This window comes from Lunatimonas sp., from assembly GCF_020832325.1.
In the GTDB taxonomy this organism is placed as follows: domain Bacteria; phylum Bacteroidota; class Bacteroidia; order Cytophagales; family Cyclobacteriaceae; genus Lunatimonas.
Map to the genome: position 1 here is coordinate 57672 of NZ_JAFIEU010000019.1, position 97730 is coordinate 155401.

Genomic DNA, 97730 nt, shown 5'->3' on the forward strand with positions numbered 1-97730 from the left:
CGGCGGGTACTGTTTCCCAATTCAGCGGGTGGATTGCCCCAGTCGGAAAGCACCATTGCCCGTGTGCTCAAACCGGCCGGATATGCTACCGCGGCTATCGGAAAGTGGCATTTGGGGCATTTGGAGCCCTTCCTACCCACTTCCCACGGATTTGATTATTATTTTGGTATCCCGTATAGCAACGACATGGATGCCGTAAACGATCTGGATCGACGGGAGAAGTTTTGGAATGCCAAAATCGAGTATTTCCAAGTACCCCTCATGCGCAATACCGAAATCATCGAAAGACCGGCAGACCAGACTACTATCACCAAGCGGTATACGGAAGAGGCCATTGCATTTATGGACTCGCACAAGGAACAGCCGTTTTTTGTCTATTTGGCGCACAACCTGCCCCATGTGCCCCTTTTCGTTTCCGAGGATTTTGTTGGGATTAGTGACCGGGGTTTATATGGGGATGTGGTGGAGGAAATTGATTGGGGTGTAGGGCAGATCTTAGATTACCTGCGATCCAGCGGACTGGCAGAAAATACCCTGGTGGTATTTACCTCAGACAACGGACCTTGGGTCGCCTACGACGATCATGGCGGAAGTGCAGGCTTGTTTTATGGAGCCAAGGGGACCAGTTACGAGGGAGGTGTACGGGAACCGGCTATTTTCTGGTGGCCGGAAAAAATCGCTCCGGGAATTGTAACGGGGATGGGCAGCACCTTGGACCTGTTGCCTACGGTTGCCTCGCTTGCCAATATTGCCTTGCCGGATGACCGGGTTTACGATGGGTACGACTTAAGTGGATCCTTGATTGAAGGATTGCCATCCCCGCGCGAGGAAATGTATTTTTATCATGGTACCCGGCTTTTTGGAGCCAGAAAGGGTTCCTACAAGGCCCATTATTACCAAAACAATCCCCGTGGCTATCCAGAGCGAATGGAGGTTTTGGAGCAGGCTAAACTGTACCAGGTACAGCATGACCCAGGAGAGCAATATGATCTTGCTGCTATGCATCCGGAGGTATTGGAGGAAATAGCCGAAATGGTCGAACAACATCGGAGCAACATGGTTCCGGCACCTACAAATCTTGAAACACGTATCGATGCCCCTTAACACGGGAACGGTATGGCAAGGTGTTGGATAGCCAACCTCATACCATCAGATTCCACGTGTTCTGGCATATCTCAGCTGCGTTTTGATACTGGATGAATGCGATCACTTTTAATTATGTCTAGCAAAAACAGGTAATTTTATTTTGCCACTGAAATGTTTTTTCAGTGAGTTGTTCTTTCTTTGAGTTATGGGAATAAAACGTTTGCTTAGATTGATTGTTCGATTTCGGAACAAAATCCAATTTCTGTTATTGGCGTTGATCTTAATCATAGGATGGGTATACATGCTCTATGGGATGATCTATGGTACGCTTAACGTGGCCGTATGGATTATTTTCTTCAGTCTATCGATTGTACTAAAGTTGTTTGCACTGTTCAGGTTTGGTCACCTGAAGAAGGCAGGTACCTAGGTAAAAGATTATCTTCACGTCTAGGTGGCAATAAAGCAAAGGGTTTTTCACTCCCATTTTATTAAAGGTATACTCCTAGCATTGCGCAGCGATGGCAGGGAGATAGATGAGCGGATTCTCCCGAGCAACCCCCAAATTGAGGGCGTTTTTTTGAATGACCTAAAGGACTTCCATTGTCCACCAGCTTTTTATTCCCTGCCCCGAATGGCATGTTGGTTTAGGTATTCATACAGCAGTCCGAGAACCGTGTCGCGGTCCATGTCCAAAAATTCGTGTTCACGGTGATACATATTGAAGCCGATGATCCATTCGTCCAACTCGGGTTCGCGAAGCCCGTAGTGGTTCATCAGGACCTGCTTAATGGAATCTGACCTGATAACTTCCAAATAGGCAGCTTGCCTTGCAAGCTTTTCCAATGCCCGTTTGTACTGTCTTTTGTTTCTTTCCCTTTTGGTAAAATAGGAAATTGGCCCGTCTATGGTGAAGCCCGGCGTCATCTCTGTAAGAGACCCACTGTGGCCCGGCATGATCCTTCCTGGCCCCATTGGTTTTCTGTTTGGATCCTTGTCAAGGGAAACACTCGGTATATAAATAGATGGTCTTTCGCCGTAAACACTGACGGCAGGCAGCCCCACAGCATCAAAGATCATGGAAACTACTTGGTGGTTTGTTTCTTTAACCACTGTAGTAAGGGTAACATAGCCCTCTTTGCTAAATACTACCGAATCTCCTTGTACCACCTCCATACGGAAATGCCCAAGGTGACCACTGGTAAAAGTTGCGGCTGTCCGCATATTCTCCACCTTTACCCCCTGTAGGTAGGAATGATCCAATGCATCTATGATATTCCCCGTCAGCACTTGGCTCTGAACAGATAAGGCTGTGATGAATAATAAGGAAAAAAGTAGGATGGATTTCATAAACAAGCGAATGGTTTATAGTGGTAAAGAAAATCCTTTAAAGCGCCTGTGAAATGCCCTCTGACCGGTTTATATACCACCAGACTTTGACTGACTAAGGTACAGCCAGCCTTTCACCTGCGAAAAATTTTCATGTTAATATATGCTAATAGGGCATCGATCGCAGAGGTAAGTCTAAGTCACTTTATCCAATCCGTTTTTGGACTAGGTATAAAAAAAGCGTCCAGAAAGACGACCTGGATGTCTTTCTGGACGCTGCGAATGCCAGGGATTGTCAAAAGACAGTGACCTATCCTAAAACTTTTCGGGTTCGGACCAGTCGCTCCATTCTAGGTGCTGGTCTCGGTACCGTACTCGGAAATACCGTTCCGAACCACCGGTGATACGTAATACCAACTCATCCCTGAGATCATCGTCGGCCTGTTGGTTTACGTTGTAGAAGAAGTCTTCCGCCTGTTTCCAGCTTTCGTGGAGCAGCTCCTTGAAATCCGGGGTGGCAGCAATCTGCCAATGGGAAGCATAATGAACGGCTCCCTGTCGCTTGCTGGCAAAGTCCGAGCCTTTTAAAATGAGCTGCCCGTTCACTCCGTTGCCAACCACACCTTTGGTACTTGGTTTGTCCGGATGAATCCCATACCTCCAAACCGTCACTTGATCGCTTAGTTCGTTGTCTTTGAAGGTGTATTCATTTCCCCGGCTGATGCGTTTGAGTGTGAAGGAAGGGTTTTGCTTTTTTGGGTCTACCTCGATGACGACAAATCCGTATTCCGGTTGGGATACGCTGAACTCTGCATAGTTGCGTTGTGCATATTCGCCCCAATAGTCAATTCGGCCACTGGTGGAAGCCACATTGACCCACAGGTGCCGGTGGTCCCGAGACTGACCGCGGGAGTAGGCGTGGGTGTGCCCGAATAAATGGGCCGAGGGTTTTCCAGATTTTTCCGTAAATCCCTCCAATAGTTCGATGACCTGTCGGGTATATTCCAATTCCCCAACCAGCCAAAACTCGGTTTTAAAGGGGTGGTGTATCTGGAGAAATACAAAGTCAATCTGGGTATCCTCTGCGGTTTTTTCCAGTACGTCGGCTAGCCAATCGGTTTGCTCTTTGATTCGATAGGGCGTGTTTGAGTCCAACCCAATGACCCGTACGTTTGCATAATCCGTATACCACCAATGGCCGTCATAGGCTGCATTTCCATTTTGAGGCAGTCGAAAGTACTTAAAAAAGTAGTCGGAGTTGTCTTCGTGGTTTCCCGTAACCGGATAAACAGGCACATGGCTGAAAATCGGGGCAGTTGGCCGGAAGAAATGCTGCGGCCATTGTTCGTAGATCTTGCCACGTGCCACCAAGTCTCCTGTTACTAGGACCATTGCCAGGTTGTTATTCAAGGGGTTTTCAGGACTGGTATTAAAGTATTTCAGGATGCCTTGATGTACGGTTTCTTCCAATTTGTCCGGTAACTGGCCGTCTATCTGCGAGTCACTGAATATCAATAGCCTGAAAGGGTTTAGGGTGTCTTTTTCGGGATCAGGTGGCGTGACAAATTCGTACACAGGGGAGATGAACCCGCCGGTTTTTACGCGGTAATAGTACCGAGTGGCGCTTCGCAGGTTCCGCAGCGTCACCTGATGTAGGAAGGAGTTTTCATATGCTACATGGCTGAGGTTTCCCGTTGCATGCAGGTCAAGGTTTTTGGAAAGTCCGTACTCCACGATGCTTTCCTCTCCGCTGTCTGTTTCCCAAGTAATATACATGCTACTCGGGCTGGCATTTTGTAAAAAGGGTTGAACGATCACTTGTTGAGCAAGAGATGAAGCAATTGACAGGAAGATAATTGTAACAGCACTGCTGAGAATTTTTTGGAAACTGGGGAGTCGGTAGGCCATTGAGGATAAATGGGTTATCAAAGGGGTGTTTTTTAAATGATAGTACTTCGTACTGTAGAAAAGCGACTAGTGTTGTCGGGCATGTTTAACCTTTTTCAAGATGCAGGTCTAAGTTCGTAAATTTTCAATATATTGGTAGTTACAAGGCATTAAATCTTTTTTAAAAACCAGGTTACCCTTATGGACCATTCCGCACTAGAAGAATTTTACACGCGCTATAGCCGAGAACTGAGTCTTCTTAGAATGCTTGCACTTGATATACGGTGGTCATGGAACCACGTGACGGACACTTTGTGGAGGCAGATAGATCCTACACTTTGGAGAGCTACCAAGAATCCATGGATGATGCTTAAGCGTGTTTCCATGGATAGACTGACCTATGTTTTCTCGCAACCGCAGTTCTTGGAGCTTTTGGAGGATCTTAGCAAAGAAAGGGAAACGATGTACCAGTCCCCCGCTTGGTTTCAGCAAACCTATCCAGAGAGCCCTTTGAAGCGGGTGGCCTATTTCAGTATGGAATTTATGTTGGACGAGGGTCTTCCTATTTACGTGGGAGGGCTGGGAAATGTGGCGGGAGATCAACTTAAGGCTGCCAGTGAGCTGGGTGTTCCGGTAATTGGGGTTGGGCTGTTTTATCAGCAGGGGTATTTCCGTCAGGAAATTGATCGGTTCGGGAACCAGCAAGTGCGGCAGCCATACAACGAACCTGGTCAGGTGCCCGTGTCTCCTTTGCGGAAGTCGGACGGGGAGTGGTTACGCGTGCAGGTTCGCTTTGGCGGATTTACCGTTTGGCTGAGATGTTGGGAGGTGTATGCCGGCAGGGTAAAGTTATACCTGCTGGATAGTAACGATCCGGCTAATCTACCGGTGCATCGGACGATCACCAACGAAATCTACAGTGGTGGTCCCGACCATCGTATCAAGCAGGAGATTATTCTGGGCATCGGTGGGTGGAGGTTGCTTCAGGCCTTAGACGAGATTCCGGATGTATGCCATCTGAACGAGGGTCATGCGGCATTTCTGGTACTCGAGCGCGCAAATTGGTACAAGGAGACCTATGGGGTATCTTTTTGGGAGGCCTTGGAGTTGACCCGTGCGGGCAACGTATTTACCACGCATACGGCTGTGCCTGCTGGGTTCGATCGTTTTGATGCGGGTCTTGTGGGGCAGTTTTTAGGAGAATATGCGGTGAATGAGCTAAACATCGATTTTCCTTCCCTGATGCAGATGGGTAGAAAGCACCAAGACGACGAGCACGAACCCTTTAACATGGCTTTTTTGGCGATTCGGGGCAGTGCTGGGATAAATGGAGTGAGCAAACTGCACGGAGAGGTCAGTAGAAAGCTATTTAGCGACCTATTTCCACGATGGCCCCTATCCGAAGTTCCCATCGGACACGTGACCAACGGTGTTCATATGGCCACTTGGGATGGTAAGTTTTCAGACAGGCTATGGACGGAAGCCTGTGGGAAGGACCGGTGGCGAGGCGATTTGGAGACGGTGTCAGCCGAGATATCCAAGGTGCCATCGATCGATTTGTGGGAGATGAGAAATGAATCAAGGTCGCATCTGGTCAATTTTGCAAGACGGCATTTGGCAAATCAATATAAGTTAGGGGGGCAGGATAGCTTAGCCGCACAGACGGAGAAGATGTTTTCGAAAGATGCCCTGACTTTGGGCTTTGCGCGAAGGTTTGTAGCCTATAAGCGAAGCAACTTGTTGCTAATGAGAAAAGACAGGTTTGCCGCCCTGCTAAAAAACTCAGACAGGCCGGTTCAGCTATTTATTGCCGGTAAGGCGGGACCCGGGGATCAAGTGGGCACTGGCCTTATCCGGGAGTGGGTGACCTTTATTCATGAGTTTGGACTACACGGAAAGGTTGGTTTTTTAAGTGATTACGACATGGCAGTAGCCAAACAGCTCGTACGAGGGGTAGACGTTTGGCTAAACACGCCCAAACGTCCATGGGAGGCCTCAGGCACGAGTGGAATGAAGGTTTTGGTAAATGGTGGACTTAACCTGTCCACACTGGACGGATGGTGGGCGGAGGCCTACGACCCCAAGTTTGGATGGGCATTGGGAGATCAACAGGATCATGAAGGTGATCCAAACTGGGACGATTGGGAAGCAGAGCAATTGATCCGGCTGCTAGAGGAGCAAGTGGTACCGGAGTTTTACAACCGGAACGCCGAGGGTGTTCCCGACAAGTGGGTGGACAAGATGCGGCACAGCATGTCGTTCCTGACGCCGCGTTTTTCGGCAAACCGTGCCGTACGGGAATACACCGAATCCTACTACCTGCCTGCAGCGACCCGCTACCTGGAAAGAGCCATCCAAAGTGGGGAGCGCTCAGAGCGGTTTTTACAAGACAGGGCGGAGCTACATGCGAATTGGAGCAATATTTCCTTTGAGCAAATAGCTTGGTCTGAGAAAGAATCTGGGAGGAAGGTAGCCTTGGTGGCGGGTCTCGGAAAGATGAATTCCGATTGGATTGAATTTCAACTCTATGCCGAAGCAACGGACGAGTATGAGCAGGAAACAAGGATTTTCCAAAAAGAAGCTTTTGATGCTGCCTACGGGCTTACCCATTATTCATTGACGATTCCCGGTGACCGGCCTCAGGAGCACTATTCTGTCCGAATGATTCCTAAGTTACAGGGGTTGTCATATCCGCTGGAGTTGGCTTTGATCCGTTGGTGGGAATAGCGTGATTAAGATGGTCATCGGAGCAGCTAACTGGTTAGAGGATTGTTTCAAGCCGTTTTAGTTTATCTCCGATTTGAGACTTCATACTTCGAAAAAACCGATGTCTTTCTTTTTCTCCTACCGAGCTGATCAAGGTTGATTTCTTGATAAGATTATTCAGGCTTTTGAACATGGTGTCATTTAGGTTTGGGTCAAAGGATCCTAGAAAGTAGATGACACTGTGGTTAAGGTAGGTGATTCGCTGTCCGTCCAACTCAGCCATAAAGGTATTGTCACCCAAAATAAACTGATTTGTAAGCAGCCGGAAGGAACCGGAATCTTCGCTCGGTTGTCCATACATTTCGAATTTCACCCCTAGTTCAGCCTGTTTTTCGATATGCTCTATCATTTCCAATACCTGTTGGTAGAGCAGCTTGGCATCTTCTGGGCGGCCAATATTCCCCATCTCTTCATACAGCTCGATTTGGCGAAGCGTGGTTTGTATATTATCTGGATTCCATATTTCTGTACAGGGGATCAGGTTGTAGAGTTTTGCTATTTGCAAGCCCAGATGGTACAGGTTTGGGTACCGGTGTATCGATGGATTGAAAGCCTGATCCTTAAGTTCTTCATAATGCAAGATCGACTTCATCCAAAAGAAAAACTTGAAAGCAGCTAATTCCGGATGGTAGAAATGATAAAATGGAGGGATATCTTTTAGCAAAAAGTAGACGTGCTTGTCTGTATACCGGTTTACCATTTCCAGTTGCAACAGCATATCTTCCAGCCAGACCTGAAAGCGATTGGGTCCACTATCATTTAGCTTTCCATGAAACAGTATCGCTTTGGTATTCAGGTTCAACAATTGATCCAGCGAAAGTTGGAAATATTCGCAAATTTTTCGAATCTCATTTAGGTTGATCACTTTCTCTCCCCGGATTCTGCGATATGCCGAGTCAAGGCTGATGTTGAGCAGGTCCGAAATTTCATGGACGAGAGATTTATGGGAGGGGATCAGGGTTTTTAGGTGGTCAAAAAACCTTTGCTGGAAGTCAAAATCGTGCATGGTTAACGAAAAGCATTAGAATCGGGTGAAACAAACGAATGGTTTGCTCGGCTTCAGGCAACACAGTCACATCAACTTCCCTTGGATGGAATTGATTCGCTTATCTTCGAATATGCCGAAATAATAGCGGTTTATTTCCTCATAAGTTAGGTATGTTTTTAATTATAAGCAAAAAAAATAAGAGATAATTTTGTCTATTTATAACTGGGTTGTTCAGGTATTCATACTCGTTTCTAAATGGTCAGCTGTCCACCTAAAGACTGACAGGGAATCTCTGCCTGCCGGGAGGCCGCATATAGCATTGGGATCATCCGTACTAGCTGCCAGACATAGGTCTGTCGTCGGAAGCTAACTTCAGATACCACCTCAGCGCATTTGTCCTGTAAATCTTATCAATAACGGGTTTAGGTAGCTTCATCCCCTTAAAGCTGCCGGACACCTTGGGCACTTCCATCAGTTCGTCGGTTACAAAAAAACGCCAATGGCGCAGCCAAATCTCATGAGCATGGGCCATAAAATCCGATTTCTCGGTTAGTCCCTTTGCGGCAATATCCGGTGCGCTGCTGCGAAGATCCGTTCCGTATAAGATGCGGTCCTGATACTTGATAAGAAAGTCGTGCACACTTTGCCAGTCGCTTACTGCCTGATGCTGAAGGTGGGAAATCCGTTCTGCGAGATCCACCGCCATATGAGGAAAATCATCAAGCCTTTTAGCTAATTCATGTACACTCCATTCCATACTGCCCAGATGTGCACCAATAAAGTTAAGCTGGGGATATCTAGCCAAAAGCCGGTCCCTTGCTGCAATTTGCTGGTCATAATTCGGGTATTCTGGGTGCAGGAACATATGGTATTCGGGATTTTCCCTGAAATAATCCCGGTCGCCTTGCACCGTCATTTGTTCGAGGGGTAGCCAAGTATTTTTTGGTTCACCTAGGTGTGCCAGTAGCGGGATGTTTTGTTGGATGAGGAACTCGATGATCGGTTTGAAGGCAGGATGGTCGATCATGACAAAATCGCCGTTCAGATCCCTCAGTTCCATTCCGATGTTTTTCCAGACCTTTACCCCAATCGCGCCTTTGGCTACCATTTCAGTCAGATAAACGATGACAGACTCCGCCCATCCGGGTTGGTGAAAGCCCTCCAACGAAAAGGTGGTTATAAAATGAACCTTGCCGGGAAATTGGGGAAGGATTCGGAGGGAGAATTCATCCTGCTTTCGCGGAGATAGGTCAGGGGACGTAAAGACGCTTACGTTGACCAAGGAAAAATTGTCCTTGATCGCCTGCTCGGCAAACAGCGTATCAAAATCCTCCCACATGTGCATATGGGCGTCTATTTTTTCCACTTTGCGGAAATCTTCTAGCGTATAGTATTGGGTTGGCATATCGTTAAAACTCGTTATTTAGAATGTTTTGTATTTCTTTTTATAAACTATCCAAATCCTGAGTGGCATAATAGATTCTTTCTTTCTTTATACCATGATATACATGGATAATGAAATTTCTAAATGAACGTGGGATGTGCCAGGGATAATCATATTTATTTAAAATGCGGTCATCTATATGACGGATGGCTTCACCAATAATTAAAAACTGATACTGAACTGCACTTTGAATTTTTAGGTCTTCCAAAAAGGTGTTTTCGTCCACACTATCAACAAATTCTTTGATTAATTCAATTGCTTGAAGGACATGTTCAGCCATTTCTCTTGGCGTGGGCTTATCCATAAATTTTTTGTAAATTTTTGTTTGCAGTTTCAAGGGCAAAAGTTTTCAATTGCCCTTTTTCTGTGATGTCCACTTTCCTATTAATCTTGGTTTCTATGAGATAAGCAATATCCAAAAGATCAAACATTGAATACCTTTTTCTCTCGTTGAATTCAATTATTATATCAACGTCACTCGTTGATTTGGCCTTTAACCCTGCCATTGAACCAAAAAGCCAAGCAGAAGCTACCCTGCCATCACTTTCGAGTATGCCTTTTATATTTGAAATCAGTGTGTTTATCGTGTCTTTTGATAATGTTTGATAACCTACCTTCTCCTCTGCCACTTGCAACGCTTGCAAAGCCACCTCTTCATTCGCCACTTCATACATCAGCTTGTCAGACAGCCATGAAACAAGCAATTCCGTTTCTTTAATCTTGAAATACTCGGCAAGTTTTATCACCTGTTCACGGCTCGCCTTCCGATGCCCTCGTTCAATTTTGCTCAAAATTGCCTGGTCAATATCGAGGTATGCAGCAACGGTACGCAGGGGCAATTCCATATCGACCCGAAGTTTTCTTATCGTTTCGCCGAAGCTGTCCATTTTGATTGATTTTGTTTTGAATTATTTTGTCAAATCTAACTTTTTTTGGTAAGATTTAAAATACGGATAGCGTGTTGTCACAGAACAATTACATTTGGATCGATGGTTTCGCCCAATGGGGTAGCCCATCCGAACAGTTTTATATTAAAGGTCACTTTTGGGTGCGGTTTTCATGGAAGGAATCAGTGTGGCGCATTTCGCCATTGGGTTGTTAATTTTCTAGTTTAATGTTTCTACAGCAACCTTTGCAGGCTTTTGTCCCTGGTGTTACTCAAAATTGACTATTTTTACTTATAAAAACCATGATACCTATGAATTCGGCGAGAATCCTGTTTTTTTCCATTGTGTTCCTTTGCTTCTGCTCCTGCCAGAAAGGAGAAATTCAGGGGGAGGAAATCCAACCCTATGCGGAAGGAAGTTTTGGCTACGATGTAGATTTTTTGGCTGGCGTTGATGAGAGTTTTATTGTCTTGGCGGATGGGGGCTCCCAGATCCTGCTTTCTCCGCGGTTTCAAGGGAAGGTTTTTACCAGCACTGCAAAGGGCCTATCGGGCACCAGTTACGGATGGATGAACTACGATGCCATCGGTTCGGGGATTATTGCCCCCCACATCAATGCGTATGGGGGAGAGGACAGACTGTGGCTTGGTCCGGAGGGAGGCCCTTTCTCCATCTATTTTCCACCGGGATCTGAGATGGTTTTCGACAACTGGCAGACACCGGCTTCCATTGACAGCGAGGCTTGGGAGTTGACGGAATCTACAGAGAGGAGTGCCGCCATGGTCAAAACCCTTTTGCTAAAAAATTATTCTGGAACCACGTTTGAAGCAAAACTGGACCGAACCGTTGGCCTTGTGGATGCTGAGAGCATGGAAATGGATCTAAGCGTTTCAGTCCCAGCCTCGGTTTCGTGGGTAGGATTTGAGTCAGTCAACGGGCTAACCAATATAGGCGAGACATCCTGGGGGCAGGAAAACGGCACGTTATGTTTGTGGGTTTTGGGGATGTTTAACCCCTCTGACAAGTTGATGGTACTAGTTCCCTATGTGGAAGGTGCAGTGGATGAGCTGGGAGAAATCGCTACCACCGACTATTTCGGTGAGATTCCCGAAGAACGGATACAGGCTGTAGATGGACTGTTGGTTTTCCGGGGAGATGGAAGATACAGAAGTAAATTGGGCCTGTCTCCTAAGCGGGCTAAATCTCTGCTGGGCAGTTTTGATGTTGATAGCAATGTATTGACCGTAGTCACCTACAATAAGCCTTCGGGGGAGCTCCCCTATTTGAACCAAGTATGGGGTCCGCAGGATTTTCCCTACGCAGGCGATGCGATCAATTCGTACAACGATGGGCCCCTGGAGGATGGCACGCAAATGGGCCCATTTTATGAATTGGAGACTGTATCTCCTGCGGCATTTCTATCACCTGGCGAGCGTTTAGAGCATATACACCGTACCTATCACTTTGAGGGGTCAGAGGAGCAGATGAGTGAGTTGCTAGGGGAGATTTTTGGTATTACGCTGGAAGTACTCAAAGAAAAATTATAATGGAAATGTCACCTTATCCGATAGAAGAAGTAGTGTATTGCAAGAGCGGCAGGGCGATATCCAATCTGAAAATCACTTAATCAACCCGTTGCTAACAAAAAGAAGGCGGGTGACGTTATCCTGATGAATACTATGTTCACCTCCCGTTTACAAGGTACCCACCGTGAAGTGATCGAAGCGGATAGGGTACTAGGCTTAGACGTATACAAATAACAGATTGCATGGTGCAGGTTTTTCCAAGTATTGGTAGGTTATTTACAGTTTCTATGCTTTTTTTTGGAAGCTTTTTTTCCTATTCCCAACAGGGCTATAGGGAGTTTATCCCCGTCGAACCGGCTATCCTGTCCAATACGTTTGTGAAATGCTTTTTAAAAGACAGGATGGGATTCATGTGGATGGGGACCGCTGATGGACTGATGCGGTATGATGGTACCAATGTGGTCCACTTTGAGCATAGTCCGGAGGACCCTTACAGCATTCCCCACAACACCGTAAATGTGGTTTTAGAAGACTCTCTAAATAATCTCTGGGTGGGTACTTCCCAGGGCTTGAGCATCTACGAACGGAATTTGGATAGATTCCTTCCCATTGATTCCTTAATAGGCATTCAGAACTCCCTCAACAACCGGTATGTAACCTCGCTAGTATCCGATAGACTAGGGAGGGTATGGATTGGTACGCACGGCAACGGTGTGAATGTGTTTGATCCAAAGGGAATGATGTTTACCTACCTGGACGGGCTGGACTTCCGCACGCCAGCTCCTTCCCAATACATTAACCACTTAGCGGTCATCAACGATGAGATCTGGTGTGGCACCAAAGGGGGGCTTAAAGTCTATAAAGTAGGCACTATGGAGCCCGTGGACGTTCCGCCGATCATCGGAAGGGATATGCGCAACGAGCAGGTCACCCAGGTTGTGAAGGGTCGGGAGGGCGATGTGATGGTTTCTACGTTAAGTGGTCGAATAATTAGCCTAGTTCCGAGAAACGGATATTATTTTCAACAGGATTTGATTCCTGGGGACCTGACAGCAAACGGTACCATGAAGAGTACCTTGAGTTTGGTACAGGCTGAAAACGGAGATGTTTGGGTAGGAGGCGAATTTTCGGGGCTGAATGTCATCCAAGCAAAGCGGGGAGGCGTAACAAGACTTTCCCAACAGGGAGAAAATTCTTTTCCTACCAGCTCGATCAGGGCCATATACGAGGACGACGAAGGGTTTGTGTGGATTGGAACCTTTAACAAAGGTGCTTATTTGCTTCGAAATAACGTGCCGAATTTTGACGATTACCAAAAAGGTCCATTTTCGGAAGCGGTGTTAAGAGGGAAAAATGTCCGGGGTTTTGCAGAAGATCCCGTAGGTAGGGTTTGGATGGCGTACGATGAGCTGGGGTTAGTGATCTATGACCCCCGCACCCAATCGCTGGGGAAGCCGCCATTTCCCATCGAGACGTTGGATACCAATTACCTGACTGCGTTGGCGTTTGATCGAAACGGTGATTTATGGATAGGGACCGAAAGTAGAGGTATCTTTCGATACAGCTTGAAGTCAAAATCTATCAGCCGCTTCGAGCTGCGTTCAAATGGGTTTGGAGACAACAATGTCTTTTCAATTTACGAAGATAGACGAGGGCGCATTTGGGCGGGGACTATAGGAAGCGGACTTTTTTATTACAACCAGTCGGTAAACCAATTCGAGTTGCTATGTGAGGAGGATAAGCCGGACTTTATCACCAGGACCTCCTATGTTAGTTCTTATGCAGAGGATGCAGATGGCACCTTCTGGGTAGGTACCATGTACGGACTATATGCGCTGACGCCTTTGGCAGCCGGCGGTTACTCGTACAGGTTATTCCTTCACGCGCCGGGAGATTCGTTGGGCCTGAGCAGCAGCACCATTCAAACCTTGTTTCTCGACGAACGCAATAACCTTTGGGTGGGTACAGCAGACAATGGGCTGAACGTGAAGCGGAACGGATCGGACCACTTTGAAGTGTTTCGATCTAAGGATGGCTTAGGAAGCAATGCGATACGGGGTATCACCACAGATATGCATGGCGATTTGTGGATTGCGGGCAGCAGAGGTATTTCCAAGATGTCCATGGAGGAAAGGTCATTTACCAATTTTTCGCAGCTTGACGGACTATCTTCCAACAACTTTATCCACAATGCGATCTTAAGGGCACGGGATGGCAAGCTGTTCTTCGGCAACAACAATGGGTTCAACGCCTTTCTTCCAGAGGATATGCTACCCAATGAAAAGCCGCCGAGGCTATATCTGACCGATTTTAAGATTAATAATCAGTCGGTATTGGTAGGTGCTCCCAGGTCACCGCTAAAGGAGCATATCAGCATCTCAACGTCCTTGGAGTTGACCGCAGATCAGCGCTCTTTTGTCTTAGAGTACGTTGCAGTAGGCTATGGATACCCGAATCGTCATCAATATTGCTACATGCTGGAAGGGTTTGACAAAGATTGGAACTGTGCAGTCAATAACCTACAGGCTACCTATACCAATATTGATCCGGGTACTTACACTTTTTTGGTTAAGGCGTCCAATAGCGATGGCGTTTGGTCCGAGGATCCTGTCCGATTGGAAATTCGGGTGTTGCCCCGTATTTGGGATACTTGGTGGGCCAGACTGGGCTATCTATTGGTATTCGGTGCTTTGTTGACATTTTTTTATAAGTTTCGAATGGAGCGGGTCAAAATGAAAAGCCAACTACAATTCGAACGTATGGCAAGAGAACGGGAACATGAAATCAGTGAATCGAAAACGCAGTTTTTCACGAATGTTTCCCACGAATTACGCACGCCCCTGAGCCTGATCCTTATGCCACTCGAGGGATTAAAGGATTCACCCAAATTGAGCAAGGCTGCCATGGACAAGGTGCAAACCGCCTACAATAGTGCCAAGAAGATGATGGGTTTGGTTAATGAATTGCTTGAATTCAATAAGTTGGAAAATGGGAGTGTGAAGCTCAATCTAAAATATGGAGAGGTAATCCGCTTTTTGGATGAACTAATGGCAAACTTCCGGGGGTTGGCTGAACAGAAAGAAGTAGCCTTTACACTTCATTCGGATCGTGAAGAAATATGGACCTGGTTTGATGCCGACAAGCTGGAGAAAATAATGGCGAACATTCTGTCCAATGCGTTTAAATTCACACCGGATAGCGGAAAAATCACGATCAGGGTGACCTGTAGGCCGGCAAAGCGCAAATCGGATGGCGGCGCTCAGTGGTTGGAGTTGCAGGTAGTCGACAATGGAATAGGAATTTCTGCCTCGGAATTGCCTTTTATTTTCAATAAATTTTTCCAGGCTAAGTCTGCGGATGCTATTCCGAATCCAGGTACCGGTATAGGGCTGGCCTTTGCCAGGTCTTTGGCAGAACAGCATTTGGGCACCATAACAGCTCAGAGTATCCCTCACGAACGGACCACCTTTACCGTTCAGCTTCCCTTAGGAGAAGCTGCCTACAGGGAGAAAGGCTTACTCGCAACGGAGCTGGATGCTGCTTCTAGTGCAGCAGAGTTGGAGGAGGCCGTCTCGGAGGAAAAGGCGAAGCGTCAACTGTTGATAGTAGAAGATAACGATGAGTTGCGGATGTATTTGGTGGCTGAGTTTGAAGATGAGTTTGAAGTGCTTGACGCGAAGGATGGGGAGGAAGGATTGCGTCTAGCGGTAGACCATGTGCCCGATTTGGTGTTGAGCGATGTCCTTATGCCCAAGATGTCTGGACTGGAGATTTGTCGGGAGCTTAAAAGCAATATGAAAACAAGTCATATTCCCGTGGTCCTTCTCACTGCAAAAGCCACGGTAGATGACCAGGTTTCAGGTATCGAAAATGGCGCGGACCTATACATTACCAAACCATTTAGCATTCGGGTGTTGAAAGCCAGTGTGGTTAAATTGATTGACTCCCGTATAGAGCTTTTTGCGAAATTCAGCCAAGAGGTATACCTCACCCCCTCCAAGCTTGCAGGAAGTAAGCTAGAGGAGGAGTTTCTACAGCAAGTGGTTGGATACATCGAATCAAATATTCAAGATAGCCAGCTTGGCGTGGATGCGATTGCCGATAATCTAAACCTGAGTCGTACCCAAGTGTACCGTAAAATCAAAGCCTTGACCGGTAAATCGGTCGTGGAGTTTATTCGAACCGTCCGGTTAAAAAAAGCAATCAAATACATGGATACCAAGAAATACTCATTAGGGGAGATTTCTTTTTTGGTTGGCTTCAGTTCCCCCTCTTATTTTACCAGGTCTTTTCGGGAGACTTTTGGCAAAGCACCTTCCGAATACATTCGGGATTGATTCTATCTGGTGCTTAATTGACAGATTATCAGGGTGTAATCTGCTATGAATCAAAATTGATAGCGATTGTTAAATTTGTACAACTGCAACTTTCGTTTTTTTAACAATTTAGTGATCGAAAAAAATGGCATTTCCGGCCGGAGTGTTCCAAGCAAGCTAATCGATTAATTGAAAACGGTAACTGCCCTTTGACCGGCGGTTTTATACATGCACTTCTCAAAAGCATGGAGAGGTGCAAGCATGTCTATGTTCAAAACTAAACCAAAATAACAACTTGAATAAACCCAATTGTATGCGAAAGTTCATGTTACCAAACCTACCATTTGGGAAGATTGGGGTGATTGGCAGGCGGATATGCCTCCTATTCGTCATCTTCCTGTATTACGATATTGCAATGGCCCAAGTGTCCGTGTCTGGAACGATACGGGATGATTCCGGAGAAACGCTTCCGGGTGTAAATGTACAATTGAAAGGAACCAGCTCTGGAACCATCAGCAACATTGATGGAAGTTACTCGATCACTGTCCCAAACGAACAAGCCGTATTGGTGTTTTCGTTTATTGGCTTAACCACCCAAGAGGTCACTGTGGGAAACCGGACCGTTATAGACATCACGATGGACTCCAGCCTAGAGGCGTTGTCTGAAGTAGTGGTTGTTGGATATGGAGTCCAACGTAAGAGTGACATCACAGGAGCCATGTCCAGTATAGGTGATCGCGACCTTCGGGACGTGCCTGTGGCAAATATCACGCAGGCGCTTCAGGGTAGGGCTGCGGGTGTTGAAATAAATTCGACCTCCAGTCGCCCAGGTGCCGGGGGCCAAATCCGGATTCGGGGTAGTCGGTCTTTTACCGGCTCAAACGACCCACTGATCGTTGTGGATGGGATTCCGTTCACAGGAACGATCAACGATATCAATCCAGATGACATCACGTCGTTGGATATTTTGAAAGATGCTTCTGCAACTGCTATATATGGTTCGAGGGGGTCAAACGGTGTCATTTTGATCACTACACGGCGTGGTACTTCGGGGAAAACCGAGTTCTATTACAACGGCTATACCGGTATAAATGGTGCCATCGGACAATACCGGGTAATGAACGGCCAAGAATTTTCTCGGTTTCGCGATGAAGCGGTGGCGGCAGGCGCGGCGTATGCTGCCACGGATGACGAAGCGGCTAATCTGGCGGCAGGACGCGACGTAAATTGGCAGGACGAAATGTATCAAGGCGGCTACATCACCAATCACCTAGTGGGAGCGCTCGGGGGCACCGAGACCACGCAATTTAACCTTTCCGCCGGTTATTTTAAGGAGACTACTGTTATTCCGGGCCAAGATTTCCAACGGTACTCCCTCCAAGGTGTGATCGATCAAAAGATCGGTAGCCGGGTGAAAATTGGAATGAGTACCAAAAATTCGTTTAACATCAACAATGGAGAGGGCGTAAGCAATATGTTTTCTTTGCTTACACTTAGCCCGCTTTTCAACGCCTACGAGCCGGATGGATCGATCAATGTGTTTCCAGGTATCGGTAGCCCAAATCCAGAAACGATTAACCCCCTTCTTGTACGCAACCAAGATAATTGGGCCCAGCAGCGACGAAGGCTACGAACATTTAACAGTTTGTATGGTGAAGTAAAGTTGGCCGAAGGCTTGACTTACCGTTTGAATGTAGGGGTTGATTTGTCGCAGGACAATTACGGATTCTTCGCAGGATCGAACACTCCATTTAGAAATGGATCAGTCAATCAGGCGGAGGTGCAAAACACCAACAGTTGGAGTTATACCCTAGAACATCTCATCAACTACGATAAGACCTTTGGAGAGGATCACAAGTTCTCCTTCACAGGGCTCTTCTCTGCGCAGGAAGCAGAGGACTTTGGTAGTGCTGCTTTGGCTACCGGATTGCCTGCAGATTATATGCTCTATTATAACCTAGGCTTAGGAACGTCTTCCGTGCCATTAAATAACAACTTCTATGCGAGATGGGGCTTACTTTCCTACATGGGCCGCGTGAACTATGCGTTTCAAGATAGATTCCTAGTTACTCTGACTGCACGTGCTGACGGTTCTTCCCGGTTGGCAGCTGGAAATAAGTGGTTTTATTATCCAGCAGCTGCATTTGCATGGAATATGCACAACGAATCCTTTCTTCAAGGAAGCGAAGTACTCTCTAATTTAAAATTAAGGTTCGGAATCGGTACAACGTCTAATCAGGCCGTAAATCCTTATGCGTCCCTTGGAGGGCTAGGAGGGTTTGATGGGCGAACCGCAGAGCCCTATAATTTTGGATCCACGGGTGCCTTTGGATACTTGGTTACCGCCTCACCCAACAACAACCTAACTTGGGAGTTTACCACGACTACCAATTTGGGATTGGACTTTGGATTATTTAACAACCGGATCATGGGTACCTTGGAAGTGTATCAACAGGACACCAAGGACATCCTTCAGTTTGTTACCCTTCCACCTACTTCAGGTGTAGGGGGAGTTACCCGGAATGTGGGAGAATCCAGAAACCGGGGAATTGAGCTAACCCTTAATACACTGAATGTGGAGCGTCCTTCCGGATTTACCTGGACCACGGATATCAACTTGTATTTGAACCGAAGTGAGATCCGCTTTCTAGCCGGAGGGGTTGATGCAGATATTGCACGGGGTTGGCACGTAGGACATCCAATCGATGTGATCTACGACTTTGAAAAGATTGGAATCGTACAGGAAGGGGAAACCTATTTGCCGGGATTTTTCCCAGGAATGATCAAAATCAAGGATCAACCTACGATCGATACCACCGGAGACGGAATACCTGATACACCCGATGGTGTGATCAACGCGGACGATAGGGTAATACTCGGAACTCCCCAGGCAGATTGGGCTGGTGGATTAACCAGTAGAATGTCCTACAAAGGCTTTGATTTCAATGTGGTTGCTTTTGGCCGGGTTGGGGGGATGCTGGTGAGCAACTTCTATCAGGCAAATATCGGTAATCCAATTAATTCGATGGAAGGAAGGAGAAACGGTCCCTTGGTGGACTATTGGACGCCAGACAATCCCACCAATGCTTTTCCTCGCCCGGGTATGGGACAGGTTCCCGAGTTTGGGTCAACCTTAGGGTATTTTGATGCGACCTTCATGAAAATCAGGAGTATGCAGTTGGGATATTCTTTTTCCAATAACTTCCTAGAGCGAAACAAGCTATCATCTCTGTACATCTATTTGCAGGCTCAGAATCCCTTCCAAGCCTTTTTCAGTGAGTATGTTCGTGCTGGCGGCTTGGATCCTGAAACCAACGGCTTTGGGGGCTCTGTGACGCCCGGATTTGGGCCCAATGGCACCAACCGGCTGACGGTCAATCCAAATACACCTCCCACAAGAGCGTTTATTTTAGGTATAAACTTTAGATACTAAGGACGATGAAAAACACACTGAAAAAATATATATACCTGGTATTTGCAGCTAGTTTGACCGCTACGGGCTGTGGCGATCTGCTAGAGGAACAACCCAGACAATTGACACCGGACTTCTTTCGGACCGCACAGGGGCTGGAATCCGGAATTACCGCAGCCTATGCTTCGTTTCGTAATTTTTATGGCAACGAAGGGGGTATGAACGTCACGGTGTACGGCACCGACGAGTTTACTCATGGAGAGCAGGTAACCAATCCTCCCTTTAACGTGTACAATAACGCCCTAAATCCGATGGAGGGATCTCCCGGCAGTATTTGGGGAAGATCTTATCCGGCCATCAATACCTGTAACGGGATCATTGAATTGGGACAGGATGCTACCGACTTACCCGAAGCCGATAGAAACCGGTTGATCGCCGAAGCCAAATTTATACGTGCCAATTGGTATTACCTTTTGGTGACACAGTTTGGTGAGGTTACCCTGGATTTGGGTTCTGGCCCCCTCCGGTTTAACCAAAGTACGGAAAACCTCGCATCCCGCGCTCCAATTGCCGACGTTTATCAGGCCATCATCGATGACTTGGAAACCATTACCGATGGTCTAAACGGCGATGATCTGCCGGACGCACGTCCGGGATCTGGCCAAGAAGGTCGTGCATGGAAGGCCTCTGCATTGCACCTGTTGTCAAAGGTGTACTTGACCAGGGCTTGGTCTGCTGCTGGACAAAGCGGCGATTACCAGCGAGCCTACGACATTGCGATGCAACTGATCAATAACAAGGCTACCTACGGGGTTGATTTGTTGCCGGATTACGCCAATGTGCATTCAGAGGGGAACGAATACAATTCCGAAACCTTGTTTATGGTCAACTGGAACGACAATATCATTTACAACGACTATTCACCGTTCGGAGGACCCAACTACCAGAATAGGAGCAGCTTTTTCTTTAATTGCCGCTACGACGACAACTTGGTGGGATTGGTTCGCGATGTGGCTAATGGCCGGCCTTGGGTACGCTATAAGCCTACTGAATGGCTTTTGAATGAAGCCTTTGCAGATAAAATAAACGATTCCCGGTTCGACAAGAGCTTCAAAACCGTGTGGTATGTGAATTCGGTTTCTACGCGAAATCCGAAGGGACTTGCGCTGGGTGATACGGCAGTTTGGATGGTTCCTCAACATTTGGCCGATGAGGTGGCACCTACGAAAGATACGCGGAGGTACCTGGTGTTTTTACCAGAGGAGGCCACCGATCCGAACTCCTACTTTGGCCAAAACTTTGCCGATTATACGGGGTACAATGTCCAAAACCGGTACTACCCTGTGTTAAAGAAGTATCTGTCTTCGGCACCTAGGCCAAATAATGATGCAAATATCACATCACTTAGGCCCTTTATCGTATATCGTTTTGCAGAAACCTACCTCATCGCCGCTGAGGCGGCCTATCAGTTAGGCAATGCCACCGAAGCGGCCAACCTGCTAAATGTGGTACGGGCACGTGCTGCGGCATCTCCGGAACAGGTATCTACCATGACTGGCAGTACGCTGGGGGACTTGAATTCTCAGGGAATCGACTATATCCTCGACGAGCGAACCAGGGAACTGGCCGGAGAGCAAATGAGGTGGATGGATTTGGTACGTACGGGAAGGTTGGTTGGTCGGGTTACCGAATTTAATAGCCGTCCCGCCAGGCCAGGAGCTTTGGTGCCGGAACCGCAGCCCCACCATGTGCTTAGACCGATCCCAAAGGGACAAATTGATTCCAGCGTGGATCCTTCGCAGGCCGATGGACGGTTTGTCCAGAATCCTGGATATTAAGCGATTGGCCTTTTTCACTTATTCATACGCATAACCTATTTCCAAACCTATTTTACCTACCCTTTAAGGAGTCCTTCTATAGGACTTCTTAAAGGGTTTTTTGGTTTATGGGGTAGGTGTGGGCTAATAAAACGAGTTTGCTTATGAAGCTTGTAGCTGAACTAACTGATTGCTTTCGGTGTAGCGTTGGAGTCTCTTTTACAGCCGAATGTCTGCATGTAGGTAATGTTTTTATAGGAGGTTGCAACATATAATAGTGAAGTTGCTTAATTTAGAGCAATTATCTTTGACCCTATGCAAAAAGTAACCTGGATAGTTTTTTTGATGCTAGTTGTCCGCTTTCATTCCTTTTCGCAGGATTTGTCCTTGGAAACGGATTATATCCTGTTGAGTCTGAATAAATATGGGGAGTTAGTTGGTTTACTGGATAAGGTAACCGGAAGTGATTATATTATTCCGCACCAGAATCCAAGTTTGATTCGTATTCGAGTTGAAGGTGACTATTGGACTCCGAATGCGATTGCGTCAGGCGGGGAGCTGATTTCTCTAAACTATCCGGTGGGGAATACCACCCTAGAAATAGCCGTAAAAACCCATGCTCGCTATGTATCTTTTGAGGTAGTTTCTGTAGTCAGCGATGCGGAAATTGATTTGATCGTTTGGGGACCTTATCCTACCGTGATCAGCGAGACAATCGGTGAGTCCGTGGGCGTGGTGAGAAACACAGATTTTGCACTGGGAATACAAGCGCTCAATGTAAAGACACTGGGAGGCTATCCAAGCAGCGAAGACGATATAGAACCAGCCTACGATATCTTTGAAACCGGTAACCTTACCGATGTGGAGGGGGATTGGAGGCAGAAGAAATACTATCGGGGGCAGACAGCAAAGCCAGTGGAGGGAGGTTCCGTGCTTCAGGGATACACAAGGAATCGCAATACGGATAGGATTATCGAAAACTGGGGTCATACCCATTACCTCGCTCCAGCATATGAAGACGGGGGTATAGTCGGTAGTAAGATAGCCATTTTTGGGTGTCCGCCAGCGGAAGCTTTGGCAGTAATTGGGGAAATTGAATTGGCCGAAGGGCTTCCTCATCCGATGATTGATGGAGAATGGGCAAAAACCGCCCGGTCAGCAACCGCTTCTTACCTGATCATTGGGTTTGCGGAGGATGATTTGGATGAAGCACTTGCGCTAACTAAGAAGGCCGGCCTTAAGTATCTCTATCACGGGCATCCGTTTAAATCCTGGGGCCACTTTCCATTGATTGAAAAGTCGTTTCCAGATAATTGGCAGAGCATGAAGCGCAGTGTAGACAGGGCAAAGGAGCAGGGAGTATCCTTGGGAGTACACACGTTGAGTAATTTCATTCAAACCAACGATCCGTACGTGACACCCATTCCCGATCAGCGACTAGCCAAAGTTGGGCAGAGTGTGCTTGTCGGGGACTTGGACGCTGATGCAGAGGAAATAGTTATTGAGTCGCCCTTGTTTTTCAACCAAATGAAAAACAACTCCCTGAAAGCGGTACTGATAGGCGACGAGATCATTCGCTACGATGAGGTTTCGGATTCTCAGCCGTGGCGCCTCTTGGGGTGTATTCGTGGCGCTTACGGTACCACGGCATCAGCCCATCGTAAAGGGGAATCTGTCGGCAAGCTTATGGACCACGGTTATAAGGTGTTCCTAAGTGATGCAGCCTTGTCCGAAAAAATCGCAATAACGCTGGCTAATTTATTTAATGAAACGGGCCTCCTACAGATTTCTTTTGACGGTTTGGAAGGAGTGTGGTCCACCGGTATGGGGCAGTATGCCCGCGCGTTGTTTACGAAGACCTGGTACGATCATTTGCATCCAGACATACAAGGGAGGGTAATCAACGATGCGAGCAATCCCAGCCATTTCAACTGGCATATCAATACCCGCTATAATTGGGGAGAGCCCTGGTATGCGGGGTTTCGGGAAAGTCAGACTCAGTACCGGTTGATGAATCAGGATTTTTACCGCCGAAACCTGCTTCCTTCCATGTTGGGTTGGTTCAGTATGAATTCTCAGACCAGTATCGAAGATACCGAATGGCTCTTGGCACGAGCGGCGGGATTTGATGCGGGATTTGCATTTAACGTAAATCTACATCAAGTTGCCGAAAACAAGGCGAGCGAGGCCATCTTTCAAGCAATCAATACCTGGGAAACAGCGCGCATGTCAGGTGCCTTCACCAAAGAGCAAAAGTTGCGCATGGAGGATATCAAAAACGAATTCCATTTGGAACCGGTTGGAGCCAATGAGTGGAAATTATATCAATACAAGATCGAACGGTTTGTTCATGATCAGAAAATCAGGCAGCCTGGAGAGCCCGTTCACTCTGTATTTGAGTTTGATAACCCATTTGATGAACAGGAACTGATGTTTCTAATCGACCTAACACTCGGAGATGGCGATAGAAGCGCAAAAATCCAATCCATAAAAATCGAAATAAACAATCATGCTGAACTGGAAATACCAGTCTCCATGGATCAAAGCCAAGTACTGAAGCTTGGGAGGGACGGTGTGATAGCGCTTTATGAGAAGAACTGGGATTTGGTACAATCCATACAGGTAGATCGAAAAATCCCTTTGTTGAAACGGGGGAAAAATAGTATCTTGATCGATGCGGAATTTTTGACGGATGGCAGATCTAGTCTCAAATTTGAACTTAAAGCAATCAGCTCTCCCGAGAAAGTAGTACCCAGTGCAGATTAACGGTTTAATCTCATGCAAATCAACGGAATAAAGGATAATTTCCATTACCGCATTGAACAAAAACCAAAAGGCGGTTAGGCATAAGTTTGTAATTCATCATTCATTTTAGGTGCGACGTTTGCGCTACGAACGATACTATTTCCAAAATAACAAGTACTCATGAAAACCAATCGAAGAGATTTCTTAAAACTTTCCGGAGTCGCAGGAACCGGATTAGCAGGCGCTGGCCTTGCTGGATTCACCACCAAGGATACCGATATGCATCCATTCCACCCGCCCAAATGGGAAAGGTTCAATATGTCAGGCTATGCCGCCCCCAAGTTGGATGTAGTACGCGTGGGACTTATCGGAATCGGAAATAGAGGGTCAGGAGCGTTACGTCGCTTGGTAAGAATAGATGGAGTTGAAATTACCGCTCTATCCGATCTGGATCCTGCCCGGGTCCAAAAAGGAAACGAAACCGTTGGAGAATGGGGACACAAGCCCGCGCTGTATTCCGGAGGAGCAGAGGACTGGAAGAAGCTTTGCGACAGGCAGGATGTAGACTTGGTATATATATGTACGCCTTGGGCCCTGCATGCACCGCAGGCGATTTATGCCATGGAGCATGGCAAACATGCGGTGACAGAACTTCCATCTGCACAAACGCTAGAGGATTGCTGGAAGCTGGTAGAGACTTCTGAAAAAACAAAAAAGCACTGCATGCTGCTGGAGAATGTGTGCTACGATTTCTTCGAGATGCTTACCTTAAACATGGCCCGACAGGGGTTTTTTGGAGAGATTTTACATGGAGAGGGTGCCTACATTCACGATCTATTGATGGCCAATTTTAGCAAAACCGGTTACTCCAATATGTGGAGACTGGAAGAAAACGCCAGTAAAAACGGAAACCTATACCCGATGCACGGGCTGGGATCCATTGCTCAAATCATGGACATCAATTACGGAGACAAGATGGATTTTCTGGTTTCCGTTTCTACGGATGACTTTATGATGGGTAAAAAGGCCGAGGAACTGGCCCAGTCGGACGATTTCTGGAAGCCTTATGTGGGTAGACCCTACAGGGGTAACTTGAATACCAGTATCATCCGAACCAGTCTGGGAAAAACCATCATGCTACAGCACGACGTCACTTCTCCGCGTCCTTACTCCAGGATACACCTGTTAAGTGGTACCAAAGGTGCAGCGATGAAGTACCCCGAACCAGGTAGAATCGCTACTAGCCACGAGGGCTGGCTATCGCAGGAGGAGTTTGCCGAACTGGAAGAGAAGTACACCCCAGAGATCACCAGGCGTGTAGGTGAAATGGCGAAGCAGGTCGGCGGCCACGGAGGCATGGATACCTTGATGGACTGGCGTCTGATAGACTGCCTTCGAAATGGACTCCCCCTCGATATGAATGTGTATGACGCAGCTACTTGGAGCTCGATTGTGCCACTTTCCGGGGCGTCGGTAGCTAACCGATCCATGCCTGTGGAGGTACCGGACTTTACAGCGGGACTATGGCGGACCAATAAGCCCTTGATGGATATTAACTTAGAACGCGGTGGTAATACGCTGCTCAAGATGCGTTGAGAAAGGTAATTAGTCTCTCTGCGAGTGTCGCAAAAACCTGGAGAGGTCCACATAAGTTGACAATAAGGTAGCCGTTTGCAGATTTTCGTTTTGTTACCTTTGACGGTTTAAGAATCGTTCTTTCAATAGAATGTCTCTTAAACCGTTTTTCTTTTTAAGCCATGCAAAGGATGCTTTCTATACACAAAGGCACCCGCCTCATTCTTGTGGGCTGGTCAAATTTGTGTATTTTAGTGCCAAACCCTGCAAATGGGTTTCTATTATCCGTAACAGAAATATAAATCACTCAATCACAAAAGCTTTACCATGATCCTAAAGAAGTCCTTAAGCCAACGGTTGTTAACCGTATGCGTCTATTTGTTTTTTATATCTTTCTCATTCAAGCCGAATAGTTTGCAGGCCCAATCCCAATATGACCTGGTCATTTACGGTGCTACCTCTGCCGGTGTGGCAGCTGCGATTCAGGCATCGAGAATGGGCAAAACGGTTATTCTGCTTGAGCCCTCTAACCACGTAGGGGGCTTAACTACCGGCGGCTTAGGCGCTACCGATATTGGGAATAAACAAGCCATAGGAGGTATTTCAAGGGAGTTTTACCAAAACATCAAGGCGTATTACGACAAGCCCGAAAACTGGAAGTGGCAGGAGCGCGCTGATTATTTCAACCGTCCCAACGAAGGAAGGTCTAGGGAGGGAGAGGATGCTTTGTGGACCTTTGAGCCCAGTGCCGCCAAAGCTGTTTACGCCCAAATGCTCTCAGAGGCAAAAATACCTGTAGTAACCGGACAGCGGCTTAACAGACAAACCGGCGTAAAGCGAAATCAAAACCGCATTCAGTCCATCACCATGGAAAGTGGGGAGACCTATACCGGCAACATGTTTATGGATGCTACTTATGAAGGCGATCTGATGGCCGCTTCCGGTGTTTCCTACACCTATGGTCGGGAAGCTAACAGCGAATACGGAGAAACCTTGAATGGCGTTCAAGCAAACTACTATACGATTACACTGAAAGGGGAGGTTTCCAGAAACGCTGTTCACCATAACTTTATACCAGGGGTGGATCCCTATGTGAAGAAGGGCGACCCTTCTAGCGGACTGTTGCCTTTTATTATCCAAGGGGGGCCGGGAATCGATGGATCGGCCGATAAGGGAATTCAGGCTTACTGCTACCGAATGACACTTACCGACCATCCGGATAACCGGATTCCGTTTGTCAAGCCGGCCAATTACCGGGAGTTGGATTATGAATTGCTCTTTCGCAATTACGAAGCAGCCACGGGACCCATTGAGAAGATGTACCACTATGGTGACCCCTTGGTGCCTTGGATCAACACCCCCATGCCAAACCGTAAAACGGATACCAATAACCAAAAGGGATTTTCTACGGACTTCATCGGACAAAACTTCGATTTTCCCGAAGGATCTTACGAGGAAAGGGAAGCCATCGCCCTGCGGCATTTGGAGTATCAGCAGGGCCTGATGTGGACCTTGGCCTATCATCCCCGTATCCCAAAGCAAGTAAGGGACGTGGTTTCGAAATGGGGCATGGCCAAGGACGAGTTCACCGAAAGTAACGGGTGGACTCCCCAACTATATGTACGCGAGGCTCGCAGAATGATCAGTGATTACGTGGTTACCCAAAAGGACTGCGAAAGTCTGGTGCCGGAAGTGGAAGATGCGGTCGGATTGGCTGCCTATGGCATGGATTCCCACATGGTGCAGCGCTACGTAGATCACAATGGCTATGTGCAGAACGAAGGTAATTTCGAAGCCCATGTCAGGGCTCCGTATCCAATTCCCTACAGATCGATTGTGCCAAAAAAGGGAGAAGCCGAAAATCTGTTGGTTCCCGTTTGTGTGAGCTCCACCCACGTGGCTTTTGGATCGATCCGTATGGAGCCGGTTTTTATGGTCTTGGGACAGTCGGCAGCAACAGCTGCTGTGATAGCCATCGATAATAATCAGTCGGTACAGGAAGTGGATTACGCAGCACTTCGCGCAAAACTACTGGAAGACAAGCAGGTGCTCAGCCACAAGCCGTAAACAGCCGTCCTTTTAGTTTTTACTAAATCAAACGAAAACAATAAACCCAAAATAACTATGATTAAACAAGGTTTAAAAGGAATCTGTATGTTGCTGTTTTCCCTGTTGCTGCTGCAGTCCTGCGGCAGTTCATCCATGGAAGAGGCGACAGATTTGGTCATTTATGGGGGCACTTCGGCTGCGGTTACTGCGGCTGTTCAAGCCAAGAAAATGGGCAAATCGGTACTCATCGTTTCGCCAGACAAACACCTAGGGGGGTTGACTTCCGGCGGACTGGGCTGGTCCGATACTGGCAAAAAAGAGGTTATTGGAGGCCTTTCCAGAGAATTTTATCAGCGGGTGTATAACAAATATCAGGAGGATGGTGCCTGGAAATGGGAGGCCAAGTCTGAATTTGGCAACAAAGGCCAAGGGACGCCCGCTTTGGATGGGGAATTTAAGACCATGTGGATTTTTGAACCGCATGTGGCCGAGGAGGTGTACGACGAGTGGATTGCCGAGTTAGGAATCGAGGTGCTGCGGGACGAGTGGTTGGACAGAGAAACCGGTGTGACAGTAGAGAATGGGAAGATTACAGCTATACGGACCCTAAGTGGAAAGGAATTTAAAGGCAAAATGTTTATGGATGCCACTTACGAGGGCGACCTGATGGCCGCTGCGGGTGTCAGCTACCACGTAGGCAGGGAGGCCAACAGCGTGTACAATGAGGAATGGAACGGTATTCAGACCGGCGTGTACCACCATAGGCACCATTTTCAGGTTTTGGCTCAGCCTATCGACCCTTATTGGAACCCAGGGGATCCCTCCTCGGGATTGCTGCCGAGAATCAGTGCCGAGCATCCCGGAGTAAAGGGAGAGGGAGACCATAAGGTACAGGCTTACTGCTTCCGCATGTGTATGTCCAACCATCCGGATAATAGAATACCCTTTCCTAGACCTGCCAATTACGACTCCACTCAATATGAACTGTTGGTTCGAATCTTTGATGCAGGATGGGACGAGTGGTTTGACAAATTTGATTTGATTCCCAACCGCAAAACGGACACCAATAACCACGGGCCTTTTAGTTCGGATAACATCGGTATGAATTACGATTATCCGGAGGCAAGTTACGAGCGGCGCAAAGAGATCATCCAAGAACATAGGGATTATCAGAGTGGCCTGTTGTATTTTGTCCAAAACGATCCCCGTATACCCGAGAAAACACAGAAAGCATTCAAGGAATGGGGCCTTGCCAAAGATGAATTCACGGATAATGACAATTGGCCCCATCAGATTTATGTACGCGAGGCAAGAAGAATGATCGGAGCCTATGTGATGACAGAGAATGAACTACTTCAAAAATGGCCTACCCCTCAATCGGTAGGAATGGGCTCTTACACCATTGACTCTCACAATATACAGCGCTATGTCGATGAAAATGGCCATGTACAAAACGAAGGAGATATCGGCGTTCCCCTACCCGGACCCTACGAGATCGCCTATGGTTCACTGATCCCCAAAAAGGAGGAATGCACCAATTTGGTAGTACCTGTGGCAGTGTCAGCCAGTCATATCGCCTTTGGATCCATCCGCATGGAACCGGTTTTCATGATTTTAGGTCAGTCAGCGACCACCGCCGCCATGATGGCTTTGGACCAGGGTATTGCCGTACAGGATCTATCCTACGCGTTGCTGAGGGAACAGTTACTAGCCGATGGTCAGGTACTTACCATGGCAGATCAGATCGTTTCCAAATAGATGAAGACTTTAACCCCTATCATTTGGCTGGCAGCTTGTCTCTTAGGAGTAGGGTGCAATCAATCCAGTGCTGACATCCCTATTTCCAAACAGCTTCCGAATGTGGTTATCATCCTTACCGATGATCAGGGGTGGGGGGACTTGAGTCACAGTGGAAACAGTAATCTTTCCACCCCTCACATCGATCGTTTGGCAGAGGAGGGAGTTAGCTTTGATCGGTTTTACGTACAGCCGGTGTGTTCACCTACCCGCGCCGAACTGCTGACAGGAAGGTATCACCTGCGGTCAGGTGTATATGGTACGTCTTCTGGCGAAGAACGCCTGGATTTGGATGAGGTGACACTGGCGGATGTCTTTAAAGCTGCCGGCTATACCACAGCCGCCTTTGGCAAGTGGCATAGCGGGATGCAATATCCCTATCACCCCAATGGTAGGGGGTTTGATGAGTTTTATGGGTTTTGTTCCGGACATTGGGGGGATTATTTCAGTCCCATGCTGGAGCATAATGGGGCATTGGTGAGAGGAAATGGGTTTTTGGTGGATGATTTAACGGATAAGGCAATGGGTTTTATCGAAAAAAATCAGGATACCCCCTTTTTGCTATATCTGCCGCTAAATACGCCACATTCTCCCATGCAAGTACCCGACCGATGGTGGGATAAATTTCAATATATAGACTTGGAGATGACCCTTCCTCTAGAACAGAAGGAGGATCTTGCTTTTACAAAAGCTGCCTTGGCCATGTGCGAAAATATTGATTGGAATGTGGGTAGGCTGATGGAGAAAATTGCTGAATTGAATTTGGAGGAAAATACCCTGGTCATTTATTTCAGTGACAATGGACCTAACAGCCTTCGCTGGAACGGTGGTATGAAAGGCCGCAAAGGATCGACTGATGAGGGTGGTGTTCGTTCCCCCTTTTTTATGCGGTGGAAGGGTACCCTTACAGCGGGCCGTGTAGTGTCAGAGATAGCCGGAGCAATTGACCTATTGCCTACGTTGGTTGATTTAGCCGGAATTCCCCTATCAGCTACTAAACCTTTGGACGGGAGAAGCTTGCTCCCCTTATTGCAGCAGGAGCCGGATGCTTGGGAAGACAGGATAATTTTTCATCATTGGAATGGGCAGACAAGCTTGCGAACCCAAGCCTTTCGCTTAGATAAAGACGAAAACCTATTCCATATGGGGTCCGATCCTTCGCAAACATCACCCGTCAATGAGCAGTTTCCGGAGGTGTTACAGCAGCTTTTGGCCGCCAAAGAGACCTGGGAGGAAGAAATGGAAAGGGAAAAGGATGGATCTCTGCGTCCGTTTACGCTGGCCCATCCCGATGCACGGTTTACACAACTACCAGCTCGGGACGGAATAGCCCACGGAAACATTCAACGCTCCAATCGCTTTCCCAATGACACCTATTTTACCAATTGGGTGAGCGTTTTGGACAGTATCACCTGGGATGTGGAGGTACTGGGTGAAGGGGAATATCAAGTAGAGGCCTACTACACCTGTGGGGAGGCCAATATAGGATCCAAGGTGCTTATGAAAATTGGTGCCTCAACTTTGGAATTCCAGATGGAGCAACCCCACGATCCACCCATTCGGGGCATGGAAAATGACCGGGTGGAACGGATGGAATCCTATGTGAAGGATTTTAAACCCATGCATTTGGGAACGATTCAATTAAAGCAGGGAAGAACCTTTGTCACCTTAAAAGCACTGGATATTCCCGGCAGTCAGGTAATGGACCTGCGCCTGTTATCGTTTACAAAAAGTGAATAGAAACAAGGACTATGAATATGTTGAAATAGAAGGCGATTGGGAGTGGATTACCCGAGGCGGGTATGGCCCCAGCTATCTGCGGGACTCATCCAACGGTCAGCAGGCCAATTCGGTGCGCTTTGCTCCGAAAATGCTTCACGAAGGGGATTACCAGGTATATGTCTACTTTTCCAGAACTGCCGACGCAACTTCACAAACCACGGTAATTTCATCAGACGGAACTGAGGAAAAGGAGCAGGTGATAAAGGAATCAGATATTAGGGTAGAGGGGCAGACCTCTGGCGAGTGGGTAGCCATTGGTAAGCAGCGACTTTCACCCGGGTCTGATGCATATGTTACGATCTCAAATGCCGGAGCAGATGGAGCGGTGGTGGCAGATGCGGTACTGTGGGTGCCGGTACGGTAGAAAACTTAGTATAACGACGGGATGGGGTAGCTACCTCGACTGGGTGTAGAATCTTCTACACCCTCCTATTCCTAGCCTCCTTTGCTTTCTTAATCCCTTTTTGGCCATTTGCAATGGCTTATTAAAGCACGTCTTAGTAGACAAAGACCAGCAATTTCGAGATCGGTCTGGACTAGTAATGAAAAGGCAGGCTAATCAAACATCGGTCGCCAAGTTATAGTCCTTTTATTTAATTTGTGAATGCTACACGGATAACCTATGCGGGATTAGGTGATTGGATAGAGGATTATTGGTAATTCCGCTCCTTTCCAATTGCAAATTGGAAAGGATAGAAAGGCAGGACAAGCCGTCAATAATCAGTCCTGTGGACTGATTTAGATTTGGCCCTGAAAGAAGGGAGGGCAAACTACACCCAGATGGGGTTCCTGTTAGATAGCCGATTTCGTTTAATCGTCCCTCCTCAGAAAGTACCTCACCCCAATACTCCCCCGAAGGTGTACCGAACTGTAGGCGACAAAGGGTGTTGCTTCGAGCACTAAAGACAGGTTGGTGTTTGCTTGCAAGGGTTTAATGGAAAAAAACGCGGGAACTCCGATCATCCCTTCGTTGAATTCATGGTAGCCGACTAGCAGCCCGGCTGAGAAATTATACCATTCGGTCTGTGAGAAATTTCGCTGACCGATCACCTCGGCCCCAAAATAATTGTTCAACCAGTCTCCGGCAAAGAGCCGTACTTCTCCAAAATACTTCTTTTCAGGATCGGTACCCACACCCAAGTGAGAGAAAACGCTGCTTTTGTACAAGCCCACACTGACTTGGGCCTTGGCCGTAAGCCCTATTCCAATGGATAAAAAACAGAAAATGATAAGGTGCTTCATGGATGTTTAATAGTTGGTTTATTTGAGGCAAATATAAGCAAGGGAATTCCTAATATAGTTTTTTTTTGTGAAAAATTATAATAAATTACCGAGAATCAGCCTAGGCATGCCGGCCATTATGTTGGGAGCCTCTGTCCCTAGCTTTGCAGCACTTTATTCCATCCAATCCCTTCAAGGAAGATCAGCTGTCCGACCCTTTCTTCGCACTTTTCTTTTCATCAGGTTTGGTTGGAAATTCTGGTTGATCATTCGGTGTATAACCTTTCGGCGTTTTTACAGATTCAAGGTAAAAGGATGGCTGAAAAATAGCATGAGCTGACCAAAGTCATGTTAAGAAACGTTTGGGCTGCCTAATTTTGAGTCCGGACCGACGATCAGGTATAGAGAAAACGATGAATGGACCGCTAGCGTTTGTCGGGTACAAAAAGGAATCGCCAATTCAGAAAACACATTGAACACATGAACAGGTATTTTTTGTTACTTCCGTTTTGGCTGCTGCATGCATGGGCTGTTGGGCAGGAAACACAGAGGACCCTCTACCTAAACGCAGGTACCCAGCATTCTTGGGAAAGGGATCATGGATACTCTCCCTTGGTTTACTCGGGTAGTGCTGTAGGTTTTACGTTGGGGTGTGCAAGTATCAGGGAAAAGAAAACCGATGAAGTGTATATCCATTACAGCAGGCTGCCCCTCCAAAATGCGTATGCTGCTGAAATGATCGGTACCCATGCCAGTATCATGACTTATACATTTTACCGAGCCAATTGGCTGCCCGAACAGTTAGATGTCGGTTGGTCCAACAACAATGCACTAAGCTTACGGAACTACCAAGATGCGCAAAACTTCACGCCCAGGTTTGATTTTCACACCTCTTTCGGTCCTACTGCCCGCTATCAACAGTCATTTGGCACTGAGCAGCAATGGCGGTTTGCCGCCCAAGCACACGTGCAGGTAATCGGATTTCTTTTCGCTGCATCGTATCTAACCAGTCCGCCGGATCCTTTTTTGCACGAGCAGTCCACCTTCCAAGCATTTATGCAATCCATCCGCCTGTTTCAGCCATTTCGGCAACATGATTTGGGTATGTTTAACCAACTGTTTTATCGCTTATCCAACGGCAATGAAATCGGTATCGGGTATCGATGGAACTATAGCTCCCTCGAAAATACCCACAGGTCACAGCGCTCAGGGGGACATTATTTCATCCAATTAAATTTTCAACTATGAAGAAGGATCGTTTCTGGATAACTGCCCTGGCGCTACTTGTCTTCGGATGTGAGGCAATCATCGCCCCCGATCGACCGGATGCAAATCCAAATGCGGTATTTGAGCATTTATGGACAGATATCCACCACCGGTATAGCTTCTTTGAGGAAAAACAAATTGACTGGCAGGCTAAAAAAGACCAATACCGGTCCTTGATTAGCGAAGATATGGATCAATATGAACTCTTTGAGGTATTGGGTGACCTATTGGCAGAGTTGGAAGATGGACACGTAAATCTACAAAGCACCTTCAATCGGTCCCGAAACTGGAGTTGGTACGAGGATTACCCGTTATTTTACGACGAGCAGCTAATCTTCGAACGTTATTTGAAGACAGATTACCGCATCATCGGCCCTTTGCTGGCGCAGACCGTGCAAAACACGCTCTATGTCAACTGTCGCTCCTTTGAGCGCACCCTGACCGCGCAGCACATGGACGAAATTATCCGGCTGATGCAGTTCCACGATGGACTGATCGTCGATGTGCGGAGTAATGGAGGAGGGAACCTGCTAAATGCCCTTCAGATTGCTTCCCGACTCACGGAAGAGGAATTAATCTATGCCAGACAACGTTTTAAAACCGGTCCGGGCCGGTCCGATTTTACCCCATGGGCACCCATGCGGATCGTTCCGCGGTCCGGAGAAAAGTACCTCGGCAAGGTAGCGGTGCTGACCAATAGAAGATCCTACAGCAGTACCACTTTTTTTGCCCAGATGATGCGGGTCCTACCCCAAGCCCGCTTATTTGGTGATCAAACCGGGGGCGGGGGAGGTACACCGGCTTATGCGGAGTTACCAAATGGCTGGACTTACCGTTTTTCAGGAAGTCAGACGATTGACTTGGATGGCGCTCAGCTGGAGTTTGGGGTGCCGGTAGATCAACTGCTGACACACCCCATGGATCACACGCCCGGATCAGACGCCTTTATCGAGGCAGCGATCCGCTGGTTGGGCGAGTAGGCGCGGTTGGCCCGTACCCCGATCAGTCGGCCTGGTAAACCGTTTTTCCACCTACCACGGTCATGACCACCCGAGTATTCAGGATTTCGTTTTCCGGGATTTCCAGGATATTTTGGTCAAAAACGGTGAAGTCCGCCGCTTTGCCTACCTCGATGGATCCTTTGAAGTCCTCTTCAAATTCCGCATAGGCTGCGTCCAGCGTGTAGGACCTCAAAGCCTGTTCCCGAGTCATTTTTTGGTCTGGCTCATATCCTCCGTCGGGCTGCATTTTGAGTGTTTTGCGGGTTACAGAGGCATAGAAGGAGGGGATGGGGTCCAAGGGCTCTACGGGGGCATCTGTGCCGTTAGAGATGACTGCTCCGGAAGCCAGCAGCTTTTGCCATACGTAGGCACCGTCTTTGATCCGTTTCGCACCCAGCCTACCAATTGCCCAAGGCCGGTCTGAACTTAGGTGTATGGCCTGAATAGCGGCAATAACGCCTAATTCCCCAAAACGCCCAATGTCATCGGGGTGGAGGTGCTGTGCATGTTCTATACGGAACCGGTGGTCGGTGACCTCCGGGTGCTTGGCAAAAGCCGCCTCGTATTGATCCAATACCTCTCGGTTGGTACGATCTCCGATGGCATGGGAGCAGATCTGAAATCCATACTGAAGTCCCTGTTCTGCCATTTCGCCTACCAAGGCGATGGGCATGGTTTCGTGCCCCCGATGTCCGGCCTTGTCGGAATAATCTTCCAATAGCCAGGCTCCCCATGGGCCTAAGGCACCGTCCATGTTGAGTTTGATCGACCGCACAGTTACCATATGGTCCGGGTCTATCAATGGTCCTTTTTGTAGCCAGGTGTCAATTAATTCCGGCTGACGACCGCTAAGCATGACGTACATCCGAGATGTCAGCCGACCTTCCTCCTTGAATTTCTGCAATAAATCGATGACTTCCTGCCCACTGCCGGCATCGTGAAAGGAGGTGATCCCTTTTTCTGCAAGCTCCTGAAGTGCCAGTTCCAAGGCTTTTTCTGCGCGTTCGGGAGTATCCTTTGGAATGAGTCGGCTAACAAGGCCAGATGCCCGCTCCACCAAGACGCCGGTGGGATTACCCAGTTCGTCGCGGATGATCTCCCCACCCACCACTTCTTGCGGGATATTTTCCCCGCCCAAAGTGGCTATACCCGCCAATTCCATGGCTTTTTGGTTGACGAAGGAGGCATGGCCGGAAGCATGGGCCAGATATACAGGGTTGTTTGGTGTGGCTGCGCTCAGTGCATCGTGGATCTGAAAGCCCTTTACGGCGTCTTTGGGCAGTTCTATCCACTTATCCTGATGCCAGCCCCGTCCCGTGATCCACTCACCCGGTTCTGCGCTCCGTGCAGCTTCGGCTACCTTGGCGACCAGCTCCTCGTAGGTAGCTACATACATCAGGTCAATCTCCAGTTTATTGTATCCGATACCCATCAGGTGCGCGTGGGACTCGATAAAGCCGGGGGTTAAGGTTTTTCCCTGTAGATCAACGGATTCTGTCTTTTCTCCCACGTAGGCTTGTATTTCCGCGCTGGTACCGACGGCCAATATTTTACCGTCTGCGACGGCCACTGCTTCAGCCGTAGGTTGCATGTCATTTACGGTGTAAACAAGGCCGTTGAAATAGACCGTTTCGGCTGTTTGTTTGGTTTGCCTACAGGAAAAAAGCAGTAAAATTGTAGTGGCTAGCAGAAGTGCTTTTTGCATATGGTAGTGAGTCATACCTAGGTTGGATTTCAAGGGCAAATCTAGCTAATTTCACACGTATATCTCAAATCTAGGGCTATTCTATTGAAGTTGGACAAATTGAAAGACATTTTACCTCTGGGAAAAAACTGCACGATATAGGATTTTCGTTTAGACAATACTTCCGGTACATCGATTCTGAGGTTCTCCGATTTGCAGGCGGAGCATTTTTTGAAGGTGGCTTCTTGCTCGGCTCAACTGTGACTTGGAAGTGTTTTCACTGATGTGAAGTTTTTGGGCAATTTCCTGATGGGAAAAACCCTCTATCGCATACAGGTTAAAGACTGACCGGTAGCCGCTGGGAAGTCGATCTATCAATTTCATCAGATCTTCGACTGCTAATTCATCCGAGGGTTGGCTTTGAACGGGATCGCTGCCAATGCCTTCCAGACCAATTTCTCGGTACAGGTTCTTCTCCTTTTCCAAATACATCAGGCACTCGTTTACCATGATGCGGCGAATCCATCCTCCAAAATTCCCCGAACCTTTGAACTGATGGATGCGATCAAACACCTTCATGAAGCCGATGATCAACACATCTTCGGCAGCGGCTGTATCTTTTACATATCTCAGGCAAACGGCAAACATTTTGGCGGAAAACCTTTCATAGACAGCCTTTTGCATAGCAGGGTTATTTTCTAGACATCCCAAGTACAAATCTGAGTCGGTTAGTTGTGTTACTTTTGGCATTGCTTTTTAGTTTGTTGGTATAAAAATTAAATGGCTTATTGCTCAATTATTTACACTCCAAAATTGGCAATTTAAAAGGCTACAGGAAATCACATGTTTGAGTGGTATTTTCTAAATTAGCGCAACGGCCGCTACGTTTTTTCCATCTTAGGACTATCTAGGAAACATGCTAAACACACCATTATATGGAAGGAAGATTAAAGGAGAAAATCGCATTGATCACAGGTGCTGCAAGAGGCATCGGAGAGGCCACCGCCCGGCTTTTTCATCAAGAGGGGGCCACTGTGATCATTACAGATATTTTGGAACAGCAGGGTAGGGCCCTGGCGACGGAGTTGGGTGAAAGGGCGTTTTTCTGTCCGTTAAACGTGAAACACGAAGGGGAATGGAAGCTTGTCTCCGAGAAAATCACACTGGAATTTGGTGGCTTGCACGTGTTGGTAAACAATGCAGGGATTACCGGTTTTTTGGAAACCACCGGACCGCACGATGTGGAGGAGGTAGATTACATCTCTTGGAAGGAAGTAATGGACGTCAATTTGAATGGCACCATGTTGGGATGCAAATACGGTATCCGCTGGATGAAGCGCAAGGGAGGCGGTAGTATCATTAACATATCTTCCCGAAGCGGATTGGTCGGTATTCCCGGTGCAGCAGCGTATGCGGCGAGCAAAGCCGCTATTCGCAACCACACCAAATCGGTGGCCCTTCATTGTGCTGAAAAAGGCTATCGGATACGCTGCAATTCCATCCACCCCGCTGCAATTCTAACCCCCATGTGGGATGCCATGTTGGGTGAAGGAGAGATGCGGGAGTCTGTTATTCGATCCGTGGAACAGGGCATTCCCCTTGGGAAGTTTGGATCCCCCAAGGATGTGGCCTATGCGGCACTTTATTTGGCCTCGGAGGAATCCGCCTACATTACAGGGATAGAACTGAATGTAGATGGAGGCATCCTCGCTGGTGCAGAGGCAAGGCCGGACAGGGAAGCCTAAGCTACACAGAGGTTGTAGTCTGACATCTGGAGGCTGTTAGTTACTATCCACCAATTCAAAACCTTTCGATCGCCAGGTTCGTAGGTTTCCGGCCTCATTGTATACGATCATTCCTTCCAGGTCTGGGTCTGAGGTGATCAGGTGCTGGGACTCCTCCAAGCTGAGGATCATGCAGATGGTCGCCAAGGCATCCGCCTGCGTGCAGGTGGGTGCCTTGATGTGGGCGGATAATATCTTGTTGTCAATGGGTTTTCCGGTGCGGGGGTCGAGCAGGTGGGAGTGTTTGAAGCCCTTTTCGTCGACATAGAACCTTTCGAAGTTGCCACTGCTGCTGTATGCCATGTTGGTGAGCTTGGTCTCTTTGATCATGGTTTTGGATGCTTCTACACCTTCGGGGTTGATGATTACGAGTCGGTGATCCTTTTTTCCCGGGCTTTTTCCGTAAGATATGGCGTCCGTGCCGAATTCAATTTGAAAATTCCGCACTCCGTGACCCAGTAAAAAATCTGCTAGGTGGTCTATCAGGTATCCCTTGTCGATGTAGCTTAGGTTGATCATCACGCCCTCCTTTTTGGCCTGTGCATATTCCCGGGTGATCTCCACGTTTTCAGGCTGGCAAAGGGCTATTAATTCGGCAATTCGTTCATCTGTCATCAGCCGTTTATTTGAGAAATCCTGTCCCCACGCTGTAATCAGGGGAAGGATAAAGTGGTTCACAGCTCCTTGATAGGCATCTGAGTAGCGCTGGGATTCCATCAAGGCCTCATACAGGAGGGGGGATCTGAACGCTACAAATCCATTTCGGTTGAACAGTGAGATTTCGGCATCGGTCCTTTGGTAATTGAGTGTTTGGTCGAAGGTTAGGATGATCGAGTCTAGACTACTTTCCAGTACAGCGTCACCCAGGTAGGAAAGGGAATAAAAGACACCTAGGGCCCGGCCCTCCATAAAGAAAAAGGTTCCAGATTCACGGGAAGACCTTTGCCAGGCTATTGCCGCAGAGATTGCAACTCCCAAGACCAAAATGCCCCATCTTTTCATTTTAGCTGTCATGGATACGTTTTTTTTTCTATTTGATCTATTTTACAGCACACGCTGGCTAAACGATCCGATCTCTGAATGCTTTGGCGACCGCCTCTGACTTCGAGTTGACATGCAGCTTGTCGTATATTTTTTTGATGTGGCTCCGCACGGTATCCATGGCTATGAACATTTCGGAGGCGATCAATTTATACGAGTATCCCTTGACAAGAAGTTGCAACACCTGCTTTTCCCTCTCCGAGAGATTGTAATCGTGCTCCGAGGGGATATTGATTTGGGAAAACATTTTCAAGACCTGAGCAGCAACAGATGCAGTCATAGGCGCACCACCGGTAGCAGCTTCTTGAATGTATTCCAAAAGCTTGGCAGGCGGAGTTTTCTTTAGCAGGTAGCCGTTGGCACCGTTTTGCAGGGATTCGAAGATATTTTTGTTGTCGTCAAAGACCGTTAGCATCAATATACTTACATCGGTGTTGACTTGACGGATGATTTTTAGCCCTTCGATACCGTTTACCAGAGGCATATCGATGTCCATCAAGATGACATCCGGTTTGTAGGCGCCTACTTCATAAGCGATGTTGGAGCAGTTTTTGAAGCTTCCTACTACCTGAAATCCTTCGCTGCCGTCGATTAACATGGTCAAGCCTTCTCTTAGCTGCGTATTGTCCTCGTAGATCATTACTTTTATCATGGCAGTCGCATTTTTTAACAAATTTATTCCGCAGGTCAGGCTAAATCAATCACACAATGGGGTGGTATTTGGCATCACCAAGATTCTACCAGGGCTGTGCTTATGCTTTCTTTCCCACGATGGTTCACCTTATACAGCTATGGTCAATACTACTTCGGTACCCTCGCCTTTTTTGCTGCTGATTTTTAGTTCTCCGCCCATTGTTTGAGCTCTTTTTTTCATGTTGCTCAGGCCGTTTCCAGATTCCGCTTTTTCCACGTCAAATCCTTGGCCGTAATCTATGATGCACACGTGTAGTTTATCTTTTTTTAGAGAAAACTGTATGTAGGCTTTGGGACTTTTGGAATACTTTACCAGATTGTTTACGGATTCCTTGAAAATCAGAAAAAGGTCCCGGCGGGCATCCATCGGTAGCTTTACCTTAAACACTTCATCGGCTACCTCCATGTGATAGTCAATGTCTTTGGCTTCCAAGGCCTGATTGGCAAACTCCCGCATCCGAGCAATTATCCGGTCCATGCTGTCGTTTTGGGGCTTGATGCTCCAGACAATGTCGTCCATCGCCTCCATCATGCGCTGGCAATTTTCGGTGATTTTGGAAATATATTCACTTGCCTTTACAGGGTCGGTTTGGATCTTTGTTTTGGCCATGCTGCTCAGAATATTAATCGTGCTTAGAGTGGAACCCATGTCGTCATGGAGGTCCCTGGCGACGCGGTTTCTAACTTTGACCACCGCCAAAATTCGATTGATATGCAGGCGGTACATGATGGACAGCGTGAAAAGCACCAAGGTGACGATCAGCAGCCGGAACCACCAAGATTCGTGAAAGGGAGGCGTAATTCGGAAGAAAAAGGAGCCAATGGTGGAGGACATGCCTTCCTCGTTTTCACTGCGGTATTCCAAGGTGTAATCTCCTGGGGGTAAAAGAGAATATACCGCCATACTGGACTGCCCACTGAATTGCCAGTCTTCGTCAATGCCGGACAGCCGATGAAAATACTTGAGCTTATCCTGATTGGTGAAGGTCAGCGTGCTGAAGTAGAAGGTGAAGGCGTTTTGATCGTGCGCAAAGGTTCGCTTGGATGCTGAGTTCAGCGAATCCACAAATAGAAAATGGTCAAAAAGCTTGATATTGGTCAGGGAAGGCCGGTCGGGTTTGATGGAACTGTTAAATTGACTAGGGTTGAAGCTTACCAACGAGTGATAGCCTGTAAAGATAATTCTACCGTCCTTTGTCAGCGTACCTCCGTATCCGTCGAGTTCCAGTGGGCCGAATCCATCTTTTTTGCCAAAGTGGGTAAAGGAGTGTTGGAAGTAATTGTACCTGCAAATACCATTAGGGGTGTATATCCAAAGGAATCCATCTCTGTCTGCCTGCATGTGAAGAATATCGTTGCTAATCAGGCCTTCGGAATAGGAGAGTATCCGGTTTTCACCGGAATTTGCGTTGTAGGCATTGAGAAGGTCATAGCCGAAAAAGAAAATACTGTCGTTCAATTGCAGCATTTTTTCCTGCTTATTGGACGATAATATTTGGTCATCGAGGTGCCGGATGATATCGCCATTGTTACCGTCGAGTACAAAAACCCCATTGTTTGAGGTGCATACCCACACCCGGTTTTCCTGATCCACGACGTGGGCAAAAGAAAAACCGTCAAACTCTCTTATCAATTCAAAAGAGCTGTTTTCGAGCGGTAGCCCCGCCCTGTATCGGATCAGGTCACCTCGCTGGGTGGTAAACCAAATATTATCTGCTTTGTCCTGTGAAATACTTCGTATGGTGGAATTTCTGAAGACAGGCAGTTTCAGATTTTGGAGTTGTTTTGTATCCGGATCCACCAGTTGCAGGATACCCATTTGTGCACCTACCCAAACCAGCCCTGTATTTCGCTCCTGCATCATACACCAAGGCTGTTGGTATTCCTTTAGGCTGGGAGTGTCGCGGTATAGGTTTGGTTCCTGGATTTCATGCATTTCCTGGTCCAAGAATAAGAGTCCCCGTCCCCAACTGGCAATCCAATACTCTATTCGGGAAGATTTCTTTGGGTGAATTTCGCCGATAGCCAAAAAGAGGTGTCTCGGTTCCCCCTCGTTAAATACCCGATAGGTAATTTCCGGCGCATAGTTGGCGTTGTGGTAGATGCCTTCATCGGTTGCGATCCAGATACCTCCTTCTTTGTCTTCGTATAAATGGTACACCTCCGAAAAGCTGAGTGATTCCATTTGGTAGGGTGCAAAAGCAGCGCTTTCTTCGTTAAAGTTGAACAACGTATTGACGCCGTAATACCAACACTCGCCTAAAGTTGTCTCCAATAAAGCCACCGTTTCCCGGTATTGTCCGCTGGGGTTGTGATTCAATGCTTCGGATCCGGAGTGAGTAGTACGGGTTAGCTCGTCGTAAGCTAGGAAGTGTTGATCGGGGTTCCAGTACACCACCCGGTGGATCCGTTTGTTGTCGATGTGAACGTGGGACACCCTTCGGATGGTTTCATCGTTTAGGTACGGCAGGAGTAGGGGATTGTATTCCTGGTGATACGTCTCGTCGTTTTTTGGATCATATACTGCAATTCCCTGTTCGCAGCCTATCCAGTAATACCCCGTTTTGGCATCTTCGAAAATGGAGTTGGGCTCATAGCCGGTAGGAAGCGTTATGGGTAGTTTGTCTTGCGTAAATACGTTGCGTAAGGAGTCGTAAACCAGCAGCTTGTTTCTTCTCAGCAAGACATAGATATTTCCCTTTTCATCCATCCACAGCTTTTCTCCTTTAAACCTTACTTCTTTGTGTTCAAATGGAACCGCCTCAAAGCTTCTGTTTGCAGGGTTGTAAATACCGTACGAATCTCCATAGCGGATCCACATCCGCCCTTTCTTGTCTTCCAAGATCTGTCTAACAGGCTGCGCGGGTAGTTTTTGCGGCTTTTCGATGCCGAATGACAAAAAATAATTGCCATCGAAGCGCTGTAGACCATTGGAGGTTCCGATCCATAGGTAACCTTTTTTGTCTTGCCAGACTGCATATACGTTATTGGATGCCAAACCATCTTCAACGGTAATTCGATTGAAAAACCGGAGGGGATTGGCCGCTGATGCCAGCACCAGCCAAAAATAGAGGCAGAGCGCAGTTATTGACTTCATTTTACAGCCTAAAAATACAACTTGGAGGGAGAAATATTTCGTAATGTTAACCAAAATCACATGTTTATGTGGTAACCTACGGATACATCTACCAATAAAAAGGCCGCCTTGTATCAAGGCGGCCTGGGTGATAAACGTAGAATTAGTAATAAAAATAGTTGGTGGTTTCCAATCCGCTCGGTCCACGGGTCCTTCTTTGGCGGACTAGGTCAGAATCCGTAAACTCATACTCAAATTGATAGGTGAAGGTGGTTCCATGCTCCTCGATTATCATTTTTTGCGGAAGCAAAGGCTGAATCAGGAGGCCTGGAATGTCCTGGAAATGAGCCAATGGATTGGTTTTTTGCAGGTAGTCGGTGTAAGTGATTTTTTTGGTCACGGCATAGGTTACCGGCGCCTCAAACGCATAGGTGGTGATGGTGTGCACGCTTCCACTGCTGAAATAGGTGAATACGGTGTAGGCATTCATCGCCGTAGTACCGTCTGGCAGACGTCTGTAGTGTTGGATGCCCGTCAGTATTCCGTCGTCTTCCACGTTATACTCGTCGACTTCAAGGGTTCCGCTGGAATCCAAGCGCTCATTTCGTTTTAGCTTGCCATTCTCGTAAGAGAAAATTTGCCGGTAATTGCCGGGTTCGCCATTGATGCGAATGATCCTCCCAAAATCATCGTAGACGTACCTATATTCTCCCTCTGTGGTTAGGTTTCTGATAGATAGCCACCCGATTTTATTCAGGTTGCCGAGGTGGGAGTATTCATAACTCTGCCTGTGGAACCCCATCCCGTCGGATTCGAAATACCTCAATGAGCCAGACAATTCATTGTCGATGAGGAGTACAGTAGCGAAAAGGTTGCTTCCCTTCTCCAGGTCGCCCGTCAAAGCTAGAATTTGGAAGGTAGCCTCTTGGTTGCCATTAAACAGGTGGTCATCTACCGGTACTACTTTGAAGGATACTTCGGTACTTCCCACTGCGACAGGGAGCGTTAGTTTTCCATTTTCGCTGAGGGGAGGGTCGGTCATGATCCGGTGGGTGGGCTGACCGTCGATCACTTGGATATCGATGCTGCCTGCCTTCGATGCCGGCACTGTCAGTTGGACGTTGACATCGATTCCTTCGGATGCATTTTCGTACAGATTGATGTTTGGCTGGGCAAAGCCTACAGACGCTGTCTTTTCTATGGGAAGCGTATCTTGCCTCTCTCCGCAGGAAAAGAGGCTTGCCAAGAGCATCCCCGTGCTACACGCTGCAAGTAATTTATTCATGTTGTTCGTTGGTTTAGTTTTTTGCTTATGATGGTTTTTTCCCCTGGCAGGTTGCATGGGGAGTTTTCTTTTGAAGAACGAGGCTGTCCGAATAGTAGGATGGCCTGTTTGGGCATGCTTATAGGGTGGCAAGCTCTCTGGTGGTGAACTATTTCAGGAGCGTAGCCCTGAAGTCTTACCAGAAAAGCGGACAGTGCATACGTTTTACATTTGTGGTTGATAACGACGCTTCCTGTCACATTTTCCAATGCACCACGGAATAATGATGTCAGGGCTACGCCCCTGTGTTTCCCAACCAAAACTTCGTTCTACTAAGATCTCAGGGCTAAAGCCCCTATTGTTCCAGGTTTTCAGTTCCAAAGGCTGTTTGGCTTTCAAAAGCCAAACCTCTTCCGTACTTACCCATAACATCCACTTTACGAAAAGTTCAGGGCTTATCGATTTTGAAACCTTGCGATCTGTGCCTGGGCCTGTACGATATGGCGTTGGTTGTGCACCAGTAAGAACTCGATGGCTTCGCCCGGGCTTAGACTGACTAACGGGGAAATCGACGTGGTTACGCGGCCGCTGTTGAGGTTGGTGTTGGTCGCTACGTGTAGGATCTGCTGCACGGTCTCCAGCGTGTCGATGAAGACCGCTACCGGTTGGTAGGGGTCATCCCGGTGCCGATTCGGTTGGTGTTTTTTGATGGCCTTGTATTTCTTTCCGTTTTCGCTTGGCGCCATCATACGGATAAAGTAGGCGGCGAGCCAGGATTTTCGGACCGGTGCTTCCGGTTCATAATTCGCTAGGGGATTCAATTTGGCTTGAATTCTGGGAAGGTAATGGGCCGCGTAGGTGTTGAGGTGTTCCAGACACTGGCACACCGACCATTCGCCGGCATTAGAATATATCAGGATATCTTCCGGTAGGTTTTGAAAAACCTCGGTGGAGGTCTGCAACTGTTCCTCCACCAAGGCTTCCATTTGGGATATCCATTGTGTCTTACTCTGCGAGTTCATAGGTCAAGGCATCTGTTTTGGCTACTACTTTATGGGCTGTGAGCAACCCAAGGGCAGTAGCGAAGAAAACGGTTTCGATAAAAAGCCATTGGCTGCCAAAAGGTCCCAGTTCCCCTTCGATCAGGATTGTTAGCACCCGTGAAAGGGCATAGAATCCCCATAGCATAACCAGAAAGCCCAATCCCTGTGTCGGATTTTTAAGGGCCAAATATACCAACGTAATAAAGATGGTCAGTCCTACGCCCCCATAGACACCCCGGATGGAACTGAACGCATCCGTATTGGAAAGGTCTACCTGTACCAAATCCATCACCGATTGGGGAGAAGCAAAAGCCATAAGGCTTACCGAAAGCAGGGCCATACCCGAAAACAGGATAAAACCTCTGGAGCATGTCATTAGAATTTTAGTCGTTTGCATATAAGTGGTGTTTTTTTACCCTGCAAAGTTGGTGTTCGGGGATGGGGTAATTCTTGGTATTTGCCAAGATTTGCGCTCACAGTACCTATAAAAGGGTTAGGGATATGGTCGACCTATGCATCTAACTATAGAGGTTAGTGCTTTTTTCGGGGAAAGGCGCTGTAAGAGTTTGACCTTGTTCATCAATTTACTGAAATTCGTCGGGTCAATACCGATGTAGTTGGCTAGGTATTTATGTGGCACCAACTGTAGGATATGGGGGCTGCGCTGAAGCAATTTCCGGAACTTCTCCTCGGAGCTGAAGGTCTGAAGCTCAACCTGTCTTTCCAAAACCCCGGAAAGCGCGGCGGAGACACCAAGCAGGAGGAATCTGGAAATCCCTGGGTGTTTTTGGGCCAATTTTTCCAGATCATCGCGCGAGGTGCGTAAAAAGGAAGAGTTGGTAAGGGATTCAAAAGAATAGTTAGCGGGGCTCTCTAACATAAAGGAGTCCAGGATACCGCCAAAGGAATGGGGATAGGTAAAGACCAGAGTCGCCTCCTTATCTTGGTCTTCGTAAAATATCCGCTGTAACCCCTCTGTGATAAAATACAGGTAATCCTCCCGTTGTCCTACGGCGGTGAGGCAGTTTTTTCGTTTACAAGAGTAGGGCTTCCATACCTCCAGATAGTCCAGCCACTCTTCGTCGGTCAGCGGGTAAATGGAAAGGGTAACCTTTTTTAGGAAGTCTATATCGGTCATGGGTTGGCGCTGATGTTGGTTGGTTTTTGCGATAAACGGGGCAGAACCAAGTCTAGGGCTGTCCAGTCTGGAGGGCTTAATTTATCTATTTTTTTGCGCTATTCCATAATCGTTGAATTCCGGCAGGTCGGATACGTCTGCAAGTTCGCAGTTTCCCTACCGGTGAATCACATCATCATGTGGTTTTCAGGCCTCCCCTGCAACGCGGCTCGCATAAATGCCATCAATGGAGTAAAATTATTCAAACTCAATGCACATGGAAAAGATGAGATTAAACCCCTACTTATTACCTCACAAAGGCTTGAGGTACCTGCTTGCCAAGGTCTCCCTGATGGCGGGAAACCTGGATAGTAACCTTCCCGAAGAAGTGGACCAATTGAAGACACTTTCCAATGAACTATTCTTTCTGTTGGAGCAGCATGCCCATGTGGAAGATCACATGATATTGCCGGATTTGGAAAAAAAGTGCCCCGGAAGCACTGAGGAGAACCACGAAGAACACGAATACTTGGAGGGTCTCGTCGCACAGCTTCAAACCCAGGTAAACGGACTTCAAGCGGGGAGCAATCCCACCGCGTTCAACGCGTATTTTTTTGACCTTTCGGACTTTCATGCCAAGTACCTGACCCACATGTTGATGGAAGAGCGGCAGGTATTGGGCTTGATATGGAAACACTACACCGATGAGGAGCTGGCGGCACAGCACCATGCGATTATCTCCTCGTTTTCGCCGGAGAAGATCCTTCGCTGGTTTCGGTACATCGTGCCAGCCTTAAGCCCTGCCGAGCGGTTGATGGTATTGGGAGGCTTAAAAGCCAATGCACCCAAGGTGTTTTTTGATGCACTTATGGAGGTGATTGGTCAGGAAATGGATCCAAGGCGATTTATTGTGTTAAGGGAGTCCTTGGCAGAGGGTGCACTTGTGTAGTAACATTCATAATAAGATGGCCGGTTCATAGTGGCCTGTATTCGTAATTAACCAAATAACAATGAAATCGAACATAGTAAAGTTATGGCTATTGGGTGCATTCCTGCTGGGTGCATGCCAAGAGGAAGATGTTGTTCCCTCAGTGAGTCCCATTGTTGGGGAATGGGTGGCTGCCGAAGGGCAGTTCCTCGCGCTAACCGTAGATGGCGAGGAGAAGACCAAACAGGAATTTGGTGTGGAGGTTCTAAAGGTACATGAAACCGTAGCGGAGCATGCTGCATTGGAGTACCTCCAACAAAGCTTTCTGGGCCCCATAGACGGCCAATCTCCCAAGTTGGTGTTTGCCAGTACGGACCAGCTTTCCGCTACATTGGCTGGAGAGGAGGTACAGGGAAACTGGCATTTTCAGAATGATGGGACCATCCTGAAGCTGTTGGTGCCTGGACTGCATGAAAATGGGTACTTCTTTAACCTGAAAAAGCTGACGCTGCACGAGTTGCAATTGGACTGGAGCTGGGATATGGTCTTTCTGGGAGATGAGGGCGAATTGTTGCGGATAGGTTTGGTCATTAAATTGGTTCGCTGATATGTGCATGGCCTGTGACATGGATCCTGCTAAAGCCGAGGGTTTTGCAGGATCCATCATCGAAATGATCAATCAGGGTGCGTTGGGCATTTTGGTGTCAATGGGGCATCAATTGGGGCTGTTTGATGCCATGGTAGGTGTGCCTCCGATCAGCTCTGTGGAATTGGCAGCTAGTACTGGCCTTCAGGAACGCTATGTCCGGGAGTGGCTGCATGCGATGGCAGCGGGCAGGATTGTGGAAGTAGATGACAGTTCCACCTACTTTCACCTTCCCCAGGAGCATGCGCAATTCCTAAGTAGAAAGTTTCCGGGGGACAACTTGGCCTTATTTGCCCAGTACATTCCCGTTTTGGCGGGGGTAGAACAGCAGGTGATCCAGTGCTTTAAGCAAGGTGGCGGCGTTGCCTATGAGGAATATGGTAGATTTCACGAAGTAATGGCCGAGGACAGTGGTCAGACCATCTTGGGGGCGCTGTTTGACTACATTCTGCCGTTGGTGCCCGGACTCAGAGAGAAGCTGGAATCAGGCATCAATGTATTGGATATCGGGTGCGGCAGTGGTAGAGCTTTGGTTTTGATGGGTGAGACTTTTCCCAACTCCCGCTTTTTGGGTATAGATTTGTGTGCCGAACCATTGGAGCGGGCCAGGAAAGCGGTAAAGGATAAAGGCTTGGAAAACGTCTTTTTTATCCAAGCGGATCTGACCACCTTCCGGCCGGAAGGTAAGTTCGATTTCGTCACAGCTTTTGACGCGATTCATGATCAGGCCCGGCCCGATTTGGTATTGGCGACGGTGTATGATTGCTTGAAAGAGGACGGTACCTTTCTGATGCAAGATATTGATGCTTCGGAAAAGGTGGCCAATAACCTTGATCATCCGTTTGGACGATTGCTGTACAGCATTTCTACATTGCATTGCACCACCGTTTCGCTGGCGCAAGGAGGGATGGGATTGGGTACCATGTGGGGAACCGAACAGGCAAACAGGATGCTATTGGAGGCGGGTTTTCACCGCGTGCAGGAAAACCGACTGGCGCACGACCCCATGAACTGCTATTTTGTGGTGGGGAAGTAGTTCTGGGGGAGCCATTTTCCGCTGTAACGAAGAATCAAACGATTGTAAATAGTTCCATTGCCTTCCATTACCACCCCACTCAACAAGAGTGGGGTGGTAATGGAAGGCCCAATGGGCTAAACCAATTTTTTGTGGTGTGCCGATTTTCTTGTATAGGCTTTAGTTAGAACAGTCTTCTATTGCAAAAACGTCTCGGTATACAGAAAATAGATTCCTGCGAAACCCGAAGTTATATTTCTAAAAGCACTTCTTTCCCTCAAAATCCGAAAGGGAAATGGGGATTTTACGAAAAAGAAAGTACATTTAGCAATCGTTTTTCCCTTACGGGCTTTCGTGACCTAAAATTACCCCATACATGTTTAAGACCATTTATACCCTGTTGGCATGGGCGGCCTTCGCACAGCTTCCATGCCTAGCCCAATCTCAATCCCCCGCCGACCAACCTAAAAAACCCAACATCATCTTTATCCTCACCGATGACCAACGCTGGGATGCCTTGGGATATGCCGGCAACGAACTGATTCACACGCCGGAAATGGACCGACTTGCGGAGGAAGGCTCCTATTTTCCAAATGCGCTTGTAACCACCCCCATTTGTGCAGCTAGCCGCGCAACCATATTTTCCGGACTCTACGAGCGCACCCACGCGTATACCTTTCAGACCGGCCCTATCAAAAATGAATTTATGGAGACTGCCTACCCCAAGCTACTGAAGGAAGCGGGTTACCGGGTAGGGTTTTACGGAAAATACGGTGTGAATCACAAGGATCTCGCCGGTCAATTTGATGAGTACGATTCCTATGACCGAAACGGTCAGTTTAAAGATCACAGAGGGTATTTCTACAAAACGATCGACGGGGATACCGTGCATTTGACGCGCTACACCGGGCATCAGGCACTGGAGTTTATCGAGAAGGCCCGGCCGGACGAACCCTTTTGCCTATCACTGTCCTTCAGTGCCCCCCACGCGCACGATCCTGCCGAATTGCAGTATTTTTGGCAAAAGGAAGTAGACCCACTCTTGCAAAACGTCACCATGCCGGGCCCGGATTTGGCAGAGGACAAGTACTTTGATGCGCAGCCCGACTTTGTCAAGCGTGGGTTTAATCGCCTTCGCTGGACCTGGCGTTATGATACACCGGAAAAGTATCAGCATAGCATGAAGGGCTACTACCGTATGATCTCAGGGATTGACTTGGAGATAGCGAAGATCCGGAAACATTTGGCAGACAAAGGCTTGGACAAGAATACGGTCATCATCTTAATGGGAGACAACGGATACTTTACCGGAGAGCGGCAATTGGCCGGAAAGTGGCTTTTGTACGATAATTCCATCCGGGTACCGCTCATGGTGTACGATCCGCGACTAAGCAGCCATGTGGATTCCCCCGAGATGGCTGCAAACGTGGACGTGCCCGCCACCATTCTTGACTTGGCCGGCGTGCAGATACCGGCAAACTACCAAGGGAAGAGCCTGTTGCCGGTAATCAAGGGAGAGAAACTCAATCGGGATACCGTTTTGATCGAACACTTGTGGGATTTTGAGAATATTCCACCTAGCGAAGGCTTGCGCACAGCCGAATGGAAGTACTTCCGATATGTAAACGATAAGTCGGTAGAAGAGCTCTACCACTTGGCTGAGGATCCGAAAGAAATCAACAATCTGGCCAATGATCCCCGTCACTCCGACAGGTTACGGACGTTTAGGCAAAAGCTAGACATGCTCACCGAGCAGCTTTCCGATGAAACCACCGCTGCTCCTGAAAACCTCCACGTAGAAATGATCCGTAACCCTTTCGGACTTACGCTGGCAACGAATGCGCCGGTTTTTGGCTGGCAGGTGCCGAAGGGTTTGGTCTTTCAGTCTGCGTACCAACTGCTAGTAAGTAGTACCAAAGAGAAAATAGATCAGAACCTCGGTGATGTGTGGGACAGCGGAAAGGTAATCGGCAGTCAATCGGTAAATATCTCTTACGGAGGACCGGCCTTGACGGAGCACAGAACCTACTTCTGGAAGGTTAGACTTTGGGACGGAGACAATCGGACCGGCAGGTACGGGGAAGCGATGAACTTTCGGGTTGGAACCCCGGAAGGCTACTTGACCACCGCCAATCATTTTCTGCAGGAGGATGTTTCCCCCCAGGAGATGAGGAAAGTATCTGGAGATACCTGGTTGGTAGATTTTGGGAAGGCGGCTTTTGCCAATTTAGCGTTGCATTATCCGTCCGACCGATCGGAGACACTGACCGTACGGCTTGGTGAGCAGTTGGTGAACGGCCGAATCAATCGGTCCCCGCAAGGGCATATCCGATATCAGGAAGTGAAGGTTTCGGTATCGCCCGGGACAAATCGCTATGTATTGCAACTGCCTCCGGATGAGCGCAACACGGGTCCTGCAGCGGTGGCCTTGCCAGACACTTTTCCTGTCCTGCTGCCCTTTCGGTATGCTGAGATCGTAGCTCGAAAACAACCACAGGAGGTGATCCAACAGGCTTATTTCGGCTACTTTGAGGAAGATCACAGTAGCTTTAGCAGTTCAGATACAGTCCTAAATCAGGTTTGGGACCTGTGTAAGTACACCATGAAGGCCACTTCCTTTGCCGGGATTTACGTGGATGGGGATAGGGAGCGCATTCCCTACGAGGCCGATGCCTACATCAATCAGTTGAGCCATTACGCCGTAGACTGGGAATACCCCATTGCACGAAGAAGCATCGAGTACTTCATGGAGAACCCGACCTGGCCAACAGAATGGCAGCTACATTTGGCCTTGATGTTTTACGAGGACTATCTCTACACCGGAAATACCACGTTGATCGAAAAGTACTACGATGAGTTAAAGCATAAAACGCTGATGGAGTTGGCTCGGGAGGACGGGCTAATCAGTTCGGAGCGGGCTACACCGGAGTTTATGGAAAAGCTAGGTTTCAAAGATCCAACGATACAGCTAGCCGATATCGTGGATTGGCCCCCCGCACAGAAAGATACCGGATGGCAGCTGGCGACTGCAGAGGGCGAACGGGACGGATTTGTGTTCAAACCCATCAATACGGTCATTAATGCGCTCTATTTCAAGAACCTCGAAATTATGGGAGAGTTTGCACGCCTGCTGGGAAGGAACTCCGAAGCTTTGGAGTACGAGTTGATGGCAGCCAAAGTAAAAAAAGCGGTGACTGAAAAGCTCATGGACCGGGAAAAGGGTATCTACTTGGACGGGGAAGGAGCCGGGCATTCCTCGCTCCATGCCAACATGATGCCCCTCGCTTTTAACATGGTGGCCGATGAACACCTTCCCGCGGTAGTGGAATTTATCAAATCGAGGGGCATGGCCTGTAGCGTATACGGATCCCAATATCTAATGGATGGCTTGTATAATGCCGGTGAAGCTGACTACGCCTTGGAGTTGATGACGGCCACCCACGATAGAAGCTGGTGGAACATGATTGCGATCGGTTCTACGATGACCTTGGAGGCTTGGGACATGAAATACAAGCCCAACGCGGATTGGAACCATGCCTGGGGTGCGGTGCCGGGAAATATCGTAGCCCGAAAGATGTGGGGCATTGCGCCAAAAACTCCTGGTGCGGGGCTTTTGGAAATCCGCCCCCAGCTTAGCAAGCTGACAGAGTCGGATATTTCGGTACCTTTCCTCACAGGCGTGGTAAAGGCATCCTACCGGCGTGTAACGAACCGCTTACAGACCTACACGTTTGAGCTGCCTGCTAATGTATCTGCCGACTTGATGTTGACGTTTAGCTCCAACGATTCCATCTCCTTGAACGGAGAAAAAGTAAATACACAATTTGGTTCGATTCGATTATCTCCTGGGTTAAACGAGATAGAGCTACAAGTGAATTCGTTTTAGGCAAAGCCTCTTTTGGCTTGGTTTAAAGCTACCGCAATATTGCCATGCGCCCTTTCCTGGTTTAGATTCAGGAGTGGGGCGCATGGCATTTTTTGTGCAATTTTATAAAAGCAAGCGGCCTGAATTGCCCGCTAAACGGCAAATCTATTATATAGGGATCTTTATGGATTGATTAGCAGAAGGTTAAAATAGCACATGATTTGGGTAAAATTTTGGAAAGATGGTTAGTTTCAACGCAGTAATTTTGAAAAGTATTCATCAAAACTACTCGTATATGAACATAAAATTAACCAATCTAACCAAAAGTAAACCCTCCAAAAGATGTTTCGGAACACACATTTGCTGGATGGTTACCTGTCTAATATTATTTCAGGTTAGCGAAGGGGAGGCAGCTGTTTACTTAGAGCGTTTGGATGAGTCATCTAGCGCTAGTTCTGAGCCGAAGTTAGCATTTGAAGATGTCCGAGTTACGGGAAAAGTGACCGAGGAAAACGGTGATCCACTTCCCGGAGCAACCATCGCAGTGGAGGGTTCGTCCATTGTGACGGTTACAGATATAGATGGGAATTTCGAGATCAATGCACCTGATGGCGCAACTTTGGTTTTCTCCTTTATTGGTTATAATACAGAACGTTTTCAGGTGGGATCTCAAACGATTTTGAATGTCACCATGAAAGTGTCAGAATCCTCACTCGATGAAATCGTAGTAGTAGGATATGGTACTACGAAAAAAGTCAATTTGCTTGGGGCCATTTCAGCCGTTTCTAGTGAGGATTTAGCCAATCAAACGTTGACTTCCGCGGGTCAGGCACTTATGGGCAGGGTTGCTGGTGTACAAATGATACAACCTTCTGCGCAGCCTGGAAGGGATGCACCCACTATCAATATTAGAGGTGTAAATACTATCAGACAAAGTGCAGATGGGCAGAATCTAGATACTGCACCTTTGGTTATTATTGATGGTGTGCAGGCTACTATGGTAGATATACATCCTCAGGACATAGAGAGTATTTCCGTGTTGAAAGATGCTTCTTCTGCAGCTATTTATGGTGCTAGGGCAGCAAACGGAGTGATTTTAATAACGACTAAAAGAGGGTTGCCAAAAAAACCCAGTATTTCCATTAATTCTTATTACGGCTGGCAAAATGCAACCTTTATTCCCAAGGTATTGAATCCGTATGATTATGCCTTGCTGAGAAATGAAAGCAGGACTAATGTTGGTAATTCTCCCGACTATAATGAGGAAACCTTGAATTGGTTTAGGAATTACGAACACGAAGGTTTCTGGGAATTTGTATACATTCCGAATGCACCGTTGGTAAATCATCATATTTCCGTAAATGGCGGTGCAGAGAATGTCCAATATATGATTTCTGCTGGCTTTCAAGGTCACGAGGGTATCGTTTTAAACACGAATTCAGACAGGTTTAATGTTAGGTCAAACATTGACGTGAAAGTTTCTGACAAAGTGAAGGCCGGTGTTAACTTTTCTGCCAGCTTATTCAAAAATGAAGAGCCAAATTATGGTGGTTTGGGTACTCAACTGCTAATTAGAGACGCTATCCGTCATCCACCTTTTGCGATGGTGGATGGGTTAATTCATGCTGATGGGTTTTATTCCAGAGGAACCTTGGGTAGGGCACTTCATAGTATGAACGCGATTGGTTTGGCAACACAGGGCGGAATGGACAATGAAAGCATTCAGCGGATTATCCCGAATCTCTACCTCGAATACTCTCCAGTAAAAGATTTTACTGTTAGGACTACAGGTTCTGCTTTTATCGAGAGTACCAGACGCTCCCGATTTCAAAATCCTCACTTTTCATCGGATGGTGTGAATTTGCAGCCTCACAATCCACTAGGGGGATTGACGGAAATATATGATGCCAATAGCACCATCTTATTTGAGACTACGGCTAATTACGTAAAATCCATCGGTAAATCGAATTTCAATGGTTTATTAGGCTTTACGGATCAAACTTTTGAAAGGGATGTGTTTCAGGCATCTAATCAGGGTTACCCTAATGATGCAGTGGCGAAACTGAATGCAGGTTCTATAAACCCTTCCGTCTCGGGTACAGGTCAAGAGTGGGCTCTTAGGTCGGTTTTTGGACGTGCAGGTTATGCCTTTGATGAACGGTATCTAGCCGAGGTCAATATGCGATACGACGGTTCTTCCAGGTTTGGACAAGCATCCAGGTGGGGAGTATTCCCTTCTTTGGCAGTAGGATGGAGAATGGACAGGGAGCGGTTTATGCAGGGGGTAAACTGGATAAACAATCTTAAATGGCGGGCCAATTGGGGTCAATTGGGCAATCAGAACATTGGTAATTACAGCCATATTTCCAGAGTCGCATTGGATCGAAATTATGTGTTTGGCAATTCGTTGGTTCAAGGTGCCGCATTGGCGAACCTTAATAATCCAAATGTTAGGTGGGAAACAACTACCATGTCAGATCTAGGGTTTGATGCCACGTTATTTAATAACAAAGTTTCTATAGAAACCTCTGTTTATAGAAGAATTAGTGACGATATCTTGGTGACGCCCCCAGTCCCGCTCACGCTTGGCAACTTAAGTCCCCCCGTTCAGAATCAAGGAAAAGTCCGAAATCAAGGCATTGAGATTTTGATGTCCTACTTTGGAAGTGTAGGGAAGGACTTTAATTACAGTATTTCAGGTAATTGGAGCTATAATGACAATGTGGTATTGGAGTTGAACGAGGAGTTTATATCCGCAAACAAAATAATTACACGCGTTGGAGAACCTATCAGTAGTTTTTTTGGACATCGAATTATTGGTCTTTTTAACAGTGACGCTGAGGCTCAGAATGTGGAGCGCTGGGGACGCCAACCCGGTGGCCCAAGACATGGTGCCGGCGATTATATCTATGCGGATGAAAATGGGGACGGGATAATTAACGCTGCGGATAGGGTCGTCATCGGCAATACGAATATAAGACACACCCTCGGAGGTACCATCACAATGGACTATAAGGGGTTTGATTTCAGGGTGCTATTCCAAGGAGTTATCGGTCGGGATCTTGAAGATGGCGTTTTTGGTAATGACGGCCTAAGAGGTGGCGATAATTTAACTACAAAATGGCTGGACAGATGGACGCCGGAAAACCAAAACACTACGGTTCCAAGAGTAGCCCAGGGCGTAAACTGGAATACGTCTTTGTTTGTAGGGCCTGCATTAAGCTACAATATTGTGGACGGTTCATACGTCAGGCTAAAGCACATAGAATTGGGGTATTCCTTTCCGGATCAAATCAATGAAAGATTGGGTTTATCCAGATTAAGACTGTATGTGACCGGTCAAAATATGCTGACTTGGACAAACTTCATTCCCGGCTTCGATCCGGAATCCGCTTTGTTGTTTAACGATACAAATGACGCGTATCCACAAGCAAGGACTTTTGCAGTTGGGGTAAATATTGGTATTAATTAATTGGTAAAACCGAAAGAAATGAAAAGGATATATTTATTTATCTTATTAGCGAGCTTTACTTTAGGTTGTCAGGAGCTTGATAGGTTCCCGTTGGACCAATTGAGTGAAGGAACGTTTTGGACAAACCAGCAACAAGCTGTTCAGGCAATAAATGGCGTATACAACGTATTGGCACACGACCAAATGTATAGAAGTTTCTTTATGCAGACAGACGGCTTGTCTGCTAATGCGCTATCGGCCTTTGTTTTTTCCGGCTATTTGGAGATCAGTGAAAATATAGGTTGGGATGCAAGGAGTTCGGTGCCAGCTAATTTCTGGGGGAAATCGTATGAAGGAGTCGTTCGGGCGAACCAAGTGATTACCAATGTTCCCGGAATTACTATGGATGAAGGGTTGAAAAACCGGATATTGGGGGAAGCTCATTTCTTACGAGCCTTATTTTACTTTCACCTTACCAACCTTTGGGGAGATGTTCCATTGATTGTACAAATTCAAAGTGTAGGGGAGCAGGCCTTGGTTTCACGAAACCCAAAAGCGCAAGTCATCAATCAAGTACTTTCCGATCTTGAATTTGCCATAGCCAATTTGCCTACTAGGTCGCAGTACCCTTCTTCAGAAACAGGAAGGGCTTCCAAGGAGTCAGCGCATGGGCTTAAATCCAGAGTACATCTATACCAAAAGGAATGGGCCAATGTTATTTCCGAGGTAAATGCGGTAACTCAACTTGGGTATGGACTTGTACCTATGAGTGAGTGGCCGAATCAGTTTCTTCCACAAGGAAATAATAACACCACCGAATCCATATTTGAGGTTCAGTTCCTCGGCTTTACTGGGTCAAATACAGGGAGCGCTTTTAATAGCATTGGCTTGCCAAATGCGCCAGGTTTCGGAGGAATGGGACTTTACCCAACCCAGAATCTTGCAAATACATTTGAGGAAGGAGATCCCCGGAAGAACTGGACTATTATTTTCCCAGGAGAAACGTTTGCCGGGTTCCTTTTTCAACCTGAACAATTAGACTTGAACTTTGGAGTTACAAATTTATTGCGGAAGAAAAGTGTAATTCCTGAGCCGAACATTGGCGGGGAGGGAAGTCAAAATGCAGTCGTTATCCGATATGCAGAAATGTTACTAAACCTCGCTGAAGCTGAAAATGAGTTGAATGGTCCCGCAGCAGCTGCACCTCACGTAAATAGAATTCGAAACAGGGTCGGACTGGCGGACCTTCCTGAAGGGCTTAGCACTGAAGCAATGCGCCAAGCCATTCGTAAAGAAAGAAGATTGGAATTGGCCTTCGAAGGTCATCAATACTTTGACCTGCTTCGTTATGGGCCCCAAGCTATGCAGGATGCGATGGAAATGGCTATTGAAGGTATTGCGGGCCATGTGCGGGTTTTTGAACCTAGGGTGATGAGTTGGCCGATTCCTCAACGGGAAGTGGATGTAAACCCCAACTTGCTACCACAGAATCCCGGCTGGTGATATTCACTAAAAATAATCCAAGGTGCCACAGGTATTGGTTGTCGGACAAAGGTGTTGGTCCATTGGCGTTGCGGTTGCAGGTCGGTGATGCTATTCGCTTACTATCTTGTTAGTTGTCCGTTTCATATGTATGCAAATCCGACTTCCAGCATATGTGGCCCTTGGTTTTCTTTCTTTTGAAGCTCCTTCCCGGGAAGTCATACTGGTTTTGGGGACAGATTCTTCCCCGATCATACACGTACGAATGACGGTTTTTGAACCTTTCAAGCCATAATCGATGCAACACCTGTTGATAACCATTTTCTTTACCTTATCGCTATTCCTAACCGGTTATGGGCAGGAAGACACCGCTTTTATTTCCGAATCGGCTAAGGAGCAAGTGGTGGATAGGCTGATAGAGCAATATGGAGAGGAGGAGTCTGCCCGGATCACACGCGGGGTTCATCATTTGGCGTCGCTGTGGCTCGAAGCAGATGGAAGCCCTACGGCTTTTCATGATTTCTGTCTCAAACAGTTTATTCCAAGTGGCGAAGCACTAGATCAGGCCTTTGACATCGCGGAGCAGCAATTCGAAGCAATCAATGGGTACCGACGCGAGCTTTCTCTCAAGTTGGATTACCCGGTTACCACGATGATCCGCCCCGTTACCGAGCTTGATCGCATGTTTGCCGGCGCACAGTTCCAAGTTGATTTTTTCAAAAACAAGCTGGCCATGGCAATCGCGCTGAATTTCCCCTTTTTTACGTTGGAGGAAAAGGAGCGACTAGGGCCCCATTGGAGCAGAAAGGAATGGGCCATGGCTCGGCTAGGCGATCAGTTTGATTTCAGAGTTGACCCCGAAAAGGAACCCAAGCCAACTAGCTTGCCGGATGAGCTGCGGGACTATACCTCGCTGTATATCCTTTCCATGGATCAGGTACTGTCTCCGAGGATGGAAGTACTTTTCCCGGCCGGTACCCGGTTGAATAGTCACAACGGACTAAGGGATGAAATCAAGGGCCTTTATTCCAGGAAGGACCCGCTTGAAAAACAACGCATCCTTCAGGCCATCATCATGCACATCATACACCAGACCATTCCGGCTTGTATGATCGGAGAAACTCCCTATTACTGGGAACCGCAGGCAAATAAGGTGTATGCCAAGGAGGGTAAGAAGTTTGTAGAAGTGGATTATTCAGCAGAAGCAGGTACCCGATACCGGGTGCTCCATCATAACATGACTTCAAAAATGCGGCAGGATGTAAAATATGCAGCCGGCTCCACTTACCTCTCCCGTACCTTTGACAACGTCCAACTCTCAGAATCAAAAATCGTTTCCCTGCTCGAATCGGTGGTTGGTGCACCGGAAAAGAAGGCCGTCGCAGCGATGATCGAGAAGCGTTTGGGCCGGAAGTTAGAGCCTTTCGATATCTGGATTACTGATTTTGACGAAAGGCCTGATGTCGACATGGACCAACTGGATCGAATTCTGCGAGAGAAATATCCAACCCCGATGGCCTTTCAGCAAGATATTCCCACGATTTTACAAAAAGTAGGCTTTCGCAGGTTTGAGGCGGATTTTATCGGTAGTCGCATCGTGGTGGACCCGATACCTTCCGGAGGCCATGCAAATGCTCCCCAAATGCGTGGTGCCAACGCACACCTGCGCACGCGGTTTGAATCAGATGGACTCAATTACAAAGGTTACCGCGTGGCCATGCATGAGATCGGACACAATATTCAGCAGATAGTCGGCACCTACATGACAGACTATTATCTGTTGAAGGGAATCCCCAGTAGTCCCTTTACCGAAGCTATGGCAGATTTGCTTGCGTACCGTAACCTCGTTGCGTTGGGAGTCAATCCAGACTACCGTGTGAGGGAAAGACAATCCAATGCACTGGCCGCTTTTTGGTTTGTCTGTGAAATCGGAGCGGTAGCTTTGCACGAGATTCGGGTTTGGAATTGGTTATACGATCATCCGAATGCGACGGTTGATGAGCTAAATGAGGCTACGCTAGAGATCGCCAAAGGACTATGGAATGAGTATTTTGCCGAAATATATGGGATTAAAGACGTGCCGATCTTTGCGATTTACAATCACTTTATCTCCGGAGCCCTATACCTGCACAGCTATCCGCTGGGTAATATCGTCATGATGCAGCTGGAAGAGCAATTTGACGGGCTGGATTTTGCGGAGGAGTTGATTCGGGTGTGTAAAATAGGAAAGTTGACACCCGACCAATGGATGATAGAGGCCACAGGAAATCCCCTAAGTGCTGAACCGCTTTTGAAGGCGACAAGGGAGGCGTTGGAAGCCCTTTAATGGGGGAGACGATGACATTATCAACTAAAGAATGATGGATTTGAAACGTTTGAAAGAAAAAGTATTCCTGGTGTTTTGCTGGCTGTTTCTGCAGATTGCCCCGATTTCTGCCCAGCAATCCCCTCAGGCAACGGCGTTGCGGGACATACACGTGGGCGGGTACTTGATCACACAGTTAGAAGAAGTAGACGAATCCTACAATGCAGGATATTCGATGTACATGGCAGCTTGGCCACTGATCAAGGAGTACCCGGGTAGGAGCTTTCAGTCCGGCTTGTTCGGTACCTGGATGCACCCGCAGCAGGATGGACCATTGCCGATAGAACGATTTTACACCAACATCGAAGGGGGACTTGGCTGGTGGCGGGATACCGAATACGCCACCGAAACGCCCAAATTCATCATGGGCGGGGTGCAATTGAATTTTGCCGGGTGGGCGAATGGGCCTGGGGCAGGAAGAGGCAGGGACTGGGACGATCCAAAAGGTAAATACGGTGTGGCGCAGCTGAGCCCGTGGGTATTGTGGCCTCCGGACGGACTGAACCTAAAACAGGGAACTTCTGGTGAGCTTTTCGGTAGCGGGTACCTGCCTCTGCCGCTTATGGAGCCAAAAACCACAACGGCAGGAACAGCGGTCCCCACGGGCAATCAATGCTGGACACTGTTTCTAAACACCGGGAATTTCAAAGGTCCAATAGCATTCTTCACGCCCTATTTTTGGACGCAGGCATCTGCGGAAGACCCCGGCTTAGCAGGTTTATTTTTGGATCAGCGACCGTCAAAAGCCAACAAGCCCTTTCAGATGGAAACGCAACATATCTATTCCAAAGAAGCAACGGACTCCAAAGGACAAGTCTACGCCAGAACTGCGCCCACCCAATACCCTGTGGGATCTGATGGGAATTCGGATTTATTGCACCGTTTGATGGTGTACAAAAAGCGGGCGCTCTGGGACGATGTGGAAGCGTGGTTTAACGGAGGAAAAATTGCCGATGGCAAAATAAATGCAGAAGAGGCGGCTATGCAGCGATTCAAAAAGGGTGTCAGGTCCAATTGGAGTTTTTTTGGTGAACATATTCCGAAGGAAAAGCGCGCTTTACTGAATATCACTTCTTTTCTAGACCCCAGTGTGACGGATTCGGCTACATTGAAAATTCGCTGGTCTGGCGAGCATATTACGGATCGGACACTGGGCAATCGATCATTGGTAGTACTTCCCGAATACTATAAGTTGGTGAAAACGGATGAAGATGACAAGGGAGAGTGGATCGCCGTCGCTCCTCAGGAGGTGCCCGTTGAAACAGGGCTTCATGCGGTTGATTTTAGAAGTACAGATAAACGAAATGCACTTCCCTACGTCACCCCTGAGGATACGGAGAGCAGCTGGAAGACTCCGGGTCCGGTAGCGGGGCCCTTTAAGGCGAAATTAGGGGATGGCAGTACAGTTACCTACTATTGGTACCGTTTTGCCGATCAGCCGGCATTGCTGCATGTGGACCTTACCAAAGAGGAGCGTGAAGAAATGCAACGACGGGCCGAGTTGCTTCACAGGCATTGGACGAAGGAGCGCGAATACCTTCCTCCGCCATTGATCGGCGAACTGGCGGACATTGATCCTGCACTGATCGTGCAGCCACCGGCTGGATTTGAGGTGGGCTATGTACCCATTGTGACCCAGCAGGGATTGGAATAAATCCTCGATCTGATGCGTAAGCATCGTTGTAGTCTAGCGTAAAGGGTTTGCTAAGACCCTTTAAAATAACCTACAAGAACAAAAATAACTGAAGAAAATGAATAGATACCAGTTTCTACTGCTCATGGTGGCCCACCTATTTTTCTCCTGCTCCGAACGGGAAGAGCGAGTCAATCCTCCCTCAAGGCCTCATATTGTTTTCCTGTTGGCAGACGACCTTGGGTACGGAGAGCTTGGAAGCTACGGACAAAAACTGATTCACACGCCCGTATTGGATGAACTCGCCAGAAAGGGAATTCGATTTACCAACTTTTATGCAGGAAGCCCTATTTGTGGACCTTCTCGGGCCGTTATCCTTACCGGTAAGCATTCAGCCTCTTCCACCATTCGCGGCAACATTGGGTACCACCCCGAACGAGAAGTCTTTGCACGGGTGGCATTGAAGCCGGACGAAATGACATTGGGGGAGATGCTTCGAGAGGCGGGGTACCAGACGGCTTTTATTGGGAAGTGGCACTTGGACGATTGCAACGTGGAGACCTGGGCCCACCACCGGGGATTTGATTTTGCCGTGCAGGAGCAGTTCGGGACTTGCCCGGGAGGGATTGTGTACGATGAAAGAATGCACTGGATCAACGGCAAACAGGATTCTATCTTCTATGACCAAACGGCTTACGATTGCCTAGATGAATTCCGCACCGAGATCGCATTGGATTACCTAGATGGCCTGGACTTGGCGGATCCAATTTTCCTTTTTATGTCCTATAGAGCGCCTCATGCCCACGAGAAAACCGTCGGAGACAAGGATTTATATGCAGATCAGGGATGGCCGGAGATCGAGCGCACGCATGCCGCAAAGATTACCCTGCTCGATAAACAGGTAGGTCGGCTTTTGGATAAGCTTACCGAAATGGGCGTGCTCGACAATACGTTGATCGTTTTCACCAGTGATAACGGCGCCCAAGGCGAGCAAGGGCACGATCATACGTTTTTTCAGAGTACCGGAGAATTGCGGGGAAGGAAGCGAGATACCTACGAAGGGGGACTTCGGGTGCCCGCCTTGGCTTTTTGGGCAGGAAATACCAAGCCCGGAACAGTGGATGATACTCCGCTGAGTGGTCAGGATTTTATGCCCACCTTTGCAGAGGTAGCGGGTATCAAGGTGCCCGATCAGACCAATGGGGTTTCCTTTGCACCGGTGCTTTTTGGCAGGGATCCCAAACCTCGAGATTACCTGGTTTGGGAATTTAATATGTATGGTAAACCATCGACCAATTTCCGTCAGGCTGTTCGCATCGGAACCATGAAGGGCGTACGGTATGGGGTTGACTCCAGCATGGAACTGTATGACCTTGCGCAGGATATTTCGGAGAGTTCCGATATTTCGGATCAATACCCGGAATTGGTCCGGAAGATGGAGGATATTGTGCAAAAAGAGCACGTTCCCAATCCGCATTTTCCCTACGGCGGATATAGCGCGATTTTGGGGGCCGAGTAAGTCAGTCTTTTCCGGTTGCTTTCGGTCAAGTTGCGGAACAGCATACCATGAACCGTTCCGCTGATTTACTTTGTTACAAGTAACCCGGTTTTCGCTCCGTTGCCGGACGTTGGCACTGATTTAGACGTTGTTGATGCAGTGTTGGGGAAGTGGTTCCCAGTCCAAGTTAAAGCAGCAAGATCCCAATCATTTTTTCCTGTCGCCGGTCCTATCGGTATTTGGGTGCCTTGGTCATTTTATTTTTTGATTTACGTAGAATATTCGTTTATTTTTAACCAACGCTAGTTCTCTACCCAAAAGACCCGATGCCAAAACGACCGTTCTATAATGCTACTCATTTTTTGTGCTTTCTATGCATCATGGGCTCGTTGGTGTCTTCCTGTTCAGATCTATCGCAGCCCATACCCTTTGACCCACCCTCTAATGCGCGCATCGTGATCGTGGGAAATACCTTTGCCGAACAGCTACAGACGACCAATTATTTTGAAACCCTGCTATACCAAAGCTTTCCCGATAGAAATCTGGTAGTCCGCAATTTGGGCTGGAGCGGAGACGAGGTAGACTTGCAGCCGAGGCCCTTGGATTTTGGCTCCTTGGAGGATAATTTGAGCTACCATCGGCCGGATTATATTTTCGCTTTTTTTGGAATGAATGAAGCTTTTCAGGGAGCGGATGGCCTGCCGGGATTCGAGCAAAACCTAAGGTCTTATCTGCAAAAAATTTCAATAGAAGCCTACAACGGAAAAACACTTCCTCAGGTAGTCTTATTTTCGCCCATCTACCACGAGGAAATCGGCGGTCTTCTTCCCAGTCCGGACGTTCATAACGGACAACTGAGAGCATATACGCGCAAGATGACAGAGGTGGCGAGGCAACTAAACATTCCCTTTGTGGATCTCTATGAGCTCAGTAAACGGTTGATGAGTCAGTCGGATGAGTACCTGACTTACAACGGTATTCATTTGACGGACGTGGGCTATCGGATGGTCAGCGAGTCAATGGCTAGGTCGTTGGGATTTACGCAGGCTTCGTGGGGCCAGGCTGCCGAATCACTCAGGCAGCTGATTGGGATCAAAAACCGGCAGTTTTTCCATAGATTCCGGTCCCAAAATGGCGAATACATCTCGGGAAGTAGGAAACATTGGAAGGGAGGCCAAACGCTCCCCGATGAACTTGCACAATTGGACTCCATACTACTTCGATTGGATTCCCTGGTTTGGAAAGGTGCTTCCGAAAATGGTCCTTTGGCCCTGCAGCAGGCCAAGGAAATTTTTCAAGCATTCGAGGTGGATCGACCTAGGGCAAAGACCTACACCCCATCCACCGATCAATTTATCCTACCGGAGGGTTATCGGATCGAGCTCTTTGCGTCTGAACAGAATTTCCCTATCGCCAATCCCGTTTCGATTAGCTTTGACCCAAAGGGAAGGCTTTGGGTAGCGTCTATGCCTTCCTATCCCCATGTTTTGCCCGGACAACTGCCAAATGATAAGCTGGTCATCTTAGAAGATAAGGATGGAGATGGGGTGGCCGATCACCATACGGTATTCGCGGACAGCTTGTACTTGCCCTTGGGATTTGAACTGGGAGATGGCGGGGTGTACCTTACCCAAGCACCGGATTTGGTGTTTTTGAAAGATACGAACGGTGACGGCAAGGCCGACTATCGTGGAAATCTCCTACATGGTTTTGGTACAGAGGATGCACACCATGCCATTTCCGCCTATACCTGGGGTCCCGATGGGGCCTTGTATATGCACGAGGGGACTTTTCTTCACTCCCAGGTTGAAACCCCCTATGGCCCTGTCCGTGGCGCCTATGGCAATACTTGGAGGTATGAACCCCGCACGATGAAATTGGAACCTTACGTCTCCTATCCCTATGCGAATCCTTGGGGAAATGCCTTTATGCGCAACGGAACCCACCTAATCGGGGATGTCTCTACGGGCATGAATTATTTGGCCACTCCCTTGACGGTAGCTACAGAGTACCCCAAAAAGCATGTAGGGATGAAGGATTTCCTGACCAGCACCTATAAGCCCAAAACCTGTGGCATGGAGATAATCTCCAGCAGCAATTTTCCGGATGAAGCACAGGGAAATATCCTTTTTAACACCTTCGTGGGGTTTCAGGGCATTCGGCAGCACCGGATTATTCCGCAAGGCAGTGGAATTGTTGCGGAGGAATTGGAGCCCCTATTGCAGTCGATGGATTTGAATTTTCGACCGGTGGATTTGAAGTTCGGCCCGGATGGTGCCCTGTATGTGGTGGACTGGTACAATCCCATTATTCAGCACGGTGAGCAGGGTTTCCGTGATTCATTAAGAGATCAGGCCCATGGAAGAATCTGGAAGATCACTTATACAAAAAAGGCCTTGAATCCGGTGTTGGACCTGACAAAGTTGGCTTTGGTTGAATTGCTCGATCAACTGAAAGAGGATGAAGACAGGGTGCGCTATCGTGCACGGATGCAGCTAAGGGAATTTTCGGACACCGAAATCCTACCGGTATTGGATACCTGGGTAAATGAATTGGACAAAGAATCGACATCTTTGGAGCAAGACATGTTGGAAGGTTTATGGGTATACCAGCAGTTTCACCGACCGAATAGAAGGCTACTGGATAGATTGTTGGCGGCCAATGACCCGGATATCCGGGCTGCGGCTACTCGGGTTTTGTTTTATTGGCGGGAGCATATTCCGGAAACGGAAACGCTTTTAGCTGAGAAAATTTCAGATTCCTCCGCCAAAGTACGGCTGGAAGCCATCGCGGCGCTCAGTCATTTCAGATCGAAGCGATCGGTGGAGGCATTGCTCAATGCCACGAATTGGCCGATGGATGACTACATCGATTATGCATTGAAGGAGGCCTTCAAGCCATTGAGGCCCATTTGGATGGAGATGTTTCAAGAAAACCCGGAATTTCTAAAAGGAGATTCTGTCAAAACCGCGCTGATCTTGGGGCCACTTGTTGATCCCGAGAAATTGCCGTTACCTGGATTTTTGAAAACGGATCCCCATTGGGCCGCCTATTCCTGGCCTCCTCTGACATCCGAAGAATTTGCGGCTATTTCCCATGCACCTGCGGTCATGCAGTTTTTGAAAATCAGCGATGATGCTTTTGTTGCCGGGGAGCAGAAAGGCGCATCAGGCTTGGCGGAAGGGGATGTCGATGCTCGTCGCGGATTGAAAGGCGCTGCAGAAGTGATAAAGGTGGTGTTAACGACGCTTCCCGGAGAGATGGTTTTTGATAAAAAGCAATTTACCGTTCCTGCGGGTATGCCGGTGGAGATCCATTTTAGTAATCCGGATGACATGCCCCACAATCTGTTGATTTTAAGTCCAAATAGTCTGGAAGCGGTGGGCCGGATGGCTGACGAGATGGCGAAACTCCCGGATGGATACAACAAGGATTTCATTCCTGAATCGGACAGGGTACTGGCCGCCACTCCTTTGGTAACCACCGGAGAGCAGTATGTGCTTCAGTTCACGGCCCCCAGTGAACCGGGAGAGTATCCCTTTGCCTGCACCTTTCCGGGGCATTGGCGAATTATGAATGGCCTGATGAAAGTGGAAAGGCCATCTTCATGAAAGTGCTTCCAAGAAGTGTTCTGGCAAATATCCCATGGTGAGATGTTTTACTCTGATTTGTACTTGTAATAAAATTTAAGCTGTGATGGATAGGCGTGACTTTCTAAAAGCAATTTCGGTAACAAGTGCAGCGATTCCGTTGGTTTCTGCCGATGCATTTTCATCGTATTCGAGTCATTCAAAGAATACCAGGTTGGTATATCATCGGGCCACACAGATCACTGCAATGGATATAGAGGTAGCCGAAGGCAAGCGACTTCCGTTTGGTTGGAAAGCCTTTGCTGTGAAGCCAGGTACTGAAGATCCTTCGGTCCACCTTTCCTTTGATCTTGAAGGCGATGTAGCCTATCCTTCGCTTAGGCTGAGGTTGTGTAGCGTCATGGATATCCGCGAAGAAATGCTCATTGAAGTATACCTTGGTAGGACTTCCGAATTGATTGGCACTTTTGATATCTGGTATCCGATTGTGATACAGGTATTTGAACTGGTAATTCCTCCAGAATTTCATAAGCGGGTAGGTCGAGAGGGACTATCTCTCAAAATGGTAAAAGGCGGTACGCCGGCCTGGTTTTTAAGCGGCGGTACAGCCAATGCAACCAATCAGCTGTTGACGGCCCACTTGCTTTCCCATTCCACCGACAAGCCCACTTTGAATAATTTCTTTCCCAGTTTTTATTCCATCAGTTCCATTCAGCAGTTTGGCTGGATGGAGGGCTGCGTGTTGGACGGCTTGTATGATATGTACAAAAGCACTTTTAACCCATTAGCCAAGCGGGTCTTTGACCAGCACCTTGCGATGTTTTTTGACGAGCATCAAAGGCTTAGTTATGAGGGCCCCCGCAGCCAAATTTTGTATGATCAAATTTATGGCATTGAATGCCCCTTACCGATAGCAGTTATTACCAAACTATACCCCGATCATCCGGCAGTAGACCTATTCATGGCATACTGCTTGAATGATCTTAGGGAGGAAAGCAACCTGACTACCGAGGGCAGCTATACCTTAGCCTATCCAATGACAGAAGCTGCCGTCGCTAGAAACGATAAGGAATTGGCAGAATTGGCCATTCATCATCTTTTGATCCGAAGTGATCGACTGGTGAGAAATGGGCACATTTACCAGCGGGGAACGAGTGACGGTATGGTTTCTTTCGAAAGTTGGGCCAGAGGGGTGGCTTGGTATATGCAGGGCTTGGTTAGGAGTTGGATGGCATTACATAATCACTCGGAGTTTCGTGCCCTGCCAGGTCTTGAAACCATCAAACGTTTGTACCTGTCTTCAGTCGAATGGGCTCTGCAATACCAGCAGAAGAATGGACTTTGGTATTGTTATTTGGCACAGCCTGAGACTGGCTATGATACTTCCGGTTCCTTGGGCATTGCCGCGGCGATCGCTTTGGGTCAAAAAAACGGGATACTCCCCGCTGATGTGACGAAGCAGCTCGTAAAAACAAAGAATGCAGTGAAACCTTATTTGACCCCGGATGGAATGGTTTCAGGCACGGCACAGTCCAATAAGGGAGGAGAAGAGCTGCAGAAAAGCGGTTACCGGGTCATCTCTTCCTATGCTTCGGGACTCTATTCCCAGCTGATTGCATCTTTGCCCGATCCGAAGTGAAAAAGCAATGACCCCACCTCGGTAAAGGCTGGTTTTTGATTGAAGGTTGGCTTTAAACCGATGGAATTACGCGACGGGGTAAAATAGTACATTTTTTGGCTAACATGATGCAACCCTTCTCGTTCGAATCTCTGTACTTTTAGCTAGGTAAATCAAAGAAGATGGGGGTAAAAACGACATTTAATACCTGTTTTGATTGATTCTAGTCAAGAATAATTCCATCTTTTGCTACACATTGAATGAAAGATCATGCGACTACTAGGAGTACGATTGGTTGGGTTATTGATGCTTTTTGTTATTTCTGCCTGCCAAAAAGAGCAAAAGCCTCCCAATATCATTTTTATCGTCACCGACCAACAAAGCGAAAGCATGATGAGCTCTTCGGGGAATACCTATATCCAAACTCCGGCCATGGATTATATCGCCCACAATGGCATTCGGTTTACCCGTGCCTATGTGACTAATCCAGTTTGTTCCCCCTCTCGGGTAAGCATGCTGACGGGGAGGTTTCCGGGCTATTTTTCAGATAAGACCGGCCAACAGGTCCGAAATAACGGGACGTCTGTGAACATTACAGCTATTGACCAGGAGGTATTGGATACCACTTTGCCTGCGTATCTCAGGCAGGCGGGCTATGAGTTGGTTTTCGGAGGTAAGCAGCATTTTCCGACACCCCTGCATCCCGAATCACTCGGTTTCCAGGTCCTGACGGAAGATGGAAGAGACGAGTTGGCCGCTCGGGCTGCCGAATATATCCAAGGTAATCGTTCAAAGCCTTATTTTATGATGGTTTCTCTCATCAACCCACACGATATATGCTACATGGCCATCCGGGATTTTGCCGATTCGGTTTCTTTGCGGCGTTTGCAGCGCAATGCAGCACCGGCTTTGGAAGCCTTGGACAGGGCCATGGATCTACCCGAAGGTGTAGATAGAGATACTTTTTTTGCCCGTTATTGCCCACCATTGCCACCCAACTTTGAAATTCAGGAGGACGAGGCAAAAGCAATCGGGGTTTTTTTGGATAGAGATCCCCGGTCTTTTCGTCGTGGGGCGAGGGAGGAGTATACCGAGGAACAGTGGCGCATGCACCGGTGGGCCTATGCGCGCCTGACAGAGAGGGCAGATGCGCAGGTGCAGGTGATTTTAGATGCCTTAAAAGCGAGTGGACAGGAAGAAAATACCTTGGTGATTTTTTCCAGTGACCACGGGGACCTCGATGGCTCCCACAGGCTGGAACATAAGAATTTACTGTACGAAGAATCCGTCAAAGTACCCTTTTCAGCGATGTGGAAAGGGAAGATTACACCCGGTCAGGTAAACGATCGGCACCTTATTTCCCTGGGCTTGGATTTGCTGCCTACAGTGGCTGAATATGCGGGGGTAGAAGCGGTTGCAGATCCCCGAGGGATGAGTTTGAAGCCACTATTCGAAGGGTTAGAACCTGAGTGGAGGGAGACCTTGGGCATAGAAGGCGAGATCAGCAGGGCTGTGCTGCATGCCGATGGGCTTAAATATGTGCGATACGATGCGGCGGGTTTTGAGGAGCGCCTGATGGACTTGGCGGCAGATCCCTTTGAAACCACCCATTTTACCTGGAAAGAGTCTTATAAAGACCGTCTGGAGACATTGCGAGGAGCGTTTGAAAACCGATGGTTTCCAGGACACTAGGCAATCTCCAGATTTCTAAGAAGGCAATTAATATGATCTGATAGAACTGTCAATGGGTTTGTAATGCAAAAGATGATCAAGGTACTTGTAGTTGGTTTCGTGTCCTGCTGGTTGGTTCAGGCAGGTTGGGCTCAAAGCAGACCCAACATCCTGTTGATTATGGCAGATGACATGGGATACTCTGATTTGGGAAGCTTTGGCGGGGAAATAGAAACGCCTCATCTCGATCGATTGGCAGCGGAAGGGATTCGGTTTACCCAATTTTACAATGCGGCGCGATGCTGTCCTACACGCGCTTCACTACTCACCGGACTATACCCCCATCAAGCTGGAATCGGGGATATGACCAATGACCTTGGCTTGCCCGGTTACCGAGGGGATCTAAACGCACAGTGTGTCACGCTTGGGGAAGTTCTAAAAGCGTCTGGATATGAAACCTTTGTGTCCGGAAAATGGCATGTAACCAAGCACGTGGACACTTGGCAGACATGGTTGACGGAAGATCAGCGTGTTCATACTTCGAAGCACAACTGGCCCAAACAGCGGGGTTTCGATGAGTTCTTTGGAACCATCCATGGGGCGGGCAGCTATTTCAATCCGTCCACACTTACTCACAACAACACACCTGTCGATGCTCCGGAGGACTTTTACTACACCGACGCCATCAGCGACCATGCGGTTTCGGTCATTCGGAAACAGGCGAAGATAGGAGATGAGAAGCCTTTCTTTGGTTACATTTCCTACACAGCGCCTCACTGGCCACTCCACGCCTTACCGGAAGACATTGAAAAATACAAAGGCAAGTACGACCGAGGATGGGATCAGATTCGCGAAGATCGCATCGCCAGCATGAAGCAGCTTGGGTTAATCCATCCGGATTGGAATCTGGAAGGTAGAGACCCGGAGATCCCTGCCTGGGACGAAACGGCAGATAAGGCTTGGTGGGCTGCCTGTATGGAAGTGTATGCGGCCATGGTGGATCGGATGGATCAAGGCATTGGGAAGATCATTCGGGCGTTGGAAGAGACCAATCAGCTGGAAAATACGTTGATCCTCTTTTTACAGGATAATGGCGGTTGCCACGAGGTACTGACCGATCGATGGCCCCGTTCGTTGCATTTTCCGGGTACCCAACGGGACGGGTCTCCTTTGTTGAGGGGCAACGATGTCAGTGTTTTTCCCGGTTCCGAAAGTACCTACATGAGCTATGGCGCCGAATGGGCCAGCGTGAGCAATACGCCGTTTAAACTCTATAAGCACTACATACACGAAGGGGGGATTTCTACACCACTCATTGCCTTTTGGCCTGCGGGAATTAAAGAGGCATCGAGAGTTTCCGATCATCTTGGACATATTGTGGATATCATGCCGACGCTACTGGAAGTGGTCGGCGGGGTATATCCTACCGAATATAAGGGTGAGACAATCACTCCGATGGAGGGGCACAGTTTAGTACCTGTTTTTAATAATCAAACCTTCCAGCGAACGCCCATTGGATGGGAGCACGAGGGAAACAGAGGTTTTCGGGACGGCAAGTGGAAATTGGTGGAGCGTAGAGGTCCAAGCTTTGCGTGGGAGCTTTACGATATGGAAACCGATCGCACGGAGCAGCATAATTTGGCAGATGCCTATCCCGAGGTCCTTCAAGCCATGATCCATCAATACCAAGCGTGGGCCGATCGGGTAGGGGTAGTTGAGTGGCCGGTTAGGAGATGAATATGAAAACGATAATATGGTGTTTTTTGACTTGCATGCTAGGATGGCTGTGTTCCTGCGAAAGGGGACCATCTCTTCAAAATGGTCCGGTGCATATCACATGGTCGAATAGTTCCAGCGGCTGGAAAATCGATCAAATCTCCTTTTTGAAGTCAAATGGGGAAAGGGTTGACGTGGTCACGCCTTCGGGATTGGTAACTATATTATATAGTCCTGATTTTCCCTCTGGCTCATTAGATACGATTATTTACAATAATCAGGGGCTCAAGTTTCCGGACGAAGAATTTACCTATATTCAGTCTTCATGGAGGCAGGTGTTGGATTCGGTGAGAATGAATAGGGCCGGTACAGCTTTTTCGTTCTTCCCTGAGCATCTTCGGTTCGAGGAAGATCGTTTGGTCTTCAGCCGCGAGCTGGAAATTGGGCAAGTGGAGGTGACCTGGTCAGTCGACATGAACACCACAGGTGCTTTTTTAGTAACTATTAGCTTGGAAGCTTCTAAAGCCGGCTATTTCAGTTTGTCTTCACCTGATCTGTTTTATACCGCTCCGGAAGACCTGACTTGGGGTATTGTGCCCGGGAATTATCAGGGGCGTTCGATAACGGAAGATCTTCCGTCCGCGTTGGTATACGCACAAGGGCTGCCCGCTGTTCCCTACATCGCAAGGGAAAATACGGTCACGACGTTAACCTCCATACTAAGCAATTCGCAAGGGCTTAGCCAATCGGTAACCGTTCTTCCAGGATATGGACGTGACCCATGGGAGAAGGATCAGTCAACGCACATGGATACCCGGTTGGGTTTTTCCCATATGAACCGCGAGGGTAAGCTTACCCCTACTGCCTACTATCCGCTATTAAACCATTCGAAGGCCAAGCTAGAAGCAGGCGATCGGCTATCCTTCGTATGTAAATACACTGTAACAGATAAAGATTGGTATGAACTCCTCAAGCAAACGGCATTGCAGGATTACCAGTTAGAGAAATTTCTGTCCCTTAAAGAATCATCCCTTTCCCTTACACACCGAATTTTTGACTTGCTGGAATATTCACTTGACGACGAGACGTCTCGTTGGAATGAATTGCAGACCCACGGGATGAGGATTGGCGCACAGTCCTACCTAGGGGGAGTATCAGGATCAAACGGAGATGCAACCAAGAATTCAGACATTGGTGCCATGTGGATGATGGCGAATTCAACCAACTTTTTCGAACTGAAGGAAAGACGCCTGCCATTGATCCGTAATTTCAAGTTACAGCAAATCGAGGGTGCAGATAGTGAAATCAGTGGAGCAATCAAGGGACAATACTATCTAAGTAAAAGCGACAAGTGGGTAGAGGAGTGGGGAGATCATACCGAACCGGTTGCGCTGACGTATTACAATATGCTTGACCTAGGCAATATCCTGCTTTTTAATCCCGAGGACGAAGAGGTAAAGCAATATCTACTACTTGGAGCAGAACGCCTGCTGAACTGGCAGAAATCCGACGGTAGCTGGGCCGCGGGTTACCTCAAAGATGGCAAAACAGAGGTGTATCAAGATCTAAAGGACTACCGCCCTACCTTTTATGGTTTGCTGGTGGCCTATAAGCTTCTGGGAGATGAGCGCTACATTGATGCTGCCATTAAAGGAGCAGATTGGCTAATAGCAGAGGGTGTTCGTAATGGATATTTCACCGGAGTATGTGGTGATACCCGTTTTGTAAATGATTTTGCCACGGCACAGGTTGCTCAAGGACTCTTAGACCTATGTGATGCTACCGGAGAGGAAAAATACAAAGAGGCCGCACTTTTCACCGCAAAGATTTACACATCGTCCATTTATACCCATCCTATACCGGATTCCCAAACCAAGATGGTAAACGGGCGCGAGGTTCCGGATTGGGCGATCAGTCAGGTAGGCTTGGGGTTTGAACACGGGGGGAATTTAGGATCAGCGACTGGGAGAGGTCCTATTCTGCTGGCGAGCCATGCGGGCCTTTTCTTGCGGGTGGCCCAGCTGACTGGTGATCCCTACTTTGCCCTTCTGGCCAGAAGTGCTATCTGGGGACGCGAGGCTTTCCTGCATCCCGAAAACAAAGTTGCCTCCTACTATTGGACCAGCATGAATGCAGGTGCAGGGAAGTTTCCTCACCATGCATGGTGGCAAATAGGTATGTTAACGGATTATTTGATGTCAGAAATTGCCTACCGTAGTGCAGGACAGATATCCTTTCCGGCAGGATTTTTTACGCCAAAAGTGGGACCGCACAAACCCGTTGGCTTTCAACAAGGGGTTGTTTTTGGAAATCCCTCTTCTTTGTTTTTCAGAAGAGATCTTGTTTCGGGAGCTAGTCCCTATTTGGATTTCGTGGCTGCATGGAATGAAATTGACAAGGTTTGTTATGTAATGCTACTAAACAATAGTAATAGAAAGGTATCGGAGAAAATCCAGCTGCGGCTTCCGAAAGAACTCGGTAATAATAAAACCTCGCCTATTAGATGCTATAATGAGGCAGGTGATTACAAAGAGATACCCTTTCCAAACCCTGAAATAGTCATGGAGTTTTCTCCCTATTCGTTGCAGGTGCTGGAAATCCCTATGTACTAGTTTCCATATACATACGAGTGGTAAGCTGTGGGTTTTAGCTAATTAGATCAAAGGTTTTTTGAATAATTTATAAATCATTCGAAAATTTTTCCAAAAAGTTCTCTCCGATTTTTTTGTGTTGTGTAAGCCGAGCTTGTTTTAGCTAAGATAGTATATTTTTCAGTTAAAATAATGGATGATCGCTAGTTTAATTGAATCTATCTTTCGGTCGATATTTAAACCTAACTCAAAAGCCGATGAAAACTATTACAGGAATCCACGACGATGATCTGTCGTTAAGAAAAGGTCTACATTGCAGTAAATGGAGTGTATATTTTACATTTATATTGCAATTGATAATTCAAGGAGCTACTGTATATTCATCTTATGCAAAGGTGAGTGTGCCGGTAGTTGGAAATCTAGCATATACCAGTGTTGGATTGTATACATTGGACAATGCAGTAGCTGAGGAAGCTTTTTTTGAGTTCCAGGGCGATAATCAGGTGAGAGGTAGAGTTACGGATGAATCGGGAGATGCCCTTCCCGGAGCTTCTGTTGCTTTGGAAGGTACCACAATGGGTACAGTAACGGATTTGGATGGTAATTATGCGCTAAATGCTCCAATCGGTGGGACTCTTATTTTTTCCTATATCGGATTTGACGCTGTAAGGATACGGGTGGATAATAGAGCGCAGATCAATGTAACACTTAAACCAGAATTATCTTCCTTGGATGAGGTGGTGGTTGTCGGATTTGGTACTGTCAAAAAGCGGGATCTTACCGGTGCCGTTTCTTCGCTCAATGCAGACGATGTGCTAAGCCGGCCCATGTCGAATCTTGGAGATGCACTCCAGGGCCAAATAGCGGGGGTACAGATCGTGCAAGGATCTGGTCGTCCTGGTGCCGGGCCTTCAATTCAGGTTCGGGGGCTAAATTCAATTTCCGCAGGACAGCTGCCTTTATTGGTCATTGACGGTGTACCACAGGCTGATATGGCTGATCTTGGTGTGATAGATCCGATGGTTATAGAATCAATTGAGGTACTTAAGGATGCGTCTGCCTCAGCAATCTACGGTTCCAGAGGTGGGGCTGGGGTCGTGTTGGTTACTACAAAGCGTGCTAAATCGGGATCGAGCAATTTTACTGTAAACCATACGACTTCGGTGCAGCAGTTGCCCAGAAGAATTCCAATGATGAACGCCCAGCAATATATGGAAGCGGTAATGACCGCTGCCCAAAATGCATGGGTGGTCCGTAGAGGAGGTGATCCCAACGCACCTAATACGGTTGCTGCGCGGGGACATATTCGGTATACCTGGCCTCAGGAGTGGGATGATCCCAATGTTCGTGCGAGTTGGCCTGACACCGATTGGCAGGAAGTAACATTTAGAAATGCACCTATGCATAAGATTAACCTGACTGGTTCAGGAGCCACCGAAACACTCACCTATTATTTTGCGGGAAGCTACACTGATCAAGATGGTATCGTGGACAATGATCACAACCACAAAATGGTACACCTCAATGCAAAAATCGAAAACAGGTTTAGTAAATGGTTTAAAGCGGGAATGAACATAAACAACCGCTTGACTTACATAAGGAATGATCCGGAAGACTGGTCGATCGTCCAACATGGTATTGAGTTTCCTCCGATTTTTCCGCAAGTTACAGAGCAAGGGTATGCGGGGGGGCCGTTGACCATTGGCAACGATTCCAGGTATCCGGTAACCACACCGGCGATGAGCAATTTTGAAGGGCACTTTTTTAATACCGCGGCGAACCCTTATTCGCACATGCGGGATATAAAGAGAAGTGAGAACAATTTCGTACAAGGAAATATTTGGGGTGAACTGACGCTGATGGAAGGATTGAACTTCAGGTCAAGTTTTACCTATAACCAAGAATGGGGACGAAGTTCTTTTTTTACCACTGTTGACAATAACCTTCCTGAGAATTTTTGGAGGGCGGGTAACATGGCTAGAAATATGAATCGAAATGACGGATGGTATTTCGAAAATTTGCTCACCTATAATAAGGTCTTTGGTGACCATAGCTTGAACTTTACCGGGGGCTATATCGCTGAGAGGCGCAATCGGTTCGGGTTTAATGCTGCAAGAAGGGACTATGAAAATGACATTACACCATTTTTGAGCCAAGGAAGGGATGTTACGGTTGCCAATGATTTTGAGATGACCACAACTTTTTTGTCATCTCTTGCTAGAGTCAATTACGGACTGAAAGACAAATATTTACTTACAGCTACGATCCGTCAGGATGGCTCTTCACGCTTTGGAACAGATTACAAGTTTGGCTACTTCCCCTCTGTGGGCGCGGGCTGGATTGTGAGCGACGAGGACTTCATGAAGGGGACAAGCTTCCTTGAATTCTTCAAGCTGCGAGCGAGTTATGGCCTAGTAGGAAACGATAACTTTAGCGATTATTTGTGGGTGCCCTCTTTGGCCCAGGGATTTGCACCTATCGGTGATCAGATGACAGCCTTTTTCCAGAAGGCAGCACTTCCCAACCCCGAATTGCGATGGGAACGGACCGGGCAGTTTAACGTTGGGTTTGATGTGGAACTATTTAACAACCGGGTTAACCTGGTAGCCGATTTTTATAATTCACGTACCGCTGACCTTTTGTTAAACCTCCCTATTTCATCATTGACGGGATTTACTTCCTTGATGCAAAACACGGGAACGGTTGAAAACAAAGGAATGGAACTTGCCTTGACAACTAGGAATACGGTTGGAAAAGTGGCCTGGACTACCAACACGAATTTTTCGTTGAACAGAGGAAAAGTACTGGATCTTGGAGGTGAAGAGTACCTGATACCTGCCCAGTCATTTGGATTGCAGGTGCGTACTTATGTGGGTCAACCTTTGTTTCAATATTATGGATACGAGTATCTCGGAACTTACCGTGATCAGGCCCATATTGATGCAACTCCCTCCTTTCCCGGAGCAGAACCCGGAGATGCCAGGTACCGGGACGTAGACGGAGATGGTGTAATTACCACGGATGACCGGACTTTGATAGGTGACTCTCAACCGGATTTTATCTGGTCTATGAACAACCGTGTTACTTGGAAAGGCTTTGATTTGAGCGTATTGGTTGTTTCAGTTGTAGGGGGAGAAAAAGTCAATTTAATGAGAAGGCGTTCGGTTTGGTTTCACGGGGGACGTAATTTTCTTGACTTTATGGCCGATGCTTGGACGCCCGAAAACCCGGATTCCTATTACTATAAGCTGAGTACCGACCTTACCGGTATGAACAATCAGCCTTCCAGCTATTGGATCGAGAGCGCAACTTATGTCAAGCTGAAGGATATAACACTAGGGTATAACCTTCCCCGCAGTTTTGCAAATCGTATCGGGCTAGCCACTGCAAGGGTATTCTTCAATGGAAACAACCTATTCTCTTGGGATAATTTCATAGGTTATGATCCTGAGCAAGGTGGTAGTGGAAATAACCATATCCGAAGAGGCTTCACCCATACAGAATACCCGATACCGAGAGTATATTCATTGGGGGTTAATGTATCGTTTTAATCAATAGCTCAGACATTCATGAAATCAATCGCTTTGCACCCGTTAAACATTGGGGTTTGTATTCAATAGGCGACCTACCTAAAGGTGGGCAGGGGTTCCATGAGGTCATTAACGAATAAACTATAGAAAAATGAAAAAGATATTGATAGTAGCAATGGGTTCCTTATGTATGTTCGGTTCCTGTAGCCAGGATTTTCTGGATGAATATCCTCCGCATCTAATTACAGCTGGCAATTTTTACCAAAACGAAAATCAATTGGTAATGGCCGCCAATTCAGTTTATAATCAACTTTATAACGTATGGGGCCCTTTGTCTTTACCTTATGCATATGGCGATGCATATGGAGGGGATTCATACATTTTTTTAACAGTGGGTACTTCTGGTGATTGGTTCGATATGGCCAATGATATGAACGTATTCTCAGCCAGTGGGCCTGTTGAAAGCGCGTGGAATAGTTACTATAACGGGATTTTTAGGGTCAATGACTTTTTGGAAGAACTAGAAGCAGCTTCCAGCGTCATTACTACCCCAGGCTTGAAAGATCGTTTGCGTGCCGAGGCGTTGTTTGTAAGGGGCTGTTTTTATTATTATCTGGCACAGTGCTTTGGTGGGGTGCCGTTAGTAACAGAGGTACTTACACCAACTCAGGCCATTGTTCTGTCTCAGAATACCGAAGCAGAAATCATCGCCAAGGTCGAAGAGGATTTACGTTTTGCGGTAAGTAATCTGCCACCGTCTTATAACAACCAAAACCGAGGCCGGGTTACCAGTCACGCTGCTAGAGCGATGCTTGCAAGGGTATTTATGTCTTATGGTAAAAATGGGGAGGCTCGAGAACTGCTTGAACAGGTCATCAATAGCGGACAATTTACCTTGGATAGCAATCGAGATGGAGTTGTTGGACCGGAGGACTATGCCCATGTTTTTGACGCCTATACAAAAAACTCACCTGAATGCGTATTGGAGCTTCAGTTTATACATGGAATAACTGGTAGATGGCATAATTACGTTGAAAACTACACCCCTACAGTACCATTCTTTACCTTTCCAGGGCAAACGCAGCCAGTAGGTACATGGGGGCTTGGAGCTGTTGAGGAGCGCCTTTTCGAGGCTTTTGAGCCCAACGACGAGGTAAGGAGGTCTATTTCTGCGGTGATGTTTATTACGAATCCGTCGAATGGTAGTCCGTTCTTTGCGCCTCATACAGCGAAATACTACCATGGCTTTAGAGATCTATTTAACAACGGATCTAACGTGCCGATTATCCGGTATTCCGAGATTCTGCTCAGCTATGCCGAACTTACCAACGATGCGCAGTACCTCAATATGGTTAGATCCAGAGCGGGTTTACCCGGTTATGGACAGCCCGGCTATCCATCCCATATTAATTCGCTTGCAGAGGCCATTGAACATGAAAGAAGGGTTGAGTTCAGTTTTGAGTTTCAAAGGGGGTTTGACCTGAGGCGAACAGGAAGGTTTTTAGAGGTCAAAGGAAAAGAACTTGGCCGGACGCTCGAACCTTGGCGCATCCACTTTCCGATTCCTCAGAACGTAATTGATGTAAACACCAACATGCGCCAAAATCAGGGCTATTAGGTGGAAAAATCCATTGGCAGTAAACTTGATATGATTAATAGGATAAGGTTTTCTTTATCTCAATCCCTTCTATTGGGAGTTATGCTAGTGGCTGCTATGGCTGGATCGGCTTGTCAGCGAAACTTCAAGGTTTCCGAGGCGCCGATCCAGCCTCATTTTTTCCAATGGCAAACAGCGACAATACCATTGTCTGGTACCTGGGATTTTGGGCTTGACCCTGAGCATTTAGGTATCAAGGAGCGATGGTTTTCGCAAAAGTTAACCGATACGGTGACTCTGCCCGGCACAACCGATGAAAACAAGAAAGGCCAATTCATCGACGAGCGGGTAGATGACCGTCTGTCCCGGGTATGGTTTTGGAAAGGTGCCGCTTGGTATCAAAAGGAAGTGGAGATACCGGCAGATTGGATAGGCAAGCGGATCCAATTGTTTCTGGAGCGAACCAAGGATACCCATGTTTGGGTGAACGATACCTACGTAGGATACGAAAACACGTTAAGCGGACCCCAGTTTTTTGACCTGACGGCCGCGGCTAAAGAGGGAACAAACCGGCTATCACTTTTGATAGACAACTCCATTTTGCCACCCGTTGGACCTGCGCACGCCATTGATGAACGTACCCAGACGAATTGGAATGGGGTGGTGGGTCGGCTTGAGCTACAAGCCACCGATCCGGTGTGGATTGATCAGGTACAAACCTATCCGGATGTAGCCAACAACCGTGTAAAGGTCGTTGCTACAATTGGAAACATCACCTCAAATCCCGTCAACGGCACGATGGAAGTCCAAGCAGAAAGCTGGAACGTCCGTGATCCCGTCACTTTTAAAGGGTATAAACAAGAGCTTGTACAGCTTGTTGATGGACAGACGCTGGAGTTTTTTTATGATTTTGGCACGCTGGCTCCTCGCTGGGATGAGTTTGATCCGGCATTGATCCGCCTAACAATCAGCCTGTCGGTTACAGACGGCATATCTTCGTATCGCCATTCCATGGTTACGGATTTCGGTATGAGGGAATTTGTCCAGAAAGGCAAGCACCTGCTCATCAACGGTGATCGGGTTTTTCTTCGTGGCCGAATCGACTGTGCGAATTATCCGCTTACCGGATACGCCCCGATGGATCGGGAAAGTTGGCTGGGGATGTTTCGTCTATTAAAGGCCTATGGGATCAACCACTGGCGCTTTCATACCTGGTTTCCCCCAAAGGAAGCTTTGGTGGCCGCAGATATGGTAGGGGTGTATTTACAGCCGGAACTCCCCAACAAGCGAAGTGGAATGGATCTAAGGAGTATGGACGATGAGGAAGCGATGAAAGTCCATAACCCCGATTACCTAGCTATAAGCGGCTCCAAGTTTAATATGACGCTAAAGGACTATCTGCATAAGGAGGCGGAATTGATATTTCGCTACTTCGGCAATCATCCGTCCTTTACGCTGTTTACGCTTGGAAATGAGTTGGGGCGGAACCCGAGTATGTTCGAATTGGTGGCAGGTTTCAAAGAGATGGACAGCAGAAGACTGTATGCTCAGGGAAGCAACAACATGCACTGGGAGCCTTCGTTTGCGGAAGGAGATGACTTTTGGGTTATCAGTCGAACGGACACCAACCTTCATGTGCGCGGGGCTAATTTTCATGGAGCCGTTTCCAGTGGGCACGTGGATAATCTACCGCCATCTACGCTGATTGACTACGACCATTCGATCGGACACGTAGAGGTTCCCGTGATTGCCCATGAAACAGGTGCCTATCAGGTTTCTCCTGATTTTTCGGAAATACCCAAATTCACAGGAGTCACCCGAGCGAGGAATTTTGAGCTTTTTGAGCAGCGTTTAAAAGACGCCCAAATGTATGATCAGTACCCTGCTTTTGTAGCTGCTTCGGGAAAATTGGCAGCCATCTGCTATCGGGAGGAAGTGGAGGCAGCGTTACGTACGTCAGATCTTGCCGGATTTCAATTGCTGGATATCATGGATTTTCCAGGGCAGGGAACCGCTCCCGTGGGTATTCTGAACGTGTTTATGGAGTCCAAAGGTCTTATTGAACCGGAAGAGTGGAGAAGGTTTTGCAGCGAAGTGGTGCCTTTGCTAAAAATGGAAAAGTATACATGGACCAATGAAGAGACATTTTCAGCCCAAGTGGATGTAGCGCATTACGGAAAGTCCGATTTTCTGAATCCCACGCTCATTTGGGAGCTAAAAGACCGCAAGGGAAAAACCTATAGAATAGGTAAACTTCAAAATGGCGACATCCGAAAGGGAATGTTGCATGAAGTAGGCAAAATCAGTTTTCCATTGAATGAAATTTTGGTTGCCGAGAAGTTGACTCTTACCCTTTCCATCGAGGGGACATCCTATAGTAATAAGTATGATGTTTGGGTTTATCCCGAGTCGGTTGACTTGAAGGTTCCGGATGAAACGCTGGTCTCCAGAAGGCTGGATGCAAAGACCATGCAACATTTGGAAAGTGGCGGAAAGGTAATCCTGTTTCCGGAACATGACCGATTGCCCTATTCTATCAGGGGAGCCTTTCAGACCGACTACTGGAGTTATCCTATGTTCTTGCGTTCTGCGCTCAATCAAGGAAAGGAGCCGGCTCCAGGGTCATTGGGTTTTGTGTGTGATCCGGATTCGCCGTTGCTCGCCAATTTTCCAACAGAGTTTCACAGTAATTGGCAATGGTGGCATTTGGTGAAAAATGCCCGACCGATAATTCTGGATAATACGCCGGCTGATTACAGGCCGCTGGTTCAGACCATTGACAATTTTGCTCGAAACCATAAGCTGGGGATGATATTCGAGACGAAAATGGGGAAAGGCAGTGTCCTGGTCTGTGCCATTGATATTCCGAATCTCCAGCATTTGCCGGAGGCTAGGCAGTTGTATTACAGTTTAATCCAGTATGTGAATTCTCCTGTATTTTCACCTCAGTTCGCACTTGACACATCGCTGATCGCACAGATATTGCCCTGATTTGGGTGCAGGATAGTGGAGAAAGTCTCCGAGTAACTGTCGGGGTCACCTTTCGTAGTCCCGTTCGAAGGATAGCAAATAGTAGGTGCCTACTCGCAGTCCTAAGTCATGAATAATCATTAGGTTAAAACATGATAACAAGACGGGACTTAAATGAATGTATGAATAAACTAACCATAGTGTAACAAGCTTAAACACGACCATGGAGAATCCAGTAAAGAAACTAACGCTACTAGGTTTGTTTACGCTAGCAGGAATCGTTTTTTCTTCTTGTTCTTCTGAAGATGGCCCAGAAGACCACATAAAGTTGTGGTATACCAGTCCTGCCAAGGTAATTGAAAATGAAAATTTTTCTCATCAACGGGAATGGCTAAAGGCTCTTCCGCTTGGCAATGGTTCTTTGGGGGCGATGGTATTTGGAGATGTTAATTTGGAGAGGATACAACTGAATGAGCAAACCATGTGGTCGGGAAGCCCCACGGACAACGACAACCCTGAAGCTCCGAAGGCCTTGGACAAAATCCGAAATTTGCTTTACCAGGGAAAATACCTAGAGGCTACCCAACTTACCAATGAAACCCAAATTTGCTTGGGTGTTGGCTCAAGGCGTGGAGGTCCATTTGGAAGCTTTCAAACCCTTGGCGAGTTATGGTTCGATTTTGGAACTGACGCTGAATTTCATAATTATCAGAGAGAGTTGGATTTGGAAGATGCTGTGGTTAGGGTGAAGTATGCACAAGATGGTGTGAATTATTCCCGGGAGATATTTGCTAGCTATCCCGATCAGGTGCTGGTAGCACGGTTTTCGGCTGATCAACCCGGTAGCATTTCTTTTTCATGTAAAATGGATAGGCTTGAGCGTTTTACTACCCATACAGAGGATCAACAATTGATCATGAAAGGAGCGCTTTCTGATGGTAAAGGAGGTGACGGCCTCGAATATATGGCTAGACTTGCCGCGCTCAACACCAACGGCACGGTAAGCTACACGGATTCTACGGTTATCGTAAAAGATGCCGATGAGGTGACAATGATCCTTTCGGCATCTACAGATTACGTATTAAGCTATCCCACCTACAAAGGTACAGACTATGAATGTGTTACCGATACCCATCTCAAGGCCGCTTTAAAGGTACCCTATGAGCAGTTGTTTCAGAGGCATCTGGAGGAATACAAATCCTATTTTGATAGAGTACAATTTAGACTAGGTGAAACCAGGATCGACGATATCGCTACTGATAAGAGAATAGCACGTGCCAAACAGCTGAGAGGGGATTCGCGATTGGTTGAGCTGATATTTCAGTATGGAAGATACTTATTGATTGCCTCATCCAGGCCGGGGACAATGCCAGCGAATTTGCAGGGCTTATGGGCAGATCAAGTGCATTCGCCTTGGAACGGAGACTATCACACCGATGTAAACATCCAAATGAACTATTGGCCAGCTGGAGTGACCAACCTTTCTGAACTGCAGCTTCCTATGTTTAATTTAATCAACTCTTTGGTAAAGCCGGGTGAACGAACTGCGAAGATCCAATACGATCATAGCGGATGGGTAGTACATCCTATTGCCAATGTATGGGGCTTTACTTCTCCCGGAGAAAAAGCGAGTTGGGGTATGCATTTGGGGGCAGGTGCTTGGCTTTGCACCCATATATGGGAACACTACCTTTATACGGGAGATAAGGAATTTTTAGCCCAGATGTATCCGGTGATGTGGGGATCTGTCATGTTTTATCTGGATTGGTTGGTGGAGCACCCACAAACCGGAAAATTGGTTTCTGGCCCGGCGGTTTCTCCAGAGAACACCTTTGTTGCGCCCGATGGCAGCCATAGTCAGATAAGCATGGGGCCTGCACATGATCAGCAGGTGATTTGGCAACTTTTTACAGATTTTGTTTCCACTTCTACGGAATTAAATAAGATGGATGAGCTAGTTAGAAAGGTATTGGATGCAAGGGAGAGACTTGCTGGTCCCGAGATCGGCTCGGACGGACGGATTATGGAATGGGCAGAAGAATTCCCGGAAGTAGAGCCAGGTCATCGGCACATATCACACCTGTTCGCTTTGCACCCAGGTTCTCAAATCAATATGGAAGAAACTCCCGAGTTGGCCGCAGCGGCCAAGAAGTCACTTGAATTTCGAATTCAAAACGGGGTTGGCGATACCCAGGCTGGGACGTTTGGTTGGAGCGCAGCCTGGCTGATTAGCCAGTATGCGAGATTGCAGGAACCGGAAAAGGCAAGTGAAAGTCTCAATACCATTTTGTCAGGGAGTGTTGAACCAAATCTGTTCAATTTGCATCCGCCCTTCCAGATTGATGGCAACTTTGGAACGACCGCTGGGATCGCAGAAATGCTCATCCAAAGTCATACGGGAGTCATTCAACTCTTGCCCGCATTGCCCATAGAATGGTCTTCCGGTGAGGTTAAAGGGCTGAAAGCTCGGGGAGGATTTGAGGTGGACATATACTGGGAAAACAACCGCCTAATTCGCGCTTTAATCAAGTCAAATCGTGCTGGTTCAGTTGTGGTTAGGTATTTGGGAAAGGAGGTTAAATTTGAGTTTAATGGCCGCGGAACGAAAGCCCTCCGTTTATCAGATTTTAAACTTGGATAATGTAGTTCAGGCCTGACGGTATTGATAAATTGGCTTTGTTGGTTTCAATAAACCGTATTGATGTATGACTATTGTCAAGGAATAATAGGGAATAAAAAATGTCTTATCGATATGAAGATATATAGCAATTTTATCAACTCGTTATTGGTTCTTTTGATCCTTGTTTTTTCCTCAGCTGTTGAGAAAAAGCCGAGGATTTTGATAATTGGAGATTCTATCTCCGGAGGATATACCCGCTATGTTACAGATCATTTCAAAGATCGGGCGGTTGTGATGCACAATCCAGGCAATGCTGGTGATACGGGAAAGGGATTGACGTACATCAGAGAATATATTGGTAATGGGGATTGGGACATCATACTGTTTAATTGGGGCCTACATGACCTTTGTTACAGGCATCCGGATTCCAAGTCGGCTGGTAACCGCGATAAAGTAAATGGTACGATAACTTTTACGGTGGATAAGTACAAGGAAAATCTTGAGTCATTGGTAGGAATCATGAAAGAGCTGAGTGACGCAAAGTTGGTTTTTGTAACCACAACCTTCGTTCCCGAAAATGAACCCGGAAGGTTCTCCAAAGATCCTATCATCTACAATAAAGTTGCACTTCAGGTTATGAAGGATCATTCTGTGACGGTCAAGGATATTTACAAGAAATCCAAAGTTATACATAAAGAACATGGGTTTGGTGATGATGATGTACATTTTACTGATGCAGGAAATAAAGAGTTGAGTAAACTAATTGTAGAGGTGCTTGAAAAAGTGTTGAATTAATGAATGTTGGCGTTATTAAATCCTTTATTCATACCATATTGAAATCATTGAAACGGGTAATATTTTATAGTGTATGTTCACTAATGATTTCTTGTGGCCATAAGAAGGAGCATGAAGATCTGGGGCAAAAGAAGCCAAACATACTATTTATCTATGCGGATGATTTGGGAAGTGGCCTTCTTGGTGTGAATGGACAGGAAATAATTAAGACTCCAAATATCGATAAGTTGGTACTGGAAGGGATGAGATTTACGAGAAGCTACAGCAGTAGCTATTGTTTGCCCGCTAGAGCCAGTCTTCTTACCGGGCTGCATGATAGTCATGCGAACGCGTGGAGGTATGTTGCTGGTGGAATTTGGATTGATTACAGGGATGGAAAACTCAGCTACCAGCAAGTTGTTGACAGTGTGAACAGAGCCCATGGAGAGATACCTGACGAAGAGGTTTTCTTACCGCAGTTACTGAAAGAGTCTGGCTATTATACCGCGCAGGTCGGTAAATTGGAATGGGGGTTTTCAACTACCCCAGACCGGCTTATCAGGCAGGGATGGGACTATCACTTTGGTTACTATGACCATCAAGACTGCCATGGGTATTATCCTAAATCCCTTTTCAGAAACGGGGAGGAGGTTTTTATAGAAGGTAACCATTCATCTAATAGCAAGGAGCCAGGAAGCACGTATTCCCAGGAGCTGTTTATAGAGGACATGGTAGATTTTATCAGAAACTATTCCAGTGACGAGCCTTTCTTTCTCTACCATCCCTCTCAGATTCCCCATGGAGACATCATGATTCCTCAAATACATCCGGATTTTATTGATAACGAGCAGTTGACGTTAACTCAGAAGGAATATGCATCCATGGTCAAAATGCTTGATGAGCACGTAGGGGTTCTTTTGGATGAGCTGGTCAAAAAAGGTATTGATGATAATACCGTGGTTATTTTTTCTGTGGATAACGGTCACGAGATTTATTACGAGCTAGCACATCAAAAGGTGTACGATGAGAGTAAGAGCATGCTTTCCGATAAATTTGACAGCGAACAGGATGGAGATGTTTTCAATGGAAATCAAAATTTATCAGGCAAAAAGTTTTCTTTTTGGGAAGGGGGGATCAAAGTACCTTTATTTGTGCGGTGGCCTAGTGTAGTTGAGCCCGGTAGCACTTCAGACCTTCTTGTCGCCAATTATGACCTGATGCCAACACTTGCGGAAATAGTCGGTGCTGAAATGCCAGCTGGTAAAGATGGGATTTCTTACCTGCCCACGTTGAAGGGTGAATCAGCTGCCCAAATAGAACACATCTTTGTGATAAATAAAGGGTATGTAAGATATGCGCCCCATAGAGGGGCATCGCTGATATCCAATGATGGATGGAAACTAAGGTATTTTGAAGGAAGTGAAATCTACATGCTGCATGAGTTGACATCCGATCCCAAAGAAAATATTGATCTAGCGTTGGAATTTCCTGAAAAACTGGAGGAGCTCAAACAGCTGTTTCATTCGGAATACAACAGTCCTAGAAGGGATATACGGTCATTTCAGTTAAATTAATTCAATCTGTAGTTATTATGAGAAGTAAGGGGGTAAATAGCCGAGTTATAACGCTAATTCTAGTAGTTTCATCCATTAGCTGGGGGATCTCATCTTCTCTACTTACTCTATTTGAAGGCATCGATGGGAATAGCGATGCAAATGAAATCGAGACTAAACCGAATATCTTGTTTATTTTGACAGACGATCAGGCGTTTTCAACCATTGGGGCCTTAGGAAACACCCTGATACAGACGCCCACCATGGATGCTTTGGTGGCCGAAGGCACCCATTTTACCAATGCCTATGTGATGGGGGGAAGTTCTCCCGCAATATGTTCCCCTTCCCGGGCGATGCTTTTCAGTGGACGCACACTCTGGAACCTTGAAAATCAGGGCCAATATGGCTTCGAGATATCAGATGCCTATCAGACGTTGTTCCAGATTTTTCTAGAGAACGGGTACAACACCTTTGCGACCGGCAAAAATGAGCCCGGCCGCGATGGACATTTTGCCCGTTCTTTCAATCACGCGGACAAGGTACTGTTTCGGGGCATGACCGGCTCCCAATACAGACTTCCTTTGGTGTCTTTTTCTCCGGAAGGAGACTACTCAAGGGAGCGGGAGGAAATTCATTCGGGAACCCATTCAGCCGAGGTGTACGCAGATGCGGCCATACGCTTTATCGAAGAGCAGGCAGATAGCGAGGTGCCATTTGTTGCCTATGTGGCCTTTCAAACTCCCCATGATCCAAGGCAGGCACCGACGGAGTTTCAGGCCAAGTATTCTGCCGATGAGATGGTTCTGCCCGCATCGTATTTACCCCAGCACCCATTTGACAATGGTATGCTGCGGATACGGGACGAGCAATTGGTGGGTTTTCCCCGCACACCTGACGAAATCCAGCAGCAAATTGCTGACTACTATGCCATGGTTTCCCACGATGACTTCCAGATAAGCCGTATACTCGAGGCCTTAAAGCGGTCGGGACATTACGAAAATACGATCATTGTGTTTACCTCCGACAATGGGCTAGCTGTTGGTAAACATGGGCTAATGGGGAAGCAAAACCTGTATGAACATTCGATTCGTGTGCCGCTCGTGTTAGTAGGGCCAGGGATTCCAAAAGGAGAAGTGCGTGAACAACTTTGCTATATCTACGATATAAACCCCACCCTGTGTGATCTTGCGGGATTGCCGGTACCTGAAGCGGTTCAATTTAAAAGCATGGCAGATTTGATTGCAGACCCGGATAATCAGCACCGAGAGCATCTTTACTTCGCCTTTATGTACTGGCAACGTGCTGTCCGAGACGATCGGTTTAAATTGATCGAATATGCGGTTGACAATAGGCGTTTTACCCAGTTGTTTGATTTAACAACAGACCCCGAGGAACGGATTAACCTTGCCGGGCAACCAAACTACCTAAAGGACTTATCCAGATTAAGGAAAGTATTGCTTACCGAGAAGGCGCATCAAAACGACGGTAACTCCACTTCAGAGTTTACCACCGGACAGGGAAACGCATTCTGGAATACCTATGAGAGGGAAGCGAAAACGGAAATCCCTGTATTCGAATTTGAACAAACAGAATCGTTCCGCTGAAAAAAAATCCCATTAACTTTAACCAAAACAGTTTATTTAGAGCTACTTTCTATCGCATTAATGCTTCCACTATGAGTATTATATTAAAAATCATTCTAGGTGTCATGACCGGTTCGTTTGGGTTCTACTACTTTTCCGATGTTTTTAGACACCGGAAGATTTTTTCAGGTAAGCCCTGGTCTGGGCTTTTGGGAACTGGATTCATCACCAATTTTTTTGACACCCTTGGGATCGGGAGTTTTGCGCAGCAGACAGCCATCTTTAAGTTTTTTAAATTGGTCGATGACCGGCTAATTCCGGGAACCATGAACGTAGGCAATACCATTCCTACGGTAACCCAAGCGTTTATATTTATGACGGTGGTCGAAGTAGATCCAATTACCTTGATTACCATGTCCACGGCCGCTCCCTTGGGAGCCATTTTGGGTGCCGGTATGGTGTCCAAGATGTCACGGCGCAAAATTCAGATCGGATTAGGGTCCGGCTTATTGGCCGTTGCTCTGATTATAATAGCCGGTTTTTTGGATTGGATGCCGGTCGGAGGGGAAGCCATCGGGCTTACGGGGTGGAAATTGGCGCTTATTGTGGGGATGAGTTTTGTTTTTGGGGCTTTGCAAACCATCGGAGTCGGGTTTTATGCGCCCTGTATGGCCATGGTTTATGCGCTCGGCATGCATCCACTTACCGCCTTCCCCATCATGATGACCGCAACGGGCATGTTAATGGCAGCAGGCGGAGCAAGATTTGTCAAGCAAGGAGCCTATGATAGGAAAGTTGCCATTTCGCTGACGATCGCCGGTATTTTTGGTGTTTTTTTGGCTGCATTTGTGGTCAAATCCCTGCCTCTGTTAATCCTCAAATGGGTGGTGCTGTGCATTGTGTTGTATACATCGGGATGGATGTTTCTGTCTGCGGCACAAAAGGAACCTGGTACCAAAGTGGCGGTTGGTTGAAAGGAATGATTTTTTGGCTAGCTATCCTAAAAAAATGACGGAATATCGATGACTATACATATTTAAGCTAAAACAAATGAGATTTAAACGCACGCTTCCCTTTCTTGTATTGGCACTAATTGTTGGATGTCACCAACCGATCGATCATTTTACCGAAATCATAGACCTATCGGGACGTTGGAGTTTTGAGTTAGACCCGGATGGTAGAGGGCTGGAGGAAGGATGGTTTGGCAAGATATTTTCCGATTCGGTGCAATTGCCCGGTACTACCGATGAGAACCAGAAAGGTGAATTTATTGATGAGCGTGCGGAAGACCGTCTCTCTCGCGTTTGGTACTGGAAAGGTGCGGCTTGGTATCAAAAGGAAATCGAAATCCCTACCTCTTGGCAAAAAAAACGGGTGCAGTTATTCTTGGAGCGTACCAAAGACACCCATGTTTGGCTAAATGGCACGTATTGCGGTTATGAAAATACCTTGAGTGCACCCCAGTATTTTGATCTTACCAAGGCCATTGTCCCTGGCAAAAACGTCATTACGGTTTTAGTGGACAATGCCAAGCTACCTCCTGTAGGCCCGTCTCATGCTGTAGATGAACGTACGCAGACCAATTGGAATGGGATCGTAGGTAGAATGGAAATGCAGGCTACCGACCCTATCTGGATTGATGAGGTACAGGTCTATCCGGATGTGGCAAATAATCGCGTGAAACTAAGGGTAAAAATTGGAAATATCACCCAAAGGGATGCTTTCGGGCAGATAACACTTCAGGCTACGACTTGGAACACAACAAAAGCCATACGCTTTTCCTCGCACCAGGAGGCAGTGTCGGAGATAGGAAGTCAATCTGAGGTATACATCGATTTTTTATTTGATAAAAAGGCACCGCTTTGGGATGAGTTTGATCCAGCGATGATCCGCCTACAAGTGACATTGGATGCTGAATCCGACGGGGAACGGTATCAGCATACCGGCCTAATAGATTTCGGGATGCGGGAATTCAAACGGGAGGGTAGGTTCTTGACCAATAATGGGAACCGCATTTTTTTGCGAGGGCGTATTGACTGCGCCAATTTCCCCATTACAGGCTATGCGCCGATGGACAGGGAGTCCTGGATAGAGATGTTTCGAACATTGAAGTCCTATGGAATCAACCACTGGCGGTTTCATTCTTGGTTTCCTCCCAAGGAGGCATTGGTAGCTGCAGACATGGTTGGTGTCTATCTACAGCCGGAGCTCCCTAATAAGCGCAGCGGCATGGATCAACGCAGTATGGAACAAGAGGAAGTCCGAAAAATATACAACGTGGATTACCTTGAACTAGAGGGAAGCAAGTTCAATCTGACATTGCAAGAATACCTCGAAAAGGAAGCCGATCTTATTTTTAGACATTTTGGCAACCACCCTTCTTTTACCATGTTCACCTTAGGAAACGAGTTGGGGAGAAATCAGGCGATGTTTGATCTCGTGGCAGCCTTTAAAGCAAAAGACCCTAGAAGACTATACGCGCAAGGCAGCAACAACATGCACTGGGAACCTTCTCTAGCTGAAGGGGACGATTTTTGGGTGATTGGTGCTACCGCGGATAGCCTTCCTGTGCGAGGATCCTTTGCGTATATTTCAAAGAATGCGCCTTATGGACACATCAACGAGCAGTCTCCCTCTACCTTGGTAAACTTTACGCCATCTATTGCACATGTAGAGGTTCCGGTGATCGGGCACGAAACCGGTCAGTTTCAGGTATCGCCTGATTTCAATGAGATTCCAAAGTATACTGGTGTGACCCGTGCGAGAAACTACGAGTTGTTTCGAGAGAGACTGGAAAAGGCGAACATGTTGGACCAAGCTGACGACTTTGTAAAAGCGTCCGGAAAGCTCGCGGTGATCTGTTACCGGGAGGATATTGAGGCCGCACTGCGCACCCCTGACTTCGGGGGATTTCAATTGCTGGATATCATGGATTTTCCGGGGCAGGGAACCGCCCCAGTTGGTATTATGAATGTGTTTATGCAGTCTAAAGGGCTCATTACTCCGGAAGAATGGAGGCAGTTTTGCAGTGAAGTGGTTCCGTTGCTGAAAATGGAAAAATATACCTGGACTACCACTGAGACGTTCGAGGCGTCATTGGATGTAGCCCATTACGGGCCGAGGGACTTGGTCAATGCGAAGATAAACTGGCAGCTTGCCGATCTATCCGGAAAGGTGATCGTAGAGGGTAGTCAGGATGCCGGTACCATTTCCCGCGGAGCGTTGCGGGAAATTGGCGAAATCCGTATTCCGCTCACTGAGGTAAAGGGACCGCAGCAGGTGAAGATATCTGTGGCCATTGCCGAAACCCTCTATAAAAACACCTACGATCTTTGGGTCTACCCCGATGAAATCGATACCAGTGTGCCTTCCGATATTTTGGTTTCCCGGCGTCTCGACGAATCTGCCAAAAGTCACCTAGAAATGGGAGGGAAAGTTATCCTGTTCCCTGAATTGGACCGACTTCCAAAGTCCATTGAGGGATCGTTTATTACAGATTTTTGGTCCTGGCCCATGTTTGCAAGGGGTGCTGCCAATCGCGGAGTCGATCCGGCGCCGGGTTCTTTGGGGTTCATCTGCGATCCCGATTCTCCGCTACTTAGGGAATTTCCGACGGAATTTCACAGTAATTGGCAATGGTGGCATTTGGTGAAAAATAGCCGACCGATTATCCTAGATGAAACGCCTGCGGATTTTCGTCCGCTCATACAAACAATCGATAATTTTGGGAGAAATCACAAGCTTGGAACCGTTTTCGAGACCAAATATGGTAAGGGAAGTTTGCTGGTTTGCGCTATTGATCTTCCTAACCTGTTGGATCACCCAGAAGCCAGGCAGTTGAATTATAGTATATTAAACTATGTTGAATCGGATCAATTTGATCCTTCTACAGAGATAGATCGAACGCTGTTACAAAAGTTGTTGCCCTAAAAAACCAAACCGATTGTTCATGAACAAAGATAATACAAGACGGAGATTTATACAGGCATCGGGTACGATGGCCTTGGGAATCATGGGAGTACCCGCGATTGTTTCCGGACGAAACGACGTGTTTAATAGCTTCGGAAATCTGGATATCAGTTCCCTGTTTGAGTCGAACAGGGAAGATGCCCTGCGGATAGCGGAGCGGGTGATGGAGAAATGTGTGTTGGATCGAATATTGCCTCCTACTCCTCCGATGAAGCATCATTGGGTGCAGCCAGGCGGGCCGTATTACCTCGGTCAGTGGATATGGGATACCATGTTTGTGGTAGACCTGTTAGCTATTTTGCCGGATAAAAAGGAGCTGATACGGGAGATCTTCCAAAACTACTGGGACTTTCAAGATAGGTGGAACGACACGGTTCCGGACTTTGCGCAAGACATGATTACCGTGGCTATCAAGACGTTTCCACAGGAGTTGCGCATGTTCTCCCAGATCCCCATATTGGCATGGGGATTGGAACGGGTATATTCCCGCAACGGAGATAAAGAGCTGCTGAAGCAATGCCTACCCCGGTTGGAGAAATGGCACGATTGGTACTGGCGTGAGCGGGATGTCACCAATATAGGTATGGTTACCATTGGCTCATACAGTGGCGATATTCAGCATGCCAGGTGGGAGACCTTTGATTATGAGTGTAATATGGATGATCTAACGCTGCAAAAGCATCCCACGCGCAGGAATCAACTTGAAGGCAATTGGTATGGTGATATGTGGGTGACCGGCAATACAGCCTATTTGATTATGGGGGAAAAGAGCTTGGTGCGCTTGGCGGAAGAAATTGGGGATATGGGGATGGCATCCCGAAGAAAGCCCTTTATTGAAAAAGCGGTAAATGCCATGCGTCGATACATGTGGGATGAGGAAGCTGGAACTTTCCTTTCGGTAAAGATGGACACCATGGAGAAAATACCTGTAGCCACGATCAGTAGCTGGGTGCCTTTGGCAGCAGGTGTTCCTACGGCAGCCATGGCCAAGCGTATGGCTGAAGAGCTGGGGTCAGAAGCTTGGCAGACCCCAGTACCCGTTCCGACCGTAGACCCTAGAGATCCCCGTTGGCTATCCAACCGCTTTTGGCGTGGAGATACATGGCCTCCCACGAATTACCAGATTGCATCCGGATTGGCAGCTTATGGATACAAGGAACTCGCTGCAAAGATCGCAGACGCAAACGTGGAAAATGCCATCAAAAATGGACTAAACGAGCACTACGATTCCATATCGGGGAAGCCCCTGGGAGTGAAGGATTATTGCATGGCTGCCACCATCGCGACGATGATGCTGGATGGATTGACCAAGAAGTATACCTTGAAGATTGCAGGAAAATAGCTATTGGATTTTATAGTTCACTTCATTCGGAAAACGATTTGGTTACATGTGCTTTTGGTTTCATGGATAACCTATTCTGCCGTGGGACAGCATCTTGTAAAGGCTCCAAATATCATTTTGATTTTCTGCGATGATCTAGGTTATGGGGACTTGTCTGGCTACGGATCCATCTGGAACCAAACTACGGAAATAGACAAGATGATGACCGAAGGACTTCGTTTTACGATTTGGGGATTGAAAACTTAATTTATTGCTTGATTTTTCTGCTCAAGAACGGGAAAATATCTTCAGGTCTACGTATAATTTGACCCAATTTCCAGAAAAACTGGAGCTTTATAACTTGCGGGAAGATCCAGGTGAAACCATCGACTATGTTGAGGTGCAACCTGAAATCGTCCAAAAGCTGTTGAAGACGGTTGATAAACACTGAATTTTTCGTACTTTTAGACAAATAGTACGTTGAATGTACTATCGGGGAAAACGATCATTCTGCCATTCAACTGTAACCTCCCAGAATTATGAAAAACCGGTTATGTTTTTTGCTTTTCATTGCTTTTACGGCCTGTGTTTCCCCAGCAGATCCAAGTTACCCTGAGGAACCTGTTATTCCTGCTCCTCCAACTCCCCCTTCTCCTCCAGCGCAAGAAAGCGGAAGAAATATTTGTGTTTTTGACTTATCCGAAAAGGAAGGTGAATTTGAACTTACTGGAAAATGGGAATTTGTTGGCTTTCAAGACATGCATTCTGGTCGACTGGATAACCTTACCTGTTTGGCCCGTATTGCTGAATTTACTTTAACTGGAGAGGACTATGACAATTTGTTTCAAGTCATCTTGAATCTTTCTCAAGATGGCAAACAGTGTAGCGAATCTATCTATTTTGACGCCATTAGTTTTAGTTCCCATTTGCAAGGTTGTTACCAAGTCGATGAGGAGGTCATCACTTTTGTCATACCAGACAGCGGCATAAGGACAATTCCTAGCTTTGCCGGCACTACCTTTCCCGTGCAGGGTTTTGAAATTAAGTTTTTAGAAGGCTTGCGTTCAGCGAAGCATTTCCAAATGGAAAATAACAAGCTGTTCCTTTATGGTGAAAAGGAAGAGGAAAGAATGGTTTTTATTTCCCTAGATGAATAGGTTACAAAGAATTATTTTTAGGCGGTAAGTAGTTCCAGTTTAGTCATTGGTTGACAGTAAAACTTCCAGCTTGAATTTTTAATGGATGTTCGACTCCATTAATAAGTCATGGGTCAGACACAGCTTGTTTTTATTGTTCCGGTTGTTTTGCCATGCCTCGACTTCACGAATCACGGTTTTTATATCTGGGATGTATAATACCTTTCCAGATCGCATTTTCAGATAAACCAATCACCGGTTTTATCAAGCGTCGAATGGAGGATGAGGAACGCTATGTGGAAACCATCCTGAGCCAATCCAGCCAATACTACAAGGATTTGAACTCCTTGAATAATGAAGCGCATTTGAAGGTGATTGCCGTCTTTTATAATTGAGCTTTTAGCTGATAGCTATGAGCTTCAAGTGGAAAGTAGTTCATCGTTTAAAACTGCTTGCTTCGTAAGTTTCGAGTGTAATTTTTACCCTCTTCACTTGAACGAGGGTAAAAAATCGATAAATTTACCCTCGTTGATTTCTCAAGTGTAATCTTTACCCTCGTTCCTGAACATGTTCAATAGAAATATTCCATATAATTATCTCCCTGCCTTACCACCACAAATTGAATTGGAAACCAAAGGCATTCTTTTGAAAACAATCTCCGCAAGTAGGGCTTTGTCCCAACTGAATGGAGCTATTCGGAATTTACCCAATCCTACCTTGTTTTTGGACACTATCCATCTGCAGGAGGCAAAGGCTAGTTCCGCCATAGAAAATATCATTACAACCAATGATGACCTTTACCAATCACTAATTGCAGATAAAAAATTTGAAAATCCTGAGACTAAAGAGGTACTCAGGTATAAGCAAGCACTTTGGCTTGGTCTGGAGCGCTTGGAAGCACGACCATTTATTACGACCAATCTTTGCATAGAATTGGTTCAAACCATAAAAGGGAATACAGCTGGTATCAGAAACACTCCTGGTACTACACTATCAAATACAAATGGTGAGGTAATTTATACACCACCCGGCGGGGAAGATGTGATCAGGCAAAAATTAGTAGAGTGGGAAAAATTCATCAATGATGATGAATCCTTTGACCCTTTGATCAAAATGGCCCTTATGCACTATCAGTTTGAAGCAATTCACCCTTTTGCCGATGGCAATGGTCGAACGGGAAGAATTTTATTGCTCTTATTCCTTAAACAATCAGGGCTTCTGGATATTCCTGCTATTTATTTGAGTGAATATATCATACAACACAAAAATGATTACTACAGGCTTTTGAGGGGAGTAACTGAAGAACAAAATTGGGAAAAGTTTATCCGCTACATGCTCGAAATGGTTGAGAAAACTGCCAATCATGGATTAAAAAGATTGGAGAATGTAACCCAACTGATGGAATTTACCGCTGATAGTATTCGTGCAAAATTGCCCAAAATATATTCTAAAGATCTTGTAGAAATTATTTTTCGATTGCCATATACGAAAAGACAATCTTTGATAGATGCAGGTTTGGGAACTCCCAAAACTGTAGGGAATTATCTCAGCACCTTAGAAGAAGAAGGTTTTTTAGTTTCAAAAAAAGTAGGGAAAGAAAAACTTTATCTCAACACGCCTTTGATGAATATACTCGAAAATAGTGTTCTTGAATAATTTAGCCATGAGCTAGAAACCCAATTGTTGCTTTGTGAAAGATTATATCCACACATACCTGTAAGTGATCTGCTTCAACAACTGGAAGATGAGCAAAAGATGTTAACTGGGTACTATAATAAATTGATTTTCTAGAAAGGAGCTCCAAGCTTCAAGCTCGTAGCTAAAAGCTAACAGCTCGAAGCTCAAAACTATGATCAAATTCATCCAAAATGCCAAAAACAGCCATTGAACCAAGCCTTTCCCAAAAATTTCCGTCCAAGTAGGTTAAAATACCATGCCTTTTTGCTAAGATGATGGAGGAATTGGGGTTTGCTAAGCCCGATATTTGCTCTTTGCCAATGGAATAGGGCAAAGCC

Annotated in this window: 61 protein-coding genes (1 of these 61 only partly in view); 44 read left to right on the forward strand and 17 right to left on the reverse strand. The window is 47.2% G+C overall.

The annotated features are described in order from the left end of the window. Together JJU34_RS07400 and JJU34_RS07405 are read left to right on the forward strand one after the other, a co-directional pair. A protein-coding gene (locus tag JJU34_RS07400; protein WP_228691698.1) for a sulfatase crosses the window boundary here: on the forward strand, positions 1-1104 show its 3' portion. Its footprint begins 312 nt before the window's first position; the window shows 1104 of its 1416 coding nt (coding positions 313-1416); the start codon falls outside the window, past its left edge; its stop codon occupies positions 1102-1104. A gap of 211 nt (positions 1105-1315) precedes the next feature. Beyond that, positions 1316-1513, forward strand: coding sequence for a hypothetical protein (locus JJU34_RS07405; RefSeq protein WP_228691699.1), 198 nt, complete (start codon positions 1316-1318; stop codon positions 1511-1513). A gap of 188 nt (positions 1514-1701) precedes the next feature. On the opposite strand, the gene JJU34_RS07410 is transcribed toward JJU34_RS07405, so the two are convergent. Both JJU34_RS07410 and JJU34_RS07415 read right to left on the reverse strand, forming a co-directional pair. Further along, positions 1702-2433: a hypothetical protein gene (locus tag JJU34_RS07410; RefSeq protein ID WP_228691700.1), complete on the reverse strand. Its 732-nt coding sequence runs from the start codon at positions 2431-2433 to the stop codon at positions 1702-1704. Positions 2434-2727: 294 nt separating this feature from the next. Further along, a complete protein-coding gene (locus tag JJU34_RS07415; protein WP_228691701.1) occupies positions 2728-4320 on the reverse strand; it encodes an FN3 domain-containing metallophosphoesterase family protein in 1593 nt (530 codons plus the stop codon). A gap of 180 nt (positions 4321-4500) precedes the next feature. Between JJU34_RS07415 and glgP the strand changes: the two genes are divergently transcribed. Then, the gene (gene glgP, locus JJU34_RS07420; protein ID WP_228691702.1) at positions 4501-7026 is read left to right on the forward strand and encodes an alpha-glucan family phosphorylase; all 2526 of its coding nucleotides are present in this window, start codon (positions 4501-4503) and stop codon (positions 7024-7026) included. Between the two features lie 34 nt (positions 7027-7060). On the opposite strand, the gene JJU34_RS07425 is transcribed toward glgP, so the two are convergent. From JJU34_RS07425 to JJU34_RS07440, 4 genes are all read right to left on the reverse strand, one after another. Next, positions 7061-8071 (reverse strand): helix-turn-helix domain-containing protein, encoded by a 1011-nt coding sequence (locus JJU34_RS07425; RefSeq protein WP_228691703.1) that lies wholly within the window; start codon positions 8069-8071, stop codon positions 7061-7063. 316 nt (positions 8072-8387) lie between these two features. Then, positions 8388-9458 carry an amidohydrolase family protein gene (locus JJU34_RS07430; RefSeq protein WP_228691704.1) on the reverse strand — a complete coding sequence of 357 codons (1071 nt, stop codon included), beginning with the start codon at positions 9456-9458 and terminating at the stop codon, positions 8388-8390. A gap of 40 nt (positions 9459-9498) precedes the next feature. Next, positions 9499-9801: a HepT-like ribonuclease domain-containing protein gene (locus JJU34_RS07435; protein WP_228691705.1), complete on the reverse strand. Its 303-nt coding sequence runs from the start codon at positions 9799-9801 to the stop codon at positions 9499-9501. Next, complete coding sequence (locus tag JJU34_RS07440; RefSeq protein WP_228691706.1) at positions 9794-10384, reverse strand: helix-turn-helix domain-containing protein; 591 nt, start codon at positions 10382-10384, stop codon at positions 9794-9796. Before JJU34_RS07440 ends, JJU34_RS07435 begins: the two co-directional genes overlap by 8 nt. Before the next feature lie 311 nt (positions 10385-10695). On the opposite strand from JJU34_RS07440, the gene JJU34_RS07445 reads away from it, so the two are divergent. From JJU34_RS07445 to JJU34_RS07490, 10 genes are all read left to right on the forward strand, one after another. Beyond that, positions 10696-11931, forward strand: coding sequence for a DUF6786 family protein (locus tag JJU34_RS07445; RefSeq protein ID WP_228691707.1), 1236 nt, complete (start codon positions 10696-10698; stop codon positions 11929-11931). 266 nt (positions 11932-12197) lie between these two features. Further along, positions 12198-16247, forward strand: a complete 4050-nt coding sequence (locus JJU34_RS07450) for a two-component regulator propeller domain-containing protein (RefSeq protein WP_228691708.1) — start codon at positions 12198-12200, stop codon at positions 16245-16247. A 292-nt stretch (positions 16248-16539) separates the two neighbouring features. After that, entirely contained in the window at positions 16540-19659 is a 3120-nt protein-coding gene (locus JJU34_RS07455) for a TonB-dependent receptor (RefSeq protein ID WP_228691709.1), read from the forward strand. A 5-nt stretch (positions 19660-19664) separates the two neighbouring features. Beyond that, entirely contained in the window at positions 19665-21476 is a 1812-nt protein-coding gene (locus JJU34_RS07460) for a RagB/SusD family nutrient uptake outer membrane protein (RefSeq protein WP_228691710.1), read from the forward strand. Positions 21477-21770: 294 nt separating this feature from the next. Further along, complete coding sequence (locus JJU34_RS07465; RefSeq protein ID WP_228691711.1) at positions 21771-24221, forward strand: hypothetical protein; 2451 nt, start codon at positions 21771-21773, stop codon at positions 24219-24221. 159 nt (positions 24222-24380) lie between these two features. Further along, positions 24381-25796: a Gfo/Idh/MocA family oxidoreductase gene (locus JJU34_RS07470; protein WP_228691712.1), complete on the forward strand. Its 1416-nt coding sequence runs from the start codon at positions 24381-24383 to the stop codon at positions 25794-25796. 306 nt (positions 25797-26102) lie between these two features. After that, a complete protein-coding gene (locus JJU34_RS07475) occupies positions 26103-27842 on the forward strand; it encodes an FAD-dependent oxidoreductase (protein ID WP_228691713.1) in 1740 nt (579 codons plus the stop codon). 57 nt (positions 27843-27899) lie between these two features. Continuing rightward, positions 27900-29582 carry an FAD-dependent oxidoreductase gene (locus JJU34_RS07480; RefSeq protein ID WP_228691714.1) on the forward strand — a complete coding sequence of 561 codons (1683 nt, stop codon included), beginning with the start codon at positions 27900-27902 and terminating at the stop codon, positions 29580-29582. Next, entirely contained in the window at positions 29583-31361 is a 1779-nt protein-coding gene (locus JJU34_RS07485; RefSeq protein WP_228691715.1) for an arylsulfatase, read from the forward strand. Next, on the forward strand, positions 31354-31767 hold the full coding sequence (locus JJU34_RS07490) for a hypothetical protein (RefSeq protein WP_228691716.1): 414 nt from the start codon (positions 31354-31356) through the stop codon (positions 31765-31767). Before JJU34_RS07485 ends, JJU34_RS07490 begins: the two co-directional genes overlap by 8 nt. Before the next feature lie 446 nt (positions 31768-32213). Here the strand turns inward: JJU34_RS07490 and JJU34_RS07495 are convergent, their stop codons facing one another. Next, on the reverse strand, positions 32214-32645 hold the full coding sequence (locus JJU34_RS07495; protein WP_228691717.1) for a hypothetical protein: 432 nt from the start codon (positions 32643-32645) through the stop codon (positions 32214-32216). 459 nt (positions 32646-33104) lie between these two features. Here JJU34_RS07495 and JJU34_RS07500 point away from each other — a divergent pair, with 459 nt between their 5' ends. Then, a complete protein-coding gene (locus JJU34_RS07500) occupies positions 33105-33872 on the forward strand; it encodes a hypothetical protein (protein ID WP_228691718.1) in 768 nt (255 codons plus the stop codon). After that, complete coding sequence (locus tag JJU34_RS07505; protein WP_228691719.1) at positions 33869-34870, forward strand: S41 family peptidase; 1002 nt, start codon at positions 33869-33871, stop codon at positions 34868-34870. Before JJU34_RS07500 ends, JJU34_RS07505 begins: the two co-directional genes overlap by 4 nt. Before the next feature lie 22 nt (positions 34871-34892). Here the strand turns inward: JJU34_RS07505 and JJU34_RS07510 are convergent, their stop codons facing one another. Together JJU34_RS07510 and JJU34_RS07515 are read right to left on the reverse strand one after the other, a co-directional pair. Beyond that, positions 34893-36611 carry an amidohydrolase gene (locus JJU34_RS07510; protein WP_228691720.1) on the reverse strand — a complete coding sequence of 573 codons (1719 nt, stop codon included), beginning with the start codon at positions 36609-36611 and terminating at the stop codon, positions 34893-34895. Between the two features lie 135 nt (positions 36612-36746). Continuing rightward, positions 36747-37325: a sigma-70 family RNA polymerase sigma factor gene (locus tag JJU34_RS07515; RefSeq protein ID WP_228691721.1), complete on the reverse strand. Its 579-nt coding sequence runs from the start codon at positions 37323-37325 to the stop codon at positions 36747-36749. A gap of 185 nt (positions 37326-37510) precedes the next feature. Between JJU34_RS07515 and JJU34_RS07520 the strand changes: the two genes are divergently transcribed. Continuing rightward, complete coding sequence (locus JJU34_RS07520) at positions 37511-38320, forward strand: glucose 1-dehydrogenase (protein WP_228691722.1); 810 nt, start codon at positions 37511-37513, stop codon at positions 38318-38320. A gap of 36 nt (positions 38321-38356) precedes the next feature. Here the strand turns inward: JJU34_RS07520 and JJU34_RS07525 are convergent, their stop codons facing one another. The 7 genes from JJU34_RS07525 to JJU34_RS07555 form a co-directional block, all read right to left on the reverse strand. Continuing rightward, complete coding sequence (locus JJU34_RS07525; protein WP_228691723.1) at positions 38357-39373, reverse strand: FAD:protein FMN transferase; 1017 nt, start codon at positions 39371-39373, stop codon at positions 38357-38359. A gap of 46 nt (positions 39374-39419) precedes the next feature. Further along, positions 39420-40052, reverse strand: a complete 633-nt coding sequence (locus tag JJU34_RS07530; RefSeq protein WP_228691724.1) for a response regulator transcription factor — start codon at positions 40050-40052, stop codon at positions 39420-39422. A 129-nt stretch (positions 40053-40181) separates the two neighbouring features. Continuing rightward, on the reverse strand, positions 40182-43190 hold the full coding sequence (locus tag JJU34_RS07535) for a sensor histidine kinase (protein ID WP_228691725.1): 3009 nt from the start codon (positions 43188-43190) through the stop codon (positions 40182-40184). Between the two features lie 142 nt (positions 43191-43332). Further along, a complete protein-coding gene (locus JJU34_RS07540) occupies positions 43333-44454 on the reverse strand; it encodes a hypothetical protein (protein ID WP_228691726.1) in 1122 nt (373 codons plus the stop codon). A gap of 434 nt (positions 44455-44888) precedes the next feature. Next, positions 44889-45455, reverse strand: a complete 567-nt coding sequence (locus JJU34_RS07545) for a DinB family protein (protein WP_228691727.1) — start codon at positions 45453-45455, stop codon at positions 44889-44891. Next, positions 45439-45873, reverse strand: coding sequence for a DUF4345 domain-containing protein (locus JJU34_RS07550; protein ID WP_228691728.1), 435 nt, complete (start codon positions 45871-45873; stop codon positions 45439-45441). The genes JJU34_RS07545 and JJU34_RS07550 overlap by 17 nt, the downstream gene beginning before the upstream one ends. A 96-nt stretch (positions 45874-45969) precedes the next feature. After that, positions 45970-46614, reverse strand: coding sequence for a Crp/Fnr family transcriptional regulator (locus tag JJU34_RS07555; protein ID WP_228691729.1), 645 nt, complete (start codon positions 46612-46614; stop codon positions 45970-45972). A gap of 256 nt (positions 46615-46870) precedes the next feature. Here JJU34_RS07555 and JJU34_RS07560 point away from each other — a divergent pair, with 256 nt between their 5' ends. The 28 genes from JJU34_RS07560 (at position 46871) to JJU34_RS07695 (ending at position 97371) form a co-directional block, all read left to right on the forward strand. Continuing rightward, entirely contained in the window at positions 46871-47542 is a 672-nt protein-coding gene (locus tag JJU34_RS07560; protein WP_228691730.1) for a hemerythrin domain-containing protein, read from the forward strand. Between the two features lie 61 nt (positions 47543-47603). Then, entirely contained in the window at positions 47604-48128 is a 525-nt protein-coding gene (locus JJU34_RS07565; RefSeq protein ID WP_228691731.1) for a hypothetical protein, read from the forward strand. Position 48129: 1 nt separating this feature from the next. Next, positions 48130-49203, forward strand: a complete 1074-nt coding sequence (locus JJU34_RS07570; RefSeq protein WP_228691732.1) for a methyltransferase domain-containing protein — start codon at positions 48130-48132, stop codon at positions 49201-49203. A 355-nt stretch (positions 49204-49558) separates the two neighbouring features. After that, positions 49559-53068, forward strand: coding sequence for a sulfatase-like hydrolase/transferase (locus JJU34_RS07575; RefSeq protein WP_228691733.1), 3510 nt, complete (start codon positions 49559-49561; stop codon positions 53066-53068). 274 nt (positions 53069-53342) lie between these two features. Then, the gene (locus JJU34_RS07580; RefSeq protein ID WP_228691734.1) at positions 53343-56519 is read left to right on the forward strand and encodes a TonB-dependent receptor; all 3177 of its coding nucleotides are present in this window, start codon (positions 53343-53345) and stop codon (positions 56517-56519) included. Positions 56520-56537: 18 nt separating this feature from the next. Next, positions 56538-58001: a RagB/SusD family nutrient uptake outer membrane protein gene (locus JJU34_RS07585; RefSeq protein ID WP_228691735.1), complete on the forward strand. Its 1464-nt coding sequence runs from the start codon at positions 56538-56540 to the stop codon at positions 57999-58001. A 277-nt stretch (positions 58002-58278) separates the two neighbouring features. Next, positions 58279-60306: a hypothetical protein gene (locus JJU34_RS07590; RefSeq protein WP_228691736.1), complete on the forward strand. Its 2028-nt coding sequence runs from the start codon at positions 58279-58281 to the stop codon at positions 60304-60306. A gap of 31 nt (positions 60307-60337) precedes the next feature. After that, positions 60338-61999, forward strand: a complete 1662-nt coding sequence (locus JJU34_RS07595) for a hypothetical protein (RefSeq protein WP_228691737.1) — start codon at positions 60338-60340, stop codon at positions 61997-61999. 97 nt (positions 62000-62096) lie between these two features. Continuing rightward, on the forward strand, positions 62097-63497 hold the full coding sequence (locus tag JJU34_RS07600; protein WP_228691738.1) for a sulfatase-like hydrolase/transferase: 1401 nt from the start codon (positions 62097-62099) through the stop codon (positions 63495-63497). A gap of 305 nt (positions 63498-63802) precedes the next feature. After that, complete coding sequence (locus tag JJU34_RS07605; protein ID WP_228691739.1) at positions 63803-67087, forward strand: PVC-type heme-binding CxxCH protein; 3285 nt, start codon at positions 63803-63805, stop codon at positions 67085-67087. An 85-nt stretch (positions 67088-67172) separates the two neighbouring features. Beyond that, positions 67173-68705 carry a glycoside hydrolase family 88 protein gene (locus tag JJU34_RS07610; RefSeq protein WP_228691740.1) on the forward strand — a complete coding sequence of 511 codons (1533 nt, stop codon included), beginning with the start codon at positions 67173-67175 and terminating at the stop codon, positions 68703-68705. 249 nt (positions 68706-68954) lie between these two features. Further along, positions 68955-70376 (forward strand): sulfatase-like hydrolase/transferase, encoded by a 1422-nt coding sequence (locus tag JJU34_RS07615; protein WP_228691741.1) that lies wholly within the window; start codon positions 68955-68957, stop codon positions 70374-70376. A gap of 72 nt (positions 70377-70448) precedes the next feature. Further along, positions 70449-72092 (forward strand): arylsulfatase, encoded by a 1644-nt coding sequence (locus JJU34_RS07620; RefSeq protein ID WP_228691742.1) that lies wholly within the window; start codon positions 70449-70451, stop codon positions 72090-72092. An 89-nt stretch (positions 72093-72181) separates the two neighbouring features. Beyond that, a complete protein-coding gene (locus JJU34_RS07625; RefSeq protein WP_228691743.1) occupies positions 72182-74683 on the forward strand; it encodes a glycerophosphoryl diester phosphodiesterase in 2502 nt (833 codons plus the stop codon). Positions 74684-74919: 236 nt separating this feature from the next. Beyond that, entirely contained in the window at positions 74920-78213 is a 3294-nt protein-coding gene (locus JJU34_RS07630) for a TonB-dependent receptor (protein ID WP_228691744.1), read from the forward strand. Between the two features lie 130 nt (positions 78214-78343). Further along, complete coding sequence (locus tag JJU34_RS07635) at positions 78344-79810, forward strand: RagB/SusD family nutrient uptake outer membrane protein (RefSeq protein ID WP_228691745.1); 1467 nt, start codon at positions 78344-78346, stop codon at positions 79808-79810. Positions 79811-79840: 30 nt separating this feature from the next. Next, entirely contained in the window at positions 79841-82780 is a 2940-nt protein-coding gene (locus JJU34_RS07640) for a sugar-binding domain-containing protein (RefSeq protein ID WP_228691746.1), read from the forward strand. Between the two features lie 202 nt (positions 82781-82982). Next, the gene (locus JJU34_RS07645) at positions 82983-85400 is read left to right on the forward strand and encodes a glycoside hydrolase family 95 protein (protein WP_228691747.1); all 2418 of its coding nucleotides are present in this window, start codon (positions 82983-82985) and stop codon (positions 85398-85400) included. A 111-nt stretch (positions 85401-85511) separates the two neighbouring features. Then, positions 85512-86174, forward strand: a complete 663-nt coding sequence (locus JJU34_RS07650; RefSeq protein ID WP_228691748.1) for an SGNH/GDSL hydrolase family protein — start codon at positions 85512-85514, stop codon at positions 86172-86174. 83 nt (positions 86175-86257) lie between these two features. Beyond that, positions 86258-87727 carry a sulfatase-like hydrolase/transferase gene (locus JJU34_RS07655; protein ID WP_228691749.1) on the forward strand — a complete coding sequence of 490 codons (1470 nt, stop codon included), beginning with the start codon at positions 86258-86260 and terminating at the stop codon, positions 87725-87727. A gap of 17 nt (positions 87728-87744) precedes the next feature. Then, positions 87745-89310 (forward strand): sulfatase-like hydrolase/transferase, encoded by a 1566-nt coding sequence (locus tag JJU34_RS07660; RefSeq protein WP_228691750.1) that lies wholly within the window; start codon positions 87745-87747, stop codon positions 89308-89310. Positions 89311-89381: 71 nt separating this feature from the next. Then, positions 89382-90263 carry a sulfite exporter TauE/SafE family protein gene (locus tag JJU34_RS07665; RefSeq protein ID WP_228691751.1) on the forward strand — a complete coding sequence of 294 codons (882 nt, stop codon included), beginning with the start codon at positions 89382-89384 and terminating at the stop codon, positions 90261-90263. Positions 90264-90339: 76 nt separating this feature from the next. Continuing rightward, on the forward strand, positions 90340-93219 hold the full coding sequence (locus tag JJU34_RS07670) for a sugar-binding domain-containing protein (RefSeq protein ID WP_228691752.1): 2880 nt from the start codon (positions 90340-90342) through the stop codon (positions 93217-93219). 19 nt (positions 93220-93238) lie between these two features. Further along, on the forward strand, positions 93239-94600 hold the full coding sequence (locus JJU34_RS07675) for a trehalase family glycosidase (protein WP_228691753.1): 1362 nt from the start codon (positions 93239-93241) through the stop codon (positions 94598-94600). A gap of 81 nt (positions 94601-94681) precedes the next feature. Continuing rightward, entirely contained in the window at positions 94682-94846 is a 165-nt protein-coding gene (locus JJU34_RS07680; RefSeq protein WP_228691754.1) for a sulfatase-like hydrolase/transferase, read from the forward strand. A 4-nt stretch (positions 94847-94850) separates the two neighbouring features. Beyond that, positions 94851-95030, forward strand: a complete 180-nt coding sequence (locus JJU34_RS07685; protein ID WP_228691755.1) for a hypothetical protein — start codon at positions 94851-94853, stop codon at positions 95028-95030. 88 nt (positions 95031-95118) lie between these two features. Further along, positions 95119-95736 (forward strand): hypothetical protein, encoded by a 618-nt coding sequence (locus JJU34_RS07690; protein WP_228691756.1) that lies wholly within the window; start codon positions 95119-95121, stop codon positions 95734-95736. Positions 95737-96282: 546 nt separating this feature from the next. Further along, complete coding sequence (locus JJU34_RS07695) at positions 96283-97371, forward strand: Fic family protein (protein WP_228691757.1); 1089 nt, start codon at positions 96283-96285, stop codon at positions 97369-97371. A 163-nt stretch (positions 97372-97534) separates the two neighbouring features. On the opposite strand, the gene JJU34_RS07700 is transcribed toward JJU34_RS07695, so the two are convergent. Continuing rightward, positions 97535-97730 (reverse strand): hypothetical protein (locus JJU34_RS07700; RefSeq protein ID WP_228691758.1); only part of this gene is annotated, 196 nt, incomplete at its 5' end.

Excerpts from the sequence above, each read along its gene's own strand:
- JJU34_RS07690 (WP_228691756.1), top strand. The coding sequence starts at position 95,119 with ATGAAAAACCGGTTATGTTTTTTGCTTTTCATTGCTTTTACGGCCTGT.
- JJU34_RS07695 (WP_228691757.1), top strand. The coding sequence starts at position 96,283 with ATGTTCAATAGAAATATTCCATATAATTATCTCCCTGCCTTACCACCA.
- JJU34_RS07675 (WP_228691753.1), top strand. The coding sequence starts at position 93,239 with ATGAACAAAGATAATACAAGACGGAGATTTATACAGGCATCGGGTACG.
- JJU34_RS07515 (WP_228691721.1), bottom strand. The coding sequence starts at position 37,325 with ATGCCAAAAGTAACACAACTAACCGACTCAGATTTGTACTTGGGATGT.
- JJU34_RS07595 (WP_228691737.1), top strand. The coding sequence starts at position 60,338 with ATGATGGATTTGAAACGTTTGAAAGAAAAAGTATTCCTGGTGTTTTGC.
- JJU34_RS07525 (WP_228691723.1), bottom strand. The coding sequence starts at position 39,373 with ATGACAGCTAAAATGAAAAGATGGGGCATTTTGGTCTTGGGAGTTGCA.
- JJU34_RS07540 (WP_228691726.1), bottom strand. The coding sequence starts at position 44,454 with ATGAATAAATTACTTGCAGCGTGTAGCACGGGGATGCTCTTGGCAAGC.
- JJU34_RS07530 (WP_228691724.1), bottom strand. The coding sequence starts at position 40,052 with ATGATAAAAGTAATGATCTACGAGGACAATACGCAGCTAAGAGAAGGC.
- JJU34_RS07480 (WP_228691714.1), top strand. The coding sequence starts at position 27,900 with ATGATTAAACAAGGTTTAAAAGGAATCTGTATGTTGCTGTTTTCCCTG.
- JJU34_RS07455 (WP_228691709.1), top strand. The coding sequence starts at position 16,540 with ATGCGAAAGTTCATGTTACCAAACCTACCATTTGGGAAGATTGGGGTG.
- JJU34_RS07505 (WP_228691719.1), top strand. The coding sequence starts at position 33,869 with ATGAAGAAGGATCGTTTCTGGATAACTGCCCTGGCGCTACTTGTCTTC.
- JJU34_RS07550 (WP_228691728.1), bottom strand. The coding sequence starts at position 45,873 with ATGCAAACGACTAAAATTCTAATGACATGCTCCAGAGGTTTTATCCTG.
- JJU34_RS07440 (WP_228691706.1), bottom strand. The coding sequence starts at position 10,384 with ATGGACAGCTTCGGCGAAACGATAAGAAAACTTCGGGTCGATATGGAA.
- JJU34_RS07620 (WP_228691742.1), top strand. The coding sequence starts at position 70,449 with ATGATCAAGGTACTTGTAGTTGGTTTCGTGTCCTGCTGGTTGGTTCAG.
- JJU34_RS07475 (WP_228691713.1), top strand. The coding sequence starts at position 26,103 with ATGATCCTAAAGAAGTCCTTAAGCCAACGGTTGTTAACCGTATGCGTC.
- JJU34_RS07465 (WP_228691711.1), top strand. The coding sequence starts at position 21,771 with ATGCAAAAAGTAACCTGGATAGTTTTTTTGATGCTAGTTGTCCGCTTT.
- glgP (WP_228691702.1), top strand. The coding sequence starts at position 4,501 with ATGGACCATTCCGCACTAGAAGAATTTTACACGCGCTATAGCCGAGAA.
- JJU34_RS07445 (WP_228691707.1), top strand. The coding sequence starts at position 10,696 with ATGAATTCGGCGAGAATCCTGTTTTTTTCCATTGTGTTCCTTTGCTTC.
- JJU34_RS07560 (WP_228691730.1), top strand. The coding sequence starts at position 46,871 with ATGGAAAAGATGAGATTAAACCCCTACTTATTACCTCACAAAGGCTTG.
- JJU34_RS07660 (WP_228691750.1), top strand. The coding sequence starts at position 87,745 with ATGAGAAGTAAGGGGGTAAATAGCCGAGTTATAACGCTAATTCTAGTA.
- JJU34_RS07565 (WP_228691731.1), top strand. The coding sequence starts at position 47,604 with ATGAAATCGAACATAGTAAAGTTATGGCTATTGGGTGCATTCCTGCTG.
- JJU34_RS07610 (WP_228691740.1), top strand. The coding sequence starts at position 67,173 with ATGGATAGGCGTGACTTTCTAAAAGCAATTTCGGTAACAAGTGCAGCG.
- JJU34_RS07635 (WP_228691745.1), top strand. The coding sequence starts at position 78,344 with ATGAAAAAGATATTGATAGTAGCAATGGGTTCCTTATGTATGTTCGGT.
- JJU34_RS07590 (WP_228691736.1), top strand. The coding sequence starts at position 58,279 with ATGCAACACCTGTTGATAACCATTTTCTTTACCTTATCGCTATTCCTA.
- JJU34_RS07575 (WP_228691733.1), top strand. The coding sequence starts at position 49,559 with ATGTTTAAGACCATTTATACCCTGTTGGCATGGGCGGCCTTCGCACAG.
- JJU34_RS07605 (WP_228691739.1), top strand. The coding sequence starts at position 63,803 with ATGCCAAAACGACCGTTCTATAATGCTACTCATTTTTTGTGCTTTCTA.
- JJU34_RS07555 (WP_228691729.1), bottom strand. The coding sequence starts at position 46,614 with ATGACCGATATAGACTTCCTAAAAAAGGTTACCCTTTCCATTTACCCG.
- JJU34_RS07510 (WP_228691720.1), bottom strand. The coding sequence starts at position 36,611 with ATGACTCACTACCATATGCAAAAAGCACTTCTGCTAGCCACTACAATT.
- JJU34_RS07585 (WP_228691735.1), top strand. The coding sequence starts at position 56,538 with ATGAAAAGGATATATTTATTTATCTTATTAGCGAGCTTTACTTTAGGT.
- JJU34_RS07640 (WP_228691746.1), top strand. The coding sequence starts at position 79,841 with ATGATTAATAGGATAAGGTTTTCTTTATCTCAATCCCTTCTATTGGGA.
- JJU34_RS07430 (WP_228691704.1), bottom strand. The coding sequence starts at position 9,458 with ATGCCAACCCAATACTATACGCTAGAAGATTTCCGCAAAGTGGAAAAA.
- JJU34_RS07500 (WP_228691718.1), top strand. The coding sequence starts at position 33,105 with ATGAACAGGTATTTTTTGTTACTTCCGTTTTGGCTGCTGCATGCATGG.
- JJU34_RS07495 (WP_228691717.1), bottom strand. The coding sequence starts at position 32,645 with ATGAAGCACCTTATCATTTTCTGTTTTTTATCCATTGGAATAGGGCTT.
- JJU34_RS07535 (WP_228691725.1), bottom strand. The coding sequence starts at position 43,190 with ATGAAGTCAATAACTGCGCTCTGCCTCTATTTTTGGCTGGTGCTGGCA.
- JJU34_RS07630 (WP_228691744.1), top strand. The coding sequence starts at position 74,920 with ATGAAAACTATTACAGGAATCCACGACGATGATCTGTCGTTAAGAAAA.
- JJU34_RS07655 (WP_228691749.1), top strand. The coding sequence starts at position 86,258 with ATGATTTCTTGTGGCCATAAGAAGGAGCATGAAGATCTGGGGCAAAAG.
- JJU34_RS07615 (WP_228691741.1), top strand. The coding sequence starts at position 68,955 with ATGCGACTACTAGGAGTACGATTGGTTGGGTTATTGATGCTTTTTGTT.
- JJU34_RS07570 (WP_228691732.1), top strand. The coding sequence starts at position 48,130 with ATGTGCATGGCCTGTGACATGGATCCTGCTAAAGCCGAGGGTTTTGCA.
- JJU34_RS07485 (WP_228691715.1), top strand. The coding sequence starts at position 29,583 with ATGAAGACTTTAACCCCTATCATTTGGCTGGCAGCTTGTCTCTTAGGA.
- JJU34_RS07410 (WP_228691700.1), bottom strand. The coding sequence starts at position 2,433 with ATGAAATCCATCCTACTTTTTTCCTTATTATTCATCACAGCCTTATCT.
- JJU34_RS07425 (WP_228691703.1), bottom strand. The coding sequence starts at position 8,071 with ATGCACGATTTTGACTTCCAGCAAAGGTTTTTTGACCACCTAAAAACC.
- JJU34_RS07520 (WP_228691722.1), top strand. The coding sequence starts at position 37,511 with ATGGAAGGAAGATTAAAGGAGAAAATCGCATTGATCACAGGTGCTGCA.
- JJU34_RS07645 (WP_228691747.1), top strand. The coding sequence starts at position 82,983 with ATGGAGAATCCAGTAAAGAAACTAACGCTACTAGGTTTGTTTACGCTA.
- JJU34_RS07415 (WP_228691701.1), bottom strand. The coding sequence starts at position 4,320 with ATGGCCTACCGACTCCCCAGTTTCCAAAAAATTCTCAGCAGTGCTGTT.
- JJU34_RS07650 (WP_228691748.1), top strand. The coding sequence starts at position 85,512 with ATGAAGATATATAGCAATTTTATCAACTCGTTATTGGTTCTTTTGATC.
- JJU34_RS07670 (WP_228691752.1), top strand. The coding sequence starts at position 90,340 with ATGAGATTTAAACGCACGCTTCCCTTTCTTGTATTGGCACTAATTGTT.
- JJU34_RS07450 (WP_228691708.1), top strand. The coding sequence starts at position 12,198 with ATGCTTTTTTTTGGAAGCTTTTTTTCCTATTCCCAACAGGGCTATAGG.
- JJU34_RS07665 (WP_228691751.1), top strand. The coding sequence starts at position 89,382 with ATGAGTATTATATTAAAAATCATTCTAGGTGTCATGACCGGTTCGTTT.
- JJU34_RS07435 (WP_228691705.1), bottom strand. The coding sequence starts at position 9,801 with ATGGATAAGCCCACGCCAAGAGAAATGGCTGAACATGTCCTTCAAGCA.
- JJU34_RS07460 (WP_228691710.1), top strand. The coding sequence starts at position 19,665 with ATGAAAAACACACTGAAAAAATATATATACCTGGTATTTGCAGCTAGT.
- JJU34_RS07545 (WP_228691727.1), bottom strand. The coding sequence starts at position 45,455 with ATGAACTCGCAGAGTAAGACACAATGGATATCCCAAATGGAAGCCTTG.
- JJU34_RS07600 (WP_228691738.1), top strand. The coding sequence starts at position 62,097 with ATGAATAGATACCAGTTTCTACTGCTCATGGTGGCCCACCTATTTTTC.
- JJU34_RS07470 (WP_228691712.1), top strand. The coding sequence starts at position 24,381 with ATGAAAACCAATCGAAGAGATTTCTTAAAACTTTCCGGAGTCGCAGGA.
- JJU34_RS07580 (WP_228691734.1), top strand. The coding sequence starts at position 53,343 with ATGAACATAAAATTAACCAATCTAACCAAAAGTAAACCCTCCAAAAGA.